At 62.6% G+C, this 113,911-nt stretch carries 103 protein-coding genes and 3 pseudogenes (2 of these 106 cut by a window edge); 48 read left to right on the top strand and 58 right to left on the bottom strand.

Going from position 1 to position 113,911, the window contains the following annotated elements:
- The 7 genes from FIU28_RS19000 to FIU28_RS18970 form a co-directional block, all read right to left on the bottom strand.
- Window positions 1-129 carry the 5' end (the start) of an NAD-dependent epimerase/dehydratase family protein gene (locus FIU28_RS19000; protein ID WP_168209963.1) on the bottom strand. Its footprint begins 1,155 nt before the window's first position, so 129 of the gene's 1,284 nt are visible here — the first part of the coding sequence; it begins with the start codon at window positions 127-129; its stop codon lies beyond the left edge, outside the window.
- Window positions 130-234: 105 nt separating this feature from the next.
- Window positions 235-1,290, bottom strand: a complete 1,056-nt coding sequence (locus FIU28_RS18995) for a glycosyltransferase (protein ID WP_143574732.1) — start codon at window positions 1,288-1,290, stop codon at window positions 235-237.
- Between the two features lie 22 nt (window positions 1,291-1,312).
- Window positions 1,313-3,169: an asparagine synthase (glutamine-hydrolyzing) gene (asnB, locus tag FIU28_RS18990; protein WP_143574731.1), complete on the bottom strand. Its 1,857-nt coding sequence runs from the start codon at window positions 3,167-3,169 to the stop codon at window positions 1,313-1,315.
- On the bottom strand, window positions 3,170-4,147 hold the full coding sequence (locus tag FIU28_RS18985) for a glycosyltransferase family 2 protein (RefSeq protein WP_143574730.1): 978 nt from the start codon (window positions 4,145-4,147) through the stop codon (window positions 3,170-3,172).
- 149 nt (window positions 4,148-4,296) lie between these two features.
- Complete coding sequence (locus FIU28_RS18980) at window positions 4,297-5,229, bottom strand: lysylphosphatidylglycerol synthase transmembrane domain-containing protein (protein ID WP_143574729.1); 933 nt, start codon at window positions 5,227-5,229, stop codon at window positions 4,297-4,299.
- 61 nt (window positions 5,230-5,290) lie between these two features.
- Window positions 5,291-6,166 carry a class I SAM-dependent methyltransferase gene (locus FIU28_RS18975; RefSeq protein ID WP_143574728.1) on the bottom strand — a complete coding sequence of 292 codons (876 nt, stop codon included), beginning with the start codon at window positions 6,164-6,166 and terminating at the stop codon, window positions 5,291-5,293.
- A 73-nt stretch (window positions 6,167-6,239) separates the two neighbouring features.
- Entirely contained in the window at window positions 6,240-8,249 is a 2,010-nt protein-coding gene (locus FIU28_RS18970; RefSeq protein WP_143574727.1) for a hypothetical protein, read from the bottom strand.
- Between the two features lie 211 nt (window positions 8,250-8,460).
- On the opposite strand from FIU28_RS18970, the gene rffA reads away from it, so the two are divergent.
- The gene (gene rffA, locus FIU28_RS18965) at window positions 8,461-9,660 is read left to right on the top strand and encodes a dTDP-4-amino-4,6-dideoxygalactose transaminase (protein WP_246660733.1); all 1,200 of its coding nucleotides are present in this window, start codon (window positions 8,461-8,463) and stop codon (window positions 9,658-9,660) included.
- 9 nt (window positions 9,661-9,669) lie between these two features.
- On the opposite strand, the gene FIU28_RS18960 is transcribed toward rffA, so the two are convergent.
- Window positions 9,670-10,623 carry a methionyl-tRNA formyltransferase gene (locus tag FIU28_RS18960; RefSeq protein WP_143574726.1) on the bottom strand — a complete coding sequence of 318 codons (954 nt, stop codon included), beginning with the start codon at window positions 10,621-10,623 and terminating at the stop codon, window positions 9,670-9,672.
- A gap of 33 nt (window positions 10,624-10,656) precedes the next feature.
- Entirely contained in the window at window positions 10,657-11,370 is a 714-nt protein-coding gene (locus tag FIU28_RS18955) for a class I SAM-dependent methyltransferase (RefSeq protein WP_143574725.1), read from the bottom strand.
- Between the two features lie 332 nt (window positions 11,371-11,702).
- Between FIU28_RS18955 and FIU28_RS18950 the strand changes: the two genes are divergently transcribed.
- From FIU28_RS18950 to FIU28_RS18930, 5 genes are all read left to right on the top strand, one after another.
- Entirely contained in the window at window positions 11,703-13,757 is a 2,055-nt protein-coding gene (locus FIU28_RS18950; RefSeq protein ID WP_143574724.1) for a hypothetical protein, read from the top strand.
- A 122-nt stretch (window positions 13,758-13,879) separates the two neighbouring features.
- Window positions 13,880-14,332 carry a hypothetical protein gene (locus tag FIU28_RS18945; RefSeq protein WP_143574723.1) on the top strand — a complete coding sequence of 151 codons (453 nt, stop codon included), beginning with the start codon at window positions 13,880-13,882 and terminating at the stop codon, window positions 14,330-14,332.
- Window positions 14,329-14,589, top strand: a complete 261-nt coding sequence (locus tag FIU28_RS18940; protein ID WP_143574722.1) for a hypothetical protein — start codon at window positions 14,329-14,331, stop codon at window positions 14,587-14,589. Before FIU28_RS18945 ends, FIU28_RS18940 begins: the two co-directional genes overlap by 4 nt.
- A 3-nt stretch (window positions 14,590-14,592) precedes the next feature.
- Window positions 14,593-15,303: an MBOAT family protein gene (locus tag FIU28_RS18935; RefSeq protein ID WP_368039461.1), complete on the top strand. Its 711-nt coding sequence runs from the start codon at window positions 14,593-14,595 to the stop codon at window positions 15,301-15,303.
- A gap of 6 nt (window positions 15,304-15,309) precedes the next feature.
- Window positions 15,310-16,461, top strand: coding sequence for an alginate O-acetyltransferase AlgX-related protein (locus FIU28_RS18930; RefSeq protein WP_143574720.1), 1,152 nt, complete (start codon window positions 15,310-15,312; stop codon window positions 16,459-16,461).
- Here FIU28_RS18930 and FIU28_RS18925 read toward each other — a convergent pair.
- Together FIU28_RS18925 and FIU28_RS18920 are read right to left on the bottom strand one after the other, a co-directional pair.
- The gene (locus tag FIU28_RS18925; RefSeq protein WP_168209962.1) at window positions 16,458-16,868 is read right to left on the bottom strand and encodes a GtrA family protein; all 411 of its coding nucleotides are present in this window, start codon (window positions 16,866-16,868) and stop codon (window positions 16,458-16,460) included. The genes FIU28_RS18930 and FIU28_RS18925 overlap by 4 nt on opposite strands.
- Entirely contained in the window at window positions 16,865-17,653 is a 789-nt protein-coding gene (locus FIU28_RS18920; RefSeq protein WP_246661018.1) for a class I SAM-dependent methyltransferase, read from the bottom strand. The genes FIU28_RS18925 and FIU28_RS18920 overlap by 4 nt, the downstream gene beginning before the upstream one ends.
- Window positions 17,654-17,876: 223 nt before the next feature.
- Here FIU28_RS18920 and FIU28_RS18915 point away from each other — a divergent pair.
- A pseudogene (locus tag FIU28_RS18915) lies at window positions 17,877-18,122 on the top strand (transposase); the annotation flags it as partial.
- Between the two features lie 13 nt (window positions 18,123-18,135).
- On the opposite strand, the pseudogene FIU28_RS27450 reads toward FIU28_RS18915, so the two are convergent.
- The 5 genes and pseudogenes from FIU28_RS27450 to FIU28_RS18880 form a co-directional block, all read right to left on the bottom strand.
- Window positions 18,136-19,516: pseudogene (locus FIU28_RS27450) on the bottom strand (IS110 family transposase).
- Window positions 19,517-19,922: 406 nt separating this feature from the next.
- Window positions 19,923-20,267: a hypothetical protein gene (locus tag FIU28_RS18900; protein WP_143574718.1), complete on the bottom strand. Its 345-nt coding sequence runs from the start codon at window positions 20,265-20,267 to the stop codon at window positions 19,923-19,925.
- Window positions 20,264-21,490, bottom strand: a complete 1,227-nt coding sequence (locus FIU28_RS18895) for an ERF family protein (RefSeq protein ID WP_143574717.1) — start codon at window positions 21,488-21,490, stop codon at window positions 20,264-20,266. Before FIU28_RS18895 ends, FIU28_RS18900 begins: the two co-directional genes overlap by 4 nt.
- The gene (locus FIU28_RS18890; RefSeq protein WP_143576279.1) at window positions 21,474-22,319 is read right to left on the bottom strand and encodes a YqaJ viral recombinase family nuclease; all 846 of its coding nucleotides are present in this window, start codon (window positions 22,317-22,319) and stop codon (window positions 21,474-21,476) included. The genes FIU28_RS18895 and FIU28_RS18890 overlap by 17 nt, the downstream gene beginning before the upstream one ends.
- Before the next feature lie 791 nt (window positions 22,320-23,110).
- Complete coding sequence (locus FIU28_RS18880) at window positions 23,111-23,593, bottom strand: hypothetical protein (protein WP_143574716.1); 483 nt, start codon at window positions 23,591-23,593, stop codon at window positions 23,111-23,113.
- A gap of 150 nt (window positions 23,594-23,743) precedes the next feature.
- Here FIU28_RS18880 and FIU28_RS18875 point away from each other — a divergent pair, with 150 nt between their 5' ends.
- The 4 genes from FIU28_RS18875 to FIU28_RS18860 all read left to right on the top strand — a co-directional run bounded on the left by FIU28_RS18875 (window position 23,744) and on the right by FIU28_RS18860 (window position 26,858).
- Window positions 23,744-24,406, top strand: coding sequence for a hypothetical protein (locus FIU28_RS18875; RefSeq protein ID WP_143574715.1), 663 nt, complete (start codon window positions 23,744-23,746; stop codon window positions 24,404-24,406).
- A gap of 5 nt (window positions 24,407-24,411) precedes the next feature.
- Entirely contained in the window at window positions 24,412-24,834 is a 423-nt protein-coding gene (locus FIU28_RS18870; RefSeq protein ID WP_143574714.1) for a hypothetical protein, read from the top strand.
- A 198-nt stretch (window positions 24,835-25,032) separates the two neighbouring features.
- Complete coding sequence (locus tag FIU28_RS18865) at window positions 25,033-26,190, top strand: AGE family epimerase/isomerase (RefSeq protein ID WP_143574713.1); 1,158 nt, start codon at window positions 25,033-25,035, stop codon at window positions 26,188-26,190.
- 26 nt (window positions 26,191-26,216) lie between these two features.
- On the top strand, window positions 26,217-26,858 hold the full coding sequence (locus tag FIU28_RS18860) for a TVP38/TMEM64 family protein (protein WP_143574712.1): 642 nt from the start codon (window positions 26,217-26,219) through the stop codon (window positions 26,856-26,858).
- On the opposite strand, the gene FIU28_RS18855 is transcribed toward FIU28_RS18860, so the two are convergent.
- From FIU28_RS18855 to FIU28_RS18785, 15 genes are all read right to left on the bottom strand, one after another.
- Entirely contained in the window at window positions 26,803-27,246 is a 444-nt protein-coding gene (locus tag FIU28_RS18855; RefSeq protein WP_143574711.1) for a GtrA family protein, read from the bottom strand. The genes FIU28_RS18860 and FIU28_RS18855 overlap by 56 nt on opposite strands.
- 62 nt (window positions 27,247-27,308) lie before the next feature.
- Window positions 27,309-28,541 carry a phenylacetate--CoA ligase family protein gene (locus FIU28_RS18850; RefSeq protein ID WP_143574710.1) on the bottom strand — a complete coding sequence of 411 codons (1,233 nt, stop codon included), beginning with the start codon at window positions 28,539-28,541 and terminating at the stop codon, window positions 27,309-27,311.
- A gap of 112 nt (window positions 28,542-28,653) precedes the next feature.
- Window positions 28,654-29,496 (bottom strand): ABC transporter ATP-binding protein, encoded by an 843-nt coding sequence (locus FIU28_RS18845; protein WP_143574709.1) that lies wholly within the window; start codon window positions 29,494-29,496, stop codon window positions 28,654-28,656.
- A 203-nt stretch (window positions 29,497-29,699) separates the two neighbouring features.
- Window positions 29,700-30,980: an ABC transporter substrate-binding protein gene (locus FIU28_RS18840; protein WP_143574708.1), complete on the bottom strand. Its 1,281-nt coding sequence runs from the start codon at window positions 30,978-30,980 to the stop codon at window positions 29,700-29,702.
- 58 nt (window positions 30,981-31,038) lie between these two features.
- Window positions 31,039-32,112: a branched-chain amino acid ABC transporter permease gene (locus FIU28_RS18835; RefSeq protein ID WP_143574707.1), complete on the bottom strand. Its 1,074-nt coding sequence runs from the start codon at window positions 32,110-32,112 to the stop codon at window positions 31,039-31,041.
- Window positions 32,113-32,117: 5 nt separating this feature from the next.
- Window positions 32,118-33,011 (bottom strand): branched-chain amino acid ABC transporter permease, encoded by an 894-nt coding sequence (locus FIU28_RS18830; RefSeq protein ID WP_143574706.1) that lies wholly within the window; start codon window positions 33,009-33,011, stop codon window positions 32,118-32,120.
- Window positions 33,012-33,258: 247 nt separating this feature from the next.
- On the bottom strand, window positions 33,259-35,187 hold the full coding sequence (locus FIU28_RS18825) for a long-chain fatty acid--CoA ligase (RefSeq protein ID WP_143574705.1): 1,929 nt from the start codon (window positions 35,185-35,187) through the stop codon (window positions 33,259-33,261).
- Complete coding sequence (locus FIU28_RS18820; protein WP_143574704.1) at window positions 35,184-36,002, bottom strand: ABC transporter ATP-binding protein; 819 nt, start codon at window positions 36,000-36,002, stop codon at window positions 35,184-35,186. Before FIU28_RS18820 ends, FIU28_RS18825 begins: the two co-directional genes overlap by 4 nt.
- Before the next feature lie 227 nt (window positions 36,003-36,229).
- A complete protein-coding gene (locus FIU28_RS18815; RefSeq protein WP_143576277.1) occupies window positions 36,230-36,925 on the bottom strand; it encodes an ABC transporter ATP-binding protein in 696 nt (231 codons plus the stop codon).
- A 14-nt stretch (window positions 36,926-36,939) separates the two neighbouring features.
- Window positions 36,940-37,704: an ABC transporter ATP-binding protein gene (locus FIU28_RS18810; RefSeq protein WP_143574703.1), complete on the bottom strand. Its 765-nt coding sequence runs from the start codon at window positions 37,702-37,704 to the stop codon at window positions 36,940-36,942.
- Window positions 37,701-39,002, bottom strand: a complete 1,302-nt coding sequence (locus FIU28_RS18805; RefSeq protein WP_143574702.1) for a branched-chain amino acid ABC transporter permease — start codon at window positions 39,000-39,002, stop codon at window positions 37,701-37,703. Before FIU28_RS18805 ends, FIU28_RS18810 begins: the two co-directional genes overlap by 4 nt.
- Window positions 38,999-39,946, bottom strand: coding sequence for a branched-chain amino acid ABC transporter permease (locus FIU28_RS18800; protein ID WP_143574701.1), 948 nt, complete (start codon window positions 39,944-39,946; stop codon window positions 38,999-39,001). The genes FIU28_RS18805 and FIU28_RS18800 overlap by 4 nt, the downstream gene beginning before the upstream one ends.
- A 200-nt stretch (window positions 39,947-40,146) precedes the next feature.
- Complete coding sequence (locus FIU28_RS18795; RefSeq protein ID WP_143574700.1) at window positions 40,147-41,379, bottom strand: branched-chain amino acid ABC transporter substrate-binding protein; 1,233 nt, start codon at window positions 41,377-41,379, stop codon at window positions 40,147-40,149.
- A gap of 216 nt (window positions 41,380-41,595) precedes the next feature.
- Window positions 41,596-44,034, bottom strand: coding sequence for a CaiB/BaiF CoA transferase family protein (locus tag FIU28_RS18790; RefSeq protein ID WP_143574699.1), 2,439 nt, complete (start codon window positions 44,032-44,034; stop codon window positions 41,596-41,598).
- 60 nt (window positions 44,035-44,094) lie between these two features.
- A complete protein-coding gene (locus FIU28_RS18785; RefSeq protein ID WP_143574698.1) occupies window positions 44,095-44,937 on the bottom strand; it encodes a uroporphyrinogen-III synthase in 843 nt (280 codons plus the stop codon).
- Between the two features lie 144 nt (window positions 44,938-45,081).
- On the opposite strand from FIU28_RS18785, the gene purU reads away from it, so the two are divergent.
- Window positions 45,082-45,945: a formyltetrahydrofolate deformylase gene (gene purU, locus FIU28_RS18780; protein WP_143574697.1), complete on the top strand. Its 864-nt coding sequence runs from the start codon at window positions 45,082-45,084 to the stop codon at window positions 45,943-45,945.
- Window positions 45,946-46,002: 57 nt separating this feature from the next.
- On the opposite strand, the gene FIU28_RS18775 is transcribed toward purU, so the two are convergent.
- Window positions 46,003-46,275 (bottom strand): hypothetical protein, encoded by a 273-nt coding sequence (locus tag FIU28_RS18775; protein WP_143574696.1) that lies wholly within the window; start codon window positions 46,273-46,275, stop codon window positions 46,003-46,005.
- Between the two features lie 499 nt (window positions 46,276-46,774).
- Here FIU28_RS18775 and FIU28_RS18770 point away from each other — a divergent pair, with 499 nt between their 5' ends.
- From FIU28_RS18770 to FIU28_RS18745, 6 genes are all read left to right on the top strand, one after another.
- A complete protein-coding gene (locus FIU28_RS18770) occupies window positions 46,775-47,929 on the top strand; it encodes an ABC transporter substrate-binding protein (protein WP_441351306.1) in 1,155 nt (384 codons plus the stop codon).
- 222 nt (window positions 47,930-48,151) lie between these two features.
- Complete coding sequence (locus tag FIU28_RS18765) at window positions 48,152-49,018, top strand: branched-chain amino acid ABC transporter permease (RefSeq protein WP_143574694.1); 867 nt, start codon at window positions 48,152-48,154, stop codon at window positions 49,016-49,018.
- A 7-nt stretch (window positions 49,019-49,025) separates the two neighbouring features.
- Complete coding sequence (locus FIU28_RS18760) at window positions 49,026-50,066, top strand: branched-chain amino acid ABC transporter permease (RefSeq protein ID WP_143574693.1); 1,041 nt, start codon at window positions 49,026-49,028, stop codon at window positions 50,064-50,066.
- Window positions 50,063-50,815, top strand: a complete 753-nt coding sequence (locus FIU28_RS18755; RefSeq protein ID WP_143574692.1) for an ABC transporter ATP-binding protein — start codon at window positions 50,063-50,065, stop codon at window positions 50,813-50,815. Before FIU28_RS18760 ends, FIU28_RS18755 begins: the two co-directional genes overlap by 4 nt.
- Entirely contained in the window at window positions 50,808-51,524 is a 717-nt protein-coding gene (locus FIU28_RS18750) for an ABC transporter ATP-binding protein (protein ID WP_143574691.1), read from the top strand. The genes FIU28_RS18755 and FIU28_RS18750 overlap by 8 nt, the downstream gene beginning before the upstream one ends.
- 49 nt (window positions 51,525-51,573) lie before the next feature.
- Window positions 51,574-52,692 (top strand): cobalamin-independent methionine synthase II family protein, encoded by a 1,119-nt coding sequence (locus FIU28_RS18745; protein ID WP_143574690.1) that lies wholly within the window; start codon window positions 51,574-51,576, stop codon window positions 52,690-52,692.
- Window positions 52,693-52,907: 215 nt separating this feature from the next.
- Here the strand turns inward: FIU28_RS18745 and FIU28_RS18740 are convergent, their stop codons facing one another.
- Entirely contained in the window at window positions 52,908-53,345 is a 438-nt protein-coding gene (locus tag FIU28_RS18740) for a universal stress protein (protein WP_143574689.1), read from the bottom strand.
- Window positions 53,346-53,397: 52 nt separating this feature from the next.
- Window positions 53,398-53,925, bottom strand: a complete 528-nt coding sequence (locus tag FIU28_RS18735) for a SixA phosphatase family protein (RefSeq protein WP_143574688.1) — start codon at window positions 53,923-53,925, stop codon at window positions 53,398-53,400.
- Between the two features lie 113 nt (window positions 53,926-54,038).
- Between FIU28_RS18735 and FIU28_RS18730 the strand changes: the two genes are divergently transcribed.
- The 5 genes from FIU28_RS18730 to FIU28_RS18710 all read left to right on the top strand — a co-directional run bounded on the left by FIU28_RS18730 (window position 54,039) and on the right by FIU28_RS18710 (window position 61,575).
- On the top strand, window positions 54,039-55,436 hold the full coding sequence (locus FIU28_RS18730; protein ID WP_143574687.1) for an NAD(P)/FAD-dependent oxidoreductase: 1,398 nt from the start codon (window positions 54,039-54,041) through the stop codon (window positions 55,434-55,436).
- A 114-nt stretch (window positions 55,437-55,550) separates the two neighbouring features.
- Window positions 55,551-56,054, top strand: a complete 504-nt coding sequence (gene msrB, locus FIU28_RS18725) for a peptide-methionine (R)-S-oxide reductase MsrB (RefSeq protein WP_143574686.1) — start codon at window positions 55,551-55,553, stop codon at window positions 56,052-56,054.
- 217 nt (window positions 56,055-56,271) lie between these two features.
- On the top strand, window positions 56,272-58,119 hold the full coding sequence (locus FIU28_RS18720) for a flagellar hook-basal body complex protein (RefSeq protein WP_143574685.1): 1,848 nt from the start codon (window positions 56,272-56,274) through the stop codon (window positions 58,117-58,119).
- 44 nt (window positions 58,120-58,163) lie between these two features.
- Complete coding sequence (gene flgK / locus FIU28_RS18715) at window positions 58,164-60,038, top strand: flagellar hook-associated protein FlgK (RefSeq protein ID WP_143574684.1); 1,875 nt, start codon at window positions 58,164-58,166, stop codon at window positions 60,036-60,038.
- Window positions 60,039-60,048: 10 nt separating this feature from the next.
- Window positions 60,049-61,575, top strand: a complete 1,527-nt coding sequence (locus FIU28_RS18710; RefSeq protein ID WP_143574683.1) for a flagellar biosynthesis protein FlgL — start codon at window positions 60,049-60,051, stop codon at window positions 61,573-61,575.
- Window positions 61,576-61,629: 54 nt separating this feature from the next.
- Here the strand turns inward: FIU28_RS18710 and FIU28_RS18705 are convergent, their stop codons facing one another.
- Window positions 61,630-64,506 (bottom strand): tetratricopeptide repeat protein, encoded by a 2,877-nt coding sequence (locus FIU28_RS18705; RefSeq protein ID WP_143574682.1) that lies wholly within the window; start codon window positions 64,504-64,506, stop codon window positions 61,630-61,632.
- 388 nt (window positions 64,507-64,894) lie between these two features.
- On the opposite strand from FIU28_RS18705, the gene FIU28_RS18700 reads away from it, so the two are divergent.
- The 6 genes from FIU28_RS18700 to FIU28_RS18675 all read left to right on the top strand — a co-directional run bounded on the left by FIU28_RS18700 (window position 64,895) and on the right by FIU28_RS18675 (window position 71,789).
- Complete coding sequence (locus FIU28_RS18700; RefSeq protein ID WP_143574681.1) at window positions 64,895-66,481, top strand: flagellin N-terminal helical domain-containing protein; 1,587 nt, start codon at window positions 64,895-64,897, stop codon at window positions 66,479-66,481.
- Window positions 66,482-66,814: 333 nt separating this feature from the next.
- On the top strand, window positions 66,815-68,401 hold the full coding sequence (locus FIU28_RS18695; protein ID WP_143574680.1) for a flagellin N-terminal helical domain-containing protein: 1,587 nt from the start codon (window positions 66,815-66,817) through the stop codon (window positions 68,399-68,401).
- Between the two features lie 380 nt (window positions 68,402-68,781).
- Entirely contained in the window at window positions 68,782-70,374 is a 1,593-nt protein-coding gene (locus FIU28_RS18690) for a flagellin N-terminal helical domain-containing protein (RefSeq protein ID WP_143574679.1), read from the top strand.
- Window positions 70,375-70,574: 200 nt separating this feature from the next.
- The gene (gene flbT / locus FIU28_RS18685) at window positions 70,575-70,952 is read left to right on the top strand and encodes a flagellar biosynthesis repressor FlbT (RefSeq protein WP_143574678.1); all 378 of its coding nucleotides are present in this window, start codon (window positions 70,575-70,577) and stop codon (window positions 70,950-70,952) included.
- A 3-nt stretch (window positions 70,953-70,955) separates the two neighbouring features.
- Window positions 70,956-71,321 (top strand): flagellar biosynthesis regulator FlaF, encoded by a 366-nt coding sequence (flaF, locus tag FIU28_RS18680; protein WP_143574677.1) that lies wholly within the window; start codon window positions 70,956-70,958, stop codon window positions 71,319-71,321.
- A 111-nt stretch (window positions 71,322-71,432) separates the two neighbouring features.
- On the top strand, window positions 71,433-71,789 hold the full coding sequence (locus FIU28_RS18675; RefSeq protein ID WP_143574676.1) for a hypothetical protein: 357 nt from the start codon (window positions 71,433-71,435) through the stop codon (window positions 71,787-71,789).
- 9 nt (window positions 71,790-71,798) lie between these two features.
- Here FIU28_RS18675 and FIU28_RS18670 read toward each other — a convergent pair whose 3' ends face one another.
- The 4 genes from FIU28_RS18670 to FIU28_RS18655 all read right to left on the bottom strand — a co-directional run bounded on the left by FIU28_RS18670 (window position 71,799) and on the right by FIU28_RS18655 (window position 74,314).
- The gene (locus FIU28_RS18670; RefSeq protein WP_143574675.1) at window positions 71,799-72,170 is read right to left on the bottom strand and encodes a hypothetical protein; all 372 of its coding nucleotides are present in this window, start codon (window positions 72,168-72,170) and stop codon (window positions 71,799-71,801) included.
- 149 nt (window positions 72,171-72,319) lie between these two features.
- Window positions 72,320-72,820: a hypothetical protein gene (locus FIU28_RS18665; RefSeq protein ID WP_143574674.1), complete on the bottom strand. Its 501-nt coding sequence runs from the start codon at window positions 72,818-72,820 to the stop codon at window positions 72,320-72,322.
- A gap of 25 nt (window positions 72,821-72,845) precedes the next feature.
- Window positions 72,846-73,190, bottom strand: coding sequence for a flagellar assembly peptidoglycan hydrolase FlgJ (gene flgJ, locus FIU28_RS18660; protein WP_143574673.1), 345 nt, complete (start codon window positions 73,188-73,190; stop codon window positions 72,846-72,848).
- A complete protein-coding gene (locus tag FIU28_RS18655; protein WP_143574672.1) occupies window positions 73,190-74,314 on the bottom strand; it encodes a flagellar basal body P-ring protein FlgI in 1,125 nt (374 codons plus the stop codon). Before FIU28_RS18655 ends, flgJ begins: the two co-directional genes overlap by 1 nt.
- A 327-nt stretch (window positions 74,315-74,641) precedes the next feature.
- Here FIU28_RS18655 and FIU28_RS18650 point away from each other — a divergent pair, with 327 nt between their 5' ends.
- Both FIU28_RS18650 and dksA read left to right on the top strand, forming a co-directional pair.
- Window positions 74,642-75,052, top strand: a complete 411-nt coding sequence (locus tag FIU28_RS18650) for a flagellar assembly protein FliX (RefSeq protein WP_143574671.1) — start codon at window positions 74,642-74,644, stop codon at window positions 75,050-75,052.
- A gap of 210 nt (window positions 75,053-75,262) precedes the next feature.
- A complete protein-coding gene (gene dksA, locus FIU28_RS18645) occupies window positions 75,263-75,628 on the top strand; it encodes an RNA polymerase-binding protein DksA (protein WP_246660730.1) in 366 nt (121 codons plus the stop codon).
- Window positions 75,629-75,704: 76 nt separating this feature from the next.
- Here dksA and FIU28_RS18640 read toward each other — a convergent pair whose 3' ends face one another.
- Both FIU28_RS18640 and FIU28_RS26545 read right to left on the bottom strand, forming a co-directional pair.
- Entirely contained in the window at window positions 75,705-76,262 is a 558-nt protein-coding gene (locus FIU28_RS18640) for a disulfide bond formation protein B (protein WP_143574669.1), read from the bottom strand.
- Window positions 76,262-76,420 (bottom strand): DUF5993 family protein, encoded by a 159-nt coding sequence (locus FIU28_RS26545; protein WP_168202975.1) that lies wholly within the window; start codon window positions 76,418-76,420, stop codon window positions 76,262-76,264. The genes FIU28_RS18640 and FIU28_RS26545 overlap by 1 nt, the downstream gene beginning before the upstream one ends.
- Window positions 76,421-76,443: 23 nt before the next feature.
- Between FIU28_RS26545 and FIU28_RS26540 the strand changes: the two genes are divergently transcribed.
- On the top strand, window positions 76,444-76,581 hold the full coding sequence (locus FIU28_RS26540) for a hypothetical protein (protein WP_168202974.1): 138 nt from the start codon (window positions 76,444-76,446) through the stop codon (window positions 76,579-76,581).
- Here FIU28_RS26540 and FIU28_RS18635 read toward each other — a convergent pair.
- Window positions 76,578-77,567, bottom strand: coding sequence for a DUF808 domain-containing protein (locus FIU28_RS18635; protein ID WP_143574668.1), 990 nt, complete (start codon window positions 77,565-77,567; stop codon window positions 76,578-76,580). The genes FIU28_RS26540 and FIU28_RS18635 overlap by 4 nt on opposite strands.
- A gap of 242 nt (window positions 77,568-77,809) precedes the next feature.
- On the opposite strand from FIU28_RS18635, the gene FIU28_RS18630 reads away from it, so the two are divergent.
- Genes FIU28_RS18630 through uraD form a run of 3 tightly spaced genes read left to right on the top strand, consistent with a single transcriptional unit; the run spans window position 77,810 to window position 80,047 of the window.
- Window positions 77,810-78,223 (top strand): DUF3830 family protein, encoded by a 414-nt coding sequence (locus tag FIU28_RS18630; RefSeq protein WP_143574667.1) that lies wholly within the window; start codon window positions 77,810-77,812, stop codon window positions 78,221-78,223.
- The gene (puuE, locus tag FIU28_RS18625; RefSeq protein WP_168202973.1) at window positions 78,223-79,155 is read left to right on the top strand and encodes an allantoinase PuuE; all 933 of its coding nucleotides are present in this window, start codon (window positions 78,223-78,225) and stop codon (window positions 79,153-79,155) included. Before FIU28_RS18630 ends, puuE begins: the two co-directional genes overlap by 1 nt.
- A gap of 4 nt (window positions 79,156-79,159) precedes the next feature.
- Window positions 79,160-80,047, top strand: a complete 888-nt coding sequence (gene uraD / locus FIU28_RS18620) for a 2-oxo-4-hydroxy-4-carboxy-5-ureidoimidazoline decarboxylase (protein ID WP_143574665.1) — start codon at window positions 79,160-79,162, stop codon at window positions 80,045-80,047.
- Between the two features lie 20 nt (window positions 80,048-80,067).
- Here the strand turns inward: uraD and FIU28_RS18615 are convergent.
- A pseudogene (locus tag FIU28_RS18615) lies at window positions 80,068-80,903 on the bottom strand (solute carrier family 23 protein); the annotation flags it as partial.
- A gap of 117 nt (window positions 80,904-81,020) precedes the next feature.
- Between FIU28_RS18615 and pucL the strand changes: the two are divergent.
- Window positions 81,021-81,857 (top strand): factor-independent urate hydroxylase, encoded by an 837-nt coding sequence (gene pucL, locus FIU28_RS18610; RefSeq protein WP_143574664.1) that lies wholly within the window; start codon window positions 81,021-81,023, stop codon window positions 81,855-81,857.
- A 171-nt stretch (window positions 81,858-82,028) separates the two neighbouring features.
- Here the strand turns inward: pucL and FIU28_RS18605 are convergent, their stop codons facing one another.
- Both FIU28_RS18605 and FIU28_RS18600 read right to left on the bottom strand, forming a co-directional pair.
- Window positions 82,029-84,635 (bottom strand): molybdopterin-dependent oxidoreductase, encoded by a 2,607-nt coding sequence (locus FIU28_RS18605; RefSeq protein WP_143574663.1) that lies wholly within the window; start codon window positions 84,633-84,635, stop codon window positions 82,029-82,031.
- Window positions 84,632-85,450, bottom strand: a complete 819-nt coding sequence (locus FIU28_RS18600; RefSeq protein WP_143574662.1) for an FAD binding domain-containing protein — start codon at window positions 85,448-85,450, stop codon at window positions 84,632-84,634. Before FIU28_RS18600 ends, FIU28_RS18605 begins: the two co-directional genes overlap by 4 nt.
- Window positions 85,451-85,615: 165 nt before the next feature.
- Here FIU28_RS18600 and FIU28_RS18595 point away from each other — a divergent pair, with 165 nt between their 5' ends.
- The gene (locus tag FIU28_RS18595) at window positions 85,616-86,956 is read left to right on the top strand and encodes an 8-oxoguanine deaminase (RefSeq protein ID WP_143574661.1); all 1,341 of its coding nucleotides are present in this window, start codon (window positions 85,616-85,618) and stop codon (window positions 86,954-86,956) included.
- Between the two features lie 213 nt (window positions 86,957-87,169).
- On the opposite strand, the gene FIU28_RS18590 is transcribed toward FIU28_RS18595, so the two are convergent.
- From FIU28_RS18590 to FIU28_RS18570, 5 genes are all read right to left on the bottom strand, one after another.
- Window positions 87,170-88,249, bottom strand: a complete 1,080-nt coding sequence (locus FIU28_RS18590) for a BMP family ABC transporter substrate-binding protein (protein ID WP_143574660.1) — start codon at window positions 88,247-88,249, stop codon at window positions 87,170-87,172.
- A 69-nt stretch (window positions 88,250-88,318) separates the two neighbouring features.
- On the bottom strand, window positions 88,319-89,236 hold the full coding sequence (locus FIU28_RS18585; protein WP_143574659.1) for an ABC transporter permease: 918 nt from the start codon (window positions 89,234-89,236) through the stop codon (window positions 88,319-88,321).
- A complete protein-coding gene (locus tag FIU28_RS18580) occupies window positions 89,223-90,314 on the bottom strand; it encodes an ABC transporter permease (RefSeq protein WP_143574658.1) in 1,092 nt (363 codons plus the stop codon). The genes FIU28_RS18585 and FIU28_RS18580 overlap by 14 nt, the downstream gene beginning before the upstream one ends.
- Entirely contained in the window at window positions 90,298-91,869 is a 1,572-nt protein-coding gene (locus tag FIU28_RS18575) for an ABC transporter ATP-binding protein (RefSeq protein ID WP_143574657.1), read from the bottom strand. Before FIU28_RS18575 ends, FIU28_RS18580 begins: the two co-directional genes overlap by 17 nt.
- Window positions 91,870-92,090: 221 nt before the next feature.
- Window positions 92,091-92,582, bottom strand: coding sequence for a nucleoside deaminase (locus tag FIU28_RS18570; protein ID WP_143574656.1), 492 nt, complete (start codon window positions 92,580-92,582; stop codon window positions 92,091-92,093).
- A 129-nt stretch (window positions 92,583-92,711) separates the two neighbouring features.
- On the opposite strand from FIU28_RS18570, the gene FIU28_RS18565 reads away from it, so the two are divergent.
- The 5 genes from FIU28_RS18565 (at window position 92,712) to FIU28_RS18545 (ending at window position 98,839) form a co-directional block, all read left to right on the top strand.
- A complete protein-coding gene (locus tag FIU28_RS18565) occupies window positions 92,712-93,965 on the top strand; it encodes an allantoate amidohydrolase (RefSeq protein WP_168202972.1) in 1,254 nt (417 codons plus the stop codon).
- A 104-nt stretch (window positions 93,966-94,069) separates the two neighbouring features.
- On the top strand, window positions 94,070-94,465 hold the full coding sequence (locus FIU28_RS18560; RefSeq protein WP_143574654.1) for a carboxymuconolactone decarboxylase family protein: 396 nt from the start codon (window positions 94,070-94,072) through the stop codon (window positions 94,463-94,465).
- The gene (locus tag FIU28_RS18555; RefSeq protein ID WP_143574653.1) at window positions 94,462-95,340 is read left to right on the top strand and encodes a dihydrodipicolinate synthase family protein; all 879 of its coding nucleotides are present in this window, start codon (window positions 94,462-94,464) and stop codon (window positions 95,338-95,340) included. Before FIU28_RS18560 ends, FIU28_RS18555 begins: the two co-directional genes overlap by 4 nt.
- 77 nt (window positions 95,341-95,417) lie before the next feature.
- Entirely contained in the window at window positions 95,418-97,742 is a 2,325-nt protein-coding gene (locus FIU28_RS18550; protein ID WP_143574652.1) for a xanthine dehydrogenase family protein molybdopterin-binding subunit, read from the top strand.
- 35 nt (window positions 97,743-97,777) lie between these two features.
- Window positions 97,778-98,839, top strand: a complete 1,062-nt coding sequence (locus FIU28_RS18545; RefSeq protein WP_143574651.1) for an alcohol dehydrogenase — start codon at window positions 97,778-97,780, stop codon at window positions 98,837-98,839.
- 170 nt (window positions 98,840-99,009) lie between these two features.
- Here FIU28_RS18545 and FIU28_RS18540 read toward each other — a convergent pair whose 3' ends face one another.
- The 3 genes from FIU28_RS18540 to FIU28_RS18530 all read right to left on the bottom strand — a co-directional run bounded on the left by FIU28_RS18540 (window position 99,010) and on the right by FIU28_RS18530 (window position 101,897).
- Entirely contained in the window at window positions 99,010-99,390 is a 381-nt protein-coding gene (locus FIU28_RS18540) for a helix-turn-helix domain-containing protein (RefSeq protein WP_143574650.1), read from the bottom strand.
- Between the two features lie 661 nt (window positions 99,391-100,051).
- Window positions 100,052-101,302: a serine hydrolase domain-containing protein gene (locus FIU28_RS18535; RefSeq protein ID WP_143574649.1), complete on the bottom strand. Its 1,251-nt coding sequence runs from the start codon at window positions 101,300-101,302 to the stop codon at window positions 100,052-100,054.
- A 148-nt stretch (window positions 101,303-101,450) separates the two neighbouring features.
- Window positions 101,451-101,897, bottom strand: a complete 447-nt coding sequence (locus FIU28_RS18530) for a hypothetical protein (RefSeq protein WP_143574648.1) — start codon at window positions 101,895-101,897, stop codon at window positions 101,451-101,453.
- A 410-nt stretch (window positions 101,898-102,307) separates the two neighbouring features.
- Here FIU28_RS18530 and FIU28_RS18525 point away from each other — a divergent pair, with 410 nt between their 5' ends.
- The 6 genes from FIU28_RS18525 to FIU28_RS18500 all read left to right on the top strand — a co-directional run bounded on the left by FIU28_RS18525 (window position 102,308) and on the right by FIU28_RS18500 (window position 109,967).
- On the top strand, window positions 102,308-103,615 hold the full coding sequence (locus FIU28_RS18525) for a CmpA/NrtA family ABC transporter substrate-binding protein (RefSeq protein ID WP_143574647.1): 1,308 nt from the start codon (window positions 102,308-102,310) through the stop codon (window positions 103,613-103,615).
- A 51-nt stretch (window positions 103,616-103,666) separates the two neighbouring features.
- Window positions 103,667-104,593, top strand: coding sequence for a nitrate ABC transporter permease (gene ntrB / locus FIU28_RS18520; RefSeq protein WP_168202971.1), 927 nt, complete (start codon window positions 103,667-103,669; stop codon window positions 104,591-104,593).
- 26 nt (window positions 104,594-104,619) lie between these two features.
- Window positions 104,620-105,414: an ABC transporter ATP-binding protein gene (locus FIU28_RS18515; protein ID WP_143574646.1), complete on the top strand. Its 795-nt coding sequence runs from the start codon at window positions 104,620-104,622 to the stop codon at window positions 105,412-105,414.
- Window positions 105,415-105,627: 213 nt separating this feature from the next.
- Complete coding sequence (locus FIU28_RS18510) at window positions 105,628-106,053, top strand: globin family protein (RefSeq protein ID WP_143574645.1); 426 nt, start codon at window positions 105,628-105,630, stop codon at window positions 106,051-106,053.
- A gap of 9 nt (window positions 106,054-106,062) precedes the next feature.
- A complete protein-coding gene (locus FIU28_RS18505; RefSeq protein WP_143574644.1) occupies window positions 106,063-107,271 on the top strand; it encodes an NAD(P)/FAD-dependent oxidoreductase in 1,209 nt (402 codons plus the stop codon).
- Window positions 107,271-109,967 (top strand): nitrate reductase, encoded by a 2,697-nt coding sequence (locus FIU28_RS18500; RefSeq protein WP_143574643.1) that lies wholly within the window; start codon window positions 107,271-107,273, stop codon window positions 109,965-109,967. The genes FIU28_RS18505 and FIU28_RS18500 overlap by 1 nt, the downstream gene beginning before the upstream one ends.
- Window positions 109,968-110,108: 141 nt before the next feature.
- Here the strand turns inward: FIU28_RS18500 and FIU28_RS18495 are convergent, their stop codons facing one another.
- The 5 genes from FIU28_RS18495 to FIU28_RS18475 all read right to left on the bottom strand — a co-directional run.
- A complete protein-coding gene (locus FIU28_RS18495) occupies window positions 110,109-110,921 on the bottom strand; it encodes a carbohydrate ABC transporter permease (RefSeq protein ID WP_168202970.1) in 813 nt (270 codons plus the stop codon).
- A complete protein-coding gene (locus FIU28_RS18490; RefSeq protein WP_168202969.1) occupies window positions 110,921-111,856 on the bottom strand; it encodes a carbohydrate ABC transporter permease in 936 nt (311 codons plus the stop codon). Before FIU28_RS18490 ends, FIU28_RS18495 begins: the two co-directional genes overlap by 1 nt.
- Window positions 111,853-113,175, bottom strand: a complete 1,323-nt coding sequence (locus FIU28_RS18485; RefSeq protein WP_143574642.1) for an ABC transporter substrate-binding protein — start codon at window positions 113,173-113,175, stop codon at window positions 111,853-111,855. The genes FIU28_RS18490 and FIU28_RS18485 overlap by 4 nt, the downstream gene beginning before the upstream one ends.
- 146 nt (window positions 113,176-113,321) lie before the next feature.
- Window positions 113,322-113,747, bottom strand: a complete 426-nt coding sequence (locus FIU28_RS18480; RefSeq protein WP_143574641.1) for a helix-turn-helix domain-containing protein — start codon at window positions 113,745-113,747, stop codon at window positions 113,322-113,324.
- Window positions 113,748-113,755: 8 nt separating this feature from the next.
- Window positions 113,756-113,911, bottom strand: the 3' portion of a protein-coding gene (locus tag FIU28_RS18475) for a type II toxin-antitoxin system HigB family toxin (RefSeq protein ID WP_246660729.1). Its footprint extends 138 nt past the window's final position; the window shows 156 of its 294 coding nt (coding positions 139-294); its start codon lies beyond the right edge, outside the window; its stop codon occupies window positions 113,756-113,758.

The raw sequence follows: 113,911 nt of genomic DNA, 5'->3' as shown, positions 1-113,911 counted from the left end.
GCCGGGGATATCCAGCGGCCGACGCCCCAGTGCAACGACGCCATAGCCCCTCGACAGGGCCGCTCGGACGGTTGCCCGGCCAATATAACCGCTCGCGCCGGTGAGCGCGATAATACCCCTATGAGGCAATGCAGGCTCTTTCTTCGACTGTTGTTCCGCGGACTTATCGCCTGCGCTTAGCACAGCATGGCACCAAACGGGCGTGCATTCTTGTGAGCGGATCGCCGCGCGGCGTTAATCGTAGACGCGGTACGCTTCTTCGCCCGGCCAAAGCGCTTCCGCCGCCAGCCGGAGTTCGGCGCTCTTTTCGGGGTTCATGCCGCGGACCGCGGTCGCCAGCCGGGCGGCACTGCCGGGCAGGTCGTTGCGGTCGATGGCAACGACAAGCCCCCGTTCTGCCAGATCCCTGCAGCCGGGCCCTTCCAGACTGGTCGCCACCAGCTTTCCGGCGAGAACCGCCTCGCGGATCACCGAGTTTGTGTCCTCGCCGACCGCCATGCGGATCACCCCCGAGGCTCCGATCAGCCAGTCGTCATAATTGTCAACAGAGCCCGCAAACGCGATATTGCCAAGGTCGCCTTCCGGATGTGCACTTCTGAGCGCATCGATGGCCGGGCCTTCGCCGATAATGGTCAGGCAAGCATCGCCGTCCAGCAAAGTTTTCGTCAATTGGAACAGCGCCAGTGCGTCGGCATGCCCTTTCTGGGGAATTCCGCGACCTACCGACAGGAAGGAGAATCGCTTCGGGTAGAGCTTCGGCGTGTCGCTCTCCCGGCGCGTTACGGGATAGATCTGGTTGCGAAGCCGGGATGGACTGAGCCCAAAGGCAGCGTAGTCGCCCCACAGGAGCGCGTTGAGATAGAAGCGCTGGTAATGTCGTGCAAATGCCCAAAACAGCGCCTGGATCGGGAAGGGCAGCTGGCAGCGGTTGCAATCCAGTCCTGCGCTTATCTTAGGTGAGCGCCACAGCATCATGATGGATGAATAGGCAAAGGCGGCAAAAAGTTTCAGGTTAACGACATCGAAGTACGCGCTGTTTTCGCGATAAAATTTGTAAAAGGCATGAAACGAGCGCGGGTCGACGACGGCAGCGTAACTGTATGGTCGTTCTGTCAGAAAAATCACTTGGGCGCCTGCTGCGCGCAAGCGTTCGGAGTAAAAGTCGTTCTCGAAAATGGAAACCACGGTGACGCGGCTGTTGCCGCGAACAAACTTGCAGTAATTGAGTATGAATTCCTGTACGCCGCCGACGCCGAGATGGTCGAGTATAAAGCAAATATTCTTCTGCAAGATTCTTCTCCGGCCCGAATCGTCAGGCGCTATGCTTGCGGCTTTGTTGCAAGGTTAGCGCGCACCACAGTGCCCCGCGGTGATCGCGTTGGCGATCGTGATGTTCCTGCCAGAAGCGGTGCAGCGTGCCGGCGTCCAACATAGGTGGCTTGCCCAGAGTCGCTTCCGGCATGTCGCGCAGCCAGCGCGCCAGAGGAATGCCGAAGCCCTTTTTGCGGCGCTCAAGTAAGTTGGCGGGCAGACGTCGGGCGGCGGATTGCCGGAGGACCCACTTGGAGACCCCGCCACGCAGCTTGACCGAAGAGGGCAGTCGGCGGGCGAAGTCGGCCACGTCATTGTCGAGGAACGGTGCGCGCACTTCGAGGCTGTTGCGCATCCCGGCGCGGTCGCTCTTCACCATGATATCGTCGGCGAGATAGAAATTGGTGTAGAATTCTAGCGTCCGGTCGACGAGGCCCGGGCTCGCCGAGTTGTCCCAGGCGGCGATGGCCTCGCTGTAAAGATCCTCGGCATCGACCGGCTCCGACATCAGGTCTGCGATATCGGAGGGCGACGCAGGTCCGAGCCAGACCGGGTTCCAGAGCGCCGGCCGCAGGCCGAGCCCGCGAAGACCCCGGTTCAGCTTGAAATCGAGGCTCATGTTACGATCCGACGGCGGCATCCGCGCGGCCAGTGTCGCGATCGCGGCGTGTATCGGCCTTGGCACCACGCGATGATAGAGATCGGCCTTGGCCAGCACCTTGAAGGGATCGTAGCCCGCAAATAGTTCGTCGCCGCCGTCGCCGGACAGCGCCACGGTGACGTGACGCCGGGCGAACTTGCACAGCATATAGGTCGGCAGAATCGAGCTGTCGCCGAGCGGTTCGTCGATGATCGACGGCAGGTCGGCCAGCAGCGCCCGGGCGGTCTCGAGATCGCACATCTCGGTGCGGTGGTTCGAGCCGACATGCTTGGCCATCTGGGCAGCATAGACCGACTCGTCGAAGCTTTCTTCGTTAAAGCCGATCGCAAAACTCTCGATGCTGGCGGCCGGCCGCAGCTGCGCCGCATGACTCAGGATAGTGCTGCTGTCGAGCCCGCCGGACAGGAAGATGCCGAGCGGCCGGTCGCTGTCGAGCCGCAGCGCCACGGCCCTCGTCAGCAGGCCGTCGAGTTCTTCGGCCAGGCTGTGGGGATCGCCCACCGGCGCAGCGTCCGCCTCAATGGCGAAGCGCCAGTAGCGATGCAGGCGGGTTTCCTGGGTTCGGATGTCGATCTCAAGCGCATGGCCCTGTGGAAGCTTGGCAATCGACCTGTATGGCGTCAGCGGCGCCGGGAAGAAACCATAGGCGAGGTATTTGCGAATGGCGGCCGGGTCCATCGGCTGGCCACCATGGCTGGGGTGCGCGAGGATTGCCGAAAGCTCGGAAGCGAAGACGATCCCGCCGGGGCCGCTGCCATAGAACAGCGGTTTTTCGCCGAACCGGTCGCGCGCGAGGATCAGACGCGAGGCGCGCCGATCCAGCAAGGCGAACGCGAACATGCCGTTCAGCCGCCCAAGCAGGCCGAAGCCCCATTCTTCCCAGCCATGCACCAGCACTTCGGTGTCGCTGTGGTGGCTGCGGAAAACATGGCCGCGCGCGACCAGTTCGGTGCGCAATGCGGCGTGGTTGTAGATCATGCCGTTGAAGACGACACCGACGAGACCATCCTCGTTCCACATCGGCTGCTGGCCCAAGGCGATGTCGATGACCGCCAGGCGGCGGTGGCCTAGATACACGGCATTTTCGCGGTCAATGTAACGGCCTTCGCCGTCCGGCCCCCGATGCGCCAGGCTATTCGTCATCGCTGTAAGCACGGCTTCGTCACCGCGGCCGATGAAGCCGGCGATACCGCACATTCAGGCGGCCCTCGTTCCGTCCGCCGGCGCGCTGCCGTCCTGACCGATCACATTGCGAACGGTGTATTGGGTTTTGCCCTGCGATTCGAAATAGATACGGACGAGAACCTCGGCGATAAGTCCAAGTAGGATGCACATGATACCGGTCATGGCGCCGAACATGGCCATCAGCGGCAACGGCGTCTGAATAAAGGAGATGTTCTCGAAGAACTTGAGCCAGAACGCGTAGATCGTTGCCATGCCGCTCAATGCAAAAAACATCGCCCCAACGCCGCCGAAGACGTAGATCGGTTTGGTTTCGTACTGGGTTAGGAACTTGACCAGCAGCAGGTCGAGCAGCACCTTGAAGATGCGCTCGAGGCCGTATTTCGAAGTCCCGAACTGGCGAGGATGATGATCGACCACCATCTCGGTAATCTTAGCGCCCTGCCAGCGTGCGAAGATCGGAACAAACCGATGCATCTCGCCATAGAGGCGGAAGCCCACCAATACGTCACGGCGATAAGCCTTCAGTGAACAGCCGTAGTCATGCAGGTGCACGCCGGAAATAACCGATATCAGCTTGTTGGCAATCCGGCTCGGCAGTACGCGGCGCAGGCTGGCGTCCTGGCGGTTGCGGCGCCAGCCGGAAACGACATCGAATCCCTCGCCGATCTTGGCCACCAGCCGTGCGATATCCTTGGGATCATTTTGCAGGTCGCCGTCCATCGGGACGATGATGTCGCCGCGAGCGTGGTCGATGCCGGCCATCAGGGCTGCGGTCTGGCCGAAATTGCGCTGAAGGTCCACGAGTCGGAAGCGATCGGGGAAATGTCGCACCTGGTCCGTCAGCTTCTCGACGGTAGCATCGCTGCTGCCGTCATTGACGAAGACGACTTCCCAGGACCACGGAGCGGTTGCGAGGGCATCGTTCAACTGCTCGCACAACGCGGCGACGCTCTCGGCCTCATTGTACATCGGGATCACAACGGAAATCATAGATCTCACCTGTCCGACATGGCCCACGAGGGGCAGATCCGCCAAAGGAGCGATGACTTGGTGGAAAACGTGCTCTGTTTGCATGATGGGAAGCTATTAGAAGACTGATTGAGCGATTGCAAGCCAAGCTCGGGGACTCGTCATGCGTGTCAATCCTCCGCGGCAGGCTTGTCGTACGGTAACAGCGTGAGTATGCCGCCAACGGCAGCCATCGCCAGTTGCAGGCCGAGCAGGGCAAGCGACAGTGCAAGGGCGCGTTCGGTGGCGACGCCGGAGCCACCCAGCAGGCCCACGAGCGTGACGTCGCGCAATCCGATCCCGCCAAACGAAATGGGCAGCAGTAGCACCAGCGACATCACGCAGATGACGACAGCCCAACTTGCCAGCGACAGGTCGATCCCGAGGCCCGCGCCCAGCCAGGCGCAGTTGGCCACGACCACGGCCTGAAATGCGATGCCCATCGCAATGGATGCAACCAACGTGCGCACGCTCGAGGAAAACACGTGAGTGGCCACGACGGTGTCGCGTAATTGCCGACTGATGAGGTCGGGAAGCCAGCCAAACAGTTTGGCCACACTCGCGTCGTTCAGGAAAAACATCGCGAGCATGGCGGTGAGCAGCAATACCATAGTAAAAGCCAGCGTGGGTGCGATGACGGGATCGAAATGCTGCGTGTTAAAGAGTAAACCGGCGAGCCCGAGCACCAGTAGCCCGATCAATCCCGTGATGCGGTCAAACACGACAGCGGCGACGATGCGGTGCAACTCGGCGGGGGTGCGCACCAAGTAGCCTGCTTTCGCGATATCGCCGCCGACTTGTCCCAGAAACACGATGCTGTAAATCTGCGAGACGATACTTACGCGCAGGATCGCGCCGACGCTTCTTTCAGGAAGAAGTATCTTGGTCTTGTAGGCCTGCACCAGTAAAGCGAAAAAGGCGGTAGCCGTGACGGCAGCAGCGAACAGCGGCGGTAACGTGAGCAGTCTTTTCCCCGCTTCGGCCACGTCGACCTTCAGGCTGATGAGGACAAACAGCAAGATCGTCGTGAGAAGCTTGAAGAGAGGGTGACCGATCAATCGCATTTGGTGTCGCTCTGCACGGAAGTGGCGCGATCAGGCGCAGAAAGACGGCAGCGGCGTGTGCTTAGTCCTTGCGCCGAAGCACCAGAACGAACGGCGTTTCCCAATGTAGCTTAGTACCGACTTTGATAAGTAGTTGATCGAGATGCAAGCGCTTGAGCAAGCGTACGCCTTGCTTGACTGCGCCGACCCCATTCCATTCGGAAAACTGCAGACTGTTGATGCGCTCGCGGAAAATCTCCTGGCCGGTCGAGACTACTTCGATCCTGTCTTGGAGAGGCGCCAGCCAGGCCATCAGCTTGCCGTATGTGATGAACTGCAGGGTATCGGCAAAGTCCGGCGAACGGCCACGTAATCGGGCGATGATCTTGAAGAGCCACTTCGGCGTGTGAGGGAGCATGAAGAAGTTGTAGTGTCCCTCCCACCACGATCCGTAGTTAGGGAAGTTTATCACCGCAACGCCGTTGGGCTTCAGAACGCGGGCAATTTCCGACAATACAGCCTTCGGGTCTTGGGTATGCTCCAGGCAAGACACAGAATAGATCGCGTCGAAGCTAGCGTCGGAATAAGGCATCGACTCGCCGATGCCTTCTTCGATTACCGATCCAGCAATACCGGCGGAGTCCAGAAGGCGTCGGGAAATATCCAGTGTGGCAGCATACGGCGGCAATCCCGGCTCCAGACCGTGACAGTCGCAAACATTATTGGCGCGGCAATAATAGACAAAAGTACCAAAACCCGAGCCCACTTCGAGGACGCGAGAGGCTGGGCTGATCTGCGCGAAGCGGCTTAATTCCCGGACCTGTTCTGCGCTGCGCTCGACCGAAAGGAATTCGCGCGCAAGGCGATCGATGGGCGTCTTGCAGAAATCTGAGACATGGGTGTCGTTCAAGAAAGCTTCGATATCCTTGACGAAGATATCGGGAACTGCGGTAACCATCGAGGGACATCCTTCACATCAACAGCGCTCATTAATCCGCTCCGCAGTGCTTGTCGATGCATTAATGCATGGTCTAAGGGGCTTGCGGCGGCGCTATGACATCGAATGGCACCGCGTGGGTGGTCATGCCTGTGTTGACATTAACGACTTTCACCCAGTGACGCCCCTGCGCGGTCAGCATCTCAAGTGGAACGAGCGCGGTGATTGCCATGCCATCAACGAACGTTTTTAGCGGGCGGTCATCGAACAGGATCGTCGTTCCGATGCGCGCCGGTGCTGACAATTTCATCCACAACGCCGATTCTCCGGTGGGCTGCTGGTTGAACGGAGCGCCGAGCAGGGTCTTGTCCGGTCCATAGGCCACTACCGATTCTAGCCGTTCCAGCATAGCCGAAGCTGGATCGCGGATCCAGGCCGTGCCCATGCCGAACTGGATGGAACGGGCATAAGTCCGTTTGATATAATCCATATAGCGCGCCGCCCAGACGTCGAAGCGAGAGTCCGCGGTGCCATTGGGAGCCCAGTCGAGTACCATCACCACGGGTGGCCGCACCTCCATGGTGAGGGCGATGGCGCGGTCGATCCAGCCTGGGTAGAGTAGTGGGGTTCCGTCATCAACGTAGTGCTCCTTGAACAGGATCCGGCGGTCCGTCATGAAGGCGAAGCCGGCGCAATAGGGCACACAGACGATGCGATCCCACTGCCGGGAATTCTGCTCGATCAGGTCGGAGATGTCGGTGTAGAGACGCTTCTCATCCGCTGAGACAAATTGGTGGACGCCATTGCGGCCGCTGAAAACGGAGTCGCGCCGCGCCTGTTTGGTGCCCCAACCGCTGGCGTCCACGAATACGCCATAGAACACGAACAGGCCCATCTGGGCGGCGATTAGAATGACTGCAGCCGCCCGTACCAGCCGCGCGTGCGATGTTGCGGACGCGAGATCGCGGATTAGCCATAGCGCCGCACAGGCGGCCAGAATTAGGTAGGCATGCATGAAACTGATGAAATGAACCCAATCGGGTCTGAACAGTGCAAAACCTGGCCATTGGGTTGCTGCGATCATCAGGATCGCCAGCCGAAGCCGGTTCTCTGTGGCACGGTGAGGTGTCGCGATCAGGCGGTAGGCGAGATTCACGCCGAACACGATCATTACGGCCAGGGTCGAGTAAATCAGGAACGCAAATTCCCGTTCGGCACGCGTGCCGTGGAGCAGGGCGCCAAGCGGCAATATCCGGAGAAATGAAGCGGTCTTACGGCTGGAGTCCTGGATCACATCGTCCAGCCCGCCCGCATGGCTGAGGAAGAACAGCAAGCGCGCCGGGTAACTCAGCAAATCGGCTAAGAAAGCTTCAAGATAGCCCCGCAGCGCCGCATGAATTACGACGGGAGCAAGGGCTAACAGGATGAATGCCGCGCTAATGGCGGTGAGTTTAGACAGATGGCCCAGCCTCTTGCCCGCCCCCCTTCCGATCTGCCCGGCGCGCAGTATCAGCAGGATGCCCAAGACTGCTGAATAGAGATAACCAAAATCGGGGCGGAGTGCGAAATTGACACCGATTGCGGCGGCTGTCGCAGCCAGCGGCCAGAATTCCTGCTCGTCATCTGCCTTCGCCAGCAGGATCAGGGGGTAGGCGAAGAGCGCGAGGCTGAGCATGCGAATCGCCGACGCATAAAACGGCGGCACGCAGAGCACGCAGAGGAAAACGATGCCAGCCGCGATGGCGTTGCCCGAGGCCTGGCGGGCGGCGAGCCATATTAAGGCCGCAGAAGCGAAGATCACGACCTGAAATACCGCCAGCACCGCACCGAAGTCGACGGCCCACCAGCGAAATACCCCGACGCCCAGAAAATACCAGAGCGGACCATATCCGACCGCATCGCCAAACTTGGCGCCGAGCGTCAAGTCACGCACGTATTGCACGTACGATCCCATATCGCCCCAGTCGAACCCAAGGCGGTAGGCGTCCCGATAGTAGACATACGCAAACAGGGTGGCAGCGGCGAGAAAAAGCAGCTCGAAGCGACGCGAATAGTAAGGGCTGGTGCGCGATCCTGTTTTCGGAACGGCTGCGCGGCTGGCCATGGCTCGAGCTTTCCTCGCGATCTATTTCGTCGCCCCGCGGGGCCCGAGAAGCTGTGGTTCGTCGCTGTCCGAACGATCGCTGTGTATGGAGAGCAAGCCTGAGGCTGTCAATTAAAGGGCAGATTGCATGTGCCAGATTTCTTCACTAGCCATGCCATCGTCTTTGCGACATGATCGACCCGAACTGGAAGTCGGGGTTCGATGGCGTCGAATGGCCCGTATTTTGCTGAATGTATTTAGCGTGGCGGGCCGCCACTGCGTTAGTATCGGAAAAATGGCGTATCGGATACCTTTCAACCGTCCGCTGGCTGGTCCTCGCGCCATCAAAAATCTCACCGAGGTGTGCGGCGAACAACATCTATCCGGCGATGGCCGCTTCACGCAGCAGTGCAGCGCATGGTTGCGGCGCAACCTTGGAGTGGGAAGCGCTCTTCTTACTACCTCAGGAACGTCTGCGCTTGATATGAGCGCGATTCTGGCAGGGCTTCAGGCTGGTGACGAAGTCATCCTGCCGTCCTTCACCTTCAGTTCTTCCGCGAACGCCATCGTCCTGCGCGGCGCGGTCCCGGTGTTTGTGGACATTCGTGAGGACACGCTGAACATCGACGAACGGCTGATCGAGGCCGCGATCACGCCCCGGACGCGCGCGATCATGGTCGTGCATTATGCTGGCGTCGCTTGCGCGATGGATCCGATCATGGCGATCGCGTCACGGCATGGCCTGATCGTGATCGAGGATGCCGCGCAGGCGATCTTGTCCAGCTACCGCGGCCGGCCGCTCGGCTCGATCGGGCAAACCGCGGCGCTGAGCTTTCACGAGACTAAAAACATTAGTTCAGGCGAGGGTGGCGCCCTGCTGATCAACGATCCCGCGATTGTCGAGAAAGCCGAGATCATTCGTGAAAAGGGCACCAACCGAACCGCGTTCGCTCGTGGCGAAATACAGAAGTATACTTGGGTGGATCTCGGCTCGAGCTATCTGCCGAGTGAGATCATCAGCGCGTTTCTGTGGTCGCAGCTGGAAATCGCGGAAGAGCTAACGGCTCAGCGCATTGCGCTGTGGAATCGATATCACGCGCATTTTGCCGAGCTGGAGAACACCGGCATCTTGCGTCGTCCCGTCGTGCCCGAGGATGTCGTGTCCAACGGCCATATTTATTATCTGCTGCTGCCCGATCAGCCGAAGCGGGATGCGCTGATTGCGGCGCTGCGCGCGGAAAGCATCAATGCCGTCTTCCACTACATTCCGCTGCATAGCGCCCCAGCCGGCCAACGTTTCGGCCGCACTGTCGGCAACCTGGGCCGTACTGACGATCTCAGCGCGCGTCTGGTGCGCTTGCCATTGTGGATCGGTCTGGGCGACGATGTCGATATCGTGGCGGATGCGGTGAAGCGGGCGCTGGCGCGCTGAAGTCGTCCGTTACGCGCCGAGCCTTTGACGCAGCGACGTGAATTGAAGCGTTCCATCGGACGAAGTTGCCTTCAGGATACGCAGGATACCTTTGCCGCAGACCACGTCGGCCGTCTTCTTGGTCGGTTCAATCGCCCAGATTTTGCCCGGCTGGCGGTTGACGAAAGCTAGGTCCGTAAGCTCTTCAGCCTGCTCAATCCTGATTTCATTGCCTTGATATCGCGTCTTGGCGCCAAGATACGGCCAGCCGAGCGCATCCACGAAGCGGCGGATATCGGCGGCCGATTGGCTCCAGTCGATCGTATAGTCCTCTTCGCTGCGCCACAGCGCATAGGTCGCTTCCGATTCGATCTGGGCGGTGCCGACTAGCGGACCTGTTGCAGCAGCGGCCAGCAACCGTCTTGCCAGAGTAGCGTAGGCGAAGCCAAGTCGTTCGTAGACCTCCCGCACCGTCAACGGATAGCTCACGTGAAGCGGCTCCTGCTCCAGGACGTCGCCGGTATCGACGCCGTTCGCGGGCCTGAATGCGGACACGCCGAGATTGTGGTCGCCAGCGATCAACGCCGCAACGGTCGGTGCGAAGCCGCGGTATTTCGGCAGCAGCGAATCGTGAAATACAATGAAGCGCGGGTCGATTTCGTGGATCAGGAATTGCCAGCCGGCGCAAAAAATGAACTGCGATGCTTCATATTGCTTCGGCTTGAGCGCCTTCCGTTCCACGAATGGAATCGAATGTTCGTGGCAGAGCTGTTCAATCTCATGACAGGAATCACCCAGGGTGCCCTTGCTTGGATACGAGCAGATCACGTCGATCCGCGTTTCGGCAATGATGCACCGAAGGAAGTTGAGCCCCTTGACGCCAGCGACAAACAGTGAGATGGAGGGCACGGCTCTGCTTCCGCTGTTGATGATGTCTATGAAGACAATGCGTTCTGATTTTCGATCCGCATTTGCGTAGTTCATAACAGTCGAATGCTCCACGGGTTTGGAGCGATCTCAAATGTCCGTACGTGGGGGGCGCATCAATACCATGTGGATGTTCTGCGAGAACAGTCCGTCGCCGTCGAAGCGATCGAGCAGCCGCCCCAACCGATAAAGAGCTGCGGCGGGCAAGGTCGACAGCCACGGTGCGGCCGGGGTCCAGAGCAGCGCCGTGAAGGCCATCGAGAATGCCTGGCAAGCCATGCGGAATATGCCCCCACCATTGCTCTGGTGCACGACGTGCAGTCCGGCCTGTTCGGCAAGGCGCGTTAAGCCGAAGCGCGTGAAGCGAAAGTAGTCGTGGGGCCAGCCGTGCAGATAATACACGAATGGGACGGAAAGGATAACATGTCCGCCCGGGCGCAAGATGCGGCACAGCTCCGGCAGAACGCGCCAGGGCTCCGGGGTATGTTCCATGACGGAGCAGCAGAAAATCGTATCGACGGTTTCGTCTCCTAACGGAACGGCGCCCTGCAGGTCAGCGCAGAATGTCAGCTCGGAATGTTCAACCGTATAATCGGTTGACATATAGTGTGTTGCGCGCGCCTGGAGAACCGTACGCCAGGCCATTCTTCCAGCGCCGGCATCGAGGACAACACCCCTGGCGTAGCTGTGAATTAGTGGCAGCACCTCCTCGGCGAGAGAGCGATGGTCCACCGCAATACGCCAGAACATGTCGGTGCCAATTGTGTCGGAGCAGGCCTTGTGCCAGCGGTCTTTTAGATTCATCGATTCTTCCACGCCTAAGATGCCCGCGAAGGTTGCGTGGCGCCGATCTGCTCAATGTCGATTTGGCGAATGGTGCACCTTATCTCTGCAATGGCGCGCTTGATTAATCGCCTATATCGAAGGTGCTGCCAACTGGCCACTCAGCTATTGGCAGGATATGACACAAATGGATATGAGAACAACCTCAATCGTGGCAGAACCGCGGCACGGGCGTTGTTTGGCATCGTGCCATGCCGTTCGAAAATCGTTGAAACCGGTGGGGCGGCGATCGGATGTCTTCCGAATTGCAGCATCCGAATTCCGCAGACTCAGATTGCAACCAAGAATAGCCGATGCAATTCGTAACCGAGATCAATTTTGCGGAAACGGCGATGGCAACGTTTGTCGTTGTGGCGGTCGCCTTTGTCGTAAATCGGCTTTTCTTCAAAACCAATCATGCCTCGAATGTGCAACTCGTCGGTTGGAAAACACCCGGGGTCCTACTCGCCGGTATCTTCGTGGTTCTGGCGTTACTTCTGTCGGTAAGCGAGGTGACGCAGTTCATGACGCTGGATGAAGCCGCGTTCGGCGAGGTTCTGCGCAATCCGTTGGACCGCAACATTGCCTCGAACTGGGCGCAGGGCGCGTCCCACACGGCCAATCTTATCTGGATTCCGATCACGCGCGGACTTCAACTGATCTCGGCCACGCCAGCCACTATCGATTCCGTCCTGAAAGGCGTGCACTGGCTGCTGGGTATCGGTCTCATTCTCGGCATCGTCGGAAATCTTACGATATTGTTGCCATGGCCGTTCCGGATGCGATTCTGGTTCGCAATGGCGCTCACGGGCGTGTTGTTTTTGCTGCCGGTCGATAACGTGGCCCTCAAGACGCTCAATTATGACCTGATTTCGCTGTTTGGCAGTACTTTGGCGATCCTGTTGGTCACGCGCGGATACGTCGAAACGGAAACCCGGCTGTTTTGGGTCGGCCTCGGCATCGCGGCGCTGGCGGCCCAGGAAAAGCTCAACGCGTCGCTGGTCCTCTTGGTGCTTTGTTTGGTCGTGGGCGCGCTCGAGGGCGCGGCATGTCGGTTACATCCCGTCAGGACGGCCGTCTGGTCGACGTTGAAGGCGATGACGCTGGCGCTGGTCGTCAGTCTGGTCTCGTTCGGCCTGGCGGCCATCAGTTTGATCGGCGATCCCGCGCTTAATGTTCTGATCAAGACGCTGCCGCTATTCATGGAACTGTTGACCGTCTGGATTTACGCTCCTTTGAGGTTTATTTTCGGGATCGGGAATGCGTTGGCGGATCCTGCCGTGCGGTCTTGGTACGCTTGGGTGGCGGCCGCTTTGACATTTGCATTGCTGCCGCTGGTGGCAGCTTGCGTAGTGGCTGCGCGATCTCGCTTGGTCGCGATCCTGGAGCACCTGACGCGTTTTTCCGGCTTCGTTTTTCCAACTGGTTTGGTGTTTCTGGCTGTAACGGGCATCGCTGGACTGTACTTGGTAACCCCGTTTTTCGCGCCCATGGTTCCGCTCGATGCCGCCATGACTATTGGCGTGATGAACGGCGTGCAACTGCATTTCGGCACCCACGGCGCTGCGGCGCACCGCCTTGCTGCGGTCGGTTTCGCCTACGGCGTCTTTATTGCTGCGCTTCCCACTGCCTTGCTGGCTGCCGCCTGTGTTACAGCGATGCGTCTCGCATGGCGGCCGCATCCGGCTCCGTTCTTCGATGTGATGTTTGCGATTGCCGTGGTCACGCCGGGCCTGCTGGCGTTGATGAACACGCCGACCTTCAACCGCTATCTCAACCTTCCGATCCTGTGGACTGTTATCGTTATGGTCGTGCGCATCGTTGATGTGTGGATGCCGCAGCTTATCTCGCGAAAATGGGCCTGGCTGGCGCTGCCTGCCATGATGCTTCTGATGATTGTTGAAGTCTCGCCGTTCCGGCCGCTTTATGCCGCCTTTCGGCCGATCACGGTCGATTATCCGGAGCCCGACGCACCCGCACTGGGGCATCTCAATTTTTCCTGGACCGGATGGGGAGAGGAAACGATTCTTGCAGGCAAGTTGATCGATGAAGAATGCAGAGACAAGGGTGCTCTCGCCGGCGTCGATTGCGCCAAGATTGGCATTTGGTCGGTGTACAATGGTCGATGGCATCCGCGCTTCGGCAGCAAGGTTCATCAGAGCGGGGGCGGCCCCTTCACTGGCGATGGCTGGCCGGCGGGACCTGGCACATACTACGTGATGAACCGGCAACTGATCGCGGGCGGCTTGCTCGCCGGCTTTCCAGCCATCGCCCCGGACTTCGTAGTCCGCTATCGAGGGTTTGCCATGGCTTGGGTGTTTCGCGGTGATCGTCTGAAGGACGCCGGATACCAGTTCGTATGGCAATGACGGGTTCCTGCTGCCTCTGACAGTGAATTGCGTCAGCTTCGGCGCCATGTTATGTGAAAATTGCAATCCGCAAGGCCCCTGGCCTGCGCCTGAATTCCCGGGGATGAGACAAGTCGAGCCCAATGTCGTTCAGTTCACCGGGCTTTATTTTCGCCTTCATGCCGGTATTTTTTACCTGCTACTTTTTAGTGCCGGTGAGGTGGCGTAACGGCCTGCTGATGCTGGCGAGCTTGGCATTTTACAGCATTGACGGTGGTGTCGCGACCTGGGTGCTGATCGCTTCCATTGTCTTCAATTACGTCATCGGCCTGATGATCGATCGCCGCTCGTCTTCGTTGCAGCGCACGCTGCTGCTCGTGATAGGCATCGTGCTGAACCTCATTCCACTGCTGTATTACAAATACTGGAATTTCTTCATCTCGGCCGCCAACGACGTGCGCGGCCTGGTCAATGGCGGCCCCCGTTGGCGCTGGCGGATATCCTGCTCCCGGCCGGCATCTCGTTCTTTACCTTTCAGGGCCTGTCCTATCTCATCGACATCTTTCAGCGCGAATGCCGTCCAGCCCGAACCATGATCGATTTCGGCATGTACCACACGCTGTTTCCGCAGCTCGTTGCCGGCCCGATCGTGCGCTACCGTGAAGTCGAGACCGCGATCATTCGTCGGCCGGTGGCCATAAACGATGTCGAGCAGGGAATTTTTCGGTTCTGCATCGGACTTGCCAAGAAGATCATCATTGCGGACAGCATGGGTGTGGTCGCCGATAGCGTTTTCAATCTTGGTGCAGGCCAGCTGACAATGGCTGCTGCTTGGGTCGGTGCGCTGGCTTAGACCCTGCAGATATTCTTCGACTTCTCCGGCTATTCGGACATGGCCATCGGTCTCGGGCGCGCGCTTGGCTTCCGATTTCCCGAAAATTTCGATCAGCCGTATCGGTCGTTAAGCATCACGGAATTCTGGCGTCGCTGGCACATGACGTTGTCGCGCTGGTTCCGCGATTACGTCTACATTCCGCTCGGTGGCAACCGCCGCGGCCCATGGCGAACCTATTTCAACCTGATCGTCGTTTTCGTGCTGTGCGGGCTTTGGCACGGGGCCGCCTATACGTTCCTATTGTGGGGCCTTTACCATGGCGCATTGCTGGTCGCCGAGCGCGCCGGTGGCGGCGCGCTGCTCGCCCGGCTGCCGCCCGCGCTGGCGTGGGCATTGACATTGCTGTTGGTGGTCGTCGGATGGGTGTTTTTCCGAGCTGGAACGTTGAGCCACGCCCTGGCCGTTCTGCAGGCCATGGTCGGCCAGGTCTCGCCGGATGCTTTCGTCGATCTCGCGGTGGTGCTGGCTCCGGACAAGGTCCTGTTTTTTACGATCGGCTGGATCGTTGCCGTCTGGCCGGTCGGCCGGCGTGTCCGCCTAGCCGGCATCGACAGTCTCGGAGTTGCGCCGCGGCGCTGGCTTCGACAGTTAGCGTCGCTCGGGCTGTTTACCTATTCGGCCGCGCTGGTGGCGACGAATGGGTTTAATCCATTCATCTATTTTCGGTTTTAGAGAACCATGCGAACCCGCGCCTTCATCCTGTCATTCGCCGTGCTGCTCTTCTTGCCGCTATTTCAGATGCTCACGGGCGTCATCCCGGTTACACAGGTCAGCGAGAATCGCAGTCTTGCTCCGGCGCCAAGCATGGTAACTCCGCTTGCGCGTATTCCGCACGTCGCAAACGAATGGTTCAATGATCATTTCGGCTTACGGCCGTTGCTGATTCGGCTGAAGACGCAGATCGATTATAGCGTGTTCAAGACTTCAGACAGGGTGATGATCGGCAGCGATGGCTGGCTGTTCTATCGCTCGACGGTGAATATCGAGCCAGTTGCCGTCGAGAAAATGCTCGCCGGACCGAACGAAGAAAGGATCGTTCGTGGCATGCGCGAGTTCAGCGATGCGCTAAACGCGAGCGGTATTCACACCATCCTGACCGTCAATATGATGAGTGATCGCTTCTATGCGGACAAGCTGCCGACCGCAGCGTTGCGCCGGCCGGCGCACCCGCGCATCGATGATCTGGTCGATAAACTTCGGAAGTTGCCGAACGTGGAGTACATCGACAGCTTTGCAATTTTGAAGGCGGCAAAAGCAACGATGCAGATTTTCCATAAGACCGATTTTCACTGGAATGATCCCGCGGCATTCCTCGTGGCCAAGGCTTCGGTCGATGCCATCAGCGCGCGTGAGGGGTTGCTGCGTTCGGCCTGGTCTCACCCCCTTGAAATCGATCTGGTGCCGTTGAGCGGGGGCATCGCCTCGTTCATGCCACTGTTCCTGCCGCCATCGGAAAAAGCCCTGATGGTGAAGCCCAACTATAAATGGGGTCCCGATCTCAAGCAGGGCTCCAACATCGGAATATTCGAGTCCACGACTACGACTGCGCCCGGCGCGCAGGGCTTTCTGCCGCCAGCCGTCTTCATCGGTGACAGCTTTCTCGACGGCATGGTCAGGGCCGGATTGCAATCGCCGTTCGTGTCAACGGCGCGGCTTCGCTGGAAGAATGACAGCAAGCTCAGCACGATCGCTGCAAATCTGCCAGCCGGCACACGCTGGTGTCTGATCGAGTTTATCGAGGTCAACATGGCGGCGATGGGGGCGTTCTCGGACCTCGACGATGTCGCGAAGGCCGTCGAAATTCTCAAGACGCGGCAGGGATTGCGCTAGAGCGGCCGCTCTGGGCCGTGTGGCCTGAATACGTAGCTTCTGGCGATGAAAAACGACAGGCCAACTGAAATGACATCGGAGATCAGCTTGGCGATCAGCACGTCGGCCAGCACGAGATGGATCGCCATCAGGAGCGCCGAGGCGAGAATGCTGTTGGCGACAATGGCTACGCTGTACTTGGCGATCTGAAACAGGATCGGCTCCCGCTGCTGCGCGAAGAAGGTGACGTAGCGGTGAGCAACGAAGGCGAAGGTGCCGGCCAGCGCCTTCCCAGCAAAATTGGCGATCAGCACATCCGGGCAGATGCTATGCGTCAGCAGGTAGAAGGACCCAATGTCGATGCAATAAGCCGCGCACTGAAAGAGCACGTAGAGGGTAGGGCCCTTCAATCTCTCAGGCTCGATCAATCTTTCGCTTTCCTGATCACTAGCACATGGTGCAGGGCAATCCAGCGATTAACCGGCGACAGCCCGGCTTCGATCCCTTTGACCAGAGGCGCCAATCCATCCGGGATCAACTGGCGGAAATTCAGCCCGCCCGACAGCAGGTAGCGCAGGTAGTTGCCGAGGGGGGCCTGATGGACGACGGGCAGCGACGGGAACATCCGGTCGTATCGCTGGCGGTCGCGCTTGAAAACGACGTAGCTCAACGCCTGATTGGCGTCCGACATCGCGCCGGAGGCGGAGCTGTTCCAATTCTGCTCGGTTTTGTCAAAGCCTTCGCTCGCGAATAGCCGCTTATAGAGGACCGAGGCGACAGGGCTCCAGTACGGCTCGACCAGCACGGCGCCCCCGCCGGGCACCAGCACCCGCTGCAACTCGTGAAAGAACTTTTCCGGCTGCGGCAAATGGTGAAAGCAATGCTGCCCGAAAATGGTCCGCACCGATCCATCCGGGACGTCCATGGCCTGGGCGTCCATCACCCGGTCAATGCTGGCGGAGGGCACTACGTCGGTGGCCAATACCGACGGATAACTGCGCTTGATCGGATATACGCCAGCGCCGATTTCGATGTCCTGCCCGCTGCCGTCGAGATATTGCCGGCTAAGGGTCCACATCAGGCGATGAATCTCGGAGAATACCTCGCGGATCATCGGCTTTCTATTCAGAATTTCCTCATGCGCCGTCATCCGGTCGGTGGAATCGACGTCGATCTTGTCGAGTAACGGCTCGCGTAGAAAATCTGCCAGCATCACGAAGCCTTACCAATTCAAATCGCGTCAAGCCCGCTTATACGATGGGCTCGGGCAAGTGGGAAGTAAGGATTGCATGGATGGTCGTGGAAGCGCCGCAATTCTTTGGAGCGGAGTAGCGTTGTGAAATGTCTCAGGGTGAGCTGGTGCCGGAAATCTGCAAAGGACGATAAGTGGAATTTCTGCCTGACGGCGGCGATAATCGCCGTGCACAGGAGAGACCATGAGCAGACGACCGCGCCGGAACCATACACTGGGCTTCAAGGCGAAGGTGGCATTGGCGGCCATCAAGTGCGATCGGACGATCACCCAGTTGGCCGAGCATTTTGATGTTCACCCGAACCAGATCACGACCTGGAAGGCGCAGCTCGAGCGCGCTGCTTCCGGGGTGTTCGGGCCGGGAGGCGCGGCGCCGGCGGAGCCCGCCGTCGATGTCAAATCGCTGCACGCCAAGATCGGCGAACTGACGCAGAGAATGATTCCTAAGAAACGGCAGCACCTATTTTCTGCTCCAAGGGCTGGAGAACAAAGCCGAAGGCCTTTGCACGCGGATGCAAATTGTTGACCACTCGCGTCCAGTAGCGCGACTCGTAGGATGACGCCCAGGTATCGACATAGTCCATTCCGTATTGCACAGCATTGTAAAACAGAACTGCAATCTTGCGGGCAGTGGCTGTCACGGCCTTAGCCTTGCCGATGCGCGCTGAGAGCCGCCTATAAAATGCGCAAAGCGCGGTGTCTGTACGCCCCACGGTCACGGCAGCAAGGCGTAGAAGCGCCGCTGCCCGGCCGCCGGATCGACGTGTTCTGGACGAGAGCATTTTGCTGCCGGAGACCTTATTGCTCGGTGCCAGTCCCAGCCAGGAAGTAAAATGCTTTGCACTTGGCCACGAGGAGATGTCGTCGCCGCATTCAGCGATCAGCTTCAACGAGAGGTAAGGACCGAGGCCGTCGATCGTGGTAATGTCCTTTCCCAGTAGCGCGAACAGCGTATCGCGGACGTCGAAAGCAAGAGCATTCGCCTGATCGGTTCGATTCCGACGCCGCGAGGCCTGCGGCGCCGGTCCATGGCAATGACCGCGATTGATGATCAGTTCCTCAAGTACGGCTTCGATCCGTGCATCGCAAGCGGATGCCTTCTCGTGGTATGCGTCGTAAAGCGCAAGTGCCTGCTCAAGCGCAAACAGATGCTCGGCGCGGTAGCTTCCGGTTAGCGCCTTCGCTATCGTCTCGGCGCTAGAGTGGCAGCTGTAATGGCGCAAGCACGCCAGCGCCTCAGGATCGCGCTCGCCGACAAGGATCGCGCGTATGATACGCAGGCCGGTCGCACCGGTGATGTCGGCGACGACGTGGTGCAGCTGAAGATTCATCTCCGTCCAGGCCTTCTGCATGTGCTGGATGTGAGGCCGCGTACTCCAGCAGGCGTTCTCGCTGACGCACGTAAGCTCGCAGTTCGGCAATCTGCCCTTTGGGCCGGAAGCTGGCACGCAGCAATCCGAATGAATGGAGCCGCTGCAGCCATTGAGCATCGCTGACATCGGTCTTGCGCCCCGGCACGTGCTTGGCATCGCGCGCGTTGACCAGTAACACTGTAAATCCTCGGGCATCGAGAAGCTCGAAAAGCTGAATCCAGTACACGCTAGTCGATTCCATCACGACGGTCTAGACGCCGCATTCGGTAAACCAGTCGCACAGCCGGTGCAGATCAGCCGTGAAAGTGCCGAAGCTCCGAACTGACTCTGGTGAACGATCTGCCCTCACGGCAGCCATGTGCATAGTCGCTCCAACGTCGATGGCAGCCGCGTTCGGGTGCAGCATCGGCATCTCATTACCGCTCTTCGACTTCGATTTTTTGGGGGGCATCTCCAATCCTCCTACTGACGGCGGCGGAAAGGCTGGGCTGCGCTATTGGTCATATTCCTAAACGGGATCGCCGGACGGCGTCACCACTCTCAAGTGCGCAACAATCCATAGACCAGGTTTTTTAACGGGGTCACGTGCCACCAAAATCATATCGGCCACTCCCTTCCGGTCGGTAGTTTAGCACAGACCCGTTTCTATCCCACAGGCGGAGCGTCGCGCCGCGCATAGTTTTTTAGAAGGCGCGCTCACCAAGGCGGGATTGCTGAACGCAAGACGATAATCGACCGTGAGCACGACCTGTCGATCTCACGGCAGGCGGAGGTTTTGCAGATCATCCAATCCGCGTGCTTGCGGATCGCATCGGCTTGCGCCTGCTGTGCTTCAGCAATCTTGGCGTTGTTGGCCTCTAGATCGTTTTGCAAACTGGCAAGCTGCGCGTTCCGTTTTTTAGATCAGCGCTCACCGCGAGCCGGGCCTTCTTTGCTTTGGTCAGCGCGATCGACCTACGTTCGGCTTCTATCTTTTCGGCGACGTCATAATCGATCGTGTTACGCGCTTTCTTGAGAATGGTCTGGGCTTTGCGAAGTTCTGTTTCGCGCTTAGCGAACTCAGATTGCTTGTCTGCGAGCCTCTGCTCAAACTGCTTGCCCGTATGGGCGATTAAAGGGCCAGCCAATGATTCCGTCAGTTTGATAGTCGTCTTGCATTTCGGACAAACGATCTGTGGTTCGTTGAGAACAGGAGTGGTCATTTGGAAATCGCGATCGTGCTGCCAGCTGCCGCCGGTCCAGGAGAAAGAGAAGAGACGGAAGGTGTTTGCTTCGATAGGGAGCGACCGTTTTGATTTTTTCGCTCGCCGTGGATGGGGCTGCTCTGCCAAAGTTCGCGCGCGATGGTCGTTGGTGTGATTTGCAGATCAGCCCACCACGCCATCTCATTGCCTTGGCGATGCAGATCGTGATGGTGATCACGACACAACGGCACCGTGAACTCGTCACTGACCTTGCGCCCGAGCGTGTTAGGTTGGGCAAACTTGAGATGGTGGGCATCGCAAGGAAATCGCCTGCAGATTAAGCAAGGCTGTTCGGCCACATAGGCGAGATGCGCCTTATTGCGCCGTCGGACCGGTTTGGTCATCGGGGTAACCATCTGGTTATGGGGTGGGTCTGAGACCAAGACAGGGGCGTTGGTCAGTTCGTCATGAAACGAACTGACGTCAGGACATGAAGCATTGACCTCAACCACCCGCGCGGCCGGCGCGGGCCTGTCCAGATCGCCTTGCTGGCTGTCAATCAGTAGGGTGTGATAGGCTGCCTCTACGAGACGAGCATCAGCTTCAGTCAAAGTGTTCTTCGCCGGCAGACGCCGATGTGCCCAAAGCGCTAGGTCCTCGCCGTCTGCCAACGCAGAGATCTCGGCCAGAAGCTGGTCGCGAAGCTCCCCTGACGCCGCCGGATCCAGCACCGGTGGCCGATGTAAGGTGCCTTTGCCCGCTTTCCTGGGCGGCTCCGGCTGCTTGATATGCTCAGCCGGTGGCGTATCGTTCAGAATGTCCGGCGCATCGAGGTCATCCTCGCCGGCTATGCCCACCAGAGCAAACAGCGCGTATCGCCTCGCGTAGGTAAGGGCGGCACCCATTCGGTGGGGCGCAGCCGTCTCGCTGACCGAGCAGACGGGCCAGATCGACGAGATCCACTCTCCGGACGCATGCGCCAACATGGTCGTCAGTCGGATCTGCCCGCTGTCTTGGTCGATTGCTGTGGTCTGGATTGTTGCAATCTCCTGCTGGCCCAGGCTCTTGCGGACGATATCCAGCCCGCTTGCGAGCGAGGCGTACCGGAAGGTGCGGTCAGCACCTTGGGGGAACAGTGAGCGGATGGTGCCCGTCAGGCCCTTCTCGGGGTTGCTTAGGTCGCCCTGAGCCTTGGCGAGTGCCGAGGCGATGGCGCCGATCGTCTCACTGGAGCTGTGCATCTGCTGCCTCCATATCCATCAGTTCGAAGCTGACTGCGCCGGTCTTGGACCTTTTGGCCCGAATGCCGTGGCCAATCGCCTCCTTGGCGTCCTCCGGCACCAGCTTCTTGAGGTCCGCTTTGGCGCCTTCATGTTCCTGAAAGGCCGGACGGGTCCGCCGGTACACGCTGGCAAACTCAGCCCAACTATTGGAGGCACTCATATCGACGACCCGGACCGCTTCCAGCCGCGGGCGAGGGGTCTCAACCCCAAACAGGCGAGGCGGCTCGCCGCTCTGGACGCACTGCCAGAACTTCTTTTCCGCTGTTAGCAGGAGGTGTTGATATAGCGGGTCTGCAAGGATCGTCATCTCGACCCATTTTCCTCCTCCGGTGATGATCGACAGCACAGACGAACGGGCATTGGTGACCCACATATTGTGCTGAAGCTGCGCCATATGCTTATCGGCCGCTGCTTCCTCAGAAAAGGTCCAGGGCAGCATGAACTTGGCTTCGAACACTGCGCCGGTCTGTTCGACCATGCCGTCCAAGGTCGCCGCCATCCATTTGTGCACGGCGTGCTGAACCCGCCGCTGCATGTCTTTGACGGTGTGACCGGTATTGCGCTCGAACCAGCGTCGATTGAGGTCTTCGGTGACCGTCCCGAGCTGGACGATCAGATTGCCGGAGAGATCCTCGGCCGACCGCTCTCCGCGTTTCTCTTGCCAAAGCAGAAGTAGCTTCGCCTGGTCATCGCCCATGATAGTCCGGGCGTCGGAGCCCCCGATAAAATTCCGGCGGATAAGCTGTTTGGTCTCATTCAGATCACTTGCTCGCACCGTCGCCTCCATTATAAAAGTGATGATCAAAAAGATCAACATTTTATGTTGGTAATCATAGGCGGAAGCTTTGTCAACAGAAAATGTTGTTTTTATCTCTCCTGCACAATGCCGAGCTGCACGCGCACTTTTAGAACTTACCCAGCCGGAACTTGCGAAACACTCTTCCATGGGACTATCGACTATCGTCGACTTTGAGAAATCCCGGCGACGAATTTCATCAAGCTCTATCGCGATCTTGAAAAACACGCTTGAGCGGCTCGGCATCCAGTTCATTGATGAGAACGGCGGCGGTGCGGGTGTCCGCCTAAGCAAGCCAGCTCCCTAAGTCGAAGAAAGATTGCGTAGTTCGTCGAGCGCTGATCTTTAGCAGTCTGTTGAAATACCCTCGCAGCGGCGCTGATTTGCTGATTCAGTTTGATAGTGAATCTGTGGAGGGCAGCATGCGCGGGGCATTCAAGTATAGCCCAAACGCAACGGCACGAGGCGCAAGACCAAGCACCGCAGCATCAGCGGCGTCGCCGCCGACTTAATGTTGAAACTGACCGCCTAAAACCTGATCCGCATTCAAAACTGCTCGCCGCATAGCGGCGTCGCCGTAAAGGCGACAACGCGCGATGCCGATCACGCAACTACACCATCATCAAGTCTGCCAATTAAACAGGAAAATAGCTCGATTTCGGGGTTGTTTGGCGAGCTGTTAGGAATCGTTCATCTGGGAAACGTAGCCTTTGATATCATAAGTATTACAAAGCTCAGTTCATCCGCAGCGAGCTTGATCTCCCGTCACCGCGACTTATTGCTTACTCAGGCCGTTCGCGTGGGCCGGCTCCAGATTGTCGCCGCGACCGCCTTTCTCTATCCCGCTCTGTTTGCTCGGCAGCCAGTTTCGCAATAGCTGCGCGTATAGATTTTAGGTTCTGTGACTCTTCGGGATGATCTGCTTTGCGTTTTTCCTCATCGTGCAATCGGAGTGTCTCGCTAGCTTGAGACTGATAATTTTCTAATTCATCGATCAGTGGCAACAATGCAAAAAGATCCTGCAGCTTATCTTCCGACATGCGATCTATCTGAAGCGTCAGTTTTTCAAACATGTGGATAGCAAAGATGCGCGATTTTTTTAGTAAATCCCGCAATTGCGTTATCAGCGACTGGTAGACTTTAACCGTTTCATTTTTTGCGAGCGGCTTTGCAGCCTCGATCAATGAGCACAGGCTTGAGATGTGGGTCGAAAGCCCCTTTATCTCGAGCTTCGCTTCGTTCAAATCGGCCAAATGCATATTCATGCCCATTCCAGAACGTGCCCGCGTTATCTTAACAGCGAGGCGTTCGCTAAATAGCTGACCCTCACTAATGCTGTGGATAATTCGGGCGCTGCCCAATTTCGGGCAGCGGCAACATTTACGTTAGATGATTAAGCTGGGGCGAGGAAGGAAATGAAACGTTCGCTGACGAAGAAGCCATCTAACCCTATCCCGAAAGCGTTAGAAAATATCTTCCGTGCCCCATCGCTCGTTGGGACGGAGCGGATTGAAGACTACAACAAGCTGTTCAAGGCTCTGGCTGAATCTGTTTCTCCGAGGAACGCCATTCAGTGGATTTATGTCCGCGACGTCGTCGATTTAACCTGGCAGATCCGACGTGAACGACGGATCAAAGACGATGTTATCAAGTTGCATCAGAAAAATATCATCCTGAAGTTGCTCAAAGATACTTATGATGATCCGAGCCAGGACGTTCCACCTGGCGATCCAACCTCTGCCGGTTCGTCTGGAAATTCGAGCGGTACCGCTCCCGCAATGTATCGTGTTTTTTCGGCCGCTGATGAAGCGCAGCTATGGGGAAGTGACTACAAGGCCCGCAAAGAGATCGAGGCAAGGCTCGCTGCACGTGGTTATCGTGATTCCGAGATTCTGGCAAAAACATACATTGCGGCGGCATCGCAGATCGAGTCTTTCGATAAGCGAATTGAGAGCTGCGAGCGGCGTCGATCGGCCATCATGCGCGAAATTGAACGATGCGACGAAGCGTTCGCGCGAGCGCTCAGAAACGCGCCGCTGGATGTGATTGATGGCGAGTTTAGTGAGGCCGCTGAATAAGCGTCATGGCCACAGATCGGCAACTGAAGGCCAACCGCCTCAACTCGAAAGCCAGTACTGGCCCGAAGTCGTTGCGAGGCAAAAGCGCCAGCAAGCGCAATGCCGTGAAGCATGGGCTATCTATTAACATTGCAACGCATCCAAATATTGACGAGCGGGTAAACGCGCTAGCAAAGTTGCTGTTGCCGAATGGCAGTAGTAAATATAAGTCGCACGCCATTGAAGCCGCTATTGCACAACTGGAAATTCTCCGTATCCGAGAATACCGGGCGATGCTCTCAAAAGACCTCTCGCAGGGCGAGGGCGACAGCTCCGCTGTTAAAATTGAACTCCCCAGCAACGAGATATTAGATCGTTACGAGCGGCGGGCGTTTTCGCGTCGTGCAAGGGCGCTACGGCAATTGATGCCAGCATCTGGCGTCGCTTAAGCGTCAAGTTGAGCATCCATAATCATGAAGGCGCTGGATCCTAATAAAGATCTTAGATGGATTTTGGTCCTATTTCACAGCCGTTGTTGATCTTTTTGTTTGGCAGAACGAACCCAATTTATGGTTAGGCCGGTATAGGTCGATCACTTCGGCACATGATAGAAGAGAATACGATCTTCATAGCGATACGGGATTGACATGCTTGAAAGCCGCAGCGCAGCGACAGCTGTTCACTTAGATGGCGCTTACGTCGTTAAGTCTTTGAAATCTCAAATGATAGATCATTGCCTGCCGCTTTGGTCCACAGAAGGCTGGGACCATGACAAAGGTGGCTTTGTCGAACGGCTGGACATCTCCGGTCGGGCCGATCGCACTGCCTCCCGCCGCGTACGCGTCCAGGCCCGGCAGATTTATTGCTATGCTAAAGCCGCTCAGCTCGGCTGGTATCCGCAAGGCGCGGAGATCGCCCGTAAGGGCCTGGAATATTTGCTTTCCAAAGCCAAATCCCCCGACGGCAAGCCCGGCTTCGTGCACCTGCTGGCGCCCGATGGCAGCGTGCTGAACCCGCTGCGCGATACCTACGACCACGCTTTCGTCTTGCTGGCGCTCGCAGCGCTCTATCAGCTCGATCAGGACCCGCAGATCCGCGCCGAGATCGATTCGCTGATGGCGTTTTTCGACAGCGAATTGCGCTCGCCGGACGGCGGCTATGCGGAAGGTGTGCCGGCCTCGCTGCCGCGCCGGCAAAACCCGCAGATGCATGTCTTCGAGGCGCTGATCGCCTGTTTCGATGCGACCCACGACCAGGCGTTCCAGGCTCGCGCCGGCGACCTGTTCGGGCTTTTCATCACCAGTCTTTATGACGGCAGGAAGCAGGTGCTCGGGGAGTATTTCGAGCAGGACTGGTCGCGCATCGAACCGGTCTCGGTCGAGCCCGGCCATCAGGCCGAATGGGTCTGGCTCCTGAAGGGATTCGAGCGCATCACCGGGTGCCCGACCAAGCGTCATCGCGGCGAGCTGCTTGCCTCGGCACTGAGGTTCCGCGACGCAACTGGCTGCCTGGTTGATGAGGGCGATGCCGCGGGCCAGATCCACAAGGCGAGCCGGCGCTGTTGGCCTCAGACCGAGATCGCCAAGGCGTGGATCGCCCAGGCCGAAGCCGGTGAAGCCGGCGCGGCCGACGAGGCGCGCGCTGCGTTGGTGCGGCTGCAGACGCTATACTTGTCGCATCCCGTGAAGGGCGGCTGGTACGACCAGTTCGATGCCGAGGGCCGTTCGCTGGTGGAGGCCATCCCGGCGTCGTCGTTCTACCATGTGCTGTGCGCCGTCGCCGAAGCCGACCGGGTGCTCGGTTAGATGTATCCTCCCGCAGGCAGGGCGTCATGAATTCCGAGGCCATTGTCCGCTGGCTGGAGAGCTTTGGCCAGCTCGATGCTGCTGCGGCCGCTGTGCTGGCTGCAGTGTTCGTCGTGGCGGCGTTCGTGCCGATGCCGCGTACCTTTCTGGTACTCGGCTCCGGAGCCGCCTTCGGCCTGCAGGCGCTGTGGGTGATCGTGCCCAGCACCACGCTGGGCTGCATCCTCGCCTTCCTGCTGGCACGCGGCGTGTTGCGCGGCTGGGTCGATGCCCAGACTGGCAAGAAGCCGCTATGGGGCGTGCTGGCCCAGGCCATCGACGACGAGGGCTGGCGGATCGCCGCCTTGATGCGGTTCTGGGGGCCGGCGCCGAATTGCGTGCAGAATTATCTGTTTGGGCTGACCCGTATTGGCCTCGTGCCCTATGCGCTGATCACGCTTATCTTCACGCTGCCGCAGATCCTGCTCTACACTTGGATCGGTGCCTCCGGCCGGGCCATTCTGCTCGACGACGGCGAGCTCCCGCTCAGCCTGTGGATGATGGCCATTGCCGCGACCGTGGTGCTGACCATCGTGTTCCTGGTGTCCCGACGGTTCCGGAAGATCCTGACCGTTAGAGGGGCGGGTCGGGCAGCTTCTGCCGGAACACCACAAAGTGCGACATCGTGAAATTGACGACGAAGCTGACGAGGATCGCGAGCAGCTTAGCATAGAGCACCGGCATGAAGTTCGACAGCACGACCAGCGTCGTCGTGGTGGCGATCACGCCGAGGATGCCGGAGGCCACGAAACTGAAATAGTCCTTACGGCGCAGCACCCGGCCGGATTCGGCGCGGAAGGTGATCATTGTGTTCATCACGTAGGAACATGACACCGCCACCAGCCAGGCCAGCACGTTGGACGGCACCAGCGGCAGATTCAACACCGAATAGGCCAGGCTGAAGATGGCGAGGTCGACCACCGTGTTGCCGAGGCCGATCACGCCGAAGCTGATCATCTTCGCCACCATCGGCCGGGCCAGCCAGGTGTCGACAATTCTGGGCAAAAACAGCGTCATGGGCAGTGGGACTCGTGGTCAGAGCCGGTCCTTAGCAGGATCGGCCGGGCAAGTCCGGCTTTTTATGGTGCAATGCCGCGCTCGTCGGCGATCACCTTGCCGTCATTGGGCAACGAGCCCGGCTCCACCAGTTCGACGGTGCCGCCGAGCTTGCTGACCGAACGCAGCGTGGCGGTGACCGCTTCCTGCAGCCCGGCGTCCGGGCTGGCCGTCTCTGCCTTCAGCGCCATGGCGTCGTTCTCCCCGATGCGCGACACCACCAGCCGGAGCCGGCCGAGTTCCGGGTGCCGCTGGCCGATCTCGGCCACCTGTTCAGGGCGCACGAACATGCCCTTGACCTTGGTGGTCTGGTCGGCACGGCCCATCCAGCCCCGGATCCGCATATTGCTGCGGCCGCACGGGCTGTGACCGGGCAGAGTGGCCGAGAGGTCGCCGAGCGCCAGCCGGATCCAGGCGTGATGCGGGTCCAGCGAGGTCACCACGATCTCGCCGACGTCGCCATCGGGCACGGGATCGCCGGTGCCGGGCCTGACGATCTCGAGGATCAGGTCCTCATTGACGATCATGCCGTCGCGGGCGGAGCTCTCATAGGCGATGAAGCCGAGGTCGGCGGTGGCGAAGGCCTGGTAGGCATCGATGCCGCGCGACCGGATCTCGTCCTGCAGCGACGCCGGAAATGCCGCGCCGGATACGATCGCGCGCTTGATCGAGGATACGTCGCGCTTCGCGGCCTTGCCGCCGTCGAGCAGGATTTTCAGGAAATCCGGCGTGCCGGTATAGGCGACCGGGCGGTAGGCCTCGATCAGCTCGAGCTGTTGCTCGACATTGCCGGGGCCGGCCGGGATCACCGCGCAGCCCAGCGCGCGCGCGGCACTGTCGAAGATGAAGCCGCCGGGCGTCAGATGATAGCTGAACGTGTTCAGCACCACGTCGCCGGCCCGGAATCCTGCGGCGTAGAGCGCGCGTGCGCCGCGCCACGGATCGACGTGTTTCGACTCCGGCTCATAGATCGGCCCCGGCGAGGTAAACAGCCGGCCGAACGAGCCGGGCGGACCGTTGACGAAGCCGCCGAACGGCGGCCTGGCCTTGTGCAGCGCCGGCAGCTCGGCCTTGCGCAGGATCGGCAGTCTGGCCAGAGCGGCGCGGTTGACGACCGCGGCGGGATTGACGCCTTGCAGATGCTTCGCATAGGCCGGCGCCTGCATCGCATGGCGCAGCGCCTCGGGCAGCCGCGAGAACAGATTGGCGTGGCGGTGCGACGGATCGCAATTCTCGAGCGTGTCGAAGTGGGGCATCGGGTTCCTTCGCGGCCGGGGCGCAGGCGCGTGCGACTGACGCTAGGCCTCTATTGCGCTGTGGCCATACGCCAGATCAATTCGCAATCTTGTCCGGCTTGCGGCAGACGGTCTACAGCCATCGCTTGCGGCGCTTGAAGCTTTTCAAATTCTTGAAACTCTTGCGCTGGTCGCCGGCGCCGCCGAGGTAGAATTCCTTGACGTCTTCATTGTCGCGCAATTCATCGGCGGTGCCGTCGAGCACCACCTTACCCTGTTCCATGATGTAGCCATGGCTGGCCACCGACAGCGCGGCGCGGGCGTTCTGTTCGACCAGCAGGATGGTGACGCCGAGGTCGCGATTGATCTTCTGGATGATGGCGAACACCTCCTTCACCAAGAGCGGCGACAGGCCCATCGACGGCTCGTCCATCAGGATCATCTTTGGCCGCGCCATCAGCGCGCGGCCGATCGCCAGCATCTGCTGCTCGCCGCCGGAGAGATAGCCGGCAAGGCCCGTGCGCTCCTTCAGCCGCGGGAAGTAATCGTAGACCATTTCGATGTCCTGGCCGACCTCGTTGTCGCGGCGGGTGAAGGCGCCAAGCCGTAGGTTTTCCAGCGAGGTCATGTCGGAGACGATGCGGCGGCCCTCCATCACCTGAAAAATACCGCGGCGAACGATCTTGTCGGGATCGATGCCGTGGATGCGCTCGCCATCGAACACGATCTCGCCGCGCGTGACCTCGCCGTCTTCCGTTTTCAACAGCCCGGAGATCGCCTTCAGCGTGGTCGACTTGCCGGCGCCGTTGGCGCCAAGCAAGGCCACGATGGCGCCCTTCGGCACCTCCATGCTGAGCCCGCGCAGTACGAGGATGACGTCATCGTAGACGACTTCGATGTTGCGGACGGAGAGCAGTGGGGCGATGGCCGTAGCTGTCGCCGCAATCTTCGCGTCGGATTGAAGTATAGTTTGCACAGAACAGACTCCGAAGGGTTGGAGCACTTGCCTTCTTCCTTCTCCCCTTGTGGGAGAAGGTGGCGCGGCGTAGCCGCGTCGGATGAGGGGTAATGTTAGGCTAGGAGTTCGTGGCTACCCCTCACCCGTCTCGACCGCTTCGCGGTCGATCCACCCTCTCCCACAAGGGGAGAGGGAAGCAAGAACGAGGCGTCGTCGCTAGATTACCAGCCGTGCCATTCCGGCTTGCGCGGTAGATCCACGGTCTTCACCTTCTCCAGCTTGATGGTGCCCTTGGCCATCAAATCGTTGAGATCACCATCGGTCGCGCCGGATACTTTCGAGCGATACAGGTCGACCTTGGTGGTCGGGCGGTGGTCCTTGTCGGTCCAGGTCGAGGGATTGCAGACGCCTTCCATGCCGGCCGGTACCCAGTCCTTCTTCTGGTAGAAGCCCTTGGCGACGTTCTCGCCGGTGGCGCCGCCGTTCTTGGCGGCCCATTCGATCGCTTCCTTCATGTACAACGACGTGCAGACCGCGGCGACGTAGTGCACCGGGCGATAGATCTTGCCGGTGGGATCGGAAATCTTGGAGATCTCCATCACGGTCTTCATGCCCGGCGCATTGCCGCCCCAGCTCACCGCGGTGCGCAGCGGGAAGATGACGCCGTCGGCGGCGTCGCCCGCGGCCTTGGCAGCGTTCTCGTCCATGCCCCAGACATTGCTCATGAACTGGATATCGACGCCGGCCGATTTGCAGGCCTTCATCACCGAGATGTTGGAGGCCGCGGTATTGCCGAGGTAGGCGTAGTTGGCGCCCGCGCTCTTCAGGCTCAGGCATTGCGCGGAGTAGTCGCCCGGCGCCAGCGCGAACACCAGCGGCGGCAGCACCTCGAAGCCGAGCTCGACAGCGATCGCTTCGCCCGCGGCCTTCGGCGCGTTGGGGTAGGGGTGGTTGGCGCCCATGTGGACGAATTTCGGCTTGCCGGTCTTGCCCTTCGCCTTCCAGTCCTCGGCCGCCCAGGTCAGTTCGGCGCGCAGCGCGTCCGAATAGGACGGGCCGTAGAAGAAATTATACGGCGCGGGCTTGGCCTTGCCGCCGGCGCCGGTCGGGTCGGTCAGCGCCGCGGAGTAGGAGCCGGAAATATCCGGGATCTTGTCCTGCGCCAGAAAGCCGGTCAGCGCTTCGGTGTCTGCGGTGCCCCAGCCCATGATTCCGGCGACCTTGTCGGCGCCCGACCATTTCTTGTACAGCGCGATGGCGCGCGGCACCTGATAGCCGTAGTCGTTGGTGTCGAGATTGACCTGCTTGCCGCCGATGCCGCCATTCTTGTTGATCCAGGCAAAGGTGTCCGCCACGCCCTGGCCATAGGGCGTGCCGACGTCCGAGGTGCCGCCGGAATAATCGGCGAGGTGGCCGAGCGCGATCTGCGCCTGCGCGCTAACGCTCGCGGTGCCGAGCAGAACGGCAATGGATGCAGTACTCAACAATGATTTGATCGTCATGAGCCTTCTCCCTGTGGTTTTTTGTTATGGCCTCAGTCTACCCAGTCCCGTCCCAACCTCAATGCGAAAACGGGTACAGTTTCCAGTAGGTCTTGATCTGTCGCCAGCGGTGGGCGAGCCCGTCCGGCTCGAAGATCAGGAAGGCGATGATGATCAGCCCGATCGCGATCTCGCGCAGGAAGGTGATGTTGTTGTTGAGCTGCAGCGCGCGGTCGATGGCGCCGCCCTTCATCTCGGCCGCGATCCACTCCATCGATTCCGGCAGCAGCACCACGAAGGCCGTGCCCATCAAGGTGCCCATGATCGAGCCGGTGCCGCCGATGATCACCATCGCCAGAAACAGGATCGAGCGCTCGATACCGAAACCTTCGTTGGAAACGACGAGCTGGTAATGGGCATAGAGCGCCCCCGCAATGCCGGCGAAGAAGGCGGCGAGGCCGAACGACAGCGTGCGGTATTTGGTCAGATTGATGCCCATGATCTCGGCGGAGAGATAATGGTCGCGGATCGCTACCAGCGCGCGGCCATCGCGTGAGCGCATCAGATTGGTGACCAAGAGATAGCTCGCCACCAGATAGGCCAGCACGACATAAAAGTACTGCCGGTCGCCGCGCAGCGTATAGCCGAAGATCGAGAACGGATTGGCCATCGCCGGCACCGAGCCGCCGGAAAACCATTCGGCGCGCGAGAAGAAATCCAGCAGGATATATTGCGCGGCCAGCGTCGCGATGACGAGATACAGACCCTTCAGCCGCGCTGCCGGCAGGCCGAAGATCAGGCCGATGATCGCAGTGACGATGCCTGCCAGCGGAATCGAGAAGAACACCGGCACCGGAAATTTGTTGGAGATATAGGCCGAGGTGAAGGCGCCGAGCAGGAAGAAAGCGGCATGGCCGATCGAGATCTGGCCGGTGAAGCCGACCAGGATGTTGAGCCCGAGCGCGGCGATGCCGTAGATGCCGATCTGGATCAGCACTGAGAGCCAGTATTCGTTGAACAGCAGCGGCGCGAAGCAGATCGCGACGATGCCGAGGATCGCGGCGTTGCGGCTGGCGCGGGTCGGGAAAATCGTGGTGTCCGCCGCATAGGTGGTGCGGTAGTCGCCGGCGGGGATGAGGGACGGGCTTGCCATAATTCCTATACCCGCTCGATGTCTTTGGTGCCGAACAGGCCGTAAGGCTTGATCATCAGGATGATGATGAGCACGTAGAACGGCGCGATCTCATAGAGATTGCCCCAGTGCAGATATTCCGAATCGACGAACTGCGCGACATTCTCCAGTACGCCGATGATGATGCCGCCGATCACGGCGCCGCCGACGGAATCGAGCCCGCCGAGGATCGCCGCCGGAAACACCTTGATGCCGTAGATCGATAGACCCGACGAGACGCCGTTGACCACGGCGACGACCACGCCGGCGACCGCCGAGACCATCGCCGAGATCGCCCAAGCCATGGCGAACACGGTCTTCACGGAGATGCCGAGCGACTGCGCGACCTGCTGGTTGAACGCGGTGGCGCGCATCGCCAGGCCCCATTTCGACACCTTAAAGAACCACGCCATGCCGATCATCATCAGCACGGAGACCACGAGGCTCATGACATAGACGGTCTGGATCTGCAGCCCGGCGAAGTTGACGGACTGGCTGGTGAAGACGCGGGGAAACGGCTGCGGGCTGACGCCGTAGATCCATTTCAGCGACGCCTGGAATACGGTGGACAGCGCGATGGTCACCATGATCACCGAGATGATCGGCTCGCCGATCATCGGGCGCAGGATCACGATCTGGATCATGATGCCGAAGGCGAACATGAAGATGAGCGTCATCGGCATGCCCATCCAGAACGGCACCTGATACTTTGTCAGCAGCGTCCAGCACACCCAGGCGCCGATCAGGAGCAGCTCGCCCTGCGCGAAGTTGACGACCTGGGTGGCCTTGTAGATCAGCACGAACGACATCGCGACCACGCCATACAGCGTGCCGACCACGAGGCCATTGACGAGAAGCTGGAGGAGCAGGGCGGTGTTCATGATGGGTCACACGCGAACAATATGTGGGGATCCCCTCTCCCCCGGGCGTAGCGCAGCGAAGCCTGGTGGGAGAGGGTGGCCGCGCGCAGCGCGGACGGGAGAGGGGGAGCCTCAACCAAGGACGGAGTGTGCGACCCCCCCTCTCCCGAGCGAGGTCGGGACGACTGCCGGTGCTCCCCTCTCCCACGAGGGGAGAGGGGACAGATATTAGCCGCTGCGCGAGCAGAGCGCTGACTAAGAGACAGCTTCATTCCGCCGCCTCCATCGCGACATCCCGCGCCAGGTCGATCACCAGCAGCGTGGTCCGGATGCGTTGCGTGGTGCCGTCCTGGAAGCGGATCACGGTGTCGACCGGGATATCCCGCGCGCCGCCATAGATGCCGTCGATGATATCGGCGTATTTCTCGTTGATGACGCTGCGGCGGACTTTTCGGGTGCGGGTCAGCTCGCCGTCGTCGGCGTCGAGTTCCTTGTACAGCAGCAGGAACTTGGCGATGCGCTGCGCCGGCGGCAGCGTCGCGTTGACGATTTCGACCTCCTTGCGGATCAGCGCGTAGACTTCCGGGCGCGAGGCGAGATCGGTGTAGGTGGTGAAGGAAATCCGGTTCTTTTCCGCCCATTTCGAAATGATCGAGAAGCGGATGCAGATCATGGCGGCCAGCACGTCGCGCTGGTCCCCCAGCACGACCGTCTCGGCAATGTACGGTGAAAACTTCAGCTTGTTCTCGATATATTGCGGCGAGAAGCGTTCGCCGCGCGCGGTCTGGGCGAGGTCCTTGATGCGGTCGATCACCACGAGCTGTTTCGCATCGTTGAAATAGCCGGCATCGCCGGAATGCATCCAGCCGTCGCGGAGATCGGCGGCGGAGGCTTCCGGCGCCTTGTAATAGCCGAGGAACATGTTGGGGTGCTGGACCACGATCTCGCCGACGCCGTGCACGTCAGGTTCGCGGATCTCGATCCGGATGCTGTCGCCCATTGCGACGCCGGTGGTGTCGGGATCGACGGCGCCGGCGTTGTGCAGCGTGAAGGCGCCAAGTGTCTCGGTCTGGCCGTACAAGGTGCGCAGCGGCACGCCCATGGCGCGGAAGAACTTGAAGGTGTCGGGCCCCAACGCCGCGCCGCCGGTCGCTGCCGAGCGCAGCCGCGTGAAGCCGAGGCGATCACGTAGCGCGCGGAACAGGATGAGATCGGCGACAGCGGATTTCTTGCCGTCGGCCAGTGCCGCCAGGCCGGCCTTCATGCCGACCTCGTATAGCTGCTGCTTCAGCGGCGAGGAATCCATCACGCGGGCACGGACGTCGGCGGCGATGCCCTCCCAGACGCGCGGCGCGAACAGCACGAAGGTCGGCGCGATCTCGCGGAAGTCGTTCATCATCGTGTCGGATTGCTCGACGAAATTGACCTTCATCCGGGCGAGCAGCCCTTTGCCGAGCGCATAGACCTGCTCCATGATCCACGGCAGCGGCAGCACCGAGACATATTCGTCGGAGGAATCCTTGGGGTCGAAAGCCAGATAGACCGCGCAATGGCCGAGCACGCGCCCGGCCGCGAGCATCGCCAGCTTCGGATGCGAGGTGGTGCCCGACGTGGTGCAGAGGATGGCGACGTCCTCGCCGCGGGTCGAATCGACCATGCGATCGTAGAGGTCCGGCTCACGCGCGGCGCGGTCGCGGCCCATTTTTGCCAGTCTGTCGGCTTCGAGCAGGCGGGGATCGTCATATTTCCGCATGCCGCGCGGATCGGAGTAGACGATGTGGCGTAGCAGGGGCACGCGGTCGCCGAGCGCCAGCAATTTATCGACCTGCTCCTCATCCTCGGCGAATACGATTCTCGCCTCGCCGTAGTTCAGGAGATAGGCGGCTTCCTCGTCGAGCACGTCGCGGTAAAGACCGAGGCTCATCGCGCCGACTGCATGCGCGGCGATCTCCGCGCTGACCCAGTCCGGCCGGTTGTCGCCGATGATGCCGACCACATCGCCTCTGGCGATTCCAAGCTCGACCATGCCGAGCGCAAAATCTCTTACCCGCGCCTGGTAGTCATCCCAGGTGAAGACGCGCCACAGGCCAAAGTCCTTTTCGCGAAGCGCGATGTCGGTGCCATGCTCGCGGGCGTTCAGCCGCAGCAGCTTCGGATAGGTGTCGGCCTGTGCGACGCGTCCGGCGTAATCCATCATGCGGCGCTCTCCGCAACCGGCGTATCGTCGGGATCGACCAGCAACTCGTCTTCCTCGCCGAGATAAGCGCGCTTGACGTGGGGATCGGCGAGCACGGAGGCCGGATCGCCCTCGGCGATCATGCGGCCGAAATCCAGCACCATGACCCGGTGCGAGATGTCCATCACCACGCCCATGTCGTGCTCGATCATCATCACCGTCATGCCGAACTCCTCGTTGAGATCGACGATGTAGCGCGCCATGTCCTCCTTCTCCTCGAAGTTCATGCCGGCCATCGGCTCGTCGAGCAGGATGAGGTTAGGCTCGAGCGCCATCGCGCGCGCCAGTTCGACGCGCTTGCGCAGGCCATAGGGCAGGGTGCCGGCGGTGGCCTTGCGCACGCTCTGCAGGTCGAGGAAGTCGATAATCTCCTCGACCTTGCGGCGATGCTCCAGCTCCTCCTGGCGGGCGCCGGTCAGCCAGTACAGCGAGCCGGTGAGGAAGTTGTTCTTCAGGAGGTGGTGGCGGCCGACCATGATGTTGTCGAGCACGGTCATGTGGTGAAACAGAGCGAGGTTCTGGAAGGTGCGGCCGATGCCGAGGCCGGGTCGCGCATTGGGCTTGAGGTCGGTGATATCGCGGCCGCGGTAGAAGAGCTGGCCTTCGGTCGGGCGGTAGCGGCCGGAGATGCAGTTGACGATCGAGGTCTTGCCGGCGCCGTTCGGGCCGATGATCGAGAACAGCTCGCCGGGGCGCACGGCAAAGCTCACCTCGGTGAGCGCCCGGACGCCACCGAAGCGCAGGGACACCCCGCGCACTTCCAAAGCGTGTTCCACGCTCGATCCTCCCTACAACGGCGCTTAGGCGCTCTGTTGGTTGCCTGAGCCTACACCGGCCAGCCGTCCTGCCTATTCGACTAATGATTGGGCTGTCGTTCCGGGACGCGGGCGGCGTCAGCCGAACGCGAACCCGGAATCCCGGGATGTTTTGCGCTGAACATTTCGAGGTTCCGGGTTCGGTCGCAGCTCGCGCTGCCCCCGCCCCGGAATGACAGCGGTATCAGTCACACCTCCAGCCATTCCTTGCGCACGGCGTCATTGGCTTTCAGATCCGCCGGCGTGCCTTCGAACACGATGCGGCCATGGCCCATCACATAGACGCGGTGAGAGATCCGCATCGCGATCGACAGCTTCTGCTCGACCAGAAGGATGGCCACACCGCGCCGCGCGATCTCGGCCAGGAGATCGCCAACCTGCTGCACGATGATGGGCGCCAGACCCTCGGTCGGCTCGTCGATCATCACCAGATCGGGATCGCCCATCAGGGTGCGGCAGATCGTCAGCATCTGCTTCTCGCCGCCGGACATTACGCCGGCCGCGGTGTCGGCGCGTGCCGCAAGATTGGGGAACATGTCGAGCATGTCCTGCAGCTTCCACTTGCCGGGCTTCTTCGGGTCCTTGATGCCGAGCATCAGGTTCTGTCGTACCGTCAGGCCGGGAAAGATGTCGCGATGCTCCGGCACATAGCCGAGCCCGAGATGCGCGATCCGGTAGCTCGGCAGGCCGGCGATGTCCTTGTCCTTGAAGCGGATCGACCCGTGCGGCGGCACCTCGCCCATGATCGCCTTGACGGTGGTGGAGCGGCCGACGCCGTTGCGCCCCAGCAGGCTGACCACCTCGCCGGCGCTGATGCGCAGATCGACGCCCTGCAGGATATGGCTCTTGCCATAATAAGCGTGGAGGTCCGCGACCTCGAGCAGGGGAGCCCCGGGCATCATACGACTTCCTCGCCGAGATAGGCTTCACGCACCTTCGGATCGCCGCGGATTTCCTCCGGCGTGCCCGACGCGATGATCTGACCGTAGACCAGCACCGAGATTCGGTCGGCGAGGCCGAACACCACGCTCATGTCGTGTTCGACGATAAGGAGCGTGCGGCCCTCGGTGAGGCGGCGGATCAGCGTCACCGCGCGCTCGGTCTCGGCGTGGCTCATGCCGGCGGTCGGCTCGTCCAGCAGGATAACGTCGGCGCCACCCGCAATGGTGATGCCGATCTCCAGCGCGCGCTGTTCGGCATAGGTCAAAAGCCCGGCCGGCACGTCGCGCCGTGCGGTCAGGTTGATATCCACCAGGATTTTCGCGGTGCGCTCGCGCACCTCGGGCAGATTGTCGATGTTCTTCCAGAACGCGTAGCGCTGGCCGGTCGCCCACAGCACGGCGCAGCGCAGGTTTTCCCACACGCTCATATTGGCAAACACGTTGGTGACCTGGAACGAGCGCGACAGGCCGCGGCGGTTGATCTGGTACGGCGGCAGGCCGGAGATCACCTCGTCGCGCAAGCGCACCTCGCCGAGCGTCGGTTTCATGTAACCCGAAATCAGGTTGAACAGCGTCGACTTGCCGGCGCCGTTCGGCCCGATCAGCGCGTGGCGTTCGCCTTGTGCGACGGACAGGGCGACGTTGCGGATCACGGAGGTGACACCGAAGCTTTTCTCGATGCCGCGAAGTTCGATGGCGATGCTTTTGGAGACTTGGCTCATGCCGCAATCCCCTTGCCGCGGGCCTGTGTCAAGGCGTCGTCCCAGGCCAGTGCGACGCGCGCCCAGCTGATCCGGGCGAGGTAAAACCCGCCGAGGATCAGCACGGTGGCTAGCGCCCAGGTGACAGGGCTTGCCGCGTTGAAGCTGATGCCGAAGGCGCGGATGTTGGGGCTGTCGCCATGGCTGACGCTGTAGTGAACGACAGTTTCGATCACCATCATCAGGCCGACCACCATCGCCAGCGTCGGCACGAAGGCGATCGCGTAGCTCGGCAGCACCCGCGCCAGCGTGCCGCCCCGTATCAGCGGCCGGTGCATCATCAGAAGGCCGGTGATGCCGCCGGGCGCGAACACCACCACCGCGATGAAGATCAGGCCGAAATACAATTGCCACACCGGCGTGAGATCGCTGAGGCCCAGCGACAGCAGCGTCACGAAAATCGCGCCGACGATCGGGCCGATGAAGAAGCCGATGCCGCCGATATAGGTGGCGAAAAGAACGGTGCCGGATTGCACGGCGCCAAGATAGGCGGAATTGGCGATCTCGAAATTGATCGCGGCCAGAGCGCCGGCAATGCCGGCGAAGAAGCCGGAGAAGCAGAAGGCGAGGTAGCGGATCATGTGCGGATCGTAGCCGACGAACTGCACTCGCTCGGGATTGTCGCGAACCGCGTTGCACATCCGGCCGAGCGGCGTGCGGGTCAGTGCATACATCGCGATGATCGCCAGCAGTGTCCAGGCAGCGACCAGATAATAGATCTGGATCTGCGGGCCGAAGCTCCAGTCGAACAGCCGGTACACTTTGGTGCGGTTGGCGGAGACGCCGGCCTCGCCGCCGAAGAAGGTGCGCAGGATCAGCGCTGACGACGCCACCAGTTCGGCTAGGCCGAGCGAGATCATCGCGAACGCCGTGCCCGAGCGCTTGGTCGACACCCAGCCCAGCAGGGCCGCAAACAACAGACCGGTGAGGCCGCCGATCAAGGGGATCAGCGGCAGCGGGATCGCCAGCTTGTTGCGGGCGACGATGTTGATGGCGTGGATCGCGAGAAAGCCGCCGAGGCCGTAATAGACGGCGTGGCCGAACGACAGCATCCCGGTCTGGCCGAGCAGGATATTGTAGGACAACGCAAAGATGATCGAGATGCCGATCAGGCTGAACGTGGTCAGCGAGCCGCCAGAGGAGAACAGTTTCGGCAGCAATAGCAGCGCCACGATGACGGCTATCCAGAGGCCGTAGAATTTGAGCCGGTCGGCGGCCACCGGCTGCGGTGGGGCGATGGTCGAGGCGAGGTCGCTCATGTTTCGCGTGTCCCCAGCAGGCCCATCGGTCGGAATATCAGGATCAGCACCAGCAGCAGATAGGGCATGATCGGCGCGATCTGGGCGATGGTGACGCTCCAGATGTCCGACAGCCAGGTGGCGGCATAATCCGGGCTCAGCGGCCCGAAGGCGCCGGCCAGCGAACCGTTCATGGAGACGGCGAAGGTCTGCACCAGCCCGATCAGCAGCGACGCCGCAAAGGCGCCGGGCAGCGAGCCGAGACCGCCGACGACGACCACGACGAACAGGATCGGCCCGAGCAGGCCTGCCATGTTCGACTGCGTCACCAGCGCTGGGCCGGCGATCACGCCGGCCACGGCGGCGAGCGCGGTGCCGACGCCGAACACCAGCATGAAGATGCGTCCGACATTATGGCCGAGGTGACCGACCATGTGCGGATGCGTCAACGCCGCCTGCACGATCAGCCCGATCCGGGTTTTCTTCAGCGCGACCAGGAGGCCTATGAAGATCACGATCGACACCGCCAGCATGAACATCTTGAAGGCGGGATAGTTGGTGGAGAAGATCGTGAACGCCGGAAAATCCAGCAGTGGCGGGACGCGGAAATCGACCGGGCTCTTGCCCCATATGATCTGCACGATCTCTTCGATGGCGAAAGCCAGGCCGAAGGTGAACAGCAGTTCGGCGACATGGCCGTTCTTGTGAACGCGGCGCAGCCCGAAGCGCTCGACGCCGGCGCCGATCACGCCGGCCAGCAGGGGCGCGAGCAGCAGCGCCGGCCAGAAGCCGAACCAGCGGCTGATCTGGAAGCCGAAAAACGCGCCCAGCATGTAGAAGCTGGCATGCGCGAAGTTCAGCACGCCGAGCATGCTGAAGATCACGGTCAGCCCGCTGGCCATCAGAAACAGCAGCATGCCGTACAGCACGCCGTTGAGGGTGGAGATAACGATCAGTTCAAGCACGGCGGGCCTCTTGCTTCACCTCTCCCCTCCGGGGAGAGGTCGACCGGCAACGCCGGTCGGGTGAGGGGGCTGCGAACTATAAATGTCGTCGCTCGCGGCGCCCCCTCACCCCAGCCCTCTCCCCTCTAGCGAAGCTTCGCTTCGCATGGGGGAGAGGGAGCTACGGTGCGCGTGGCGTCGAAAGCGATCGAGTTGCAGCCTTACGGCCGGTCCATCTTGCAGGTGGTCGGCAGCATGGTCTGGGCCGTGTCGATTTTGGCCGCCAGCTTCCAGCCCCAGCCGGTCTTCTCTTCGTCGAACGGCTCCTTGTCGGTGCGCTCGCCGAACGAGGCGATGTACATCGGCTGGAAGAACTGATGATCGTCCTTGCGCATCATGCCCTTGCCGCCGTTGTAGACGTCCCACTCCATGCCCTCGAGGGCGGCGGCGACCTTCGCCGGATCGAGCGACTTGGCCTTCTCGGCGGCCGCGGCGAACATCCGCATTTCGTTGACGGCGCGCGGATAGAACAGGCTGAAATCATATTTGGCGCGCAACGCCTTTTCGAACGTATCGGCCGAGGCGTAGCCGAGGTTCGGAATGCCTTCGGCGACCTGGAAGACCTGGTGGTTGAGGGCCGCCTGCTTGACGGCGGTGGGGCCGCCGGTGCCGCCGGCATAATAGGTGAACCAGCTCACTTTCAGGCCGGCGTCGGCCGCGGCCTTCAGCAACAGCGCAAAATCCTGCCCCCAATTGCCGGTGATGACGCTGTCGGCGCCCGACGCCTTGATCTTGGCGATATAGGGCGCGAAGTCGGTGATCTTGAGCAGCGGATGCAGTTCGTCGCCGACGATCTTGACGTCGGGGCGCTTGGTGCCGAGCATGGCGCGGGCCTGGGTGCGCACTGACTGGCCGAACGAATAGTCCTGGTTGATCAGATAGACGTTCTTCACCGTCGGCACGGTCTTGATGTAGTTGGTCAGCGCTTCCATCTTGATGTCGGAATTGGCGTCCCAGCGGAAATGCCAGAAGCTGCATTTCTCGTTGGTGAGCACCGGGTCGACCGCGGCATAATTGAAGTACAGGACTTCCTTGCCGGGGTTGCGCTCGTTGAATTTGGTGACGAAGTCCGAGAGCGCGCCGGCCACCGAGGAGCCGTTGCCCTGGGTGATGTAGCGCACGCCGCTATCGATCGCCTTCTGCGCCTGGATCAGGCTTTCCTGTGGATTGGTCTTGTTGTCGAGCGGCACGATCTCGACCTTCTTGCCGAGAATGCCGCCCTTGGCGTTCAACTCGTCGGCGAGAAACTGAAAGGTCTTGAGGCCCACCTCGCCGACGCTGGCGCCGCCGCCGGACAATGGATCGATATAGCCGATCTTCACGGTTTCCTGGGCCAGCGCCGCGGTGCCGAACAACGGCAAGGCCACTGCCGCAATCATCGCAAGTCTGCGCATGCATTCTCTCCCTGAGCGTTTTTGTCGCGTGACCGTTGTTGAAGCGCCAGGCTTTTACCCGTCCGCTTCCGGTCTTGTAGTCGGGATTGTGGTCTAACGCCGCGGAAGTCGCAAGCGTCCAATAGTTAAACGCTCAACGTCATCCTCAGTCACGCCAATCGAAGTAACCGAGGTTCGCTCGCGCTGGCGCGCGCTCGCCCCGGAATGCCAGTGTGCCTATTTTACAGCCGCCTTCGGCTTCGCCGATACCGCAGTGTCGCCGATGATTTCCGCTGCGCGCAATTCGTCGATTTCGACATCGGACAGGCCAAGCAACTCTCGCAGTACTTCGGCATTGTGCTGGCCGAGCGTCGGCGCCAGGCGGGTAATGGTGTAGGGCATCTTGGAGTCGCCGTCGCGATAGGCGACCGCGGGCAGCAGATGCGGTCCCATGAACGGCCGCACCGCCGGCTGCCAGTGCCCGACCTGCATCAGATGCGGATCGCCGGCGAGGTCCATCGGCAGCCGCGCGGTGCCGGCCGGCACGCCATGCGCCTGCAGCGTGACCATCGCCAGATCGGGCCGCACCGTCATGGTCCAGTGCCGGATCGCGACCTCGATGCGGTCCTCTTCGGCGCGGCGGCCCGGAGCGGTGGCCAGCGCGGGGTCGGCGGCCAGGTCGGGGCGGTGCATCACGGTGCATAGCGCCTGCCACTCGGCATCGCTGCGCACCGCCAGCGTCACCCACTGGTCCTCGCCGAGGCAGGGAAAACAGCCGTTCGGCACGAAGCGTGGATGGCGGTTGCCGATCCGCGGGCCGCTTTTGCCGGTCGCGGATTGCTCGATCACCGACGGTGCGACCAAAGGCAGCAGGGCTTCGACCGCGCTGAGGTCGATGTGCTGGCCGGCGCCGGTGTTTCTCTGCTGCATGAAGCCGAGCATCAGGCCCGCCGCGGCGCTGACGCCGCCGAACGGATCGCCGAGGGCTGCGTGCAGCATGGTCGGCGCGTCGCCTTCGCGGCCGGTCACAGAGGGCAGGCCGCAGGCCTGCTCTAGCGTCGAGCCATAGGCGCGCACGCCGCTCCACGGCCCGCCCATGCCGAAGGCCGGCATGGTCACGACGATGAGGCGCGGATTGATCTTGAGCATCGCCTCGGGGCCGAGGCCCATCCGCGGCAACACGTCGGCGGCGTAGTTGTCGATCACCGCGTCGGCGTCTTTGAGCAGGCGCTTGAGCAGGCTGCGCCCGGTTTCCGTGGTGAGGTTGAGCGTGATGCCGCGCTTGTTGCGGTTCATCTGCTGAAACCAGTAGGTCTTCTCATAGGTGCGTTCGGGATGGTACGGCCCGCGCGGATCGGTGCCGCGAAACCAGTCGGGATACTGGCAGGATTCGACCTTGATGATTTCGGCGCCGAGATCGCCCATCTGCCGCGTCGCTGACGGTCCGGCCCATCCCATGGTCAGATCGATGATGCGCAGGCCCTTGAGCGGGAGCGGATCGTCCGGCGTGGCGGCGCGGTTCGCCGTTCGCGTGCGCTCCGCGAAAGCTTTGCCGTCATGCTCGCCGGCGAACGGCGCCGTGCCGTTCGGCAGGGGACGGGACTGCGTGAGATATTGCGGCAGCACCGGCGCATCGAACGCGGCCGTGCCGATCCGCACCGGCGCAAACGCCCCGCGCTCGCGGTAATAAGGCTGCTGCAGCAGCGTCGCCATGTCCGGCACCACGGCCAGCGGAATCCGCAGCTCGATGCCACGCTCGAACCAGTGCCGTGCGCTGTGCTGCATCAGCACCGGCTGGAAGATCTGCAGTAGTTCGGCCGAATGCACCGTGCGCAGCAGGCTGTCGGAAAAATGCGGCTCGTGCTCCAGTTCGGGCAGGCCGATCATCGCGGTGAAGGCGGCCCATTGCGCTGGCGTCACCACGGTGACGCCGAGCCAGCCATCTTTGGTCTGGAACGTGCCGACCGGGTAGCCGCGACCGAAGCGGTTGATTGCGGTACGCGGCCGCGTGAAGCCCGCTTCCAGCGCCAGGCCGGTGTCGAATTCGCTGATCTGCAGCATCGCCTCCTGTGCGCTGACGGCAAAGCGCCGCGCCCCGGTGGCTGCGCCGAACAGGCCGGCGAGGGTGGGGATGAAGGCGGTGAGCCCGGCCATCACGCTGACTTGGCCATCGCGCGGCAGCACCGGCGGGCCCTCCTGCGGGCCGACCAGCTTGACGCTGCCCGACAGCGAGCGGCACACCGAATCGGTCGCCTGATAGCTGCTGTAGGGGCCGTGCTCGCCGAACCAGGAGATCGCCGTGATGGCGAGGCCGGGCTGCGTGTCGCGCAAGGAATCATGCGACAGCAGCGAGGTCGGGATGGCGGCGGGCGGTCGCGCGTCGAGCAAGAGGTCGCTGTGCATCAGCAGCGCGCGAACCTTGACGACGTCTTCGGGGCGATCGAGATCGGCGCTCACGCTGCGCTTGTTGGTGTTGAGCCAGGCGAAATAGCCGCTCTCATGGCGGCCGTCGCCGGCATCGACCAGCGGCGGATACTGCCGCGCCTGATCGCCACCGGGCGGTTCGATCTTGATGACGTCGGCGCCAAAGTCAGAAAACAATTTGCCGCAATAATCTAGCGTGTCGCCGGATCCGACGGTCACGACGCGCAAATTCGACAGTGGCAAGCTTGGCATTTCCGCCCGATCTTTTTGTTGTTCGGGCGGCATCTTGTCGGGATCGGTGCGGGCGTCAAGTCAGCCGGCGCGGACGCGCGGCGCGGATGTGGCGAGCGACAGCGACATCGCCGAAATCAGCGGCTTCATGAAGAAGGCGTCGTTGGCGGGGTAGATGTCGGTAGGCAGTCCGTGCGCCTTCAATTCGTCCGACACCACCGGGCCTACCGACGCAATCGGCGTAATGGCCAGCGCTGCGCGCAATTGCTGATCGCGGCCGTGTGCGGCGGCGGCCTCGAGCAGGCGGCGGACCTGGCCCGAACTGGTCAGTGCGATGGCATCGACGCGCCCCGCCGCCATTTCGTCGATCGCCGACAGGATGTTGGCCTCGGCCGCCTTGGAGTCATAGACATAGGGCAGCACCGTATCGACCTCGGCGCCGCAGGCTTCGATCGCGCCGATCAGGACGCTGTGGTCCTTTTCCGGATATAATTGCAGGCCAAGGCGGTGGCCCTTCAGGTCCACGCCCGACAGCATGGTGGCGATGCCTTCCGAGGTCGGCGTCTGCGTGGTGGCGTCCGGTTCCAGCCCGATTTCGCGCAACGCGCGGCCGGGCTTCGGGCCGCGGGTGAATTTGCGCGACGGGCGCAGCGCGGCGACGAATTCCGCCTCGACGCCGAGTCGGCGCACCACCGTCATGATTCGGCGCAGGCCTTCGCCGGTCATCAGCACCAGATCTTCGAACGGACGCGCGATCGCACGGCCGATCCAGGCTTCCACGGGGGTTGGATCTGGCACGTCGTTGATGGTGAACATCGGGCATTGCAGCACGTCGGCCCCCTGTTCGGCGAGCAGTCGGGCAAATTGCGCTTCTTCGCGGGTCTCCAGGATCAGGATGCGATAGCCGTTGAGCCTGTCAGCCATATCGTTCACTCCCGTTTGCCCTTTTGCCCGTTAACAGGGTGGCAATGACGTCCATATTGCGGCGCAAGGTGTGATTGGCGCAAGACCGCTGCGGATGCTAGAGCAGGGCTCGATCAACCGGTTTCCTGCGAGCAGATCAGCCTTATGCCCCACCACCAGTTCGTCCTGACCCTGTCCTGCCCCGACCGCCCGGGCATCGTCTCCGCGGTCTCCACCTTCCTCGCGCATAACGGCCAGAACATCCTCGACGCGCAGCAGTTCAACGATGTCGAAACCGGGCATTTCTTCATGCGGGTGGTGTTCAACGCCGCCGACGTCAATGTCGATCTGCCGGCGCTGCAGACCGGCTTCGGTGCCATCGCCGAACGCTTCAAGATGGACTGGCAGATGCGCGACCAGGAGACGCGGCGCCGGGTGATGCTGCTGGTGTCGAAGTCCGACCATTGCCTGGTCGACATCCTGTACCGCTGGCGCACTGGCGAGCTCAACATGATCCCGACCGCGATCGTCTCCAACCATCCGCGCGAGACCTACAAGAATCTCTATTTCGGAGATATCCCGTTCCACTACATGCCGATCACCAAGGAAACCAAGCGCGAGCAGGAGCTGGCGATCTGGGAACTGGTGCAGTCGACGCAGACCGATCTGGTGGTGCTGGCGCGCTACATGCAGATCCTGTCGGACGAGATGTCCGGCAAGCTATCGGGCAAATGCATCAACATCCACCACTCGTTCCTGCCGGGCTTCAAGGGCGCGCGGCCCTATCACCAGGCGCATGCGCGCGGCGTCAAGCTGATCGGCGCCACCGGCCACTACGTCACCAGCGATCTCGACGAAGGCCCGATCATCGACCAGGACGTCGAACGCATCAGCCACCGCGACACGCCGGAAGACCTGGTCCGCAAGGGCCGCGACATCGAGCGTCGCGTGCTCGCCCGCGCCATGCGCTATCACCTCGAGGACCGCGTGATCCTCAACGGCAAGAAGACCGTTGTGTTCGTGAACTGAGGTTGCTTCTCTCGCCCCGCAAGCGGGGCGAGAGAAGTCCGTGCATGTTGGCACGGTCTACCGCATCATTTCCGCGGAGGGCGATGTGGCCGGGTCGGGCCCGGGCTTCGCCGCTGGCAGTACCAGCTTTTCTTCGCGCTCTTTCATCATGGCGTCGTATTCCGGCGTGCCCGGGCGTGGCGGCGCGTTGGCCGGCAGGCCGCCGGCCCAGGCCGGAATCAGGTCGGCCATGCCACCGGCAACAAATGAACTGATCGAGCCGCAGCCAGCGAGGCTGTGACTCATCAGGATGATGCCGACCAGGACGGCGACATGGCGTGGAACGGGCATGGATCACCGGACGATAAGGGCCGGCCGAATGTATCAGCTCGGCAAATCGATGCAGGCCTAATCTTGAGGCACGGGCCACAGGAGGAGCATATATGCAAAGAGATGCCGTATTCTGCAAAAACAATCATTTGTTTCATATAACCGGATTGCATTAGCTATCTCTGCGAACGATGACAGCTTTCTTCGTCGGCGGAGGCCGCAGGCAGAACGGTGCTAACGGAGAAACCATACCGGAAACCTTTGCAAGGTACTAAAATACCTGGTGTTTTGTTGCGCGGAATGACATTTCACGCCGGCTTGGGGCGACCGGGGACGTTGCAGTAATACTTTTGGCCGCGGGATCAGGCCCAAAGTTGCGATTGACGGCGGCCCGCGCAACTGAGACGTGATACTTCGTCATGATGTAACGACTGAATTTCGAGGGTCGCCGCAAGAACCGGAAAACGCGGTTCGGCGACCGGACCGACCAGGGGAGAGTAAGATGTCCAGGATGAGCAAGATGATGCTGTCGGCGGTGGCCGGCATCGTGCTTGGGGCGGCGACGGCGGCGCAGGCGCAGGAGACCGTCAAGATCGGCCTGATCGTGCCGATGACCGGCGGCCAGGCCTCAACCGGCCAGCAGATCAACAATGCGATCAAACTTTACATGCAGAAGAACGGCGACACCGTCGCCGGCAAGAAGATCGAGATCATTCTCCGCGACGACGCGACGCTGCCCGACAACACCAAGCGGATGGCGCAGGAATTGATTGTCAACGAGAAGGTCAATGTCATCGCCGGCTTCGGCGTGACGCCCTCCGCGCTCGCCGCAGCACCGCTGGCGACCCAGGCGAAGGTCCCGCAGATCGTGATGGCCGCCGGCACCTCGATCATCACCGAGCGCTCGCCCTATATTGCGCGCACCTCGTTCACGCTGGCGCAGTCCTCGACGATCATCGGCGACTGGGCCGCCAAGAACGGCATCAAGAAGGTCGCCACGCTGACCTCGGACTACGCGCCTGGCAATGACGCGCTGGCCTTCTTCCGCGAACACTTCACCGCCGGCGGCGGCCAGATCGTCGAAGAGGTCAAGGTGCCGCTCGCCAACCCGGATTTTGCGCCGTTCCTGCAGCGCATGAAGGATTCCAAGCCGGACGCGGTGTTCGTGTTCGTACCGGCCGGGCAGGGCGGCAACTTCATGAAGCAATATGCCGAGCGCGGCCTCGACAAGTCCGGCATCAAGGTGATCGGGCCGGGCGACGTGATGGACGACGATTTGCTCAATGGCATGGGCGACGCAGCCCTCGGCGCCGTTACCGCACACATTTATTCCGCGGCGCATCCGTCGCCGATGAACAAGGAATTTGTCGCCGCCTACAAGAAGGCCTATGGCACCCGCCCGGGCTTCATGGCTGTCGGCGGCTATGATGGCATTCACCTGATCTACGAAGCGCTGAAGAAGACCGGCGGCAAGGCCGACGGCGATTCGCTGATCGCGGCGATGAAGGGCATGGCCTGGGAGAGCCCGCGCGGCCCGATCTCGATCGATCCGGAGACCCGCGACATCGTGCAGAATGTCTATGTCCGCGAGGTCAAAAAGGTGGACGGCGAATTGTACAACGTGGAGTTCGCGACCTTCGAGGCCGTCAAGGACGCCGGCAAGACGAAGAAGTAAGTATAGTTAAGCGACGCTGATGATGGCCCCCTCCCCCTTGTGGGGAGGGTCGGCCGAACGAGTGACGATGCGACAGCATCGTCGGGAGTGGAGGCCGGGGTGGGGGTAGCCACGGGCTCCGGAATTTGTGGCACCCCCACCCGTCACGTTTGTTCGCTCCGCTCTCAAACGCGCCACTCTCCCCGCAAGGGGGAGGGTTAAGAAAGAAAGCGCTCCGACTACATGACTCTTCTCACCATCCTGTTCGACGGCGTCGCCTATGGCATGCTGCTGTTCGTGCTGGCCTGCGGCCTGGCGGTGACGCTGGGGCTGATGAATTTCGTCAATCTGGCGCATGGCGCCTTTGCGATGGTCGGTGGTTACGTCTGCGCGGTGCTGGTCAACCGCTCCGGCCTGCCGTTCTTCGCAGCACTTCCGATCGCCTTCCTCGCCAGTGCTGCGATCGGCGCGGTCGCGGAGCGGACGCTGTACCGGCATCTCTACGCCCGCAGCCACCTCGACCAGGTGCTGTTCACCATTGGTCTCGTTTTCATGTCGGTGACGGCCTGCGACTATTTCATGGGATCGTCGCAGGTCTTCATCCAGTTGCCGGCCTATCTGCAGGGCCAGATCGACATTTTCGGCCTCAATGTCGGCCGCTACCGGCTCATGATCATCGTGATCTGCGGTTTGCTGACGATCGCCTTGCAGATGATCCTGTCAAAGACCCGGTTCGGCAGCCGCTTGCGCGCCGCGGTGGATGATCCGCGCGCGGCCTCGGGCCTCGGCATCAACGTGCCGCAGGTGTTTGCGCTGACCTTTGCGTTCGGCTGCGGCCTTGCCGGCATGGGCGGCGCGCTCGGCGCCGAGATCCTCGGCCTCGATCCGTACTTCCCGCTGAAATTCATGATCTACTTCCTGATCGTCGTCACCGTCGGCGGCTCTTCCAGCATCACCGGGCCGTTCTTGGCCTCGCTGCTGCTGGGCATCGGCGACGTTGCCGGCAAATACTACGTGCCGAAGCTCGGCGCCTTCGTGATCTACACCATGATGATCGTGATCCTGATCTGGCGCCCGAACGGCCTGTTCGGCCGCACCAGTGCACGGTGAGGACGCCATGACCGTGAATGAATCCCTGCGCGCCCAGGTGGGCACCTTCGCCATCCAGCGCGGCCGCTGGCATTGGGGCGAGGCCGTGTTCTGGCTGCTCGCCGTGGCCTGCGTATTCCTGTTTCCTAACCGCTATCTGATCCTCACCGAGATCGCCTGGCTGGCGCTGTTCGCGATGTCGCTCGATCTGATCCTCGGCTACGCCGGCATCGTGTCGCTCGGCCATGCCGCCTTCTTCGGCTTCGGCGGTTATGCCGCGGGGCTTTTGGCGTTGCATCACGTCGTCGATGAGCCGGTGCTGGCGCTCCTGGTCGCAGGGCTTGCCGCGATGGCGCTCGGCTTCGTGACCTCCTTCCTGGTGATGCGCGGCACCGATCTGACCCGGCTGATGGTGACGCTGGCGATCGCGCTGTTGCTGCGCGAGCTCGCCAACCGTTTTTCCAACATCACCGGCGGCTCCGACGGCCTGCAGGGCATCGAGATGGCGCCGATCCTCGGCCAGTTCTCGTTCGATATCTTCGGCAAGGTCGGCTTCATCTATTGCCTGGCCGTATTGTTCGTCCTGTTCCTGCTGGCGCGACGGATCGTCCACTCGCCGTTCGGCCTGTCGCTGCGCGCCATTCGCAACAATCCTCTGCGCGCCTCGGCGATCGGCATTCCGGTCAACCGCCGCCTGATCGCGATCTATACCATCGCGGCGTTCTATGCCGGTGTTGCCGGCGCACTGTCGACGCAGACCACGGCGTTGGCCTCATTGGACGGCTTCGCCTTCGACCGCTCGGCCGACCTGATGCTGGTGCTGATCATCGGCGGTACCGGCTATCTCTATGGCGGACTGATCGGCGCGGTGATCTTCAAGTTGCTGCAGGAGCTGTTTGCAACGCTCACGCCGCAATATTGGATGTTCTGGATCGGCCTGGTGTTGGTGGCGATCGTGCTGATAGGCCGCGAACGCCTGCATCGCTGGGTGCTGTACGTGCCCAACCTCGTGCTGCGCCGGTTCGGGGCGAAAACCCCGATCGCGCTGGCAGAAGGGGACCGGCCATGACCATCGCGCTGGAAACCGTCAACCTGGAAAAGAAATTCGGCGGGCTCAGGGTCACGAGCGATCTCAGCCTGAAGATCGAGTCGGGCGCGCGGCACGCGCTGATCGGTCCGAACGGCGCCGGCAAGACCACGGTGATCAATCTGTTGACCGGCGTGCTGACGCCGGACTCCGGCCGCATCCTGCTGGAGGGCCAGGAGATCGGCAGCCTGCCGGTGCACAAGCGGGTGCTGCGCGGGCTGTCGCGTACCTTCCAGATCAACCAGCTCTATGCGGATCTCACGCCGCTGGAAACCATTGGCCTCGCCGCCTCCGAACATCTCGGCCACGGCGGCGACTGGTGGCGCCGCATGGGCACCCGCGCGGACGTCAATGACGAGATCGCGGAAAATCTGTCGCGCTTCCATCTGCTCGACGTGATGAATGAGCCGACCGCCACGCTACCCTATGGCAAGCAGCGTCTGCTGGAGATCGCCGTGGCGCTGGCCACCAAGCCGCGCGTGCTGTTGCTCGACGAGCCCGCCGCCGGCGTGCCGGAGAGCGAGCGCCACGACATCCTCTCCGCGGTAGCCTCGCTGCCGCGCGACGTCACCGTGCTTCTGATCGAGCACGACATGGATCTGGTGTTTTCCTTCGCGGACCGCATCTCGGTGCTGGTCGCCGGCGCCCTGCTGGTGGAGGGGGCGCCCGACGAAGTCGCGCGCGATCCCCGCGTTAAGGCGGTCTATCTGGGCGAGGGCGCCGATGTCTGATCTGTTGACCATCGACCAGCTCTGCGCCGGCTACGGCCAGGCCGTGGTGATCCCGAAAATGACGCTTGCCCTCGGCGAGGGCCAGGTGCTGGCGCTGCTCGGCCGTAACGGCACCGGCAAGACCACGCTGATCAATTCCATCGTCGGCGTCACCCGCCGTTTCAGCGGCTCGCTGTCGCTCGGCGGCCGCGACCTCACCGCGATGCGCGCCGACCAGCGCGCCCGCGCCGGCATCGGCTGGGTGCCGCAGGAACGCAACATCTTCAAGTCGCTCACCGTGGAAGAGAACATGACCGCCGTGGCGCAGCCCGGCGAATGGACGGTGCGGAAAGTCTACGAGATGTTTCCGCGGCTGGAAGAGCGCAAGGCCAATTTCGGCAACCAGTTATCCGGCGGTGAACAGCAGATGCTCGCCGTCGGCCGCGCTTTGGTGCTCAATCCGCAGGTGCTGCTGCTCGACGAGCCGACCGAGGGCCTGGCGCCGATCATCGTCGAGGAACTGCTGGCGGCGCTCGGCAAGATCACCCGCGCCGGCGGCATCTGTTCGATCATCGTCGAGCAGAATGCGCAAAAGATTCTGGGCCTCGCCGACCGCGTCGTGATACTGGAGCGCGGCAGCATCGTGCATGATGCCGCCAGTGCCGCGCTGAAGGCCGATCCCACCGTGCTGGAGCGCTTTCTCGGCGTGGCCGGGGCCGCGAAACATTGAACCGGTCACGCCGGGCCGACGATGCAAACGAATATCTGGGAGTGAGACCATGCTGAGAACCACCGCCCCGTTCCGCGCCGACGAAGTCGGCAGCCTGCTGCGCCCGCAGAAGATCAAGGACGCCCGCGCCAAGCTCGAAAAGGGCGAGATCACCGCCGACGACCTGCGCAAGATCGAAGACTCGGAGATCGAGAAGGTCGTGCACAAGCAGGCCGCGATCGGCCTCAAGCTGGCGACCGACGGCGAGTTCCGTCGCTCCTGGTGGCACTTCGACTTTCTCAGCCTGCTGACCGGCTGCGAGCTGTATCACCCCGACCATGGCATCCAGTTCGCCGGTGTGCAGACCCGGCAGGATTCCGTGCGCGTGATCGGCAAGCTGGATTTCCCCGACGACCATCCGATGCTGGCGCATTTCAAGTTCCTGAAGCGCCATGCCGACATCGCCGGCGTCACCGCCAAGATGACCATCCCGTCGCCCGCCGTGCTGCACTTCCGCGGCGGCCGCAAGGCGATCTCGCCGGATGTCTATCCGGATCTCGACGTGTTCTTCGAGGATCTCGCCAAGACCTACCGCAAGGCCGTCAAGGCGTTCTATGACGCCGGCTGCCGCTATCTGCAGTTCGACGATACGGTGTGGGCCTATCTGTGCTCCGAGGATGAACTGGCCAAGCTGCGTGCGCGCGGCGAAGAGGCCGATGGCCTGCAGCAGATCTATGCCCGCATCATCAACTACGCGATCGCCGAGCGCCCCGCCGACATGGTGATCACCACCCACGTCTGCCGCGGCAACTTCCGCTCGACCTGGATCTCTTCGGGCGGCTACGAGCCGGTCGCAGAAACGCTGCTGGCCGGCACCAACTATGACGGTTACTTCCTGGAATATGATTCCGAGCGCGCCGGCGGCTTCGAGCCGCTGCGCTTCCTGCCCAAGGGCAAGAAGGTCGTCGTGGTCGGCGTCATCACCTCGAAGTTCGGCGAGATCGAGAAGAAGGAAGCCGTCAAGGCACGCCTGATGGAAGCCGCCAAATTCGCGCCGCTGGAGCAGCTCGCGGTGTCGCCGCAATGCGGCTTCGCCTCGACGGAGGAGGGCAATCTGCTCAGCGAGGAAGAACAATGGGCCAAGCTGACGCTCGCCGTCGATGTGGCGAACGAAGTCTGGGGCAAGTAAGCGCTTGCAATTTACGAGGGCCCATGTGGCGCTCCTAAATACCATGGGTCCCCGCGAACGCGGGGACCCATACCCTCCGACGCCGTAATAGAAACGCAGGCAGAGCCACGCTGCCTCGTGTCTGTCATAGCTACAGCGTGTATGGGTCCCCGCGTTCGCGGGGACGACGCGGCGGGTGTGGCTTCGACTGAGCGTCGCTGCAAACGCGCGAGAGATCAACGCCCCTGCGGCGGTCGCACCACCAGCACCGAGCATTTGGCGTAGCGCACCACATGGCCGGCGTTGGAGCCCAGGAAATAGGTCCGCATGGCCGGGCGGTGCGAGGTCATCACGATCAGGTCGGCCTTGATTGCCGCGGCTTCCTCGAGAATCTCGTGATAGATGCCGCCCTGTCGCACGACATGCGAGACGCTGGCGGGGTCGATGCGGCAGTTTAGCGCCACCTGCGCCAGGGCTTCTTCGGAGGACTCGCGCTGCTGGGCGTCGAAATCCGCCGGGACATATTCCGCTAGCATCACCGGCGTCATCGGCAGCACGTTCAGAAGCCGTACCTTGGCGCCGAACGTCTGCGACAGCAATGCAGCCTGGGCGATCGCGGGCTGCGCGAGTTCGATCTCTGACAGATCGATCGGAACCAGAATGGACGTGTACATGGGCGCCTCCGTCGTGCCGGAGCATAGCACGACAGCGCCCGGCCGCGTGCGGCTATTCGCCCTTCAGCAGCTTCGGGGTGACGAACTGCGCGAGCTGGCCGCCGCGGAACGCCACCTCGTTCCAGTCGGCGATGGCGAAGTCGATGATGACGATGCTGCCGGTCGGCAGGTTGCGCGCGATGGCGTGGCGGCCATCGGCGTCGCCGCCGTCGATAAGGCCAAGCGCCAGCTCGTGCAGGCCGGGATTGTGACCGACGATCACCAGCAGCTTTGGGTCCTCGACCGCCGCGTCGCGGATCACTTGAAGCAGTTCGGCAGGGCCCGCGCCGTACAGCTCTTCGAGATGCGCGACCACCGGCCGGGCATCCGGCAGTTCGGCGGCGACGAGGTCCCAGGTCTGCCGGGCGCGTGCGGCGGTGGAGACGCAGACGAGGTCGGGCAGCGGCGGGTGCCGGTTTAGCCAGGCGCCCATCGCAGCGGCGTCGACCAGACCGCGGTCGTCGAGCCGGCGGTCGAAATCCTTGCCGCTCGGCGCGTCCGTTTCGGTCTTGGCGTGACGCAGCAGCAGCAATCGACGCATGGCGCGGTCTCGATTCGGCAAGAGGGCGCCGGGGCGCCGGATGCTCAGCGGATTAATCGACCTGCGCGGCGAGGACAAGGTGACAAGCACCGAACGGATCCGTAGAAAACGACATGACCGAAGCTTCCGCAAGTACGACCGATCGCCCAGGCGCCGCAGGGCCGGAGCGCACGCGGCTGGGCGTCGATCTCGACGTCGACATTTGCGTGGTGGGCGCCGGGCTGGCGGGCCTCTCGGTGGCGCTGGCGGCTGTGCGCATGGGCGCCAGCGTCGCCGTGCTGGAAGGCCGCCATATCGGCTGGAACGCATCCGGCAACCAGTTCGGCACCGTGATGCCCGGCTTCGGCCTGCCGCTCGCCGACCTGATTGAGCGGGTCGGGCTGGAAGATGCCCGCGAATGTTGGGCGTTGTCGCAGGAGGGCGCGGAAGCCGTGCGCGCCTATGCCGCGGAAGACAGCATGCCGGGCCTCGCGCGTAGCGATGGCGCGCTGGAGGTCTCCAATGTCGATGTCGGGGACCGGCTGATTGCGCGGCTGCAGATGCTCGGCGAGGATTTCGATACCGAGGTCGAAGGCTGGCAGATCGACCGCGTCCGCGACGTGCTCAAGACCAAACGCTATTTTCATGGCGTGTATTACCCTCGCGCGTTCCAGATCGACGGCCCGGCCTATCTGCAGGGGCTGGCGGCGCTGGCGCGCGCAGCCGGGGTGCGGATTTTCGAAGATACGCCGGTGGTCAACCTGGACGCCGCCGGCATCCGCAAGCGCATCGTGACCCCCTCAGCGCGGCTGCGGTCCTCGCAGGTCGTGCTGGCCGGCAACGTGCATCTCGGCGAACCCGCGCCGCGGCTGGCGCAGACCCTGCTGCCGGTGTGGCGCTATGGCGCGATCACCGAGCCGCTCGGCGAGCGCCTGGCGGAGGCCATCACCTTCACGGGTTCGGTGACCGATACCGACGGCATCGACCAGTTCCGCATCGTCGGCGGCGACCGGCTGATGTGGTCGGGGCCGGAGACCAGTTGGGAGGCCCGGCCGCAGCGCTACGCTGGCGCCATTGCGCGGCGGATCCGCACGGTGTTTCCGCAGCTTGGCCGCGTCGCGATCGCCGAGACCTTCGGCGGCGCCATCGGGCAGACCGTGCACGGCATGCCGCAGATCGGCGAATTGCGCCGCGGCCTCTGGGTCGCCAGTGGCTTTGGCCGCCAGGGCCTTAACACCACGGCGATGGCCGGGCAGTTGATTGCCGCCGGGATGCTGCACCGCGACGACCGCTGGAAGCTGTTCTCGCCGTTCGAACTGGTCTGGGCCGGCGGCCGCACCGGCCGCATCGCCGGCTACGGCGTCGGCATCTGGAACCGCCAGAGTGCGGCGTTGGCCGGCACGCTGGCGCGCTACCGCGAAGGCGCGCGGGCTAGGGAACGGGTTCGCCAACGTCGGCTGGCGGAGGCCAATCTGCGGGCCGGCACAAGCGGGCCGCAGCCGCGCCCGTCGGGCGAGGATTCCACCGGATGATCTGCACCTCGCAGCAATGTGAGAGAAATCTCTGGCGGCGGGTGTAACTTCGCGGTGCTTCGCCCGTATCTTTGGGCGAACGAGGTCACGTCTCGACCTCCCAGGGAGACCATCATGATCGACCGCCGATTTTTTCTCACCACTGCAGCCGGACTGGGGGCGCTGATGACGTTCAAATGGCTCCGCGTGTCGCCGGCCGAAGCCGCCGACGAGAAGTTTGAAGTCACCAAGACCGATGCCGAGTGGCGCGCACAACTGACGCCGCAGCAATACGAGATCCTGCGCAAGGAGGGCACCGAAAGGCCGTTTTCCAGCCCGCTGAACAAGGAAAAGCGCAAGGGCACCTTCGCCTGTGCAGGCTGCGACAACGTGCTGTTCTCGTCGGAGACCAAGTTCGAGAGCGGAACAGGCTGGCCGAGCTTCTGGCAGCCGCTGCCCAACGCGGTCGGCGAGCGCAAGGATTCGACGCTCGGCATGGTACGCACCGAGATCCATTGCCGGCGCTGCGGCGGTCATCTCGGCCACGTCTTCGACGACGGCCCGAAGCCGACCGGCCTGCGCTACTGCATGGACGGCTTTGCGATGATCTTCAAACCGGCGACCCCGTCGGCGAGCTGATTTCGCTTACGAACGGACCGGCGATATCAGGCGCTGGTACCGGCAATTATTTCCGCGCTAGGCAATTGTGCCCCGGTCGAAAGACCGGGGCTTTTCTTTATTTCATTGAAAACATGGCGTTATTTGTCTTGGCACGGGGCTTGCGACACTCACTTCGAATGCGGCCATCAGTTTTGGCAACCGGCGGGCCGCCCGGATCGAAGTTGGAGACAATGTTATGGGTATCTTCGGCGCGCTGACTACCTCCGTTGCGGGCCTGCGGGCAAACTCCTACGCGCTGGAGAACATTTCCGGCAACATCGCCAACTCTCAGACCACCGCCTTCAAGCGCATCGACACCAGCTTCCTCGATCTGATCCCTGATACCGGCAATTCGGCGCAGCTCGCAGGCTCTGTCAAAGCAGGCTCGCGCAGCACCAACACCATCGCCGGTTCGGTGACCTCGTCATCGGTGGCGACCTACATGGCGATCAATGGCGCCGGCTTTTTCGCGGTCCAAAAGCCAGGCAGCGTCTCGGATTCCACGCCGGTGTTCGACGGCGTCAACAAATACACCCGTCGCGGCGACTTCACGCTCGACAAGAACGGCTACCTGGTGAATGGCGCCGGCTATTACCTGCAGGGCGTCAAGATCGATCCGTCCACCGGCAATCCGGCCGGCAGCACGCCGGCAGTGATGCGCTTCCAGAACGACTTCCTGCCGTCGCAGCCGACCACCAAGATCGACTACCGCGCCAATCTCGCCAGCTATCCGCTGACCACCAAGCACAACACCGCGGTGGTCGGCTCGGAACTTCTGCGCTCGGCTGACTTCGTGTCCAACCCGCGACCGCTGGGCACGCCGGCGACGCCGTTCGGCAATACCGCCACCACCGGCAATGCGCGGACCAACTTCGAGACCCCGGCCGTCGCGATCAAGGCGGCCACCAAATTGCTGAGCGCAACGGGAACGGATTCGCTTCCTGCCGGCTTCATCGCCGGCGACACAATGACGCTCAAGGTCACCAATGCCGGCGTCACCACGACCAAGACAATCTCGTTTTACAACGGCGGCGCCGCGCCGGCGCCGGTCACTGGTACCACTTTCATCGATCTCTCCGCCGCGGGAAGCACCGTCGGAAGCCTGCTGTCCACGATCGACGGCCTCACCGGCACGACGACACCGTCGAGCATTTCGGCGACAGGCGCCGTCACGCTGAATACCGGCACCGCCAACGACTTCTCCCTGACATCCTCGTCCGCAGCAGGCTTCGGCTCGCTGGGCTTCTCCGGCACGGTCACGGCGCTGCGCACCGGCGGCGGCACTGCCGGCACCGGCGTGGTGATCGGCAGCGACAACCAGACCTTTCTCAACGAGTCGATAAGCGGCGGCGCGGCCACCGCCTATGACGGCAACGGCGCGCCGGTCAGCCTCCAGTTCCGCTGGGCCAAGGTTGCCTCGGCCACCACAGGCGGCACCGATACCTGGAACCTGTTCTACCAGACCAATCCCGCCGCCACCGGCTCCGCCATTGCCTGGCAGAACGTCGGCACCGATTTCAAGTTCGGCACCGACGGCCAGATGCAGCCGGTGATCGGCCAGATCACGTTGAGCGGCCTGACGGTCAGCGGCGTCAGCCTCGGCAACGTCACGATGGCGTTCGGCACCGGCGGCCTGACCCAGTTCGCCGACACCAATGGCAACGCCCAGGTCAACCAGTTGCAGCAGGACGGCTACGCCGCCGGCCAGTTGAAGAGCGTCTCGGTCAGCAACCAAGGCCGCGTCGTCGGCAGCTACTCCAACGGCCGCAACATCGATCTGGCCGAAGTCAGCGTCGCGACCTTCAACGGCGCCGACTTCCTGAAGCGCATCGACGGCGGCGCGTTCGAAGTCACCAACGAATCCGGCCAGCCGCTGTACGGCAAGGGCGGCAGCATCTCCGGCGCGTCGCTGGAATCGTCGAACACCGACATCGCCGACGAATTCACCAAGCTGATCGTCACCCAGCAGGCTTATTCAGCCAATACCAAGGTGATCACGACGGCGAACACGATGGTGCAGGATCTCCTGAACGTGATGCGATAATCCGCGCGGCATTCGCCCGCGGTTTTTGAGAGCGGTAGTCAGTCATGAGTCTAAACGACGCACTCTCCATAGCAATGGCCGGCCTGCGTGCGAACCAGGCCGCGATGTCGCTCGTCTCGTCGAACGTCGCCAATGCGGAGACGCCCGGCTACGTCAAGAAGACCATCAACCAGGTCGCGACCAATGCCGGCTATGGCAGCAGCGTCACCATCGTCGGCGTCAACCGCGAACTCGACCAGTACATCCAGGCGCAGTTGCGCACCGAAACATCCGGCGCGGGCTATGCCTCGCTGCGGTCGAACTTCCTGCAGCAGTTGCAGGGCATGTATGGCAATCCGGGCTCGACCGGGACGCTGGAGGCGGCCTTTGCAGGCCTGACTACCGCGGTGCAGGCGCTGGCGACCAGCGCCGACAGCCAGTCGGCGCGGATCGGCGTCGTCAACGCAGCCGCGGTGCTGTCGCAACAGCTCAATTCGATGACACAGGGTATCCAGAGCCTGCGCGGCGCGGCCGAGACCGACATCCGCGGCTCCGTCGACGACGCCAACGCGCTGATGAAGCAGATTGCGACCATCAACAACTCGCTGGCAGCCAATCCGGCCGGTGGTACCTCGACGGATTCATCCACGGCGGCACTGCTCGACCAGCGCGACCAGTATATCACGAAGCTGTCCGGTTTGATGGACATCCGCGTCACCACCAACGGTGCCAACCAGGTCACGGTATTCACCGGCTCCGGAGTGCAGCTGGTCGGCCAGGAAGCCGCGACGTTGTCGTTCAACGCGCAAGGCACGGTGACGCCGAACACCGAGTGGAGCGCCGATCCGTCGAAGAGCAAGCTCGGTTCGGTGATCGTGTCGTTCGCCAATGGCGGATCGATCGACCTCACGGCCACCGGCGCGATCAAGTCGGGCAAGATCGCCGCCTATACCGAACTGCGCGACAAGACGCTGGTCGAGGCGCAGGACCAACTCGACCAGTTCGCGGCGCAGATTTCCAGCGCGCTGTCGGACAAGACCACGGCGGCCACGATCACGATTCCGACGGCCGGCTCGCAGACGGCGACGCTCGACGTGTCGGGGATGCAATCCGGCAACGTCGCCCATCTGTCGTATACGGACGCCAGTAACGTCAAGCACCAGATTTCGCTGATGCGGGTCGACAATCCCAGCGTACTGCCGTTGTCGAATAATGTGACGGCGGACCCGTCCGACGAAGTGTACGGCATCGACTTTTCGGCTAGTCCGGCGTCGATCGTGGCGCAGATCAATACCGCGCTGAACGGCCGGCTGACAGTGACCGGCGCGTCGCTGTCCGCGCTGACGGTCCAGAACAACCCGACGCTGACCACGCTGACGGCGGCGTCGGTGACCACCACGGCGTTGCCGGGGTCGCTCACCTCAGGCAACCCGCAGGTGGCGCTGTTCACCGATACCGGCTCTTCCTACACCGGCGCAATCAGCGGTTCGGGATCGCAGATTACCGGCCTTGCCGGACGTCTCACGGTCAACAGCGCGCTGTTGGCGGATCCGTCCAAGCTGGTGCTGTACGGCCCGACCACGGCCGCCGGCGATACGACGCGCGTCGATTTCATCATGTCGCGGCTGACCAAGGCGACGTTCCAGTACACGCCGTCCGACGGTGTGGGCAGCGCCAGCGCGCCTTTCAAGGGCACGCTGCTGAGCTACATGCAGCAGTTCACCAGCGCGCAGGGCGCCCAGGCCAGCGCGGCGAAGCAACTGGCCAGCGGCCAGGATGTGGTTCTTGCAACGCTGCAGGGAAAGATGACGACCACCTCGGGCGTCAATATCGACGACGAGATGGCGCACCTGCTTTCGCTGCAGAACGCCTACTCTGCCAATGCGCGCGTGATGTCGACCGTGAACGACATGTACAAAACCCTGATGCAGGCTTTCTGAGGTAACAGTCATGACCATTAGCGGCGTCAGCGGACGGACATCCTACATCGGCTCGGGCATTCTCGACCTGCGCAGCCAGCTCGATACGCTCACCCTGCAGCTGTCGAGCGGCAAGGTGTCCACCACCTATGAGGGGCAGGGCAGTGGCCGTAGCCTCGCCATCACCCTGCGTTCGCAGATCACCGCGATCGCCGGCTATTCCGATACGGCCGTGAACCTGAACACCCGGATCGGCGTCGCCAACCTGTCGCTGCAGCGGCTCGCGCAAATCGGGTCGACCGTCAAGGGTGCGGCGGTCAGCGCCGGCACGACGCTGGACAATACCGGCCAGACCGCCGGGCAGAAGACCGCGAACCTGTCCTTCGTCGACTCGGTCGACATGCTGAACACCAAGTCCGGCGACCGCTACCTGTTCTCGGGCCGCGCCACCGACACGGCGCCTGTGGCTTCGTCCACCGATATCATGGACGGCGACGGCATCAAGGATGGCCTGAAAACCGTCATCGCCCAACGCAAGACGGCGGATCTCGGCACCGGGCTGGGGCGCCTGGCGATCGCGCCTCAGGCCGTTGGTTCGACGGCGGTAGCGATTTCCGAGGAGACGCCGGCAACCGTGTTCGGCATGAAGCTGACCAATGTCGCCTCGACGTTGACCGGCGCGACCGTGACCGGACCGACCGGGACCCCGGCGGCGATCTCGGTCAATCTCGGCGCCACTAATCCGAACCCCGGCGACAAGGTCAAGTTCACCTTGACGCTGCCGGACCAAACCCTCGAGACCATCGAGATGACAGCGGTCGCCGCGGGCACGACGCCGCTGCCATCCAACAGCTTCGAGCTCGGCGCCACCACCGACATCACCGCCAGCAATCTCAACGCCGCGCTGACCACATCGGTCGGAGGTCTCGCGAAGGGCACGATGGTGGCGGCCTCGGCGATCGCGGCCGGGGACAGTTTCTTCGACACGCCGCCGATGCGAGTCGGCGCGGGCGGAGCCTCGGCCACCGCGCTGGTCGATGGCTCGGCCGACACCGTGAGCTGGTACAAGGGTGAACCCGACATTCCGGCCAACGGCTCGGCCCGCGGCTCGGCCGTCGCCCAGGTCGACCAATCGATCACCGTGAATTACGGCGCCCGTGCCGACGAGCAGGCGCTGCGCTCGCAGCTGCAGACGGTCGCCGTCTATGCGGCGTTCTCGATCGACGTTACCAATCTGACCAATCCGGCCATCGCCAAGGCCGCCAATGCCCAGGTCGCCGCGCTGAACCAGCGGGTAGCGCTGAACCTGGCCCCGGTGGCGGGCACGCAATCGATCCAGGACATCCAGGCCGACTTCGCTGGCGCGTCAGTATCAATCAAGGCGACGACGGACCGTCAGACCCAGACCAAGGCGCTCAGCGAGACGCTGCTGAATTCCATCGAAGGCATCGATGATAACGAGGTCGCCGCCAAGATCCTGGCCCTGCAGACCGCGCTGCAGGCCTCGTATAAGACGACCTCGACGCTGTACCAGATGAGCCTGGTCAAGTTCCTCTAGGCGTTAGTCTCGTCATTGCCGGCGTCGCGTCACATGGATGCATCACAGGTCCGGCTACGCCGCAGCCTGGCTGTCGCACCAAATGCGCCACATCTCGCGATAGGCGGTCTCGATATCCCGGGCGAAGCCCGAAAAATCCATCATCGGGCTGCGCGCCATCATCTGCCGCAGGTCTCGTCGCAAGGCTCGCCGCCGGTCGAGATCGGCCGCCAGCGCCACGGCGCGCGCGACATAACCTTCTTCGTCGGTCGCGATCAATTCGGGCAGCCCGATGTTTTCCAGGATAGAGGCGCATAGCCGGGCGGTGAAATACCCACCGGCCAGCGCCACCACCGGAACGTTCATCCACAACGCATCGAGCGTCGTGGTGCCGCCGTTGAACGGAAACGGGTCCAGCGCGATATCAATCCTGTCGTACAGCACATACTGGTTCGAACGCTTGCGGGGTTCGAGGATGACGCGGTCGACGGGCAGGCCCAGGCGCGCCAGCCTGGTCAACGTCTGTGCTTTGAAGTCGGTGCCGTCGATGCCAATGATTTCCAGCAGCAGTCGCGAATCCGACACGCGCTCAAGAATCTCCGCCCATCGCTCCAGCGTGCGATCGGTGACTTTCGAGAAATTATTGAAGCAACCGAAGGTGACGTGAACGTTGTCATCGCTGGGAACATGATCGATCGGGGCGGAGATATCCCGGCGCGGCTCGTAGCAACAGAACGATTTCGGCAGCCGCCAGAGCGTTTCGGTATTGTACCGCTCCGTCATGCCGACCGGATCCGTGTGGGGGTCGGTGATCCGGTAGTCGATCGCGCTCACCCCGGTGGTGGTGGTGAAGCCCAGCCATGTGGCCTGCACCGGCGCTGGCTTGCGGGCAAACACCAGCAGCCGATTGGCAGCCATATGGCCAGACATGTCGATCAGGATATCGATCGCATCGCTCTCGATCAGATCGGCTGCGGCATCGTCATCGAGATAGCGTATATTTTGCCAGCGATCGAAATGCGGCTTCAGGCGAGCCGTCACCTCGTCCTCTTCGGAGATCGTGGTGTAGGCAAAAATCTCGAAATGGCGTTTGTCGTGGTGCGTCAGTAATGGTTCGAAGAAGTAGTTCACGGCGTGGCTGCGGAAGTCGCCGGAAACATAGCCGATCCGCAGCTTGCGGTCAGGGTCTATGGCGTTGCCGAAGGGACGATGGCGGAGCAGGGCGGCTGATATGTCGCGGTCGAACAGACGGGCCTGATCGACCACCACTTCGTGCGGAACATCGGCGTAGCCCAGCATCATGATCAGGTTGTTATGCGCGCTGACAAGGTCAGGCTTGGTGGCGACCGCCGCGCGGTAGTTTTCAATCGCCTCGTCATTGCGACCCTGGCCCTTCAGGTTTCCGGCAAGGTTGTTCATGGCTTCCGCATAGTCGGGCCTGATCGACAGCGCGTGCCGATAAGCTGTTTCCGCCTGCTCGATTTCACCGAGATCGGAGTGGGCGTTGCCCTTGTTGTTGTAAGCTTCGACCAGTTGCGGATCGAGGCGAATGGCTTCGGAAAATCGTGCGATCGCCTGCGGAATCTTGCGTTGCTCGAGCAGAATGGCGCCGATGTTGTTGTTCGCCTTGGCCATATCGACCCCGAGCGCGATCACCCGGTCGTAACACGCGATCGCCTGGTCGAGCCGGCCGGCGTCCTTGTGCAGATTGCCGAGATTGATGAACGGGTTCGCAAAGCCCGGCTTGAGTTCAACGGCTCGCTCGAAATGACGCAGCGCCTCATCGCGCCGGCCGATACCGAGCAGCGTCGTTCCCAGATTGTAATGCGCTTCAGCGAAATCAGGATGGATTTCCAACGCGCGCTGAAAGCTTTCGATAGCGGCAGTCGTCCGCCCATTGTCGCGCAGCAGCGTGCCCAAATTGTTATGGGCGAGCGCAAAACCAGGGTCGAGTACGATGGCGCGCTCGTAACACTCTGTCGCCTTGGTGATGTCCGATGTCTTGCGGAAGAAATTGCCGAGATTGTTGTGGGCCACGGCGTGCCCGGGCATTCGCCTGATATTGTCCTGGTGCTGTGCCAGCGCAGCATCCAACTGGCCGTCTTCCATCAAGACGTTGGCAAGATTGTTTCGGGCATCGAAATAGTCGGGGTCCAGTTCGATCGCGCGGCGCAACGAGCGAATGGCTTCCTGGTGACGTCCCAGGCCGGCAAAGGCGCTACCAAGATTGCTGTGGAACGACGCAATAGCGTCGTTCTGGGCCATGGCGCGGTTGATCCATTCGACAGCGGCTTCCATCCGCTCGTCCTGGATCGCCAGCACCCCCATCATGTGCAGCGCATCGATGTGGTCGGGCGCTTCGGCGAGAACCAGCTGCAGGATTCTGAGCGCTTCCGCCAGCCGCCCGGCCTTCTGGCACACCACCGCTTGCTGGATCGCTTCGGCGTGTCCGATCCGGGCTCGCAGTTCCATCGCCTCCGGACCGTTCAGGCCGCGGCTGGCGGCGCGGTCCAGAATGTTTCGGGCATCGCTGCTGGCGCCGGTGAGCAACAGGGCCTCGGCAAAGGAAAACCAGTACTGGCCTTCGGCGGGGTTGGCCTGCAGCGCCGCCGTCAGGAGCTTCAGCGCATCGTGGGGTCTGCCGCGCCGAAGGCTGATGAGGCCGAGCCCATGATTGGCAGCGGCGTCGTCGGGATTCGAGCTGAGAACGCTGCGAAACAGCCGTTCGGCGTCGGCAAACCGGCCGGCGCCAACATGCGCCAGCGCCTTGCGAATCGCCTTGTTATCGGACCGCAGCGTTACATTCATGAGAAGACCAGCAAGCGAGAGAGATGGCGCAGCATAGGCGATTCTCTCGCAAAGCGTGCTGCCTGCGTCATATCTCAATACCGCAGGTTTGAAGCGTGCCGCGCTCGAGGCGTGCCGCTCGTCCGTTTCGCGCCGTCCCTGCACACGGCGGTCATGCGATCCTGAAGGATTTTGTCGCAGTCGCTGAAGTCGATTTGTAGTATTCACGTACTGCCCGCTCAAAAAAAGAGAATGAGCGGTGAAATTTATTTTTCGCAGGCGCCGTCATGCCTACCGTCAATTTGGTCATGAGATACCACAAAACCCCAATCCGCATGAGAGACGCGAATGGGCAGGCCGGTTGATTCAATTGCAGAAAAGACGTCCGTCGATGAGGTCGGGGTACCCTGATCCGTAAAATGTGTAGTTGAGTTGCCCGCGCGGAGCGTGACAAACTTGCGCGGTCCGTTTTACGCATTGTTAGAGTCTGACGATCATCTTCCGTGCAGCGATCAAGAAGATCGTAGTTCAGTTTACCAGGAAGGTATCTAACATGGCCGGCATTACCCTTACGTCTGCAGTCCGTCAGAATTTGCTCTCGCTGCAGTCCACTGCATCGCTTCTGTCAGAAACCCAGAACCGCCTCTCGACCGGTAACAAGGTCAACTCGGCGCTCGACAACCCCACCAATTTCTTCACCGCCTCGTCCTTGAATTCGCGTTCGAGCGACATCAACAATCTGCTCGATGGTATCGGCAACGGCGTGCAGATCCTGCAGGCCGCCAACACCGGCATCACCTCGATCCAGAAGCTCGTGGACTCCGCCAAGTCGATCGCCAACCAGGCGCTGCAGACCACGGTGGGCTACACCAAGTCCTCGATCACCAGCCTCGCCACCACCGGCGCGACTGCTTCCAACCTGCTCGGCCCCTCTGGCGCTCCGACGACTGCCGCTTTCACCGGCGCAGCCGCCGTCAACAACCTGACCACTCCCGGTACGCTGACCGGTGCGACCAAGTTGTCCGGCGGTGCCAACTCCGACTCGTTGACGACCAGTTTCGCCGCCAACGACACGCTGACCGTCAACGGCCAGACGCTGACCTTCAAGGCTTCGGGTGCTTCCGGTGCCAATGAAATCAACATCACCGACGACGTGACTGCGCTGCTCGGAAAGATCGACGGTCTGACCGGCGCAACGGGTTCGACCGTGACGGCTGGCAAGCTGGTCATCAACACCGGCACCGCTTCGGACCTGACGATCACCAGTTCCGCTGCAGCGCCGCTGGCTGCTCTTGGTCTCAGCACCGGTGTTACGCAGGCCCGTACGGCTGGTTCTGCTCCGGCTCTGCAGGGCAAGGTCCTGACAATCGGTGCAACGGGCGGCGGTACCGCTTCCTCGATCACCTTCGGCACGTCCGCCGGCCAGGTCGATACGCTTGACAAGCTCAACACCGCTCTGTCGACGAACAACCTGCAGGCCAGCATCGATACGACCGGCAAGCTGACCATCACCACCACGAACGATGCGGCTTCGGCCAACATCGGCACCGTCGGCGGTACTGCGTCGACCACTTCCACTGTCGGCTTCAACGGCCAGAGCGTCGTCAACGCCGTCAAGGATCCGACCTCGCAGGCGACGCGCGCCAGCCTGATCGCCCAGTACAACCAGGTGATCGATCAGATTGAAACGACGGCGAAGGACTCGTCCTTCAACGGCGTCAACCTGCTCAACAACGACACCCTGAAGCTGACCTTCAACGAAACCGGCACTTCGAAGCTCAGCATCTCCGGCGTCTCGTTCGGCCCCGGCGGTCTCGGCCTGTCGAAGCTGACGGCGGGTACCGACTTCACCGACAACGCGGCGGCAAACAAGACCCTTGCCTCGCTGACTACCGCCTCCACCACGCTGCGCTCGCAGGCCTCGAGCTTCGGTTCGAACCTGTCGGTCGTGCAGATCCGTCAGGACTTCTCGAAGAGCCTGATCAACGTGCTGCAGACCGGTGCGTCGAACCTGACGCTCGCCGACACCAACGAGGAAGCGGCCAACAGCCAGGCGCTGTCGACCCGCCAGTCGATCGCGGTGTCCGCGCTGTCGCTCGCCAACACCGCCCAGCAGGGCGTGTTGCAGCTGCTGCGCTGATCTCGGCGAACAATATCAACGAAGACCGGGCGGCGGGGGAAACCCCGCCGCTTTTTCGTGAGGTGTTCGTGCCGGACCAGAGAAGCCGCGGCCGAATTAGGGTTCTGTTAACTACGTTACTCCGATGGAGAAAAACCCGACAGGCTATTCTACAGATCGAATTACCTACTAAGCTACTGCTCTACCTGCGTATTCGCTAATCGGCCCGGAACAGGGGGCGCGCAATGCCGACAAAGCCCGCGTCGGATTTTACGCTGCGTTAATTTTTGTAGTCGCATCGTACCTTCAGTGCCCAAGAAGGGCGCGTTTCGAATACCAGGAAGGTACTCAATTATGTCCGGCATTACCCTTACGTCTGCAGTCCGCCAGAACCTGCTCTCGCTGCAGTCCACTGCATCGCTTCTGTCGGAAACCCAGAACCGCCTCTCGACCGGTAACAAGGTCAACTCGGCGCTCGACAATCCCACCAACTTCTTCACCGCATCGTCCTTGCACTCGCGTTCGAGCGACATCAACAATCTGCTCGATGGTATCGGCAACGGCGTGCAGATCCTGCAGGCCGCCAACACCGGCATCACCTCGATCCAGAAGCTCGTGGACTCTGCCAAGTCGATCGCCAACCAGGCGCTGCAGACCACGGTGGGCTACACCAAGTCCTCGATCACCAGCCTCGCCACCACCGGCGCGACTGCTTCCAACCTGCTCGGCCCCTCTGGCGCTCCGACGACTGCCGCTTTCACCGGCGCAGCCGCCGTCAACAACCTGACCACTCCCGGTACGCTGACCGGTGCGACCAAGTTGTCCGGCGGTGCCAACTCCGACTCGTTGACGACCAGTTTCGCCGCCAACGACACGCTGACCGTCAACGGCCAGACGCTGACCTTCAAGGCTTCGGGTGCTTCCGGTGCCAATGAAATCAACATCACCGACGACGTGACTGCGCTGCTCGGAAAGATCGACGGTCTGACCGGCGCAACGGGTTCGACCGTGACGGCTGGCAAGCTGGTCATCAACACCGGCACCGCTTCGGACCTGACGATCACCAGTTCCGCTGCAGCGCCGCTGGCTGCTCTTGGTCTCAGCACCGGTGTTACGCAGGCCCGTACGGCTGGTTCTGCTCCGGCTCTGCAGGGCAAGGTCCTGACAATCGGTGCAACGGGCGGCGGTACCGCTTCCTCGATCACCTTCGGCACGTCCGCCGGCCAGGTCGATACGCTTGACAAGCTCAACACCGCTCTGTCGACGAACAACCTGCAGGCCAGCATCGATACGACCGGCAAGCTGACCATCACCACCACGAACGATGCGGCTTCGGCCAACATCGGCACCGTCGGCGGTACTGCGTCGACCACTTCCACTGTCGGCTTCAACGGCCAGAGCGTCGTCAACGCCGTCAAGGATCCGACCTCGCAGGCGACGCGCGCCAGCCTGATCGCCCAGTACAACCAGGTGATCGATCAGATTGAAACGACGGCGAAGGACTCGTCCTTCAACGGCGTCAACCTGCTCAACAACGACACCCTGAAGCTGACCTTCAACGAAACCGGCACTTCGAAGCTCAGCATCTCCGGCGTCTCGTTCGGCCCCGGCGGTCTCGGCCTGTCGAAGCTGACGGCGGGTACCGACTTCACCGACAACGCGGCGGCAAACAAGACCCTTGCCTCGCTGACTACCGCCTCCACCACGCTGCGCTCGCAGGCCTCGAGCTTCGGTTCGAACCTGTCGGTCGTGCAGATCCGTCAGGACTTCTCGAAGAGCCTGATCAACGTGCTGCAGACCGGTGCGTCGAACCTGACGCTCGCCGACACCAACGAGGAAGCGGCCAACAGCCAGGCGCTGTCGACCCGCCAGTCGATCGCGGTGTCCGCGCTGTCGCTCGCCAACACCGCCCAGCAGGGCGTGTTGCAGCTGCTGCGCTGATCTCGGCGACTCAGACCAACCAAGACCAGGCGGCAGGGGAAACCCTGCCGCCTTTTTCGTAGCGATATACCGCTGAGAGGCCCGGAAAGCTCAATGCTTTCCGGGCTTTTGCCGTTTTGGGACAGTATCTGCGGGCGCTTAAGGAGCTGTTAACCATAAATTAAAGGGTGCCTGCTCATAGTCGGGCTAAGTAGGAAGCAGGCAGGCCGAGAATCGGCCGCGTTTGATCCGGTGACATCCCCCAGGGATGCGTCGAGATCCCTCTTCCAGAAGGGCGTCAACATCACCGGCTGCGTCGTGGCGATCTCCTTCGCCTTGGACGTTTGCAAGCGTCGCGCGACTGAAGGTCGACGTGCCGCGAGGATCAGGAAGGTTACAACATGTCAGGCATCGTTCTCTCGGCGTCCGTTCGTCAGAATTTGCTCGCGTTGCAAAACACGGCAGAACTGTTGTCGACCACCCAGAACCGGCTATCGACGGGCAAGAAGGTCAACAGCGCCCTCGACAATCCCACGAATTTCTTCACCGCAGCCGCGCTCGACAGCCGCTCCGGTGACATCAACAATCTGCTCGACGGTATCGGCAACGGCGTCCAGGTGCTGCAGGCGGCCAACACCGGCATCACCTCGCTGCAGAAGCTGGTAGATACCGCCAAGTCGATCGCAAACCAGACGCTGCAGATTCCGGTCGGCTATGGCGCCAAGTCGACCATCACGACGCCGATCAATCCCGGCGCGACGGCTGACAACATTCTGGGAACGTCCGCCAAGCTCGACAACACCTATGTCGGCACCGCCGCCAACAACAAGCTAACGGTGCCCGCCGCCATCACCGGTGCGACGCTGCTGTCCGGGGGCGCCAACACCGACTCGGTCGCGAACAGCTTTGCAGCGGGCGATACCATCACCGTGAACGGCCAGAGCCTGACTTTCAAGGCTTCGGCGGCCTCGGGCAACAATGAGATCAACATCACCGACAGCGTTACCACGCTGCTGGCAAAGATCGATACGCTGTCGGGCGGCACCGGCTCGGGCGTCACTGCCGGCGCCATCACGTTGCACACCGGTACGGCGTCGGATTTGACGATCACGAGTTCGAATACAACCGCGCTGGCCGGGCTTGGACTGGGCACGTCGGTGTCCCGCGCACGAACCGCAGGCCCGACCGCGCTCGGCGGGCCGCCGGCGCTGACGCTGTCGATCGCGGCAACCAACTCGTCCAGTGTGGCGAGCAACATCACGTTCGGCACCGCCAGCGGCCAGGTCTCGACGCTCGCGCAGCTCAACGCCGCGCTGGCCCCGAACAACCTGCAGGCTGTCATCGATCCGACCGGCTACATGACCATCACCACGTCGAACGATGCGGCGTCATCGACGATCGGCGCCATCACCGGCACCGCCGCCGGCGTCGGCAAGCTGTTCAACGGCCTCGCCGGGTCCGCGCCGGTGACCGACTATGCCTCGCAGACTTCGCGCGCCAATCTGGTCGCGCAGTACAACAACATCATCGATCAGATCACCACGACCTCGCAGGACGCCTCGTTCAACGGCATCAACCTGCTGGCGGGCGATCAGCTCAAGCTGGTGTTCAACGAGACCGGCAAATCGACGCTGAACATCGCCGGCACCACGCTGACGCCGGCCGGCCTCGGCCTGCGCGCGATGACCAAGGGCACCGACTTCCTCGACAACACCTCGGCCAACAGCACGCTCAACGCGCTGAACATCGCCAGCAGCGTGCTGCGCTCGCAGGCCTCGGCACTCGGCTCCAACCTGTCGATCGTGCAGATCCGTCAGGACTTTGCCAAGAACCTGATCAACGTGCTCGGCACCGGCTCGTCGAACCTGACGCTGGCCGACACCAATGAGGAAGCGGCCAACAGCCAGGCGCTGTCGACGCGGCAGTCGATCGCGACCTCCGCGCTGGCGCTTGCCAACACCGCGCAACAGGGCGTGCTGCAGCTGCTGCGGTAACGCAAGACGTGCCGCGACAGGCGCGCGCCGCATAGAGGCTCGCCGTCGTCGCGCGGCGGGCACGCGCGGCACCACCGTCTTCCACTTTTGGCTTCAACTGTACGTCTGATCGATGGTACAAGGATGCACCGCCGTGCGGTGCCCATCATCGATCCGCCGTGCTTCGAATCCCGGAGGTCGCGCGGGAGAAGGAGACCGGAATGCCCTTGCGAGTCGAACTGAAACCATTCGAACGAATTGTCATCGGGCAAAGCGTCATTACCAATTCGGATACCCGCACCGCATTCCTGATCGATGGCGATGCGCCGATCCTGCGCGAGAAGGATATCCTCACGCCGGAGACGGCGAATACGCCGGTGAAGCGGATCTATCTCTGCGTTCAGATGATGTATCTAGAGAACGACATCCCGAAGTACCAGGATCTTTATTTTGGTTTCATCGGCGAATTGATCGAGGCGGTTCCGAGCTTTCGCGAGCAAATCGAGGAAGTGAGTAAGCTAATTTTAAGTGGCGCTCTTTACAAGGCTCTTAGAGAATTGCGCGGGCTTATGAAGCGCGAAGACGACCTCCTGAGGTAATTCATGTCGACAGGTGCCAACGCCTACGCTCGTACCGCCCAGACCACAGCTTCTCCCCGGGACATCGAGGCGCAGGCGCTGCTGATGGCGGCACGCAAGCTTCAGGAAGTCATGGCCAACTGGGCCACGACCGACGAGGGTCTCGACGACGCCCTGATGTTCAACCGCAAGCTCTGGTCGATCTTTCTCGGCGAAGCGATGGATAACGCCAGCCCGCAATCGGTCGAGGTTCGCCAGAACATCGCCAACATCGGCATCTTCGTCCTCAGCCAATGCGCCGCCCTCAAGGTGAAGCGCGAGGTCGAGAGCCTGCAGCCACTGATCGACATCAACCGCAATATCGCCGCCGGCCTCAGCGGTCGCGGCTAACTCTCGCGCCACGCACGACAGATGAACCGACCGTTAACGGTCCGTATTGCTTAGTGTGTGCTGGTATTTCTTGCGACGATTTCGATCGTTGCGCATCGGCAGGACAACGCGATGGCCGACATCATGAGCATCCTCTCCGCGGGCTACAAGACGGCCGTGCCGACGACGACCGGCAAATACGTCGCCGTCGATCCCGACAAGTTCAAGGGAAGCTGGGAAGGCACCTACGCCAATAAGAAGACCTTCAAGGTCGATGTGCTGCAGGTCGACGGGTTTCGCGCTCAGGTGAAATATAGCAGCGCCGGAACGGTCAAATTTCAGCAGGTGCTGATCAAGGACAATGCGTTCCGGATCGGTGATACGAAGGTTCAGGTGACGGGCACCAACAAGGCGACTATCAAGAACGCCGTGACGGATCCGGTGACCGGCAGCACCTTCCTCGATACGGCTTACGCCAAGCGAAGCTAGGCCGGCGCTTCACGCCGTGCGATCGGTCTCGATCCGCCGGTCCTGCTGTTTGGAATCCATCTCGCGCAGATAGGCGCGAGCGCGCAGTCGGGACTGTTCCGGGTACTGGTTGATGACCTGGTTGGTCGTCTTGTCGATCGACACGAAAACGATCGCTGCAGCGTCTTTGTCGATGATGACGCCTTGCGAGATTCGATTGCTGTCGACCTGCCGGTTGCTGCTCGGAGACACTCCGGGACGCGGTAAAGCATCCGATGCGCCGACGGTCCTGTCCGGCGGGAGTTCGGTAGGCACGGCTGCGCGTACCGCCTCGGGAGCAGGTCTAACCAGCGGCGCTGCCACCGGCGCCCCCGCCGGTTTGATGCTAAAGTCGGTACCCATGTCAGCCCTCCTGGCCTCAATAGATCAATCCCGACCCCTATCCCAGCGGGCAGTATGTAGCAATCACGTAAATCGAGCGATGCTGAATTCCAGAAGATTTTAGTCAGTATAAAGGTATTCCGGCATCCATAAGGTGTTCTTTTTCGATACTACATGGTGCGGTTGACGACGATCGGCGTGCGGTTGACGCGGCCCGGTTGCGCGTTGCGGCCCATGGCCGTGTAGGTCTGCGGAATGTTGCGCTTCTGGATTTCGGTGTTGACGCCGCGCACGATTCCTTCCGACACGGCATGCGCGGTGGCCAGCACGGTGAGATTGACCTGCAGCATGGCCCGGAACACGTCATGGTGGCGATGCAGCGCCGACAACAGATCGGGCGTGGTCTGCGCCAGGTATTTCTGGCTCGCCTTCAGCAGCGTGATCATGGCGATGTAGCGTCGCGAAAGCTCGTTCTTGTTCTGCTCGAGCTTCAGGGCCTCGCGCACCTTGCCGGCACGCACCAGCTCGGTCTCGCGCTCGATCACGGCGAGCAGGGCGTTCATCACTTCCATCATCGCTTCGGCAAGCTTGCGGGCCTCGGCGGGGGTCGCTGCCGGCGGCGGCGGTGCGGCGATGGCGACGGGTTCGGGCTGGCGTTGGGCGTTGTTCATGGCGGTGTCCTTCGGCGTTCCTGGATCAGGCGGCGCGGTTGGCTTGCTGCAGGATGAGGGTGCGGAACACGTCGTTGGAAATGCCGACGCCGCCGGCCTTGGCGAAATTTTTCGAATATTGCTCGGTCAGCATCGAGCGCCACGGGCCGGTGCCGGCCGTGTTGCCGAACGGGCCGTCGGCCTTGATGCCCGATGTCATCTGCGAAAACATCGAATTCAGGAACATCGCCTCGAAATCCTGCGCCTGCGCCTTGGCCTTCTTCTGCACCTCCGGCGATACTTTCGTCAGCGCGTCGGTGAGCGTCAGGTCAGGCCGGCCATTGATGGTCGGATGCGCGGTCGTGTAGGGGCTGAAGTTGTTGGCGAGCATCACATCACCTCGATGTCGGCCTGGATCGCGCCGGCGGCCTTGATGGCCTGCAGGATGCCGATCAGGTCGCGGGGACCGATGCCGAGGCCGTTGAGGCCGTCGACGAGTTGCTGCAGCGACACGCCGTCCTTGACCAGCGCCAGCTTCTTGCCGTCCTCGCTGACGCCGACGCGGGTGCTCGGGGTTGTGACGGTGCGGCCGTTCGACAGCGGCGCGGGCTGGCTGACATTGGCGCCTTCCGAGATCGTCACGGTGAGGTTGCCCTGTGCCACCGCCACGGTGGCGACCCGGACGTCGCGGCCCATCACGATGATCCCGGAGCGCTCGTCGATGATGATCTTGGCGGCCAGATCCGGATCGACCTGCAACTGCTCGATCTCGGTCAGCATGGCGACGACGTTGCCCTTGAATTCCGGCGGGATGGTCAACTGCACGGTCGAGGGATCGATCGGCTCGGCGCTCTTGGAGCCAAGAAAATCGTTGACGGCGGCGGCGATCCGCTTGGCGGTGGTGAAGTCAGGGTTGCGCAGCGCCAGCCGCACTGTGGGCAGGCGGTTCAGCGCGAATTCGATCTCGCGTTCGATGATGGCGCCGTTGGCGATGCGGCCGACGGTCGGCACACCGCGGGTGACGGAGGCGGCGGCGCCTTCGGCGGCAAAGCCGCCGATCGCGACCGAGCCCTGGCCGACCGCGTAGACATTGCCGTCGGCGCCGAGCAGGGGGGTGACGAGCAGGGTGCCGCCCATCAGGTTCTTGGCGTCGCCGAGGGCGGAGACGGTGACGTCCATCCTTGTACCCTGGGTGCCGAAGGCGGGCAGGTTGCCGGTGACCATCACGGCGGCGACGTTGCCGGTGCGGATGGTGGCGCCGCGGATGTTGACGCCCATGCGCTCCAGCATCGCCTGCAGCGACTGCTTGGTGAACGGGATGTTGTTGAGGGTGTCCCCGGTGCCGTTGAGGCCGACGACCAGGCCGTAGCCGATCAGCTGGTTCTGGCGGACGCCTTCGATATTGGCGAGATCCTTGATCCGCGAGGTCGCCCCCGCCGAGCCGACGGCCAGCGCCAGCGCAAGAAGCGCCGAAACGGCTGTCCAACAGAATCGCACCGAACGTAAGATAGGCATCCTCTGCTCCCCGCTGAGGTTTGGGCCGGACCTGTCGCCACTCCCATGACGACGATCCAGCATTAACTATGCGAGCGCCGTGCCAGTCCCTCGGGAGTGGTCAAGCGATTGATAATGCTGATTATTAGCTGAATTGGCGCGTGCGTTCGGCCGTCTGGGCCGCGGCGAAACTGCCGCCGACGGCAGATTTTGCCGGGTCGTTCATGATTGATTAACCATAAAAGACGACCTTTCCGGAGCGGGTTCCGTTTACGCTGCCGAGTCATGATCCCGGCGTGCAAACCGCTCCGCGCGGCCAACCCGGCCTTTCATTCGCTGGATATGTCGATGCGCATTTATGGTCCGAACGGCACCACCCTGGGTTCGCCTTCGTCGAGCACGAAGCGCACCGGCTCGACCGGATTCTCGCTGCCTGATACGGCGGCGGCGTCCGAGACCCGCCCCGCCGTGGCGCCGCGTCCGGCCAACAGCCTTGATGCGCTTTTGGCCATGCAGGGCGTCGAGGACGCCACCGAGCGGCGCAAAAAGTCGGTCGCCCGCGGTCGCGGCGCGCTGGATGTGCTCGACGAACTGAAACTCGCCATGCTCACCGGTTCGTTCGACGCCAATACCGTCGCCAGGCTTCGCGCCGCGGCGGCGGACCTCAAGACATCGTCCGGCGATGCCGGACTTGATTCGGTGCTGTCAGAGATCGAACTACGGGTCGAGGTCGAACTCGCCAAGGCCGGCCAGGTCTGATCGGCGGCACGCCTAAAGTAGCAGGCGCTTGCGTGGTTCCCTCCCGGAAAGCGGGGGCGGACGGTAAATAGGTGCTCCGGACGATATTGTCTGTCACATGGCGGAGCTATATAAGCTGCGGCGCGGCAGATCCTTTCCGCCGCCTAGCACGGAAATGGATTGGCCTTGGACAAGTTGAAAAGCTATCGCCCCTCCGAAAAAGAGCCCTTCATGAATGATCGGCAGCGCGAATATTTTCGCGGCAAGCTGCTGGCCTGGAAGGAAGAGATTCTGCGTGAGTCGCGCGTGACCCTGCAGACGCTGCAGGAAGAAAACGTCAATCACCCAGACCTCGCGGACCGTGCCTCCTCGGAGACCGACCGCGCCATCGAGCTCCGCGCCCGCGATCGCCAGCGCAAGCTGATCTCCAAGATCGATGCTGCGATGCAGCGGATCGACGATAATACCTACGGCTATTGCGAGGAGACCGGCGAGCCGATCTCGCTGAAGCGCCTCGAGGCCCGCCCGATCGCCACGCTGTCGGTCGAAGCGCAGGAGCGCCACGAGAAGCGCGAAAAGGTCTATCGCGACGAATAGTTTTCTTTCTTCAACGGCCGCCCATCGGGCGGCCGTTTTTCGTTGGGCCGGCCGTCGTGGCGGAGCGCGACGTCGCTCAGGTGGCGCGTTTCAGCAACTCATACACCACCGGATTGTCGGCACAGCTATTGAACCCGCATTCGAGCAGGGTGGAGAGGACATTCGCGGCGGTCAGCGCGATCACCAGCCAGACCGCCACGGTCGCGAAACGGCCGGTCGAGGGCGGCGAAGCGTCATGCGCGAATTGTCGGTCGGACAGCAGGATGGTGGCCAATAGCGCAATGGCCAGACCGAACCCGATGAAGGCCCACGTGTAATAGTGATAACCGAGCAATGCCGTGCCGTAGCCGGCGTCGCCGGGCAGGATGTGCAGCAAGATCTGGCGGCCCGAGACGACGGCGCCGATCACCGCGGCGAGCATCGACAGGGCGTAATGACTGGTTCGCAGGCCAAAGCGGATGTTGAGGATCGGACCCACGGCGAGCAGCGCGATCATCACGCGCTGCAGCAGGCAGAGCGGGCAAGGCAGCTCGTGCAACACCAGTTGCGCAGCGAACGCCCCTGCCAGCATCAGCGCCACGCCATAGAGGCTCAGGACATTGAGGGCGACGGCGCGGGCGGGTGTAAGCTGCATCAGAATGACAGTTTCAGGACATCGGTCGCATGATGGAGATAGACCGCACCACAGGCGATCAGCACGGCGCCAAACAGCGGCAGCGCCACGGCACGAGCGCCACGCCACGCAGCCAGCATGACGACGGTAATGGCGAGAAACAGCGCGGTGAATTCCATGATGGCTCCAGGTAACAATCTTTATGACCGATTCGCGCCGCTTGCTGTGCGGCTATGAAGCCGCAAGCGGCCGCTGCAACGGCGTCGCGCTCGATGCGCGACGGCGAGCCGTTTCGATCCGGATGTGCGGAATCGTGTCGGGGGCAGCGCAGGCGATCTAGTGACCCGGCTTCGCGGCCTTGCCGCGCAGCCGGCTCCACACCGGTGCGATGACATAGTTGGCGACCGGGATAAGGGCGGTGCCGAGCAGCAGGCCCACTACGCCCGAGCCCGCCGCGGTAACGATCCAGTGGACCGCTGCCGACGCGGCAGGTACCGCTGCCGCTGCAGGGGCCGCGAGCCCTTTGATGACATGCTCGATCTGCGGCAGGCCGTATTCCATGAGGCCGTGGACGATGATGCCGCCACCGACCCAGATCATCGCGGCGGTGCCGACCACGCCCAGCGCGCGCAGGAAGTAGGGCATGCCAAGCACAAGCGCGCGGCCGAAGCCGGCCTTGGCGAGGCTCCAGGCCGACGCCTTGTCGCTCTTGGCCAGCGCCAGGCCGACGTCATCGGCTTTAACGATCAGCGCGACGCCGCCATAGACAACCAGCGTGATGCCGATGCCGACGAGGGCGAGGACCACGGCGCGGGTCAGGAACGGTCCGGCGGGAATCGCCGCCAGCGTGATCGCCATGATCTCCGCCGACAGGATGAAATCGGTCTTGATGGCGCCGGCCACCTTGTCGTCCTCCATCGTCTTGGGATCGATCGCCAGCGTCCGCACCTCGCCGGCAGGCGCCTCGTGCGGCATCACGGCTTCGACCACCTTCTCGGCGCCCTCGAAGCACAGATAGGCGCCGCCGAGCATCAGCAGGGGCGTGATCGCCCATGGCGCGAACAGGCTCATCAAGAGGGCGGCGGGCAGCAGGAACAGCAGCTTGTTACGTAGCGAGCCGATCGCGATTTTCTTCACGATCGGCAATTCGCGTGAGGCATCGAAACCGGTGACATAGCGCGGCGTCACCGCGGCGTCGTCGATTACCACGCCGGCCGCCTTGGCGCCGGCCTTGGCAGCCTGGCCGGCGATGTCGTCCACCGAGGCCGCCGCCACTTTGGCAAGGCCTGCGATGTCATCGAGGAGGGCGATCAGTCCGATGCTCATGGAAACCTCTGGCTGGGATCGTCCGCAACATGCATCGAGCGCCCGCTATCAAACGCCTTAGCTCGCGACCTGTTCAATGAAAACCGCGGAGGCCGGCCAAGTTGTCGCAACCGCGGGCTCGGTCCGGCGCTGCCGCCGCTCTCGGCGGGGCGGCCCCATGTGCTGGAATGAGGCTTGCTTCTTGCCCGGCGGGCTGCAATCTGGCTGCCTCATTCCCTGCCACTCCCAAGAGATCATCCCCTATGAGCCAGCTCCTTGTCCACGTCGGCGCCTTCACCTTCAACGCCAAATTCGAGGAGGAACTGGCGCCGAAAACCGTCGCCGCCTTCAAGAAGGCGATGCCGTTCGTCAGCCAGGCGATCCACGTGCGCTGGAGCGGCGAGGGCGTCTGGATGCCGCTCGGCGACCTCGATTTCGGCGTCGGCTACGAAAATCACACCAGCTACCCCGCGCCCGGCCATATCATCCTGTATCCCGGCGGCATCAGCGAGACCGAGATCCTGCTCGCCTATAGCGGCGTGCACTTCGCCAGCAAGATGGGCCAGCTCGCCGGCAACCATTTCATCACCTTGACCTCCAACCTCGATAAACTCCCGGAAATGGGCAAGACCGTGCTGTGGAAGGGCGCGCAGGACGTGCGTTTCGAGCTGGTGTGATGACCACGGAATACCCCCGCGATCTGCGCGGCTACGGCCGCAATCCGCCCGATCCGAAATGGCCGGGCGGCGCCCGCATCGCCGTGCAGTTCGTGGTCAATTTCGAGGAAGGCGGCGAGAACAACATCCTGCACGGTGACCCTGCCTCGGAGGCGTTTTTGTCCGACGTGCTCGGCGCGCAGCCATGGCCGGGGCAGCGCCACGCCAATATCGAATCGATGTTCGAATATGGCTCGCGCGCCGGCTTCTGGCGGCTGTGGCGGATGTTCGGCGAGCGCAAGCTGCCGACCACGGTGTTCGGCGTCGCCACCGCACTTCTGCGCAATCCCGAGATCGTCGCGGCGATGCAGGAGTCGCACTGGGACATCGCCAGCCACAGCCTGAAGTGGATCGAGCACAGGAATATGTCCGAGGTCGAGGAACGGCACGAGATTGCCGAGGCGATCCGGGTGCACAGGCAGGCCACCGGCGCCGCGCCGCTCGGCTGGTACACCGGGCGCGGCTCGATCAACACCATGCGCCTGCTGATGGAAGCCGGCGGGCTGAAGTATCTCTGCGATTCCTATGCCGACGACCTGCCGTACTGGATCAAGGGACCGAACGAGCCGCATCTGGTGATCCCGTACAGTCTCGACGCCAATGACATGCGCTTCATCAACCCGCAGGGCTTTGGCGGCGGCGACGAGTTCTACACCTACCTGAAGGACTCGTTCGACGTCTTGTACGCCGAAGGCCAGACCTCGCCGAAGATGATGACCGTGGGCCTGCATTGCCGCGTCGTTGGTCGGCCGGGCCGTGCGGCGTCGCTGGCGCGGTTTCTCGATTACATCATGAGTCACGACAAGGTCTGGGTGCCGACGCGCCTTGATATCGCCGAGCACTGGCACACCCATCTGAAACATCTCGCCGCGGACGCCCGCGCCATCGGATAACACCATGACCGAGACAACGCTCGCCGAGCTGAACACCTGCAGCAAGCCGGATTTCGTCGCGGCGCTGGCGAATATCTTTGAGTACTCGCCGTGGATAGCCGAAAAGGCAGCGGAGCGTCGGCCGTTCGCCGGCGTGACCGAACTATTCGCGGCGATGCGCGAGGTGGTCGAGCAGGCCGCGCCCGGTCAGCGGCTGGCTCTGATCAAGGCGCATCCCGATCTTGCCGACAAGACCAAGCAGGGCGACATGCTGACGGCGGAATCCAGCGCAGAGCAGAACAGCGTCGGGCTCGATCGCCTGTCGGAGGCGGAATATCAGGCGTTCGACCGGGTCAACAAGGCCTACCGTGAGAAATTCGGCTTTCCCTATATCGTCTGCGTGCGTCGCCACACCAAGGATTCCATCCTGCGTGATTTTGCGCGTCGGCTGCCGAACGATGCGGCGATCGAGATCGCGGCTTCGATTGCGGAGATCTGCAAGATCGCGGCGCTGCGCACCGACCTTTTGGTGTCCGGCGAGCATCCGCTGAAAGTGCATGGCCGGCTAACGACCCATGTGTTGGATACGCACAGCGGCAAGCCTGCCGCGGGAATCGCGGTCGACTTAGTCGAACTGTCCGACCTCGGCACGAGCCGCATCATCGCGCGGACCGTCACCAACCATGACGGCCGCACCGATGCGCCGCTGATCGGCGGCCGCCCGGTGCCGATCGGTCGCTATGAGCTGCGCTTCAGCACGGCGAGCTACTTTGCGGACAGGAACGTCCCGCTGTCCGATCCGCCATTCCTCGACGTTATCCCGCTGCAATTTTCGGTGTATGACCCGGAAGGCCATCTACACGTGCCGCTGCTGGTCACGCCGTGGAGCTACGGGACGTATCGGGGGAGCTGATCGCGGCGCAGTCTTTTCCCTCAATGCGTCGCTGCCGCCGCCACGCCCGCGGCTTCCGCCTCGGCCTGCTCCTTGCTGCCGATGCCGTTGAAGAAGGCGTTCAGCAGCACGGCGACCAGCGCGCACAGCAAGATGCCGGCTTCCAGCAGCGGGTGCAGGTCGTGTGGCAGGTTCTTGAAGAAGTTCGGTGCCACTAGCGGGATCAGGCCGAAGCCGACCGAGATGGCGACGATGAACAGGTTGCGCTGGTTGGTCTTGAAATCCACGGCCGTGAGGATCCGCGCGCCAGTGGCCGCCACCATGCCGAACATCACCAGACCGGCACCGCCGAGCACGACCAGCGGCACCGATTCCACCAGCGCGGCCATTTTCGGCAGCAAGCCGAGCAGCAGCATGATGACGCCGCCGGCGATGGTCACCCAGCGCGAGCGTACGCCGGTGATGCCGACCAGGCTGACGTTCTGCGAGAACGACGTGTAGGGAAAGGTGTTGAAGATGCCGCCCAGCACGGTGCCGACGCCGTCGGCGCGCAAGCCCTTGGTCAGGGCGTCACGGTCGATGGTCTTGCCGGTGATCTCGCCGAGCGCCAGGAACATGCCGAGCGATTCGATCATCACCACGATCATCACGATGCACATGGTGATCACCGGAATCACATGAAAGGTCGGCATGCCGAAGTGGAACGGCAGCACGCCAACGGCCCAAGGCGCGGTCGCCACCTTGTCGAGATGCATGACGCCGAGGGCGCTGGCGAGCACGGGCCGGCGATGATGCCGAGCAGCACCGAGACGTTGGCCAGAAAGCCGGTGCCCCATTTGATCAGTGCCAGGATCACGCACAGCACTCCTCGTGCCAGATCGGTTGCGCAACTCGCCGAGGGCTGGCACGAAGGTTGCTGGTCGCTGACCATTGCCACGGACGTGTCCATTCACGCTTAATGGCTTCGTCGCCGATTTTTCTGGAGGTTCCCCGCGTGCCGCTGATCAAGAACACATATGGCAAAGGCCGCGTCCGTGTGATGCGCGTTCACCGTGACGGCGACCGGCACGAGGTCAGCCAGCTTTCGATCAAGGCGATGATCGAGGGCGACTTCGGCCGAGCCTTTACCGACGCCGACAATTCGACCTCGACCTCCACCGACACCATCAAGAACATCGTCAACGTCACTGCGCGCGAGAATCTCGGGCTTTGCACCGAGGAATTCTGCCTGGTGCTGGCGCAGCGTTACCTGGACCTCTATCCGCAGGTCACCGGCGTCTCCGTCACGGCGCATGAAACCAAATGGAGCCGGCTGTCGATCGACGGCACGCCGCATCCGCACAGCTTCGTGCTCGACAGCAACGGCAAGCCGACCGTGGAGGTGACCGGCAATCGCGACGGGCTGGCGATCAGTTCCGGGCTCGACGGCTTCACCTTCATGAAATCGACGCAGTCGGGCTGGGAGAATTACTACACCGACAAATATTCGACGATCCAGCCGACTGACGACCGGATCTGCGCAACCTCGATGGTGGCGACGTGGAAATGGTCTGGCACGCCGGCGAGCTATGCGGCAGCCAATGCGAAAATCCTCGAGACGCTGCTCAAGGTGTTCTCGACCACCTATAGCCCGAGTGTGCAGAACAGCCTGTTTCATATGGGGGAGGCGGCGCTGGCCGCGGTGCCGGAGATCTCCGAGATCAGCATGTCATGCCCGAACATCCACTACCTCTTGATGAACCTGCAGCCATTCGGGCTGGACAACAACAACGACGTGTTCCTGCCGACCGACGAGCCGCACGGCCAGATCGAATGTACGGTGGAGCGGTAGGATCTTTCTTCCCTCTCCCCTTGTGGGAGAGGGTGGCCGCGCGCCAGCGCGGACGGGTGAGGGGTAAACACAAACTCCGAGCCCAATAACCCCTCATCCGACGCGGACTTCGTGCGCGCCACCTTCTCCCACAAGGGGAGAAGGAAGAGGCCACCTGGTTTGGCGTTCCAGCTACTTCCCATACTTCGCATGTAATGCCTGAAAGATCCTGTCCGGCTTGAACGGGACCTGGGTGAAGCGGATCCCTGTCGCATCCGCCAGCGCATTGCCCATCGCGGGCGCCACCGGATTGTACGGGCTCTCGCTCATCGACTTGGCGCCCAGCGGGCCGATCGAATCATAGGTCTGCGCGAAGTACACATCGGTGCGCGGCACGTCGGCGAACGATGGCAAATGATAGTCGCGGAATTTCGGGTTCACCACCCGGCCGCCATCGTCGATCACCATCTCCTCGTACAGCGCCGCACCGAGCGCCTGCGCGACGCCGCCTTCGATCTGGCCGCGCAGCTGCATCGGATTGGCGACGGCGCCAGCGTCCGCTGCCTGGACGCTCTTGAGAATCCTGATCTCGCCGGTGCCTTTGTTCACAGCGACGCGAAAGCCCTGGACGTTGAAGGCGACCGAGCGCGGCGTGCCGCCGGAGGTGCCATCGGCGCGGCGCGTGCCGTCGTTGGCCTGGATCGCGACGGCCAGTTTTCGCGCTGCATCCAGCGTGGCGTTTCCCGCGACAAACGTGCCGGCGCTGCCATAGGCGCCGGTGTCGTGGCCGCCATGGGCCGTGTCGGATTGCCGGAGGTGGATCTGCTCGACCGTGCAGCCCAGCGCGGTGGCGGCAATCTGGCGGTGCACGGTGGCCGTGCCGTTGCCGAATTCGGCGGTGCCCACGGTGAGGTCGAAATCGCCGTCGTCGCGGATCTCGATCGTCACGTCGGCGATATGGCCGCCGGGCGGCACGGTGTCGATCATGGTGAGCGCGATGCCGTCGCCGGTCAGCCAGTCCGACGAGAGATCGTGCGCGGTCGGTTCCTGCATGGCGTGTTCGACGAGGTCGAGGCACTGGTCGAGTCCGTAGCTGCCGTACAATACATCGGCATGCTGCGGGCCTGTCGCCGAGATCATCGGATCGCCCGGTTTGACGACGTTACGACGACGGAATTCATACGGGCTGAGGCCAAGCTGGCGCGCCAGTTCGTCGATCACCGATTCCACCGCAAACTGCGTCTGCGGCAGGCCGTAGCCGCGAAATGCGCCGGACGGCAGGGTGTTGGTGTAGGCTGCGACGCCATCGACTTTCTTGTTGTCGCACTTGTAGACGCTGATGCATTCGCTGCAGGCGTGAAACAGAACGGGGCCGGCATGGTTGCCATAGGCGCCGGTGTTGCTGAGCACATCGAGATGCAAGGCGGTCAGCTTGCCATCGGCGTCGGCGCCGGCGCGAATCCTGACGCGCATCGGATGCCGCGTGGCGGTACCGATGAACTGTTCCTCGCGGGTCAGCTCCCACTTCACCTTGCGTCCGGTCTTCAGCGCGCACAGCGCCAGAATGTCCTCGACGAACATTTCCTGTTTGCCGCCGAAGCCGCCGCCGACGCGCTCGCAGAACACCCTGATTTTTTCGGTCGGCAGATCGAACAATCCTGCCAGCGCGCGCCGCGTCAGGAACGGCACCTGCGTGCTGGAGCGGATGTTGAGCAGGCCGGTATCGTCGACCCAGGCCATGCCGCCATGGGTTTCGAGGTGGCCGTGCTGGACGCGCTGGGTGACGAAAATGTTTTCGTAGGTGACCGCGGACGCCGCCAGAGCTGCTGCGACATCGCCGACCTCGGCATGGGTCTGCGCCACGATATTGCGCGCGGACTCGGCTACGCGGTGCGCAGGCGTCTTGTCGGGATGGATCAGCGGCGCGCCGTCGGCAATCGCCAGTTCGGGATCGAACACCGCGGGCAAAATGTCGTAGACCACCTTGATGCGGCGGCAGGCCTCCTCGGCGATCGCCTCGCTGTCGGCGACGACGGCGGCGACTTTCTGGCCGATGAAGCGCACGACATGGTCGAGGATGCGAGTGTCCTCGGGGTCCACCTCGGTGACCTCGTGCCGCGCGGTCGAGAACAGTCTGGTCGGCGCGTCCTCATGCGTCAGCACGGCGTGGACGCCCGGCATGGCCAGGGCCTCGCTCGCGTCGATCGTGACGATGTTGGCATGCGGGTGTGGCGAGCGCAGGATCCTGATCTGCAAGACGTCGTCCATCGCGATATCGAAGGTGTAGCGCGCCGCGCCTTTCACCACGAGCGGACCGGCGGGCGCCGGCAGGCTGCGGCCGAAGGCGGTGCCGGGCTCGGCGTGCTCGACATAGGTCTTGCCATCAAGCGCATCCGCAATCGCGCGATAGCCGGTGCAGCGGCATAAATTGCCTTTCAGCGCGTGACCCAGGTCCTGGCGCTGCGCCTGGTTCAGCGAGACGCAGGTCATGATCATGCCCGCGGTGCAGAAGCCGCACTGGAACGCCTGCGCGTCAAGAAACGCCTGCTGCATCGGATGGGTGTCGCCGTCGGGCGCAAGGCCCTCGATGGTGGTGACGGCGTGGCCGTCGGCGCGAAACGCCGGGATCAGGCAGGAATGTACCGGCTCGCCGTCGATCAGCACCGTGCAGGCGCCGCAGTCGCCGGCATCGCAGCCCTTCTTGACGCCGTAATGGCCGAGCTCGCGCAAAAAGGTGCGCAGGCACTGGCCGGCGCGGGGCTGCTCTGTGAAGTCGTGGTCGTTGATCCGGTAGCTCATGGCGTGCCGCCGAGTTCGGCACGGATCTCTTCGGCAAAACGCAGCGTCATGTGCTTGCGCCAGGCCGGCTTGCCGTGGACATCGGTGTGATAGAGATTGTCGGGAATGGCATTCAGGATCGCTTCGTGCAGTTGCTCCGTTCGAGGCATTGTCGCGAATCCGAGCTGGACTGGCCGCACGGTCGAGCCCGTCACGGTAAGCAGCAAGCCGTTTTCCTTGACGGCGCCGATCAGCAGCGCGGCGGAGCGACCGACCGGGGTGAGCGCGATCTGCCGGAACGCGGAGCGGCGCCGCAGGGCGGCAAGCGGGATGTCGAGGCTGCGCAACAGGTCGCCCGGCGCCAGCGCATTGCGCTGGTCGCCCAAAATGAAATCGGTGACGGGCAGCCGGGTCTCGCTGCCATCGGCATTCCAGATCGTGCACTGGCCTTCGAGCGCCGCGGTCAGCGAGATCATCGGGCCGGCCGGCAGCGAGCAGCACAGATTGCCGCCGATCGTCGCCGTCTTCCAGATCTTGAACGACGCCAGAAAAGCGCGGCAGCACTGGTTGATGAGCGGCGCCGCGATCCAGTCCGGCGGGCAGGCCAGCGCATCGAGCTGGGCGACGGTGCAGGTCGCGGCGATCTGTAGATGGCTGTCGGTGATGGTCAGCGCGGGCCAGTTGAGGTCGGCAAGGTCGATCAGTCGCGTGAGATGGGCCTGCGGTTCGGAGAACAGCCAGGTGCCGCCCGCCAGCCACGCGTCGCCGGCCGTCCATTGGGGCAACTGTTCCCGCGCTTGCGGGCGCGCCACCGACGTGACCGTGTTCAGATCCATGGATAGGTTCGCGCTTTCACTTCAGGGCCGCTTTTGCACGACGTCGGCTTGATGGGCTAAGTCTTTGCAAGACCGACGCCAACTCGAGCCGATCCATTGAGTATTCTTGGCCGGACTGTGAATTGCAAGGCGGCCGGCTACGGCGCCGAGGAAGAGGACGAACGCATGACGGCGACCTGGATCAAAAACCCGCTGGCCATTCTCGCCGAGGGCGCCGAAGGCGGCCTCGTCGTCAGCGGCGGGCGAATCGTCGAAATGGTTCCGGCGGGCGGCACGCCGAAGATGCCGGGTGTCACGATGTTCGATGCCTCCGAACATGTCGTACTGCCGGGGCTGATTAACACCCACCACCATTTCTACCAGACGCTGACGCGGGCGCTGCCGGCGGCGCTCGACCGCGAACTGTTCCCATGGCTGCAGGCGCTCTATCCGGTGTGGGCACGGCTGACCCCCGAATCGCTCGAACTCGGCGTCACCGTGGCGATGACCGAATTGCTGCTGTCGGGCTGCACCACCACCACGGACCATCATTACGTCTTCCCCGCCGGGCTGGAACAATCCGTCGACATCGAGGTCGGCGTTGCGCGGAGGCTCGGCATGCGCGTGCTGCTGACGCGCGGATCGATGAACCGCTCGGTGAAGGATGGCGGGCTGCCGCCGGACAGCGTGGTGCAGGACGAAGATACGATACTGGCCGACAGCGAGCGCGTGGTGGCGAAGTTCCACGAGCGCGGCGAGGACGCCATGGTGCAGATCGCGCTGGCGCCGTGCTCGCCATTCTCGGTGACGACCTCGCTGATGCGATCGACCGCCGCGCTGGCGGAACGGCTCGACGTGCGGCTGCACACCCATCTCGGCGAGACGCAGGACGAGAACCGCTATTGCGAGGAGATCTACGGCTGCCGGCCGCTGGATTATCTCGAACAGACCGGCTGGCTCAACCATCGCACCTGGCTGGCGCATGGCATCCATTTCGATGCGCCGGAGATGGTGCGGCTCGGCAAGGCGAAGACGAGCATCAGCCATTGCTCGTGCAGCAACCAGCTATTGGCTTCGGGCGGCTGCCCGGTCTGCGAGATGGAAGATGCCGGCGTGTCGATCGGGCTCGGCGTCGACGGTTCGGCGTCGAATGATGGCTCCAATTTGATGCAGGAGGTGCGTACCGCCTTCCTGCTGCAGCGCGCCCGCTACGGCGTCGGCCGCGTCAGCCACAAGGACGCGCTGCGCTGGGCGACCAAGGGCTCGGCTGCCTGTGTCGGCCGGCCGGAACTGGGCGAGATCGCGGTCGGCAAGATGGCGGACCTCGCGTTGTTCAAGCTCGACGAGTTGCGCTTCTCCGGCCACGGCGACGCGCTGGCGGCCTTGGTGCTGTGCGGGGCGTATCGCGCGGACAGGGTAATGGTCGGCGGGGCGTGGCGGGTGATCGATGGCGCGATTCCGGGGATGGACGTGGGCGATCTAATCCGACGGCATAGTGCTGCGGCAAAGGCGATGCAGGCGGGGTAGGGGCTCTTTTTTCTTCCTTCTCCCCTTGTGGGAGAAGGTGGCACGGCCGAAGGCCGTGACGGATGAGGGGGCTTTGGCTCGGAGTTCGCTGTTACCCCTCACCCGTCTCGACCGCTACGCGGTCGATCCACCCTCTCCCACCTAGCGAAGCTTCGCTTCGCGCAGGGGAGAGGGGGGACTGCAGCTTGAGTGGCTGGTATCGAAAGTGCGCCGTTATTTCCCCGGCACCTTGTCGTCGATGCCCTTGACGTAGAAGTTCATGCCGAGCACCTGGCCGTCGGCGAGATGGTCGCCGCCCTTGCATTCCACTTCCTTGCCGTCCTGGCCCATGATCGGGCATTTGAACGGATTCAGCGTGCCGGCGACGATCGCGGCCTCGGTCTCAATCGCCAGCTTCTTTACGTCGTCGGGCATGTTGGTGTAGGGCGCCATCACTACCATTCCCTCCTTCAAGCCGTGCCAGGTGTTTTCCGACTTCCAGCTGCCGTCGAGCTCGGCCTTGACGCGCTGGATGTAGTACGGCGCCCAGTTGTTCATGATCGAGGTCAATTGCGTCTTCGGGCCGAACTTGATCATTTCGGAATCCTGCCCGAAGGCCAGCTTGCCGCGCTCGGCAGCGATCTGCATCGCGGCGGGGCTGTCGGTGTGCTGCATGATCACGTCGGCGCCCTGGTCGATCAGCGCCTTGGCGGCGTCGGCTTCCTTGCCCGGGTCGAACCAGGTATTGGCCCAGATGATCTTGACCTTGATGTTCGGGTTGACGGTCTGCGCGCCCAGAATCGTGGCGTTGATGCCGGCGATAACTTCGGGGATCGGGAACGAGCCAATATAGCCGAGCGTGCCGGATTTCGACATCTTGCCGGCGATCACGCCCTGAATATAGCGACCTTCATGGAACTTGCCGGAATAGGTCGACATGTTCTTGTCGCGCTTGTAGCCGGTGGCGTGCTCGAAATGCACATTGGGATGCCGCTTGGCGACCTTCAGTGTCGGCTCCATGTAGCCGAACGACGTGGTGAAGATCAGCTTGTTGCCGGCGCGCGCGAGCTGCTCGATCGAGCGCTCGGAGTCCGGGCCCTCGCTGACGTTTTCGAGATAGGTGGTTTCGACCTTGTCGCCGAATTCCTTGATCATCGCGAGGCGGGCGAGATCATGCTGGTAGGTCCAGCCGAGATCGCCGATCGGGCCGAGATAGATGAAGCCGACCTTGAGTTTTTCGGCGGCCTGCGCGCCGTAGATGCTGGCGGCGCCGGCCAGCAGGGCGGCTGTTGCAGCAAGGATAAACTTTTTCATGCGTTTCTCCGATGACCGAGGGTTTGTTGTTGGTACGAAGTGCGCGTCCCCACCGCGCGCGCTTCGGGTTTATCGATCGGGAACGAACACCGTCCCCAAGGCTGCGGGCGCGGTCGAACCGCCGGTTCGCGCCCGTGAGATCAGAACCAGCACGATGATGGTGGCGAGATAGGGCATCGCCGACATCAATTGCGACGGCACGCCGACGCCCCAGCCCTGCGCGTGCAATTGCAGGATCGTCACCGCGCCGAACAGATAGGCGCCGATCAGCAGCCGGCCCGGCCGCCATGACGAGAACACTACCAGCGCCAGCGCGATCCAGCCGCGGCCGGCGGTCATGCCGGGAATGAAGAACGGCGTATAGGCCAGCGGCAGATAGGCGCCGGCGAGGCCCGCGCAGCCGCCGCCAAACATCACCGCATAGAGCCGGATGGTGAGCACGGGATAGCCCAGCGCATGCGCGGAGGCGTGGTTGTCGCCGGCCGCGCGCAGGATCAGCCCGGCGCGGGTGCGGTACAGGAACCACCAGACGGCGATCACCAGCAGCAGCGAGAGGTAGACGAAGGCGTCCTCGCCGAACAGGATCCGGCCGACGAAGGGGATGTCGGTGAGGCCCGGGATGTAGAGCTTGGGTGCCGGCGTGATGCGCTCGCCGACGAAGCCGGCGCCGATCAGGCCGGAGGTGCCGACGCCGAGAATGGTCAGCGCCAGCCCGGTGGCGACCTGGTTGACGGCGAGGCCCAGCGCCATCAACGCGAACACCAGCGATAGTGCGACGCCGGCGGCGATGCCGCACAGCGCGCCAATGAGGATCGAGCCCGAATACAGCGCGCCGCCGAAGCCGCAGGCCGCACCCATGATCATCATGCCCTCGACGCCGAGATTGAGCACGCCGGCGCGTTCGGTGATCAGTTCGCCGGTGGCAGCCAGCAGCAGCGGCGTCGACGCCGCCAGCACCGCCAATATGATGGCCTCAAGCAATCCCATCGGCGGCCTTTCGCTGCGGCATGACGAGCTTGATCCGGTACAGGATGAGCGAGTCACAGGCCAGCACGTAGAACAGCAGGATGCCCTGGAACACCTTGGTCATGTCGAGCGGGATCTTCATCGCAATCTGCGCCTGTTCGCCGCCGATGAAGGTCAGGGCCAGGAACAGTCCAGCAATTAATATTCCAACCGGGTTTAGTCGCCCGAGAAACGCGACGATGATCGCGGTGAAGCCGTAGCCCGGCGAGATGCCCGGCTGCAGGTGTCCGATCGGGCCGGCGACCTCGATGATCCCGGCGAGGCCGGCCAGCGCGCCGGAGATCGCGAAGGTCAGCAAGATCAGCCGGTTCGACCGGAAGCCGCCGAACCGCGCGGCGCGCGGGGCGGCGCCGACGACGCGGATCTCGAAGCCCTTGATGGTGCGGCCGAGCAGCACGGCCGCGGCGGCGACGACGACCAGCGTGATGACGACGCCGAGATGCAGTCGCCCGCCCTCGAAGATCAGCGGCACGGTGGCTACGGGGTCGAATTCAGCGGTCGTCGGGAAGTTGAAGCCATTGGGATCCCGCCACGGCCCGCGCACCAGATAATCGAGAAACAATTCGGCGACATAGACCAGCATCAGGCTGACGAGGATTTCGCTGGCGCCGAACCGCACCCTGCAGATTGCCGGGATCAGCGCATAGAGCGCGCCGGCGGCCGCGCCGATCAGCAGCATCATGGGCATCACCCAGATTCCGGCATCGGTGCCCTGCGTCTTCACCGCGAGCCAACTGCCGGCGACCGCGCCGATCAGGAGCTGGCCCTCGGCGCCGATGTTCCAGACATTGGCCAGGTAACACATCGACAGGCCGATCGCGATCATCGCCAGCGGCGCGGCTTTCACCGCGATCTCCTGCAATGAGTAGCTGTCGGTCAGTGGCGTCACAAAATACACGCCGAGCGCGGTGATCGGATTTTTGCCAAGCAGTAGAAACAGCACGCTCATTGTTACGATCGTCAGGCCGATCGCGATGACAGGCGACACCAGCGCGATGGCGGTGGATCGCTCGCTGCGCTTCTCAAGCACCAATTGCATCAACGGGCTCCTTCGGTGCAAGCGTACTGCCGCCCATCAACAGGCCGAGCATTTCGCGGCTGGCGTCCGCAGCCACCAGCGGCTCGGAGAGGCGGCCGTGGAACATCACCGCGATACGGTCGGCGATCTCGGCGAGTTCGTCGAGGTCCTGGCTGGTAACGAGAATGGCGCAGCCGGCGCCGGCGAGATCGAGCAGCGCCTGGCGGATCACCGCGGCGGCACCCGCGTCGACGCCCCAGGTCGGCTGGCTCACCACCAGCAAAACCGGATTGCGCAGGATCTCGCGGCCAACGATGAATTTCTGCAAATTGCCGCCGGACAATGATGCGGCTTCCGGATCGCGCTTGGCCTTGCGGACATCGAATGCCTCGGTCGCGCGATCGACAGCGGACAGCGTGGCGCCGATATTGATGAAGCCGAGCTGCACCATGCCGGACGCCGCATGGCCGGTGAGCAGGGCATTTTCCGAAAGCCGCATCCGCGGCGCGGTGCCGTGGCCGAGCCGCTCTTCCGGCACGAAGGCCGCGCCGAGTTGGCGCCGGCTGGTGATCGAGAGATGGCCGGCGGCGTGTCCGTCGATCACGATGGTGCCGGGGTCCTTGGTCTGCCGCTCGCCGGAGAGGGCGGCAAACAACTCGTCCTGGCCGTTGCCGGCGACGCCGGCAATCCCCAGGATTTCGCCGCCCTTCAATTCAAGTGAGATGTTCTCGAGGTACACGCCATGCGGTTCGTCGGGCGCGAGGTTGAGATCGTTGACGACCAGGCGCGGCACCGTGGTCGTGCGGCCGGCGGCGGCGCGCACCTGCTTGATCTCGGCGCCGACCATCATCCTCGCCAGTGACGCCGCGGTTTCTTCGCGCGGGTTGCAGGTGGAGATCTTCTTGCCACCGCGCAGGATGGTGGCGGTGTCGCACAGCCGCTTCACCTCGTCCAGCTTGTGACTGATGTAGAGGATCGAGCGGCCCTCCGACTTCAGACGATCCAGCACCACGAACAACTGGTCCGCTTCCTGCGGCGTCAGCACCGCGGTGGGTTCGTCCAGGATCAGGAATTTCGGGTTTTGCATCAGCACGCGGACGATCTCGATGCGCTGGCGCTCGCCGACCGAGAGTTGCCAGACCTCGCGCTTGGGATCGAGCGGCAGGCCGTAGGTGCGGGAGACCTCCTCCAGCCGCGCCGACATCGCCTTGAAGGATTCCCGGCCGTCGAGCCCGAGCGCGACGTTCTCCGCCACGGTCAGATTGTCGAACAGTGAAAAGTGCTGGAACACCATGCCGATGCCGCGGGCGCGGGCATCATGCGGACCGGTCAGCACCATCTTCTCACCCTGCCAGAGCATCTCGCCTTCGCTAGGCTGGATCAGGCCGTAGATGGTTTTCACGAATGTCGATTTGCCTGCGCCGTTCTCGCCAAGCAGCGCGTGGATCTGCTGCGGCCAGATCTCGATGTCGATCGCATCGTTGGCGAGGAAACTGCCATAGCGCTTGGTCAGACCGACGGTCTGCAGCAGCGGCGTTTGTCCGGTCCACAGATGGGAAGGCATCGGATCGAGCATGCACAACCAGGCGTTGGAGAAGCGAGTGGGTAATTGTGTGCTAAACCGGAATGCAGCGTAAATCTCTAAAAAGCGTCATCATGTGCACAGCGTTTCAGCAAATCTCACGTTCTGCATCAATTGTCGGCGTCAAACCCGCACAGGGTGTGTCAAGCGGCGGGGTCCGTGCCTCAGTCCTTGCTGCAGCAGGCGTGGTGCCGCGCGGACGGCGACGCCGCTAGCTAGTCCTGCGTCGCCCAGAAACCTTCATGCTGGGCTGCGGCTTCGTCCTCCAGCAGCGGGCCGATCACCTCGATCGTCTTCTGGCCCGCCGCGAACACCGTGCGGCAGGGCAGGTCGAGCGTGGGGTTTTCCGGATGCGCCCCGGTGATGGCTTTCAATCTGGATTCGCCCAGGCCAAACACGACGCGGCCGATGCCCACCCAGTAGATTGCACCAGCACACATCGCGCACGGTTCGGCCGATGAATAAAGCGTGCTGCCCGCCAGCACCGCGGCCGACAGGCTGGTCGCTGCGGCCGAGCACAACAGCCTTTCTGCATGGGCGGTGCCGTCATGCGAGGGCATGAAGCCGTTCTCTGTTTCCAGCAGCAACTGGCCTTCGGAATCGACCAGCACGGCACCGAACGGGTGGTTGCCGTTGGCCACCGCGCGGTGGCTGGCGTCGAAGGCGCGGCGGAGATAGAACTCGTCACGCGTGGACTGATCGTTCATTGTCTCTCCTGTCCTCTGTTCGCTGAAAGGCGCTCGGACACTGCGGATTGGCCTGAGCCAATAGCCGAATTATACTGAAACGTCCCTCACCGCGGCAATGTCGCGGGCCACCAAAGAAGCATGATTGCCATGGAAGCGAAAGTCGCCCCGATCGTGTCGCTCGGCGCCGAGATCGTCGAACGCATCCATAGGCTGGCGGCGATTTCGGAGACGGCGGACGTTATCACGCGCGTCTTCCTCACGGCCGAGCACCGGGCCGCGGCGGAGCTGCTGATGGGCTGGATGCGCGACGCGGGAATGACCGCACAGCTCGACGCAATCGGCAATGTCTGCGGACGCTACGAAGGCGACCGGCCGGGCCTGCCGTGCCTGATGATCGGCTCGCATTTCGACACCGTCCGCGACGCCGGCCGCTGGGACGGGCCGCTCGGGGTGATCGCCGCCATCGCCTGCGTCGGCGACCTCAACCGGCGCGGCAAGCGGTTGCCCTTCGCGCTGGAAGTGACCGGCTTTGCCGATGAGGAGGGCGTGAGATTCGCCTCGACGCTGCTCGGCAGCCGCGCCGTCGCCGGCACCTTCAATGAAAGTGCGCTGGGCAGCAAGGACCGCTCGGGCCTCACCATGCGTGAGGCGATGGTCGCGTTCGGGCTCGACCCCGAGCACATCGGTGCCGCGGCGCGGGCGCGCAGCGAACTGCTGGGTTATGTCGAGCTGCATATCGAGCAGGGGCCGGTGCTGGAAGCCAAGCAGCTTCCGGTCGGCGTGGTCACCGCGATTGCCGGGGCGACGCGGCTGGCGGTGGAGCTGCGCGGCATGGCCGGCCACGCCGGCACCGTGCCGATGGCGCTGCGTCGCGACGCGCTGGCGGGGGCGGCGGAATGCATCGTGGCGATCGAGGAATTCTGCGCCAGCGACCGGGACGGGCTGGTCGGCACGGTCGGCTACATCAACGCGATGCCGGGCGCGACCAATGTGATTCCAGGCATGGTGTCGTTCACCATCGACATGCGCAGCCCGCGCGATTCCTTTCGCAAGCTGGCGGTCGCCGACGTGGTGCGCCAGATCGAGGAGATCGCCAGGCGCCGGCATCTGGCGCTGGAGATCAACGTCACCCATGAGAACCGCACCGTGCCTTGCGCGGCTTGGTTGCAGCAGCAGGTCGCCGAGGCGGTGAAGGACGAGGGCTACCCGGTGTTCGAATTGCCGAGCGGGGCAGGCCATGACGGCATGGCGATGATCGACATCGCTGACGTGGCGATGCTGTTCGTGTGCTGCCGCGGCGGTATCAGCCACCATCCCGCCGAGCACGTCGAGCCGGCGGATGTCGAAGCCGGCGCGCGCGTGCTGCTGCGGCTGATCGAGAATTTCCGGGCGAACGCCTGACACCACTATCCTCCGCGCGTCGTCGACGCAGGCTCGTGCCCGTTGACATTCGCGCGGCGGCTCCCGAAGCTGGTCTTAACGAGTAAAAAAATCAGGAGGATGCGGTGGGCGACAGCGAGTTTTTCAAACAGGGCCTCGAGGTCCGGCGCGACGTGCTGGGCAAGGACTATGTCGATGGCAGCCTTGCGAAGGCCGACGATTTCATGATGGCGTTTCAGGACATCACGACGTCGTGGTGCTGGGGCTATGCCTGGACACGGCCGGGGCTCGATCGCAAGACCCGCAGTATGCTCAATCTGGCGATGCTCACGGCTCTCAAGGCCCCGAACGAGCTGAAGCTGCATGTCAAGGGCGCGCTGACCAACGGCGTCACCGTCGAGGAGATCAAGGAGATCCTGCTGCATGCCACGGTGTATTCCGGCATTCCCGCAGGGCTTGAGGCGTTCAAGGCCGCACATGAGGTGCTGAAGGCGGAAGGCGTGTTGAAGGACGCCGGGTGAGCGCCGCTTTCCACGGCGTCTTTCCGTATCTGGTCTCGCCCACGGACGCCGACGGAAGGATCCGCACCGAGGTGCTCGGCCGGTTGTGCGATGAACTGATCGGGGCCGGCGTGCACGGCCTCACGCCACTCGGCTCGACCGGCGAGATCGCCTATCTTGGCCGCGAGCAGCGCCGCACGGTGGTGCAGGCGACGATCGAAGCCGCGCAGGGGCGCGTGCCGGTGGTGGCCGGTGTTGCCTCGACATCGACGGTGGACGCCGTGGCGCAGGCGAAATCGTACCAGAAACTCGGAGCCGACGGCATTCTCGCGATTCTAGAGGCGTATTTCCCGCTCAAGGACGCCCAGGTCGAATCCTATTTTCGCGCCATTGCGGATGCCGTCGATATCCCTGTCGTGATCTACACCAATCCGCAATTCCAGCGTTCCGATCTGACGCTCGACGTCGTCGCGCGGCTCGCCGAACATCCGCGGATTCGCTACATCAAGGACGCCTCGACCAATACCGGGCGGCTGCTGTCGATCATCAACCGCTGCGGCAGCGAGCTGCAGGTGTTTGCGGCCTCCGCGCACATTCCCGCGGCTGTGATGCTGATCGGCGGCGTCGGCTGGATGGCCGGTCCGGCCTGCGTGGCGCCGAAGCAGAGCGTGGAATTGTACGACCTGTGCAAGGCGCAGCGCTGGAACGAGGCGATGGCGCTGCAACGCCGGATGTGGCGGCTCAACGAAGCCTTCGCACGTTACAATCTGGCCGCCTGCATCAAGACCGGGCTGTCGATCCAGGGCTATGAGGTCGGCGATCCCCTCGCGCCGCAGGCGGCGCTCACGGCGGATGAACGCCGGGTCATCGAAGCGGTGCTGCGGGAGCTCGGCTGACCTGCGGCGGGGATGTTGGCTGCCGCGCGGCTTATGGGTTAGAACGCAGTGCAGCCTGTCTGCCAAAGGACCTCCTGATGAACATTCTGCCCGGTAATCTGCGTTTCGGCGCTGGCCTCTCGCCCAAGCGCCTTGAGGACAAGCGACTTCTCACCGGGAAGGGCCTTTTCATCGACGACAAGCCGGAAGACGGCGCGTTGTGGCTGCATGTGCTGCGCTCGCCGCATGCCCACGCGAAAATCATCTCGATCGATTGCGCCGCTGCGAAAGCGATGCCCGGCGTCACCGCCATCTACACCGGCGCGGACCTGGTCGCCGAAGACGTAGGCACGCTGCCGACGCTGCCGATCTTCAAGCGGCCCGACGGCTCGCCGGCGACCTTTCCGCCGCGCCGTTTGCTGGCGCACGAGATCGTGCGCTATGCCGGCGAAACGGTCGCCGCCATCGTCGCAACCTCGCGCACGGCCGCGCAACTCGCCGCCGAAGCGATCGACGTGCAATATGAGGTTATGCCGGCGGTGGTAGATCTTGCCACGGCGACCGAGCCCGGCGCGCCGAAGGTGTGGCCGGATGCCCCGGACAATATCGTCGCCGTGATGAGCTATGGCGACGCCGCCAATGTAGATGCCGCCTTCGCTGCGGCGAAGCACGTCGTCTCGCTCGACGTCACCAGCCAGCGCCTGGTCCCCTCGGCGATGGAGCCGCGCAGCACGATTGCCGAAGTCGACAAGAAGTCCGGCAAACTCACGCTGTTCGTGCAGAGTCAGACGCCGGCCTCGACCCGCGACATCCTGGCGGATTCGATCCTGAAGCGGCCGAAGGACAGCATCCGCGTGGTGGTCGGTGATATCGGTGGCGGCTTCGGCCAGAAGACCAGCCTGTATCCGGAAGACGGCATCGTCGCCTATGCGGCGGTCAAGCTCGGCCGCACCATTCGCTGGCGCGGTGACCGCACCGACGATTTCGTCGGCGGCACGCATGGCCGCGACCTCACCTCGATCGCCGCCATCGCACTCGATGCGAAAGGCCGCATCCAGGCCTATCGCGTCAAGTCGGTCGGCGGCACCGGCGCCTACATGTCCGGCACCGGCGTGATCATTCCGCTGGTGCTCGGACCCTTCGTGCAGACGAGCGTCTACGATTTGCAGAACGTGCATTACGACATCAAGGCGGTGATGACGCATACCGCGCCGGTCGGCGCCTATCGCGGCGCCGGGCGACCCGAGGCAGTGTTCATCATGGAGCGGCTGATGGACGCCGCGGCACGGCAGATCGGCATGGATCCGCGCACGATCCGCAAGGTCAACTACATCAAGCCGGCGCAGTTTCCCTACAAGAACGCGGTCGGCCAGACCTATGACAGCGGCGCTTTCGCGCATATGCTGGAGCGGGCGTCCGAACTGTCCGACTGGGATGGTTTTGCCGCCCGCAAGAAGGCGGCGAAGAAGAAGGGCCTGCTCTACGGCCGCGGCCTGACCAGCTACATCGAATGGACCGGCGGCCCCGGCACCAAGGAAACCGTGAAACTGCGCGCGACCGCCGAGGGCCGCGTCATCCTGCATTCCGGAACGCAGGCGATGGGGCAGGGGCTGCAGACCGCCTATTCGCAGCTGGTCGCGGAATCGCTAGGCATCGGCATGGACAAGATCGACGTGATCCAGGGGGATACCGACGTCATCGTCGGCATGGGCAGCGTCGGTTCGCGCTCGCTGTTCGTCGGCGGCACCGCGGCGGTCGTCTCGGCGCAGGACATGATCGCCAAGGCGCGCGAGAAGGCGTCGCATTTGCTGGAAGCCTCCGTCGACGACATCGAATATGCCGGCGGCTACCTCACCGTGGTCGGCACCGACAAGAAGATCGGCCTGTTCGAGATCGCCAAGGCCGAGAGCGGCGCCGAGCTCAGCGTCGAATCCACCGGCGTGGCCGACGGCCCGACCTGGCCGAACGGCACGCATATCTGCGAAGTCGAGATCGATCCGGAGACCGGCATCACCAATGTGGTGAAGTATACCACGGTCGACGATGTCGGCGTCGCGGTGAACCCGATGCTCGTCATCGGCCAGGTGCATGGCGGCGTCGTGCAGGGCATTGGCCAGGCGCTGTATGAAGGCGTGCATTACGATGCGGAAGGTCAGTTGCTCACTGCGACCTATCAGGACTACTGCATCCCGCGCGCCGCCGACGTGCCGCCGCTGTCGGTTACGCTCGATGGCTCGGCGCCCTGCGTGACCAATCCCCTGGGTTCGAAAGGCTGCGGCGAGTCTGGCGCGATCGGCGGGCCGCCCTGCATCACCAACGGCGTGCTCGATGCGCTGAGCGGCTATGGCATCACCCAGCTCGACACGCCGCTATCGCCGCTGAAAATCTGGGACGCGATCCGGAGCGCCGGCCCCCAAGCTTAAAAAAATACAACAAGAAACCACCGGAGAGGAACACCATGAAGAGCTATCAGGTCGCTGAATTCGAGGCACCGCTGGTGCTTGCCGAGATCGACACGCCGCAGCCGACCGGCACGCAGGTGCTGGTTCGCGTCAAGGCCGCGGGCGTATGCCACAGCGACCTGCATATCTGGGAGGGCGGCTATGAGCTCGGCCACGGCCGCAAGAGGCTGTCGCTGAAGGACCGCGGCATTTCGCTGCCGCGGACGATGGGCCATGAAACGGTCGGCGAGGTCGTGGCGTTCGGCCCGGACGCGCAGAACGAGCCGGGCGTGAAGATCGGCGACATCGCGCTGGTCTATCCCTGGATCGGCTGCGGCAAGTGCGCGGTGTGTCTGGCCGGCGACGAGAACATGTGCCTGAAGCCGAACTGTCTCGGCGTGCATTGCGACGGCGGCTATTCCGACCACATCCTGGTGCCGCATCCGCGCTATCTGCTCGATCTGCAGGGGCTCGATCCCGTCACCGCCGCGCCCTATGCCTGCTCCGGCGTCACGACCTACAGTGCGTTGAAGAAAGTCGAAAGCGATCTCGGCAATCCGATCGTGATTTTCGGCGCCGGCGGCCTCGGCCTGATGGCACTCGCGCTGCTCAAGGCGATGGGCGGCAAGGGCGCCATCGTCGTCGATATCGACGCCCGCAAGCGCGAGGCTGCGATCAAGGCTGGCGCGCTGGGTGCTGTCGATGGCAACGCGCCGGACGCGCTGGAGCAACTCGCCAAAGCCGCAGGCGGGCCTATCCTGTCGGTGATCGATCTGGTCGGTACGCCCTCGACGACGCAACTCGGCTTCGATGCGCTGTCGAAAGGCGGCAAATTGATCATGGTCGGGCTGTTCGGTGGCGGCGCCACCTGGGCGCTGCCCTTGATCGCGATGAAGGCGTTGACCATCCAGGGCAGCTATGTCGGCAATCTGCGTGAAACCCGTGAATTGCTCGAACTGGTGCGGACCAGGCACGTCGCGCCGATCCCGGTGATCCCGCTGCCGTTTGCGCAGGCCAACGCAGCGCTGGACGATCTTCGGGCCGGCAGACTTATCGGCCGCGCCGTGCTGACGCCGTAATTCTCACTGGATGGAAAATGCGCCGGCGGCGCGCCGGTCACTCATTCCTGTGATCGCAAGGAAGGCCGGCCCGCCGCCGCGCGTGTCAGCGCGCGCGGGGCACAGCGCAGAACTTCTCAGTGACTGAGAAAGCTATCCAATTTAGCGAATCAGAGAAGATAGCCTGCGGCTTAGGCGGGCAATTTCTCTTCGTCCGCGATCGACTCCATCAAAGCGACCATCTGGCGCTGAACGGTCTGGCTCTTGATTCGGCTATACGCGCGCAGCAGGCGCAGGCTGAAGGCGCTGTCGAGAAACAGCAGGCTTTCGACTTCGCGCGTCTTGCCGTCGCCGTCGTAGAAGAACGTCACCGGGACGTCGAGCGCGGTCGCAATTTGCTGCAAACGTGCTGCACCAACGCGATTCACGCCTTTTTCGTACTTCTGGACCTGCTGGAAACTGACGCCCAATTGCTCGCCCAAATCCGCCTGCGAGATTTTCTGCTCGACACGACGAAGGCGGATTCTTTTGCCCATCTCGATGTCGGGTTTGCCGGCGCTGCGCTGCTTCATTCGTCACCATTCAGTTTGTTGATACGGAAAATCTGATATTTTCTTGTTTGCTTTTTTTGTCGCCTGGTCCTCAACCTTCGGCCAATCGCCCATCCTTATACACAGCCTGAGCGCGAGGGGATGGAAGAATTCATCTTTCAACCACCGAAATTCAACAGGGTAAAGGATTCGACGATCAACAAGATCATGTCGTAACTCGGAGGTAACGGGTTGCAGCGTCAAAACCGCAGATAGGTCGATGTGAATCACTATGCCGAATGCCAGAATTCCCGCTCACTGCGAAATGTAGCCCGGAAGCAATTCCAGTCCTGTCCTTTTTGACACAGTCCAGACTACCGATGTGTCTCACCCCACGCGCATGGATTCAGCTGGAGCATCGCCGGAACCGTCACGTTTATCCTTAGCGTCTGGCGGGCAGCCTGCTACATCACGTTCTCGTGCATTCGGTTCCGTTCAAGCTAGCCGCGACCGGTTGGTTTCAAATTATGTCCGCGCGCAACCGAGCACCGCAGGCGATTATGCCACCACTGATAGCAGCGGCATTGTGCTGGCAGTCTGCGGTATCCAGCATGAGACCGTACCAATTCACTCGGCGTCGCAATTTTGCCCAAAGAACTTATTGCATACCGATGCTGTCAAAATCACGGCGTCGTCACGGTCGTCAAATATTACTGTCGGTGATGGCTGCATAAATCATGCTGCGCAGTTCGCGGCGCACCTGAGTGGCGCTGGATGGTAGTAACTGGGTCATCAGGATCGCGATCATGTCTTCGGCTGGATCGATCCAGAACGCGGTGCCCGCGGCGCCGCCCCAGGCATACTCGCCGGCGCTGCCGGCGATCATCGCCCGGGCTGGATCCATAGTTACCGAAAGGCCGAGGCCAAAACCGATCCCGGCATAGTTGGCTTCTGAGAACATCGACGTCGACATCTCCGTAAGATCACGGTGTCCTGGCAGATGGTTAGCCGTCATCAGCGCCAGCGTCTTCGGGCCGATCAGGCGCACGCCGTCCAGTTCGCCGCGATTCAGCAAGGCGCGGCAGAAGGTGAGATAGTCGGCCATGGTCGAGCACAGCCCGCCGCCGCCGGAGATGAACGATGGCGGCGTCAGGAATGAACTGGTGGCGGGATCGTCCTGAAGCACCTTGCCGCCGCGGCCATCGACGGCGTAGCAGGCCGCCAGCCGGTGCGCCTTTTCGGCAGGCACATGAAAACCTGTATCGGCCATGCCCAGCGGATCGAAGATGCGCTGCTGCAGGAATTGGTCGAATGGCTGCCCCGCAATCTTCTCGATGAGATAACCAAGCACGTCGGTGGATACCGAATAATTCCAGGCGTCGCCCGGCGAGAATTCCAGCGGGATGGTCGCAAGGTCGGCGACCATCGAGGCCATGGTGCCGGCCTTCTCGATCTCGCCGATCTTGAGCGCGCGGTAGGCGGCATCGACATTGGTGCGCTGCTGGAAGCCGTAGGTCAGCCCCGACGTATGGCGCAACAGGTCGATCACCAGCATCGGCCGCGCCGGTGGCCGGGTCAGAAACGGCGCCGTTACGCCGCTGCGGTACACGCCGAGATCTTTCCATTGCGGAATGTACTTGTGCACGGGCTCGTCGAGCGCGACGCGGCCTTCCTCCACCAGCATCATGAAGGCCACCGAGGTGATCGGCTTGGTCATCGAATAGATCCGGAAGATGCTGTCCTCACCCAACGGGATGTTGCGCTCGACATCGGCGAGGCCCTGCACGGCATGGTGCGCGATGCAGCCGCGTCGCCAGACCAGGAGCTGCGTGCCGGCAAAGCGACCGGCGTCGATGTAGTTGCGCTTCAGATGGGCATCGACGCGAGCCAACGCTGCGCCGGACATGCCGGCCTGTTCGGGCGAAGACGCGGAGAGCGAGTTTCGGGACTGCATCGCAATATCACTCCAGTATGTTGTCGAGCCCGAGCGCGGGACAGGGGACATGAACGAGCGGATTGGCCTTGCGATCTTACGCGTTGGCCACGATTACCATACTGTCTGGCGCTTTTCGCCGCGTCGGCGACATCGCCTGACCCGTCGCTCAGGCTCCCTCGCTCCAGTCGCGCTGGCCGAGGTCGTGCATGCTCTCCAGGAAGAATTGGTCGAATTGAAACGGCGGTTCGGGCGCCTGGCCGGCTTTTGCCATCACCGCATTCAGCTCCGCCCCGAGTTCGCCGACGCGCTCGGCGAAAATTGCCAGGCCGTCACGCTCGGGGCTTCCGACCACTTCGAACAGGCTCGCCTTGGTGACGTCGATTCGCCGGGCGACGACGCCGATGCCCGCATTGAGCGCATCGGTGCGCAGCGCGTCGAGTTTTCGCCCGAGCATGTCGAAATGTTGGATCGCCGCGGCGGCGTTGGCCTTTAGGTCGGCCTCGGCCTGCGACAGGATGGCGGCTGCCGATACCGCGAGCGCAGCCTTCAGCGTGGTCGCGGCGTCTCGCAGTGCTGCGGGAATCGGATCGGGATATGGGGCGGATAGGGGCATTCGCGGGTCCGTTCGATCGGGAGTTCGCTCTCTCTTAGCACCGATGCCGGTCTCCTGTGGCGGCGCATCACGGCATCGTGCCGCCGCCTGCCTGCTTCGGGTGCGTCGCACAAGAATTGAGCGTTGCGCAAGTTTTGGGTGCGCCGGCGCCTGGCACTGTTCTTCGGCCGAATACCTAAGCTTATGTAAAAAATCAGCTTTCAACGCGTATCCATTGTGGCACGAAGTTTGAATAGTTCTTACTGACGCCATTGTAGCCGTCACCATCCATCACACGCCGCACTGCCATCATGGGGGCGTCCCCCAGACGCGCCGCTATGTCTGTTCGCCTTCCGGTCCGAAGCGCGCTGCGACGTAACGGGGTGGAAATGGCGATGCTGGCCTTCAGGCTTGAAAGGACGATCGCGACGATGACGAAGTCAGTGACCCCATTGCCCCGCAAGTTGAGCCGCCGCCAATTGCTGAAGGCCGGCGCCGGGACCGCAGCCCTGCTGGCCGCCGTGAAGCTGAATTTCCCCGCCGGCGCCTTCGCGCAGGGCGCAGGCCCCGAAGTGAAGGGCGCCAAGCTAGGCTTCATCGCGCTGACCGATGCGGCCCCGCTGTTCATTGCCAAGGAGAAGGGCATTTTCGCCAAATACGGCCTGCCGGAAACCGAAGTCCTGAAGCAGGCGTCGTGGGGCACCACGCGCGACAATCTGGTGCTCGGCTCCGAAGGCAACGGTATCGACGGCGCCCATATCCTGACGCCGATGCCCTATTTGATTTCCGCCGGCAAGGTCACGCAGAATAACGTGCCGACGCCGATGTACATCCTGGCGCGCCTCAATCTGAACGGCCAGAGCATCTCGGTCGGCAAGGAATATGCCGAGCTCAAGATCGGCCTCGACACCGCGCCGTTCAAGGCGGCGATCGAGAAGAAGAAAGCCACCGGCAAGTCGGTCAAGGCGGCGATGACCTTCCCCGGCGGTACGCATGATTTGTGGATCCGCTATTGGCTGGCTGCCGGCGGCATCGATCCCGACAAGGACATCGAAACCATCGTGGTGCCGCCGCCTCAGATGGTCGCCAACATGAAGGTCGGCACGATGGACTGCTTCTGCGTCTGCGAGCCGTGGAACCTGCAGTTGATCCACCAGAACATCGGCTACACCGCGCTGACCACCGGCGAACTCTGGAACAAGCATCCGGAGAAGTCGCTCGGCATGCGCGCCGCCTGGGTCGACAAGAACCCCAGGGCCGCCAAGGCGCTGCTGATGGCGGTGATGGAAGCGCAGCAATTCTGCGAGAAGTCGGAAAACCGCGACGAGGTCGCCGCGATCAACGCCAAGCGGCAGTGGATCAACTGCCCGGTGGAAGACGTCACCGACCGCGTCAGGGGCAAGTTCGACTACGGCACCGGCCGCGTCGTCGAGAATTCGCCGCACATCATGAAGTTCTGGGACGACTTCGCCTCCTACCCCTACCAGAGCCATGACCTGTGGTTCATGACCGAGGACATCCGCTGGGGCAAGTACGACGCCGGCTTCGACTCCAAGGCGCTGATCGCCAAGGTCAACCGCGAAGACCTCTGGAAGGAAGCCGCCAAGGAGATGGGCGTCACTGCGATGCCGACCTCGACCTCGCGCGGCAAGGAGACCTTCTTCGACGGCAAGGTGTTCGATCCGGAGAACCCCGCAGCCTACCTGAAGTCGCTCGCCATCAAGCGCGTCGAGGTCTGAACCGTTCAGCCGCGACTTGCCCGACGATGAACTGAGCACGGAGACATTGCGATGAACATGCAAGCCATCAACACCGAAACCGCGGCAGCTTTGGCAAACCCGAAATCCGGTGCGGCCATCGCCGCACCGAAGGCGGGTTTGCCGGTCGTCGCGATGTCTCCGGCGAGACCTGCCGGTCCCGGCAAATTCCGCAAGATGGCCGGCGAGGTCGCGGTTCGCGTGATCCCGCCGCTGGTGGTTTTCGTGCTGCTGATGGTGTTCTGGGAGCTGGTGTGCCGGCGCGCGGGATCGACCCTGCCGCCGCCGTCAAAGGTCTATGCCGACACCAAGGAGTTGATCTTCGATCCGTTCTTCGACCGGGGCGGCATCGACAAGGGCCTGTTCTGGCATCTCTCCGCCAGCCTGCTGCGCGTCGCCTACGGCTATTCGCTGGCCGCTATCGCCGGCATCGCCTTGGGCACGCTGGTCGGCCAGTCGGTCTGGGCGATGCGCGGGCTCGATCCGATCTTCCAGGTGCTGCGCACCATCCCGCCTTTGGCCTGGCTGCCGCTGGCGCTTGCCGCGTTCCGCGACGGCCAGCCGTCGGCGATCTTCGTGATCTTCATCACCTCGATCTGGCCGATCATCATCAATACTGCGGTCGGCATCCGCAACATTCCGCAGGACTATCGCAACGTCGCGGCCGTGGTGCAGCTCAACCCGATCGAGTTCTTCACCAAGGTGATGCTGCCGGCGGCGGCGCCCTATATCTTCACCGGCCTGCGTATCGGCATCGGGCTTTCCTGGCTGGCGATCATCGCGGCAGAAATGTTGATCGGCGGCGTCGGCATCGGCTTTTTCATCTGGGACGCCTGGAATTCTTCGCATATCAGCGAAATCATCCTGTCGCTGTTCTACGTCGGCATCATCGGCTTCATTCTCGACCGCATGATCGCCGGCTTAGGCAACCTCGTCACCCACGGCACTTCAGTCAGTTGAAATTTGGGTCAGCCAAGGAAACGATCATGAAGCCCTATCTGAAGCTCGATCACATCGACAAGGTTTTTACCCGCGGCAACGTATCGTCCGAGGTGCTGAAGGACATCAACCTGACGCTGGCCAAGGGCGAATACGTCTCGATCATCGGCCACTCCGGCTGCGGCAAGTCGACGATGCTCAACATCATCGCCGGCCTGACCACCGCGACGATGGGCGGCGTACTGCTGGAGGACCGCGAGGTCAATTCGCCGGGGCCGGACCGCGCCGTGGTGTTTCAGAACCACAGCCTGCTGCCGTGGCTCACCGTCTATCAGAACGTTCAGCTCGGCGTCGACAAGGTGTTCGCCCGGTCGAAGAGCAAGAAGGAACGCGAGGCCTGGATCGTGCATAATCTCAACCTCGTGCAGATGACCCACGCCAAGGACAAGCGGCCTTCGGAGATCTCCGGCGGCATGAAGCAGCGCGTCGGCATTGCGCGCGCGCTGGCGATGGAGCCGAAGGTGTTGCTGCTCGACGAGCCCTTTGGTGCGCTGGACGCGCTGACCCGCGCGCATCTGCAGGATTCGGTGATGGCGCTGCACCAGAAGCTAGGCAACACCATCGTCATGATCACCCATGACGTCGACGAGGCGGTGTTGCTATCGGACCGCATCGTGATGATGACGAACGGCCCCAGCGCCACGATCGGCGAAGTGCTCGACGTGCCGCTGGCGCGGCCGCGCAGGCGGCTCGAGCTCGCGACCGATCCTGTCTATCTGAGCTGCCGCAAGCGCGTGCTGGAATTTCTGTACGAGCGCCACAAATTCGTCGAGGCGGCGTAGGGGCGCTCCACGCAATGGCATCTCCCCGTCATTGCGAGGAGCGAAGCGGCGCGGCAATCCAGAGAGCCGCAAACTAGGCAAGGCTGGATCGCTTCCTCGCCAAGAGGTTCCTCGCAATGACGGTGAAAGCGACAGAGCCGCGTTTCATTCTTGCTTCCTGAGGGTATGGGTCCCCGCTTTCGCGGGGACGACAGTGGAGAGAGGGAGACCACCATGACGCCGCAGCAGACCGAATTGATACAGCAGAGCTTCGCCAAAGTCGTCCCGATCGCCGATCAAGCGGCGGTGCTGTTCTACGATCGCCTGTTCGAGATCGCGCCTGATGTGAAGCCGATGTTTCACGATGCCGATATGGCCGAGCAGCGTCGCAAGCTGATGGAGACGCTCGGCATCGTGGTGACCGGGCTGTCGCGGCTGGAAACCGTGCTGCCCGCCGCTAGCGCGCTGGCCAAACGGCACGTCGGCTACGGCGCCAAGGACGAGCACTATCCGATCGTCGGATCTGCCTTGCCATGGACGCTGGAGAAGGGTCTCAGCGAGGCCTGGAACCCCGAACTCGCAGACGCCTGGACGACCGCCTACGGCACGCTGTCGGGCTACATGATTTCCGAGGCGCATGGTGCGCAGGCGGCCGAGTAAGGAAAAAACGTGAGCGAAGCGCTGGTCATCATCGGCAACGGCATGGCGGCGGCAAAGCTGGTCGACGAGCTCGCACAATGCGCGCTCGGCCGCTATGCCATCGCGGTGATCGGCGACGAGCCGCGGCTGGCCTATAACCGCGTGCTGCTGTCCTCGGTGCTGGCCGGCGAGGCGACCCATGACGAGATCGAGCTGCGCCCGGCATCATGGTGGCGCGACCGCGGCGTCACGCTGAAATACGGCGCAACGGCAGTTTCGATCGACATGACCGCACGCGAAGTCCGGACCTCGACCGGCAAGCCTGTGCCGTTCTCGAAGCTGGTGTTTGCCACCGGCTCCTCGGCGCTGCGGCTGCCGGTGCCCGGCGCCGAGCTCGCCGGCGTGCACACGTTTCGTGACAGCCACGATGTCGATGGGCTGCTCGACCTTGCCGCACAGAACAAGCGCGTCGTGGTGGTGGGTGGCGGGCTGCTCGGGCTGGAGGCGGCATACGGCCTCGCCAAGGCCGGCGCGAGCGTGACGCTGATCCATTTGATGGACCGTTTGATGGAGCGACAGCTCGATGCCGCTGCCGCCGCGCTGCTGAGAACACTTGTGGAGCGCAAGGGCGTCACGGTGCTGCTTGAGGCCAACACGGCCCGGATCTGTGGCGATGGATCCGTGCAAGGGGTTGAACTGACGGACGGTCGCCGGCTTGAGACCGATGCCGTGATCTTCGCGGCGGGCATCCGGCCCAATGCGTCGCTGGCGAGAGAGGCCGGCGTGCCAGTCAATCGCGGCATCGTGGTCGATGACCGGATGGCGACCGGAACCGAGAACATCTTTGCGCTCGGCGAATGTGCCGAGCATCGCGGCACTTGTTACGGGCTGGTCGCGCCGGCCTATGAACAGGCCAAAGTGTTGGCGCAGCATCTCGCAGGCGGCAGCGCTGCCTATGAAGGCAGCGTGCTCGCCACCAACTTGAAAGTGTCCGGCGTCAGCGTGTTCTCGGCCGGTGACTTTGTGGCGGCCGCAGGCAGCGAGACATTGCTGCTCAACGACATCCGCCACGGCATCTACAAGAAGCTGGTGATCGCCGAAGGCCGGCTGACGGGCGCGGTGCTCGTCGGTGATACCCACGATGCGTTGTGGTATCTCGAATTGATCCGCAGCGGTGCCGATGTCGCCCGGCTTAGAACGAACCTGATGTTCGGCCGCTCGCTCGCCGAGGCCGCGTGATGACGGCGATGGACCCGAACCTTCGCGCCACCAAGACGAGTTGTCCCTATTGCGGCGTCGGCTGCGGCGTGCTGGCCACGCCCGACGGGACCGGTGGTGCGGTGATCGCCGGTGATCCCGAGCATCCCGCCAATTTCGGCCGGCTGTGCTCGAAGGGCTCCGCGCTCGGCGAGACGCTAGGTCAGAGCGAACGACTGCTGCATCCGATGATTCGTGGTGAATCCGGCGCAATGCAGCAGGTGGCGTGGGGCACCGCGCTGGACCATGCGGCGGATCGCTTTCGTGCCATCATCAGGCAACACGGTCCGGACTCGGTGGCGTTCTATCTGTCCGGGCAATTGCTGACCGAGGATTATTACGTCGCCAACAAGCTGATGAAGGGATTCATCGGCAGCGCCAATGTCGATACCAATTCGCGGCTCTGCATGGCGTCGTCGGTCGCCGGCCACAAGCGCGCGTTCGGCGCCGACACCGTGCCGGGTTGCTATGAAGATCTCGACGAGGCCGACCTGCTGGTGCTGGCCGGCTCCAACGCCGCGTGGTGCCATCCGGTCTTGTACCAGCGCATGCTCGCCAATAAGCAGGCGCGCGGCGCCCGCATCGTGGTGATCGATCCGCGCCGCACCGGTACGGCGGGCGACGACGACCTGTTCCTCGGCCTGAAGCCCGGCACCGACACGGCATTGTTCAGTGGATTGCTGGCATACCTCGCGGACAACGGCGCCCTCGATCAGGACTATATCGACGCACATACGATGGGCTTCGACGCGGCACTGGCCCGCGCGCGAAACATCGCCGGCAGCGTGGCGGCAACGGCGTTGGCGACCGGCCTGCCGGAGACCGATGTCGCAGCCTTCTTTCACCTGTTCCGCAATACGCCGCGCGTCGTCACGCTGTATTCGCAGGGCGTCAACCAGTCGGCGCAGGGCACCGACAAGGTCAACGCCATCCTCAACTGCCATCTGGCGACGGGGCGGATCGGGCGGATCGGCATGGGCCCGTTCTCGCTGACCGGGCAGCCGAACGCGATGGGCGGCCGCGAGGTCGGCGGCCTTGCCAACCAGCTCGCCGCGCATATGGGGTTTACCCCGCCGGAAATCGATCGCGTCCGCCGGTTCTGGAAGGCGCCGCGCGTCGCCACGCACGAAGGCCTCAAGGCGGTGCAGATGTTCGAGGCGATCGCCCGCGGCGGAATTAAGGCGCTCTGGGTGATCGGCACCAACCCCGTCGTGTCACTGCCCAACGCGGATGCCGTGCGCGCGGCCGTCGGCACGCTCGACCTGTTCGTGGTGTCGGAGAATGTGCGGTCCAACGACACCGTGAACGCCGGCGCGCATGTGCTGCTGCCGGCTCACGCTTGGGGTGAGAAGTCCGGCACCGTTACCAATTCGGAACGCCGGATATCGCGGCAGCGCTCGTTCCTGAAGCCGGCCGGCGAGGCGATGCCGGACTGGTGGATTTTAAGCGAGGTCGCCAGACGTCTCGGCTTCGGCGCGGGCTTCAACTACAGCTCGGCGGCAGACATCTTTCGCGAACATGCCGCGCTGTCGGCGTTCGAGAACAATGGCCGCCGCGATTTCGATATCGGCGGGCTGGCCAAAGTCTCCGACGACGGCTTCGACAGCATGGCGCCGGTGCTGTGGCCGCTACGCGAAGGCACCACGCAGCCGCAGCCGCGCTTTTTCGCCGAAGGCGGATTCTACGCCAAGGATTTTCGCGCGCGCTTTATCGCCGTGGAGATGCCCGCGCTGCGCAGCGCGACTTCGGCGACACGGCCGTTGCGATTGAACACCGGCCGCATCCGCGACCAGTGGCACACCATGACCCGCACCGGCCTCAGCCCGCGGCTAGGCCAACATCTGCCGGAGCCGTTTGTCGAGATCCATCCGGATGATGCCGTGCCGGCCGGAGTCAGCGAGGGCGGCTATGCGAATCTCACGACCGATTACGGCACCTGCGTCCTGAAGGTGGTCATCAGCCCGCGCCAGCAGCGCGGCCTGCTGTTCGCGCCGATCCACTGGAATGACGAAACCGCGTCCTTTGCGCGAGTCGGCGCACTGGTGGCGCCGTTCGTCGATCCGTTCTCCGGCCAGCCCGAAAACAAGGCAACGCCGGTGTCGATCGCGCCAATGGCCTATGCGCAGCGCGGCTTCGTGCTGTCACGCAGGCCGCTGGACTTGCCTGAGCAAGCGCTGTGGACGCGGATCGCCGTCGCGGGCGGCGTCGGCTATGTCATCGCGCACAATTCCGATGTCGCGACGTGGAAGGAATGGCTTCAGCCCTTGCGCGGCGACGACGTTGCCGAGTTCGAGGACACCGCCCGCGGCGTGTTCCGTGCGGCGTCGTTCGTCGATGACAGGATCGAGACCTGCCTCTTCATCGGTCCTGCAATGGATGGCGTGGACTGGGATTCGGTCAAGACGCTGTTCGCCGCGGAGGCGGTCAGCGACGACCAGCGCCGCATGCTGCTGTCCGGCAAATCCGTCGATGGCCATGCCAGCGCCGGCCCCATCGTCTGCGCGTGCTTCGGCGTCGGTCGCACCACGATCTGCGATGCCATCGCCGCGGGGGCAGGCAGTGCCGCAGAGATCGGGGCGCAGCTCAAGGCCGGCACCAATTGCGGCTCGTGCATTCCGGAACTGAACCGGCTGATTGCGGGGGTGGCCAAGCCAAAGCAGTTGGTGGCGGTGAACTGAAAGAAATTGTCATTCCGGGGCGCGAGGGCGCAGCCCGAGCGAACCCGGAAGCCCGAGATGCCTTGATGAACATGTCGAGATCCCGGGTTCGTTCGCGGCTGGCGCCGCGCCCGCCCCGGGATGACGACGCCAAGAGCGCCGTCACTTCACCGCGCCCGCCGTCAATCCTGCCACGATCTGGCGTTGCGCGAACACCGTCAGCAACAGCACAGGAAAGGTGACGATCAGTGCCGCCGCTGCCAGCGGGCCCCAGCTCAATTGGTCGAACGAGATCATGTTGTAGACCGCCACCGGCAGCGTGCGGGTCTCGCGGCCGGCCAGCACGATGCCGAAGACGAAGTTGTTCCATGAGAAGATCACCGCCAGAATAAAGGCCACGGCGATGCCAGGCCGCGCAATCGGCAAGGCGACGTGGCGAAACACCTGCCAGCGGGTGGCGCCGTCGATGATCGCCGATTCCTCGAGCTCCATCGGCGTGGTCTCGAAATAGCCGATCATGATCCAGATGACGATCGGAACGGTCACCACGAGGTGGATGATGATCTGCGGCCAAAGCGTGCCCAGCAGGCCCAGCCACTGGAACAGCAGGAACAGTGGAATGAGATAGGAAAGCCCGGGTGTGATGCGCGCGATCAGGATGACCACCGCCGCTTTGCGGGCGCGCATGCGAGCGATGCCGTAACCCGCGGGCACGCCGACGATCAGTGCGAACAATGTCGCGGCGCCGGTGACGATCAGCGTGTTGAAGAAATACGTCGCGAACCTTTTTGACTCCAGCACTGCGGCGTAGTTGCCCCAGTTGAAGCGGTCGGGGATGAACACCGGCGGATAGGATGCGTTGTCGATCTCGAACTTGATCGACAGCGAGAACATCCAGAGGAAGAACAGTATCGCCGGCGACACGATGACGAAGATTGCGAACGTCAGGCCGATTCGGTGTAGAAGGGTTCTCATCAACCGCTGCCCCCGGTGTCGTTCCAGTGGGTGCGCTGGCGCAAATGCAACAGCGCGCCGGCCAGCACCACGATCAGCGCGAAGAAAACTACCACGATCGCCGAGGCGTAGCCGACGTCGTAATAGACGAAGGCGACGCTGTAGAGATAAAGGTTGATGGTCTCCGACGCGCTGCCGGGTCCACCTTGCGTAATGGCAAAGATGATATCGAAGCTTTTCACGGCATCGATCATTCGGATCATCGCCGCGATGAACAGGAAAGGCATGATCATCGGCAGCGAAATGTAGCGAAAGGTCTGCCACGGCGTGGCGCCGTCGATCTGCGCACTTTCATAAGGCTCTGACGGGATTGCGGACAGGCCACCCAGCACGATCAGCATCACCAGCGGCGTCCACTGCCACGTTTCCACCAGCACCAGGGACGGGATCGCGGTCGCCGGGTGGAACACCCACAGCGATGGCGGCAGCCCGACCAGCGACAGCAGATAGTTGAGAATGCCGAGCTGCGGGTGGAACATCATGGTCCATACCAGAGCGATAGCCACCGGGGTCGCCATCATCGGCAGGATGAACAGCCCGCGGAAGAAGCCGCGCAGCGGAAACTTTGTATTGAAGATGACCGCCGCCATTGTGCCGAGAATGAGCGGTAACGCCACCGATAGCGCAGTATAGACCAGCGTGTGCCAGACCGACTCGACGAACCGTGCATCGGTCGGCAAGCGCAGGTAGTTTGCAAAGCCGACGAAGGCAGGCTGCGAGCCGACTTTCCATTCGTGCAGGCTCATCCAGATCGTGTAGATCCAGGGAAAGATGATCACGGCCAGTACGACGATCATCGCCGGGATGACGAACGGCCAATAAGAGATCGGCCGCCACTGCTCAGTTGTCAACTTGGCCTCGACCGCGGCCGGCCGGACGGCTGTCAGTTCGCTCACGTTTTTTCGCTGCGCTCCAGAATCGGCCTGAACTGGTCGTGGGCCTTCTTCAACTCGGTCGCCGGGTCTGCTCCGGACAACGTGGCGGTGACTGCAGCCCCGACCAGATCCCGAAATTCGGCGACAGGTACGATCACGGGAAGGCCGAGCTTGCTGATCTTGGCCGAGGCGATCACCGAATCCAGCCACTCCTGGTTCTTGACGCCCTTGCGCACGGTCTCGTCGTTGAGGATCGAGTTGCGGAACGGCACGCCGCCGCCACTCTGCAGCAAACGGGCCCCCATGGTCTTGGAGACCGCCCACTGGCAATACAGGTAGGCGGCTTCCTTCTTCGTGCTGGTCTTGGCAATGCCGATGCCGTCGCCATAGGCAGCAGAGAACTGGCCCTTGGGGCCGGCTGGAACGACGGTGTATCCGATCTTGCCGACCACGCGCGATGCATTCGGATCCTCGATCGGCGGCGCCCAGCCGACGCCGTCGATCCACATCGCGGCGCGGCCCTGGGTCAGCGTGGCCATGGACTCCATCCAGTTGAATCCGGCGACCCCGGGAGGCGCGGTCTTGGTGAGCAGCCGCTGATACATTTTGGTGGCCTCGATGGCCTCCGAGCCATCGGTCAGAATGTTGCCCTTGGCGTCGAGGAATTCGCCGCCGTAATTCAGGAAAAAATTGGTCCACAGCGTCATGTTGGCATTGCGCAACCCGCGGCCGGTGAAGCCATAGACGCCGTTCGCGGGATCGTTGAGTTTTTCGGCAGCGGCCGCCATCTCGTCGAAGGTCTTTGGTACGGCAATGTTCTTTTTGGCGAACATCTCCTTGTTGTAGTACAGGATGAAATAATCCACCGACCACGGCAGCGAGTGCATCTCGCCCTTTTCGTTCTGCGCGAATTGCAGGCCGCCGGCGGAAAAGTCATCCACCCGCAGGTCCGGCGCGGTCAGGTTCGGATCCTTCAGGAAGCTACTGAGGTCTGCGAGCCAGCCGGCCTTTTCGAACTGCCGCTTCTGCACGTGATAGCTGACGTGGACGACGTCGAAGCTGGGTTTGCCGGAGGTGAGCTCTATGACGGCCTTCTGGCGCTGCTGCTGCTCGGGGATGACTTCCGATTCGACCTTTATGCCGGTCAGCTCGGTAAACTCTCCTGCATATTTTTGAAGCAGGTCGCCGCGCGGCCCCTTGATCAGGTTGGCCTCGATCGTGGTGCCGGCGTATTTCTTCCAGGCGGGATCGGCGAAGGCTGGAATTCCGGTGAGACCGAGCGCGCCGGTGGCGAGCGTCCCCTGCACAAAGGCACGACGGGTCGGGCCGTGAAAAGCCATGTGTCATCCTCCCTGGACTGCCGGACCCGGCGTCAATGTTGGGTCGCTCCTCGTTGCCCGAGGATGCGCCGGAAGGATTCATAGCACGATGGAGTAGGGGAGCAAGGTCGAGATGGAGAGACGGCGCGTGTCGTTGCGCGCTCAACTCAAACGAAAACCTGCGGTCCGACATTAAACCACTCGGACAGCCATTTAATCTGCCGGACGTTGAGGTCGCGCTTTCCACTGAGGATTTCTGATAGCACGCCCTGGCTTCCCACTTCCGGGAGATCGCGCTGGCTGAGCCCGTGCTGATTCATCAGAAGCCGCAACGTATCGGGCGGCGAAGCCTGCGCAGGAGCCATATGGACATCCTCGTAGTCGCCGATCCGCTCGCCGAGCAGCGCGACGAGGGAGGACAGCGGATCCTTTTCATCGGCGCCGCCCGCATCGAGCAATGCGTTCAACGCGGACAAAGCCGCCTTGTAGTCGCGCTTGGTCTTGATGGGATGCAACGGGATACGGGCAGAGATTGCGTTCAGATGCCCGGTAATGTCGGCGACCTCATCGAGGGTCAGTATCAAGGCGTCCATGAATCGTACTACTTGTGGGTGAAGACATACCTCACGTAGAGCCGCTGCTTGTCAAAATGAAGCGCGGCGACGATCCGGTATTTATTGCCGCCGATATCGAAGACGTAGAAATTTTCAACGCGGTCGACGGAGTTGAACGTCTTCCTGATGTCGGAAAATCCTGC

Origin of the sequence: Tardiphaga sp. vice154 (assembly GCF_007018645.1) — a bacterium.
Classification (GTDB): Bacteria; Pseudomonadota; Alphaproteobacteria; order Rhizobiales; family Xanthobacteraceae; genus Tardiphaga.
The sequence above is the reverse complement of the archived record's forward strand: the minus strand, read 5'-3'. Positions and strand labels throughout refer to the sequence as shown.

What these genes read in the sequence shown, in the direction of transcription:
- puuE (WP_168202973.1), top strand. Translation starts at nt 78,223, where the DNA reads ATGACCACGGAATACCCCCGCGATCTGCGCGGCTACGGCCGCAATCCG.
- flgJ (WP_143574673.1), bottom strand. Translation starts at nt 73,190, where the DNA reads ATGCTCGCCAACAACTTCAGCCCCTACACGACCGCGCATCCGACCATC.
- FIU28_RS18765 (WP_143574694.1), top strand. Translation starts at nt 48,152, where the DNA reads ATGACTCTTCTCACCATCCTGTTCGACGGCGTCGCCTATGGCATGCTG.
- FIU28_RS18710 (WP_143574683.1), top strand. Translation starts at nt 60,049, where the DNA reads ATGACCATTAGCGGCGTCAGCGGACGGACATCCTACATCGGCTCGGGC.
- FIU28_RS18575 (WP_143574657.1), bottom strand. Translation starts at nt 91,869, where the DNA reads ATGCTCGATCCGATGCCTTCCCATCTGTGGACCGGACAAACGCCGCTG.
- dksA (WP_246660730.1), top strand. Translation starts at nt 75,263, where the DNA reads ATGAATGATCGGCAGCGCGAATATTTTCGCGGCAAGCTGCTGGCCTGG.
- FIU28_RS18840 (WP_143574708.1), bottom strand. Translation starts at nt 30,980, where the DNA reads ATGACGATCAAATCATTGTTGAGTACTGCATCCATTGCCGTTCTGCTC.
- FIU28_RS18805 (WP_143574702.1), bottom strand. Translation starts at nt 39,002, where the DNA reads ATGAGCGACCTCGCCTCGACCATCGCCCCACCGCAGCCGGTGGCCGCC.
- FIU28_RS18785 (WP_143574698.1), bottom strand. Translation starts at nt 44,937, where the DNA reads ATGGCTGACAGGCTCAACGGCTATCGCATCCTGATCCTGGAGACCCGC.
- FIU28_RS18940 (WP_143574722.1), top strand. Translation starts at nt 14,329, where the DNA reads ATGATCGATTTCGGCATGTACCACACGCTGTTTCCGCAGCTCGTTGCC.
- flgK (WP_143574684.1), top strand. Translation starts at nt 58,164, where the DNA reads ATGAGTCTAAACGACGCACTCTCCATAGCAATGGCCGGCCTGCGTGCG.
- FIU28_RS18700 (WP_143574681.1), top strand. Translation starts at nt 64,895, where the DNA reads ATGGCCGGCATTACCCTTACGTCTGCAGTCCGTCAGAATTTGCTCTCG.
- FIU28_RS18730 (WP_143574687.1), top strand. Translation starts at nt 54,039, where the DNA reads ATGACCGAAGCTTCCGCAAGTACGACCGATCGCCCAGGCGCCGCAGGG.
- FIU28_RS26540 (WP_168202974.1), top strand. Translation starts at nt 76,444, where the DNA reads ATGACCGATTCGCGCCGCTTGCTGTGCGGCTATGAAGCCGCAAGCGGC.
- FIU28_RS18595 (WP_143574661.1), top strand. Translation starts at nt 85,616, where the DNA reads ATGACGGCGACCTGGATCAAAAACCCGCTGGCCATTCTCGCCGAGGGC.
- FIU28_RS18510 (WP_143574645.1), top strand. Translation starts at nt 105,628, where the DNA reads ATGACGCCGCAGCAGACCGAATTGATACAGCAGAGCTTCGCCAAAGTC.
- FIU28_RS18745 (WP_143574690.1), top strand. Translation starts at nt 51,574, where the DNA reads ATGCTGAGAACCACCGCCCCGTTCCGCGCCGACGAAGTCGGCAGCCTG.
- FIU28_RS18930 (WP_143574720.1), top strand. Translation starts at nt 15,310, where the DNA reads ATGCGAACCCGCGCCTTCATCCTGTCATTCGCCGTGCTGCTCTTCTTG.
- FIU28_RS18600 (WP_143574662.1), bottom strand. Translation starts at nt 85,450, where the DNA reads ATGGATCTGAACACGGTCACGTCGGTGGCGCGCCCGCAAGCGCGGGAA.
- uraD (WP_143574665.1), top strand. Translation starts at nt 79,160, where the DNA reads ATGACCGAGACAACGCTCGCCGAGCTGAACACCTGCAGCAAGCCGGAT.
- FIU28_RS18655 (WP_143574672.1), bottom strand. Translation starts at nt 74,314, where the DNA reads ATGCCTATCTTACGTTCGGTGCGATTCTGTTGGACAGCCGTTTCGGCG.
- FIU28_RS18665 (WP_143574674.1), bottom strand. Translation starts at nt 72,820, where the DNA reads ATGAACAACGCCCAACGCCAGCCCGAACCCGTCGCCATCGCCGCACCG.
- FIU28_RS18955 (WP_143574725.1), bottom strand. Translation starts at nt 11,370, where the DNA reads ATGAATCTAAAAGACCGCTGGCACAAGGCCTGCTCCGACACAATTGGC.
- flaF (WP_143574677.1), top strand. Translation starts at nt 70,956, where the DNA reads ATGTCGACAGGTGCCAACGCCTACGCTCGTACCGCCCAGACCACAGCT.
- FIU28_RS18650 (WP_143574671.1), top strand. Translation starts at nt 74,642, where the DNA reads ATGCGCATTTATGGTCCGAACGGCACCACCCTGGGTTCGCCTTCGTCG.
- FIU28_RS18970 (WP_143574727.1), bottom strand. Translation starts at nt 8,249, where the DNA reads ATGGCCAGCCGCGCAGCCGTTCCGAAAACAGGATCGCGCACCAGCCCT.
- FIU28_RS18670 (WP_143574675.1), bottom strand. Translation starts at nt 72,170, where the DNA reads ATGGGTACCGACTTTAGCATCAAACCGGCGGGGGCGCCGGTGGCAGCG.
- FIU28_RS18835 (WP_143574707.1), bottom strand. Translation starts at nt 32,112, where the DNA reads ATGGCAAGCCCGTCCCTCATCCCCGCCGGCGACTACCGCACCACCTAT.
- FIU28_RS18735 (WP_143574688.1), bottom strand. Translation starts at nt 53,925, where the DNA reads ATGCGTCGATTGCTGCTGCTGCGTCACGCCAAGACCGAAACGGACGCG.
- FIU28_RS18825 (WP_143574705.1), bottom strand. Translation starts at nt 35,187, where the DNA reads ATGATGGATTACGCCGGACGCGTCGCACAGGCCGACACCTATCCGAAG.
- FIU28_RS18630 (WP_143574667.1), top strand. Translation starts at nt 77,810, where the DNA reads ATGAGCCAGCTCCTTGTCCACGTCGGCGCCTTCACCTTCAACGCCAAA.
- FIU28_RS18775 (WP_143574696.1), bottom strand. Translation starts at nt 46,275, where the DNA reads ATGCCCGTTCCACGCCATGTCGCCGTCCTGGTCGGCATCATCCTGATG.
- FIU28_RS18895 (WP_143574717.1), bottom strand. Translation starts at nt 21,490, where the DNA reads ATGCACAGCTCCAGTGAGACGATCGGCGCCATCGCCTCGGCACTCGCC.
- FIU28_RS18550 (WP_143574652.1), top strand. Translation starts at nt 95,418, where the DNA reads ATGAACATTCTGCCCGGTAATCTGCGTTTCGGCGCTGGCCTCTCGCCC.
- FIU28_RS18565 (WP_168202972.1), top strand. Translation starts at nt 92,712, where the DNA reads ATGGAAGCGAAAGTCGCCCCGATCGTGTCGCTCGGCGCCGAGATCGTC.
- FIU28_RS18580 (WP_143574658.1), bottom strand. Translation starts at nt 90,314, where the DNA reads ATGCAATTGGTGCTTGAGAAGCGCAGCGAGCGATCCACCGCCATCGCG.
- FIU28_RS18945 (WP_143574723.1), top strand. Translation starts at nt 13,880, where the DNA reads ATGTCGTTCAGTTCACCGGGCTTTATTTTCGCCTTCATGCCGGTATTT.
- FIU28_RS26545 (WP_168202975.1), bottom strand. Translation starts at nt 76,420, where the DNA reads ATGGAATTCACCGCGCTGTTTCTCGCCATTACCGTCGTCATGCTGGCT.
- flbT (WP_143574678.1), top strand. Translation starts at nt 70,575, where the DNA reads ATGCCCTTGCGAGTCGAACTGAAACCATTCGAACGAATTGTCATCGGG.
- FIU28_RS18900 (WP_143574718.1), bottom strand. Translation starts at nt 20,267, where the DNA reads ATGACCACTCCTGTTCTCAACGAACCACAGATCGTTTGTCCGAAATGC.
- FIU28_RS18850 (WP_143574710.1), bottom strand. Translation starts at nt 28,541, where the DNA reads ATGCCCCACTTCGACACGCTCGAGAATTGCGATCCGTCGCACCGCCAC.
- FIU28_RS18485 (WP_143574642.1), bottom strand. Translation starts at nt 113,175, where the DNA reads ATGGCTTTTCACGGCCCGACCCGTCGTGCCTTTGTGCAGGGGACGCTC.
- FIU28_RS18570 (WP_143574656.1), bottom strand. Translation starts at nt 92,582, where the DNA reads ATGAACGATCAGTCCACGCGTGACGAGTTCTATCTCCGCCGCGCCTTC.
- FIU28_RS18740 (WP_143574689.1), bottom strand. Translation starts at nt 53,345, where the DNA reads ATGTACACGTCCATTCTGGTTCCGATCGATCTGTCAGAGATCGAACTC.
- FIU28_RS18540 (WP_143574650.1), bottom strand. Translation starts at nt 99,390, where the DNA reads ATGAAGCAGCGCAGCGCCGGCAAACCCGACATCGAGATGGGCAAAAGA.
- FIU28_RS18875 (WP_143574715.1), top strand. Translation starts at nt 23,744, where the DNA reads ATGAAACGTTCGCTGACGAAGAAGCCATCTAACCCTATCCCGAAAGCG.
- FIU28_RS18790 (WP_143574699.1), bottom strand. Translation starts at nt 44,034, where the DNA reads ATGCCAAGCTTGCCACTGTCGAATTTGCGCGTCGTGACCGTCGGATCC.
- FIU28_RS18690 (WP_143574679.1), top strand. Translation starts at nt 68,782, where the DNA reads ATGTCAGGCATCGTTCTCTCGGCGTCCGTTCGTCAGAATTTGCTCGCG.
- FIU28_RS18535 (WP_143574649.1), bottom strand. Translation starts at nt 101,302, where the DNA reads ATGCAGTCCCGAAACTCGCTCTCCGCGTCTTCGCCCGAACAGGCCGGC.
- FIU28_RS18545 (WP_143574651.1), top strand. Translation starts at nt 97,778, where the DNA reads ATGAAGAGCTATCAGGTCGCTGAATTCGAGGCACCGCTGGTGCTTGCC.
- FIU28_RS18920 (WP_246661018.1), bottom strand. Translation starts at nt 17,653, where the DNA reads ATGCTGGCAGATTTTCTACGCGAGCCGTTACTCGACAAGATCGACGTC.
- FIU28_RS18950 (WP_143574724.1), top strand. Translation starts at nt 11,703, where the DNA reads ATGCAATTCGTAACCGAGATCAATTTTGCGGAAACGGCGATGGCAACG.
- FIU28_RS18810 (WP_143574703.1), bottom strand. Translation starts at nt 37,704, where the DNA reads ATGAGCCAAGTCTCCAAAAGCATCGCCATCGAACTTCGCGGCATCGAG.
- FIU28_RS18695 (WP_143574680.1), top strand. Translation starts at nt 66,815, where the DNA reads ATGTCCGGCATTACCCTTACGTCTGCAGTCCGCCAGAACCTGCTCTCG.
- purU (WP_143574697.1), top strand. Translation starts at nt 45,082, where the DNA reads ATGCCCCACCACCAGTTCGTCCTGACCCTGTCCTGCCCCGACCGCCCG.
- FIU28_RS18770 (WP_441351306.1), top strand. Translation starts at nt 46,775, where the DNA reads ATGATGCTGTCGGCGGTGGCCGGCATCGTGCTTGGGGCGGCGACGGCG.
- ntrB (WP_168202971.1), top strand. Translation starts at nt 103,667, where the DNA reads ATGAACATGCAAGCCATCAACACCGAAACCGCGGCAGCTTTGGCAAAC.
- FIU28_RS18750 (WP_143574691.1), top strand. Translation starts at nt 50,808, where the DNA reads ATGTCTGATCTGTTGACCATCGACCAGCTCTGCGCCGGCTACGGCCAG.
- FIU28_RS18870 (WP_143574714.1), top strand. Translation starts at nt 24,412, where the DNA reads ATGGCCACAGATCGGCAACTGAAGGCCAACCGCCTCAACTCGAAAGCC.
- rffA (WP_246660733.1), top strand. Translation starts at nt 8,461, where the DNA reads ATGGCCCGTATTTTGCTGAATGTATTTAGCGTGGCGGGCCGCCACTGC.
- FIU28_RS18865 (WP_143574713.1), top strand. Translation starts at nt 25,033, where the DNA reads ATGCTTGAAAGCCGCAGCGCAGCGACAGCTGTTCACTTAGATGGCGCT.
- FIU28_RS18585 (WP_143574659.1), bottom strand. Translation starts at nt 89,236, where the DNA reads ATGGGATTGCTTGAGGCCATCATATTGGCGGTGCTGGCGGCGTCGACG.
- FIU28_RS18675 (WP_143574676.1), top strand. Translation starts at nt 71,433, where the DNA reads ATGGCCGACATCATGAGCATCCTCTCCGCGGGCTACAAGACGGCCGTG.
- FIU28_RS18760 (WP_143574693.1), top strand. Translation starts at nt 49,026, where the DNA reads ATGACCGTGAATGAATCCCTGCGCGCCCAGGTGGGCACCTTCGCCATC.
- FIU28_RS18635 (WP_143574668.1), bottom strand. Translation starts at nt 77,567, where the DNA reads ATGAGCATCGGACTGATCGCCCTCCTCGATGACATCGCAGGCCTTGCC.
- FIU28_RS18960 (WP_143574726.1), bottom strand. Translation starts at nt 10,623, where the DNA reads ATGAACTACGCAAATGCGGATCGAAAATCAGAACGCATTGTCTTCATA.
- FIU28_RS18640 (WP_143574669.1), bottom strand. Translation starts at nt 76,262, where the DNA reads ATGCAGCTTACACCCGCCCGCGCCGTCGCCCTCAATGTCCTGAGCCTC.
- FIU28_RS18500 (WP_143574643.1), top strand. Translation starts at nt 107,271, where the DNA reads ATGACGGCGATGGACCCGAACCTTCGCGCCACCAAGACGAGTTGTCCC.
- FIU28_RS18860 (WP_143574712.1), top strand. Translation starts at nt 26,217, where the DNA reads ATGAATTCCGAGGCCATTGTCCGCTGGCTGGAGAGCTTTGGCCAGCTC.
- FIU28_RS18605 (WP_143574663.1), bottom strand. Translation starts at nt 84,635, where the DNA reads ATGAGCTACCGGATCAACGACCACGACTTCACAGAGCAGCCCCGCGCC.
- asnB (WP_143574731.1), bottom strand. Translation starts at nt 3,169, where the DNA reads ATGTGCGGTATCGCCGGCTTCATCGGCCGCGGTGACGAAGCCGTGCTT.
- FIU28_RS18590 (WP_143574660.1), bottom strand. Translation starts at nt 88,249, where the DNA reads ATGAAAAAGTTTATCCTTGCTGCAACAGCCGCCCTGCTGGCCGGCGCC.
- FIU28_RS18830 (WP_143574706.1), bottom strand. Translation starts at nt 33,011, where the DNA reads ATGAACACCGCCCTGCTCCTCCAGCTTCTCGTCAATGGCCTCGTGGTC.
- FIU28_RS18890 (WP_143576279.1), bottom strand. Translation starts at nt 22,319, where the DNA reads ATGGAGGCGACGGTGCGAGCAAGTGATCTGAATGAGACCAAACAGCTT.
- FIU28_RS18795 (WP_143574700.1), bottom strand. Translation starts at nt 41,379, where the DNA reads ATGCGCAGACTTGCGATGATTGCGGCAGTGGCCTTGCCGTTGTTCGGC.
- FIU28_RS18525 (WP_143574647.1), top strand. Translation starts at nt 102,308, where the DNA reads ATGACGAAGTCAGTGACCCCATTGCCCCGCAAGTTGAGCCGCCGCCAA.
- FIU28_RS18720 (WP_143574685.1), top strand. Translation starts at nt 56,272, where the DNA reads ATGGGTATCTTCGGCGCGCTGACTACCTCCGTTGCGGGCCTGCGGGCA.
- FIU28_RS18880 (WP_143574716.1), bottom strand. Translation starts at nt 23,593, where the DNA reads ATGAATATGCATTTGGCCGATTTGAACGAAGCGAAGCTCGAGATAAAG.
- FIU28_RS18480 (WP_143574641.1), bottom strand. Translation starts at nt 113,747, where the DNA reads ATGGACGCCTTGATACTGACCCTCGATGAGGTCGCCGACATTACCGGG.
- FIU28_RS18530 (WP_143574648.1), bottom strand. Translation starts at nt 101,897, where the DNA reads ATGCCCCTATCCGCCCCATATCCCGATCCGATTCCCGCAGCACTGCGA.
- msrB (WP_143574686.1), top strand. Translation starts at nt 55,551, where the DNA reads ATGATCGACCGCCGATTTTTTCTCACCACTGCAGCCGGACTGGGGGCG.
- FIU28_RS18980 (WP_143574729.1), bottom strand. Translation starts at nt 5,229, where the DNA reads ATGCGATTGATCGGTCACCCTCTCTTCAAGCTTCTCACGACGATCTTG.
- FIU28_RS18755 (WP_143574692.1), top strand. Translation starts at nt 50,063, where the DNA reads ATGACCATCGCGCTGGAAACCGTCAACCTGGAAAAGAAATTCGGCGGG.
- FIU28_RS18985 (WP_143574730.1), bottom strand. Translation starts at nt 4,147, where the DNA reads ATGATTTCCGTTGTGATCCCGATGTACAATGAGGCCGAGAGCGTCGCC.
- FIU28_RS18975 (WP_143574728.1), bottom strand. Translation starts at nt 6,166, where the DNA reads ATGGTTACCGCAGTTCCCGATATCTTCGTCAAGGATATCGAAGCTTTC.
- FIU28_RS18515 (WP_143574646.1), top strand. Translation starts at nt 104,620, where the DNA reads ATGAAGCCCTATCTGAAGCTCGATCACATCGACAAGGTTTTTACCCGC.
- FIU28_RS18495 (WP_168202970.1), bottom strand. Translation starts at nt 110,921, where the DNA reads ATGAGAACCCTTCTACACCGAATCGGCCTGACGTTCGCAATCTTCGTC.
- FIU28_RS18855 (WP_143574711.1), bottom strand. Translation starts at nt 27,246, where the DNA reads ATGACGCTGTTTTTGCCCAGAATTGTCGACACCTGGCTGGCCCGGCCG.